At 38.3% G+C, this 115343-nt stretch carries 111 protein-coding genes, 1 tRNA gene and 1 pseudogene (2 of these 113 running past the window's edge); 74 read left to right on the forward strand and 39 right to left on the reverse strand.

All coding sequences use genetic code 11. From position 1 onward, the window contains the following. A protein-coding gene (locus tag LQ227_RS11810; RefSeq protein ID WP_230149441.1) for a TonB-dependent receptor domain-containing protein crosses the window boundary here: on the forward strand, positions 1-1869 show its 3' portion. 579 nt of this gene lie to the left of the window's left edge; only the last 1869 of its 2448 coding nucleotides appear in the window; the start codon falls outside the window, past its left edge; the stop codon is at positions 1867-1869. Positions 1870-1959: 90 nt separating this feature from the next. Then, positions 1960-2322 (forward strand): hypothetical protein, encoded by a 363-nt coding sequence (locus LQ227_RS11815; RefSeq protein ID WP_230144544.1) that lies wholly within the window; start codon positions 1960-1962, stop codon positions 2320-2322. Between the two features lie 181 nt (positions 2323-2503). Here the strand turns inward: LQ227_RS11815 and LQ227_RS11820 are convergent, their stop codons facing one another. From LQ227_RS11820 to LQ227_RS11850, 7 genes are all read right to left on the reverse strand, one after another. After that, positions 2504-3247 carry a DUF2625 domain-containing protein gene (locus tag LQ227_RS11820; RefSeq protein WP_230144545.1) on the reverse strand — a complete coding sequence of 248 codons (744 nt, stop codon included), beginning with the start codon at positions 3245-3247 and terminating at the stop codon, positions 2504-2506. A gap of 20 nt (positions 3248-3267) precedes the next feature. Further along, a complete protein-coding gene (locus tag LQ227_RS11825; protein WP_230144546.1) occupies positions 3268-3822 on the reverse strand; it encodes a hypothetical protein in 555 nt (184 codons plus the stop codon). A gap of 21 nt (positions 3823-3843) precedes the next feature. After that, positions 3844-4329: a hypothetical protein gene (locus LQ227_RS11830; protein WP_230146653.1), complete on the reverse strand. Its 486-nt coding sequence runs from the start codon at positions 4327-4329 to the stop codon at positions 3844-3846. A gap of 247 nt (positions 4330-4576) precedes the next feature. Beyond that, entirely contained in the window at positions 4577-4927 is a 351-nt protein-coding gene (locus LQ227_RS11835; RefSeq protein WP_230144548.1) for a VOC family protein, read from the reverse strand. A gap of 11 nt (positions 4928-4938) precedes the next feature. Continuing rightward, a complete protein-coding gene (locus LQ227_RS11840; RefSeq protein ID WP_230144549.1) occupies positions 4939-5913 on the reverse strand; it encodes a hypothetical protein in 975 nt (324 codons plus the stop codon). Positions 5914-6113: 200 nt separating this feature from the next. Next, positions 6114-6491 (reverse strand): hypothetical protein, encoded by a 378-nt coding sequence (locus LQ227_RS11845; RefSeq protein ID WP_230149443.1) that lies wholly within the window; start codon positions 6489-6491, stop codon positions 6114-6116. Positions 6492-6876: 385 nt separating this feature from the next. Continuing rightward, complete coding sequence (locus LQ227_RS11850) at positions 6877-7551, reverse strand: hypothetical protein (protein ID WP_230149444.1); 675 nt, start codon at positions 7549-7551, stop codon at positions 6877-6879. A gap of 410 nt (positions 7552-7961) precedes the next feature. Between LQ227_RS11850 and LQ227_RS11855 the strand changes: the two genes are divergently transcribed. Next, on the forward strand, positions 7962-8540 hold the full coding sequence (locus tag LQ227_RS11855) for a dihydrofolate reductase family protein (RefSeq protein ID WP_230144552.1): 579 nt from the start codon (positions 7962-7964) through the stop codon (positions 8538-8540). Between the two features lie 412 nt (positions 8541-8952). Here LQ227_RS11855 and LQ227_RS11860 read toward each other — a convergent pair whose 3' ends face one another. From LQ227_RS11860 to LQ227_RS11905, 10 genes are all read right to left on the reverse strand, one after another. Further along, on the reverse strand, positions 8953-9144 hold the full coding sequence (locus LQ227_RS11860) for a hypothetical protein (RefSeq protein WP_230144553.1): 192 nt from the start codon (positions 9142-9144) through the stop codon (positions 8953-8955). 390 nt (positions 9145-9534) lie between these two features. Beyond that, positions 9535-10611 (reverse strand): FISUMP domain-containing protein, encoded by a 1077-nt coding sequence (locus LQ227_RS11865; protein ID WP_230144554.1) that lies wholly within the window; start codon positions 10609-10611, stop codon positions 9535-9537. Positions 10612-11058: 447 nt separating this feature from the next. Further along, positions 11059-11802 (reverse strand): hypothetical protein, encoded by a 744-nt coding sequence (locus tag LQ227_RS11870; protein WP_230149446.1) that lies wholly within the window; start codon positions 11800-11802, stop codon positions 11059-11061. 104 nt (positions 11803-11906) lie between these two features. Beyond that, complete coding sequence (locus tag LQ227_RS11875; RefSeq protein WP_230144556.1) at positions 11907-12380, reverse strand: SMI1/KNR4 family protein; 474 nt, start codon at positions 12378-12380, stop codon at positions 11907-11909. A gap of 116 nt (positions 12381-12496) precedes the next feature. Further along, complete coding sequence (locus LQ227_RS11880; protein WP_230144557.1) at positions 12497-12928, reverse strand: hypothetical protein; 432 nt, start codon at positions 12926-12928, stop codon at positions 12497-12499. A gap of 223 nt (positions 12929-13151) precedes the next feature. Next, positions 13152-13790 (reverse strand): hypothetical protein, encoded by a 639-nt coding sequence (locus tag LQ227_RS11885; protein ID WP_230144558.1) that lies wholly within the window; start codon positions 13788-13790, stop codon positions 13152-13154. 259 nt (positions 13791-14049) lie between these two features. After that, the gene (locus LQ227_RS11890; RefSeq protein ID WP_230144559.1) at positions 14050-14817 is read right to left on the reverse strand and encodes a Zn-ribbon-containing protein; all 768 of its coding nucleotides are present in this window, start codon (positions 14815-14817) and stop codon (positions 14050-14052) included. 64 nt (positions 14818-14881) lie between these two features. After that, positions 14882-15331, reverse strand: a complete 450-nt coding sequence (locus LQ227_RS11895) for a DUF3805 domain-containing protein (protein ID WP_230144560.1) — start codon at positions 15329-15331, stop codon at positions 14882-14884. A gap of 76 nt (positions 15332-15407) precedes the next feature. Continuing rightward, positions 15408-16148: a DUF6261 family protein gene (locus LQ227_RS11900; protein WP_230144561.1), complete on the reverse strand. Its 741-nt coding sequence runs from the start codon at positions 16146-16148 to the stop codon at positions 15408-15410. A 5-nt stretch (positions 16149-16153) separates the two neighbouring features. Beyond that, positions 16154-16420: a hypothetical protein gene (locus tag LQ227_RS11905; protein ID WP_230144562.1), complete on the reverse strand. Its 267-nt coding sequence runs from the start codon at positions 16418-16420 to the stop codon at positions 16154-16156. 480 nt (positions 16421-16900) lie between these two features. On the opposite strand from LQ227_RS11905, the gene LQ227_RS11910 reads away from it, so the two are divergent. The 15 genes from LQ227_RS11910 to LQ227_RS11980 all read left to right on the forward strand — a co-directional run bounded on the left by LQ227_RS11910 (position 16901) and on the right by LQ227_RS11980 (position 41718). Then, positions 16901-18274, forward strand: coding sequence for an AAA family ATPase (locus LQ227_RS11910; protein ID WP_230144563.1), 1374 nt, complete (start codon positions 16901-16903; stop codon positions 18272-18274). Positions 18275-18277: 3 nt separating this feature from the next. Further along, a complete protein-coding gene (locus LQ227_RS11915; RefSeq protein ID WP_230144564.1) occupies positions 18278-19144 on the forward strand; it encodes a DUF4435 domain-containing protein in 867 nt (288 codons plus the stop codon). A gap of 676 nt (positions 19145-19820) precedes the next feature. After that, a tRNA-Lys gene (locus LQ227_RS11920) sits at positions 19821-19893 on the forward strand. A gap of 45 nt (positions 19894-19938) precedes the next feature. Then, the gene (locus LQ227_RS11925; protein ID WP_230144565.1) at positions 19939-20760 is read left to right on the forward strand and encodes a class I SAM-dependent methyltransferase; all 822 of its coding nucleotides are present in this window, start codon (positions 19939-19941) and stop codon (positions 20758-20760) included. 232 nt (positions 20761-20992) lie between these two features. Continuing rightward, entirely contained in the window at positions 20993-23074 is a 2082-nt protein-coding gene (locus LQ227_RS11930; RefSeq protein WP_230149448.1) for an FUSC family membrane protein, read from the forward strand. Between the two features lie 868 nt (positions 23075-23942). Continuing rightward, a complete protein-coding gene (locus LQ227_RS11935) occupies positions 23943-24602 on the forward strand; it encodes a GDSL-type esterase/lipase family protein (RefSeq protein WP_230149450.1) in 660 nt (219 codons plus the stop codon). Positions 24603-25104: 502 nt separating this feature from the next. Beyond that, complete coding sequence (locus LQ227_RS11940) at positions 25105-28023, forward strand: triple tyrosine motif-containing protein (protein ID WP_230149451.1); 2919 nt, start codon at positions 25105-25107, stop codon at positions 28021-28023. Between the two features lie 261 nt (positions 28024-28284). Further along, on the forward strand, positions 28285-31428 hold the full coding sequence (locus LQ227_RS11945; protein WP_230144569.1) for a TonB-dependent receptor: 3144 nt from the start codon (positions 28285-28287) through the stop codon (positions 31426-31428). Positions 31429-31439: 11 nt separating this feature from the next. Then, positions 31440-32966 (forward strand): RagB/SusD family nutrient uptake outer membrane protein, encoded by a 1527-nt coding sequence (locus LQ227_RS11950; protein ID WP_230144570.1) that lies wholly within the window; start codon positions 31440-31442, stop codon positions 32964-32966. 93 nt (positions 32967-33059) lie between these two features. Then, positions 33060-34466, forward strand: coding sequence for a glycoside hydrolase family 30 beta sandwich domain-containing protein (locus LQ227_RS11955; protein ID WP_230144571.1), 1407 nt, complete (start codon positions 33060-33062; stop codon positions 34464-34466). 23 nt (positions 34467-34489) lie between these two features. Beyond that, positions 34490-36241 (forward strand): cellulase family glycosylhydrolase, encoded by a 1752-nt coding sequence (locus tag LQ227_RS11960; RefSeq protein ID WP_230144572.1) that lies wholly within the window; start codon positions 34490-34492, stop codon positions 36239-36241. A 21-nt stretch (positions 36242-36262) separates the two neighbouring features. Continuing rightward, complete coding sequence (locus tag LQ227_RS11965) at positions 36263-37462, forward strand: multiheme c-type cytochrome (RefSeq protein WP_230149453.1); 1200 nt, start codon at positions 36263-36265, stop codon at positions 37460-37462. Positions 37463-37558: 96 nt separating this feature from the next. Further along, on the forward strand, positions 37559-39883 hold the full coding sequence (locus tag LQ227_RS11970) for a TonB-dependent receptor (protein WP_230144574.1): 2325 nt from the start codon (positions 37559-37561) through the stop codon (positions 39881-39883). Between the two features lie 4 nt (positions 39884-39887). Then, positions 39888-40697, forward strand: a complete 810-nt coding sequence (locus tag LQ227_RS11975) for a DUF4249 domain-containing protein (RefSeq protein ID WP_230144575.1) — start codon at positions 39888-39890, stop codon at positions 40695-40697. A 64-nt stretch (positions 40698-40761) separates the two neighbouring features. Continuing rightward, positions 40762-41718 carry a D-glycerate dehydrogenase gene (locus LQ227_RS11980; RefSeq protein ID WP_230149455.1) on the forward strand — a complete coding sequence of 319 codons (957 nt, stop codon included), beginning with the start codon at positions 40762-40764 and terminating at the stop codon, positions 41716-41718. 139 nt (positions 41719-41857) lie between these two features. On the opposite strand, the gene LQ227_RS11985 is transcribed toward LQ227_RS11980, so the two are convergent. The 6 genes from LQ227_RS11985 to mutL form a co-directional block, all read right to left on the reverse strand. After that, entirely contained in the window at positions 41858-44584 is a 2727-nt protein-coding gene (locus LQ227_RS11985) for a carboxypeptidase regulatory-like domain-containing protein (protein WP_230144577.1), read from the reverse strand. A 322-nt stretch (positions 44585-44906) separates the two neighbouring features. Further along, a complete protein-coding gene (locus tag LQ227_RS11990) occupies positions 44907-45539 on the reverse strand; it encodes a nitroreductase family protein (protein ID WP_230144578.1) in 633 nt (210 codons plus the stop codon). A gap of 587 nt (positions 45540-46126) precedes the next feature. Continuing rightward, positions 46127-47239: an endonuclease/exonuclease/phosphatase family protein gene (locus LQ227_RS11995; RefSeq protein ID WP_230144579.1), complete on the reverse strand. Its 1113-nt coding sequence runs from the start codon at positions 47237-47239 to the stop codon at positions 46127-46129. Continuing rightward, entirely contained in the window at positions 47239-48093 is an 855-nt protein-coding gene (locus LQ227_RS12000; RefSeq protein ID WP_230149458.1) for a rhomboid family intramembrane serine protease, read from the reverse strand. Before LQ227_RS12000 ends, LQ227_RS11995 begins: the two co-directional genes overlap by 1 nt. Continuing rightward, positions 48086-48787 carry a rhomboid family intramembrane serine protease gene (locus tag LQ227_RS12005; protein WP_230144581.1) on the reverse strand — a complete coding sequence of 234 codons (702 nt, stop codon included), beginning with the start codon at positions 48785-48787 and terminating at the stop codon, positions 48086-48088. Before LQ227_RS12005 ends, LQ227_RS12000 begins: the two co-directional genes overlap by 8 nt. Positions 48788-48934: 147 nt before the next feature. Next, the gene (mutL, locus tag LQ227_RS12010; RefSeq protein ID WP_230149460.1) at positions 48935-50770 is read right to left on the reverse strand and encodes a DNA mismatch repair endonuclease MutL; all 1836 of its coding nucleotides are present in this window, start codon (positions 50768-50770) and stop codon (positions 48935-48937) included. A gap of 821 nt (positions 50771-51591) precedes the next feature. On the opposite strand from mutL, the gene LQ227_RS12015 reads away from it, so the two are divergent. Both LQ227_RS12015 and LQ227_RS12020 read left to right on the forward strand, forming a co-directional pair. After that, positions 51592-53226: an amidohydrolase gene (locus LQ227_RS12015; RefSeq protein WP_230149463.1), complete on the forward strand. Its 1635-nt coding sequence runs from the start codon at positions 51592-51594 to the stop codon at positions 53224-53226. A gap of 46 nt (positions 53227-53272) precedes the next feature. After that, the gene (locus LQ227_RS12020; RefSeq protein ID WP_230149465.1) at positions 53273-55030 is read left to right on the forward strand and encodes a serine hydrolase; all 1758 of its coding nucleotides are present in this window, start codon (positions 53273-53275) and stop codon (positions 55028-55030) included. Positions 55031-55103: 73 nt separating this feature from the next. Here the strand turns inward: LQ227_RS12020 and LQ227_RS12025 are convergent, their stop codons facing one another. The 3 genes from LQ227_RS12025 to LQ227_RS12035 all read right to left on the reverse strand — a co-directional run bounded on the left by LQ227_RS12025 (position 55104) and on the right by LQ227_RS12035 (position 58511). Next, complete coding sequence (locus tag LQ227_RS12025) at positions 55104-56522, reverse strand: FAD-binding protein (RefSeq protein ID WP_230149467.1); 1419 nt, start codon at positions 56520-56522, stop codon at positions 55104-55106. Positions 56523-56609: 87 nt separating this feature from the next. After that, positions 56610-57452: a hypothetical protein gene (locus LQ227_RS12030; protein WP_230149469.1), complete on the reverse strand. Its 843-nt coding sequence runs from the start codon at positions 57450-57452 to the stop codon at positions 56610-56612. 96 nt (positions 57453-57548) lie between these two features. Further along, positions 57549-58511 carry an isopenicillin N synthase family oxygenase gene (locus LQ227_RS12035; protein ID WP_230149471.1) on the reverse strand — a complete coding sequence of 321 codons (963 nt, stop codon included), beginning with the start codon at positions 58509-58511 and terminating at the stop codon, positions 57549-57551. 268 nt (positions 58512-58779) lie between these two features. Here LQ227_RS12035 and msrA point away from each other — a divergent pair, with 268 nt between their 5' ends. Continuing rightward, entirely contained in the window at positions 58780-59379 is a 600-nt protein-coding gene (gene msrA / locus LQ227_RS12040; RefSeq protein ID WP_230144587.1) for a peptide-methionine (S)-S-oxide reductase MsrA, read from the forward strand. Between the two features lie 74 nt (positions 59380-59453). Then, the gene (locus LQ227_RS12045; RefSeq protein WP_230144588.1) at positions 59454-59804 is read left to right on the forward strand and encodes a VOC family protein; all 351 of its coding nucleotides are present in this window, start codon (positions 59454-59456) and stop codon (positions 59802-59804) included. Between the two features lie 165 nt (positions 59805-59969). Here LQ227_RS12045 and LQ227_RS12050 read toward each other — a convergent pair whose 3' ends face one another. Further along, positions 59970-61271 carry a hypothetical protein gene (locus LQ227_RS12050; protein WP_230144589.1) on the reverse strand — a complete coding sequence of 434 codons (1302 nt, stop codon included), beginning with the start codon at positions 61269-61271 and terminating at the stop codon, positions 59970-59972. A gap of 385 nt (positions 61272-61656) precedes the next feature. On the opposite strand from LQ227_RS12050, the gene LQ227_RS12055 reads away from it, so the two are divergent. Further along, positions 61657-63174, forward strand: coding sequence for a malate:quinone oxidoreductase (locus LQ227_RS12055; protein WP_230144590.1), 1518 nt, complete (start codon positions 61657-61659; stop codon positions 63172-63174). Between the two features lie 603 nt (positions 63175-63777). Here the strand turns inward: LQ227_RS12055 and ytxJ are convergent. From ytxJ to ribH, 3 genes are all read right to left on the reverse strand, one after another. Next, positions 63778-64110, reverse strand: a complete 333-nt coding sequence (gene ytxJ / locus LQ227_RS12060) for a bacillithiol system redox-active protein YtxJ (RefSeq protein ID WP_230149473.1) — start codon at positions 64108-64110, stop codon at positions 63778-63780. An 89-nt stretch (positions 64111-64199) separates the two neighbouring features. Next, the gene (locus tag LQ227_RS25575) at positions 64200-64322 is read right to left on the reverse strand and encodes a hypothetical protein (protein ID WP_255420130.1); all 123 of its coding nucleotides are present in this window, start codon (positions 64320-64322) and stop codon (positions 64200-64202) included. Positions 64323-64436: 114 nt separating this feature from the next. Further along, complete coding sequence (ribH, locus tag LQ227_RS12065; protein ID WP_025145257.1) at positions 64437-64928, reverse strand: 6,7-dimethyl-8-ribityllumazine synthase; 492 nt, start codon at positions 64926-64928, stop codon at positions 64437-64439. 164 nt (positions 64929-65092) lie between these two features. Here ribH and LQ227_RS12070 point away from each other — a divergent pair, with 164 nt between their 5' ends. Continuing rightward, positions 65093-71473 (forward strand): alpha-2-macroglobulin, encoded by a 6381-nt coding sequence (locus tag LQ227_RS12070; protein ID WP_230149475.1) that lies wholly within the window; start codon positions 65093-65095, stop codon positions 71471-71473. Between the two features lie 166 nt (positions 71474-71639). On the opposite strand, the gene LQ227_RS12075 is transcribed toward LQ227_RS12070, so the two are convergent. Together LQ227_RS12075 and LQ227_RS12080 are read right to left on the reverse strand one after the other, a co-directional pair. Then, positions 71640-72314, reverse strand: coding sequence for a LytTR family DNA-binding domain-containing protein (locus tag LQ227_RS12075; protein ID WP_230144593.1), 675 nt, complete (start codon positions 72312-72314; stop codon positions 71640-71642). Positions 72315-72535: 221 nt separating this feature from the next. After that, the gene (locus LQ227_RS12080; RefSeq protein ID WP_230144594.1) at positions 72536-74074 is read right to left on the reverse strand and encodes a sensor histidine kinase; all 1539 of its coding nucleotides are present in this window, start codon (positions 74072-74074) and stop codon (positions 72536-72538) included. Positions 74075-74415: 341 nt separating this feature from the next. On the opposite strand from LQ227_RS12080, the gene LQ227_RS12085 reads away from it, so the two are divergent. The 8 genes from LQ227_RS12085 (at position 74416) to LQ227_RS12120 (ending at position 83123) form a co-directional block, all read left to right on the forward strand. Next, entirely contained in the window at positions 74416-74763 is a 348-nt protein-coding gene (locus LQ227_RS12085) for a Spx/MgsR family RNA polymerase-binding regulatory protein (protein WP_230144595.1), read from the forward strand. Between the two features lie 68 nt (positions 74764-74831). Beyond that, a complete protein-coding gene (locus LQ227_RS12090) occupies positions 74832-75572 on the forward strand; it encodes a carboxypeptidase-like regulatory domain-containing protein (protein WP_230144596.1) in 741 nt (246 codons plus the stop codon). 117 nt (positions 75573-75689) lie between these two features. After that, a complete protein-coding gene (locus tag LQ227_RS12095) occupies positions 75690-77675 on the forward strand; it encodes a M1 family metallopeptidase (protein WP_230144597.1) in 1986 nt (661 codons plus the stop codon). 122 nt (positions 77676-77797) lie between these two features. Continuing rightward, positions 77798-78205 (forward strand): RidA family protein, encoded by a 408-nt coding sequence (locus tag LQ227_RS12100; protein ID WP_230144598.1) that lies wholly within the window; start codon positions 77798-77800, stop codon positions 78203-78205. 342 nt (positions 78206-78547) lie between these two features. Next, positions 78548-79156: a trans-aconitate 2-methyltransferase gene (locus LQ227_RS12105; RefSeq protein ID WP_230144599.1), complete on the forward strand. Its 609-nt coding sequence runs from the start codon at positions 78548-78550 to the stop codon at positions 79154-79156. 23 nt (positions 79157-79179) lie between these two features. Then, on the forward strand, positions 79180-79401 hold the full coding sequence (locus LQ227_RS12110; protein WP_230144600.1) for a VF530 family DNA-binding protein: 222 nt from the start codon (positions 79180-79182) through the stop codon (positions 79399-79401). A 372-nt stretch (positions 79402-79773) separates the two neighbouring features. Beyond that, positions 79774-82590: a TonB-dependent receptor gene (locus LQ227_RS12115; RefSeq protein WP_230144601.1), complete on the forward strand. Its 2817-nt coding sequence runs from the start codon at positions 79774-79776 to the stop codon at positions 82588-82590. A gap of 74 nt (positions 82591-82664) precedes the next feature. Continuing rightward, positions 82665-83123, forward strand: coding sequence for a hypothetical protein (locus tag LQ227_RS12120; protein ID WP_230144602.1), 459 nt, complete (start codon positions 82665-82667; stop codon positions 83121-83123). Positions 83124-83136: 13 nt separating this feature from the next. Here the strand turns inward: LQ227_RS12120 and LQ227_RS12125 are convergent, their stop codons facing one another. Then, entirely contained in the window at positions 83137-83709 is a 573-nt protein-coding gene (locus LQ227_RS12125; RefSeq protein WP_230144603.1) for a rhodanese-like domain-containing protein, read from the reverse strand. Positions 83710-83726: 17 nt separating this feature from the next. Then, positions 83727-84632, reverse strand: coding sequence for a prohibitin family protein (locus LQ227_RS12130; protein WP_230144604.1), 906 nt, complete (start codon positions 84630-84632; stop codon positions 83727-83729). 539 nt (positions 84633-85171) lie between these two features. Between LQ227_RS12130 and rpsL the strand changes: the two genes are divergently transcribed. From rpsL to LQ227_RS12160, 6 genes are all read left to right on the forward strand, one after another. After that, positions 85172-85585, forward strand: a complete 414-nt coding sequence (rpsL, locus tag LQ227_RS12135) for a 30S ribosomal protein S12 (RefSeq protein WP_029278631.1) — start codon at positions 85172-85174, stop codon at positions 85583-85585. Positions 85586-85602: 17 nt separating this feature from the next. Next, positions 85603-86070 (forward strand): 30S ribosomal protein S7, encoded by a 468-nt coding sequence (gene rpsG / locus LQ227_RS12140; RefSeq protein ID WP_029278632.1) that lies wholly within the window; start codon positions 85603-85605, stop codon positions 86068-86070. A 129-nt stretch (positions 86071-86199) separates the two neighbouring features. Continuing rightward, complete coding sequence (gene fusA, locus LQ227_RS12145) at positions 86200-88314, forward strand: elongation factor G (protein WP_230144605.1); 2115 nt, start codon at positions 86200-86202, stop codon at positions 88312-88314. 138 nt (positions 88315-88452) lie between these two features. Next, the gene (gene rpsJ / locus LQ227_RS12150) at positions 88453-88758 is read left to right on the forward strand and encodes a 30S ribosomal protein S10 (RefSeq protein WP_008244591.1); all 306 of its coding nucleotides are present in this window, start codon (positions 88453-88455) and stop codon (positions 88756-88758) included. Positions 88759-88809: 51 nt separating this feature from the next. Continuing rightward, on the forward strand, positions 88810-89103 hold the full coding sequence (locus tag LQ227_RS12155) for a hypothetical protein (RefSeq protein WP_230149477.1): 294 nt from the start codon (positions 88810-88812) through the stop codon (positions 89101-89103). Positions 89104-89231: 128 nt separating this feature from the next. Beyond that, a complete protein-coding gene (locus LQ227_RS12160; protein WP_230149478.1) occupies positions 89232-89501 on the forward strand; it encodes a hypothetical protein in 270 nt (89 codons plus the stop codon). A 274-nt stretch (positions 89502-89775) separates the two neighbouring features. Here LQ227_RS12160 and LQ227_RS12165 read toward each other — a convergent pair whose 3' ends face one another. The 3 genes from LQ227_RS12165 to LQ227_RS12175 all read right to left on the reverse strand — a co-directional run bounded on the left by LQ227_RS12165 (position 89776) and on the right by LQ227_RS12175 (position 91099). Beyond that, positions 89776-89970: a YtxH domain-containing protein gene (locus LQ227_RS12165; protein ID WP_230144608.1), complete on the reverse strand. Its 195-nt coding sequence runs from the start codon at positions 89968-89970 to the stop codon at positions 89776-89778. A 10-nt stretch (positions 89971-89980) separates the two neighbouring features. Next, the gene (locus LQ227_RS12170; RefSeq protein WP_230144609.1) at positions 89981-90343 is read right to left on the reverse strand and encodes a hypothetical protein; all 363 of its coding nucleotides are present in this window, start codon (positions 90341-90343) and stop codon (positions 89981-89983) included. 108 nt (positions 90344-90451) lie between these two features. Beyond that, positions 90452-91099: a hypothetical protein gene (locus LQ227_RS12175; protein WP_230144610.1), complete on the reverse strand. Its 648-nt coding sequence runs from the start codon at positions 91097-91099 to the stop codon at positions 90452-90454. 135 nt (positions 91100-91234) lie between these two features. Here LQ227_RS12175 and LQ227_RS12180 point away from each other — a divergent pair, with 135 nt between their 5' ends. The 4 genes from LQ227_RS12180 (at position 91235) to LQ227_RS12195 (ending at position 96477) form a co-directional block, all read left to right on the forward strand. Then, positions 91235-92578 carry a deoxyguanosinetriphosphate triphosphohydrolase gene (locus LQ227_RS12180; protein ID WP_230144611.1) on the forward strand — a complete coding sequence of 448 codons (1344 nt, stop codon included), beginning with the start codon at positions 91235-91237 and terminating at the stop codon, positions 92576-92578. Between the two features lie 278 nt (positions 92579-92856). Next, entirely contained in the window at positions 92857-95076 is a 2220-nt protein-coding gene (locus LQ227_RS12185; RefSeq protein ID WP_230149479.1) for a hypothetical protein, read from the forward strand. 5 nt (positions 95077-95081) lie between these two features. Then, positions 95082-95585: a gliding motility-associated C-terminal domain-containing protein gene (locus LQ227_RS12190; RefSeq protein WP_230149480.1), complete on the forward strand. Its 504-nt coding sequence runs from the start codon at positions 95082-95084 to the stop codon at positions 95583-95585. Between the two features lie 4 nt (positions 95586-95589). Beyond that, the gene (locus LQ227_RS12195) at positions 95590-96477 is read left to right on the forward strand and encodes a PorP/SprF family type IX secretion system membrane protein (protein WP_230149481.1); all 888 of its coding nucleotides are present in this window, start codon (positions 95590-95592) and stop codon (positions 96475-96477) included. 671 nt (positions 96478-97148) lie between these two features. Here LQ227_RS12195 and LQ227_RS12200 read toward each other — a convergent pair. Then, entirely contained in the window at positions 97149-97760 is a 612-nt protein-coding gene (locus LQ227_RS12200) for a hypothetical protein (RefSeq protein WP_230144614.1), read from the reverse strand. A 201-nt stretch (positions 97761-97961) separates the two neighbouring features. Here LQ227_RS12200 and LQ227_RS25630 point away from each other — a divergent pair. Continuing rightward, positions 97962-98246, forward strand: a pseudogene (locus LQ227_RS25630) (NAD(P)-binding domain-containing protein); the annotation flags it as partial. A gap of 763 nt (positions 98247-99009) precedes the next feature. On the opposite strand, the gene LQ227_RS25635 reads toward LQ227_RS25630, so the two are convergent. Next, the gene (locus tag LQ227_RS25635; RefSeq protein WP_371823055.1) at positions 99010-99060 is read right to left on the reverse strand and encodes a Com family DNA-binding transcriptional regulator; all 51 of its coding nucleotides are present in this window, start codon (positions 99058-99060) and stop codon (positions 99010-99012) included. 137 nt (positions 99061-99197) lie between these two features. On the opposite strand from LQ227_RS25635, the gene LQ227_RS12210 reads away from it, so the two are divergent. From LQ227_RS12210 to rpsD, 31 genes are all read left to right on the forward strand, one after another. Beyond that, on the forward strand, positions 99198-99791 hold the full coding sequence (locus tag LQ227_RS12210) for a hypothetical protein (protein WP_230144616.1): 594 nt from the start codon (positions 99198-99200) through the stop codon (positions 99789-99791). Between the two features lie 88 nt (positions 99792-99879). Further along, a complete protein-coding gene (locus tag LQ227_RS12215; RefSeq protein WP_230144617.1) occupies positions 99880-100107 on the forward strand; it encodes a hypothetical protein in 228 nt (75 codons plus the stop codon). Positions 100108-100528: 421 nt separating this feature from the next. Further along, positions 100529-101362 carry a sulfite exporter TauE/SafE family protein gene (locus LQ227_RS12220; RefSeq protein WP_230144618.1) on the forward strand — a complete coding sequence of 278 codons (834 nt, stop codon included), beginning with the start codon at positions 100529-100531 and terminating at the stop codon, positions 101360-101362. Further along, positions 101362-101757 (forward strand): DUF1634 domain-containing protein, encoded by a 396-nt coding sequence (locus tag LQ227_RS12225; RefSeq protein WP_230144619.1) that lies wholly within the window; start codon positions 101362-101364, stop codon positions 101755-101757. The genes LQ227_RS12220 and LQ227_RS12225 overlap by 1 nt, the downstream gene beginning before the upstream one ends. 172 nt (positions 101758-101929) lie before the next feature. Then, on the forward strand, positions 101930-102547 hold the full coding sequence (rplC, locus tag LQ227_RS12230; protein ID WP_029278646.1) for a 50S ribosomal protein L3: 618 nt from the start codon (positions 101930-101932) through the stop codon (positions 102545-102547). A gap of 4 nt (positions 102548-102551) precedes the next feature. After that, on the forward strand, positions 102552-103181 hold the full coding sequence (gene rplD / locus LQ227_RS12235) for a 50S ribosomal protein L4 (protein WP_029278647.1): 630 nt from the start codon (positions 102552-102554) through the stop codon (positions 103179-103181). Between the two features lies 1 nt (position 103182). After that, positions 103183-103473: a 50S ribosomal protein L23 gene (gene rplW / locus LQ227_RS12240; RefSeq protein ID WP_029278648.1), complete on the forward strand. Its 291-nt coding sequence runs from the start codon at positions 103183-103185 to the stop codon at positions 103471-103473. A gap of 20 nt (positions 103474-103493) precedes the next feature. After that, on the forward strand, positions 103494-104318 hold the full coding sequence (rplB, locus tag LQ227_RS12245; RefSeq protein WP_029278649.1) for a 50S ribosomal protein L2: 825 nt from the start codon (positions 103494-103496) through the stop codon (positions 104316-104318). After that, a complete protein-coding gene (gene rpsS, locus LQ227_RS12250) occupies positions 104318-104584 on the forward strand; it encodes a 30S ribosomal protein S19 (protein WP_010599906.1) in 267 nt (88 codons plus the stop codon). The genes rplB and rpsS overlap by 1 nt, the downstream gene beginning before the upstream one ends. 7 nt (positions 104585-104591) lie before the next feature. Continuing rightward, positions 104592-104954: a 50S ribosomal protein L22 gene (gene rplV, locus LQ227_RS12255; protein WP_029278650.1), complete on the forward strand. Its 363-nt coding sequence runs from the start codon at positions 104592-104594 to the stop codon at positions 104952-104954. A 9-nt stretch (positions 104955-104963) separates the two neighbouring features. Continuing rightward, positions 104964-105830, forward strand: coding sequence for a 30S ribosomal protein S3 (gene rpsC / locus LQ227_RS12260; RefSeq protein WP_230149482.1), 867 nt, complete (start codon positions 104964-104966; stop codon positions 105828-105830). Positions 105831-105870: 40 nt separating this feature from the next. Further along, positions 105871-106293: a 50S ribosomal protein L16 gene (rplP, locus tag LQ227_RS12265; protein ID WP_010599903.1), complete on the forward strand. Its 423-nt coding sequence runs from the start codon at positions 105871-105873 to the stop codon at positions 106291-106293. Between the two features lie 73 nt (positions 106294-106366). Beyond that, complete coding sequence (rpmC, locus tag LQ227_RS12270) at positions 106367-106579, forward strand: 50S ribosomal protein L29 (RefSeq protein WP_025145217.1); 213 nt, start codon at positions 106367-106369, stop codon at positions 106577-106579. Between the two features lie 13 nt (positions 106580-106592). Further along, positions 106593-106847: a 30S ribosomal protein S17 gene (gene rpsQ / locus LQ227_RS12275; RefSeq protein WP_010599901.1), complete on the forward strand. Its 255-nt coding sequence runs from the start codon at positions 106593-106595 to the stop codon at positions 106845-106847. A gap of 1 nt (position 106848) precedes the next feature. Beyond that, the gene (rplN, locus tag LQ227_RS12280) at positions 106849-107217 is read left to right on the forward strand and encodes a 50S ribosomal protein L14 (protein WP_010599900.1); all 369 of its coding nucleotides are present in this window, start codon (positions 106849-106851) and stop codon (positions 107215-107217) included. A gap of 1 nt (position 107218) precedes the next feature. Next, entirely contained in the window at positions 107219-107560 is a 342-nt protein-coding gene (gene rplX / locus LQ227_RS12285; protein WP_029278653.1) for a 50S ribosomal protein L24, read from the forward strand. Beyond that, positions 107557-108123: a 50S ribosomal protein L5 gene (rplE, locus tag LQ227_RS12290; RefSeq protein WP_086547740.1), complete on the forward strand. Its 567-nt coding sequence runs from the start codon at positions 107557-107559 to the stop codon at positions 108121-108123. The genes rplX and rplE overlap by 4 nt, the downstream gene beginning before the upstream one ends. Then, on the forward strand, positions 108123-108392 hold the full coding sequence (gene rpsN, locus LQ227_RS12295; RefSeq protein ID WP_025145214.1) for a 30S ribosomal protein S14: 270 nt from the start codon (positions 108123-108125) through the stop codon (positions 108390-108392). The genes rplE and rpsN overlap by 1 nt, the downstream gene beginning before the upstream one ends. A 153-nt stretch (positions 108393-108545) precedes the next feature. Beyond that, positions 108546-108944, forward strand: coding sequence for a 30S ribosomal protein S8 (gene rpsH / locus LQ227_RS12300; protein WP_010599896.1), 399 nt, complete (start codon positions 108546-108548; stop codon positions 108942-108944). 18 nt (positions 108945-108962) lie between these two features. Then, on the forward strand, positions 108963-109520 hold the full coding sequence (rplF, locus tag LQ227_RS12305; protein WP_029278654.1) for a 50S ribosomal protein L6: 558 nt from the start codon (positions 108963-108965) through the stop codon (positions 109518-109520). A 5-nt stretch (positions 109521-109525) separates the two neighbouring features. Then, positions 109526-109879, forward strand: a complete 354-nt coding sequence (rplR, locus tag LQ227_RS12310; RefSeq protein ID WP_029278655.1) for a 50S ribosomal protein L18 — start codon at positions 109526-109528, stop codon at positions 109877-109879. A 17-nt stretch (positions 109880-109896) separates the two neighbouring features. Further along, a complete protein-coding gene (gene rpsE / locus LQ227_RS12315; protein ID WP_010599893.1) occupies positions 109897-110415 on the forward strand; it encodes a 30S ribosomal protein S5 in 519 nt (172 codons plus the stop codon). Between the two features lie 4 nt (positions 110416-110419). Beyond that, a complete protein-coding gene (gene rpmD / locus LQ227_RS12320) occupies positions 110420-110599 on the forward strand; it encodes a 50S ribosomal protein L30 (RefSeq protein WP_010599892.1) in 180 nt (59 codons plus the stop codon). Between the two features lie 104 nt (positions 110600-110703). After that, a complete protein-coding gene (rplO, locus tag LQ227_RS12325) occupies positions 110704-111150 on the forward strand; it encodes a 50S ribosomal protein L15 (protein ID WP_025145210.1) in 447 nt (148 codons plus the stop codon). A gap of 7 nt (positions 111151-111157) precedes the next feature. Then, complete coding sequence (gene secY, locus LQ227_RS12330) at positions 111158-112498, forward strand: preprotein translocase subunit SecY (RefSeq protein ID WP_029278656.1); 1341 nt, start codon at positions 111158-111160, stop codon at positions 112496-112498. A gap of 8 nt (positions 112499-112506) precedes the next feature. Then, on the forward strand, positions 112507-113292 hold the full coding sequence (gene map / locus LQ227_RS12335) for a type I methionyl aminopeptidase (protein WP_230149484.1): 786 nt from the start codon (positions 112507-112509) through the stop codon (positions 113290-113292). A gap of 71 nt (positions 113293-113363) precedes the next feature. Beyond that, entirely contained in the window at positions 113364-113582 is a 219-nt protein-coding gene (gene infA, locus LQ227_RS12340) for a translation initiation factor IF-1 (RefSeq protein ID WP_010599888.1), read from the forward strand. A 1-nt stretch (position 113583) separates the two neighbouring features. Then, the gene (rpmJ, locus tag LQ227_RS12345) at positions 113584-113700 is read left to right on the forward strand and encodes a 50S ribosomal protein L36 (RefSeq protein WP_010599887.1); all 117 of its coding nucleotides are present in this window, start codon (positions 113584-113586) and stop codon (positions 113698-113700) included. A gap of 68 nt (positions 113701-113768) precedes the next feature. Continuing rightward, entirely contained in the window at positions 113769-114146 is a 378-nt protein-coding gene (gene rpsM / locus LQ227_RS12350) for a 30S ribosomal protein S13 (protein ID WP_010599886.1), read from the forward strand. A 152-nt stretch (positions 114147-114298) separates the two neighbouring features. Continuing rightward, positions 114299-114688: a 30S ribosomal protein S11 gene (rpsK, locus tag LQ227_RS12355; RefSeq protein WP_025145207.1), complete on the forward strand. Its 390-nt coding sequence runs from the start codon at positions 114299-114301 to the stop codon at positions 114686-114688. A gap of 61 nt (positions 114689-114749) precedes the next feature. Then, positions 114750-115343, forward strand: partial view of a 30S ribosomal protein S4 gene (rpsD, locus tag LQ227_RS12360; RefSeq protein WP_029282720.1) — the 5' portion only. Its footprint extends 15 nt past the window's final position; only the first 594 of its 609 coding nucleotides appear in the window; its start codon is at positions 114750-114752; its stop codon lies beyond the right edge, outside the window.

Below are 115343 nucleotides of genomic sequence, written 5' to 3' on the forward strand. Positions count from 1 at the left end.
AATATGAGCAGCGATCAGATTTCTACCATCGAACTCATTACCAATCCATCTGCCAAGTATGACGCTGCCGGAAATGCCGGGATCATCAACATCAGACTAAAACGCAACAAAGCTTATGGTACCAATGGTACGGTTTCTGTTACTACCGGGCTGGGCATTATGCCCGATTCGCCCAGCGATTTGTTCCGCGCCGGGGTAAACCTGAACTTAAATCACAGGCAAGGTAAATGGAACATTTTTGGAAATGGTGCCGTTGTACGCAAAGCCCAGTTTAACAATACCTTTTTAACCCGTACCACTTTATCTGAAGGTTTGGCCAGTTCACTTACGCAAAATTTCGACCGTAAAAATAAAGGTGTTGGTTTTCAGGGGAAGCTGGGTGCAGATTATTATGCATCAGAGAAAACAGTTTTCGGGGTGATGTTAGATGCCAATACGGTAAACACCAAACTGACTAACTTTAGCAATACCAATATTAATGCAGTGCAGAATGGAACTTCGAATCTCAGCTATATTTTACAGGATGCCAACTCGAGTTCGCCTGTGGGTAATTTAACAGCCAACTTTAACATTAAACACGATTTCGATAAAAAAGGTAAGAGCCTTACTTTTGATGTAGATTATTCGGGTTTCAGCAATAAAAAAGATGAAAATTTTTTGGCCAATTATTTAAATGCAAACGGCAACCCAACCAACCAAACCAGTTTAAGAAATAATACGGATGCGGAGATCAATGTGTATGCCGCCAGAACGGATTTCACTTTGCCCATTTCTAAAACGATGAAAATTGAAACGGGCTTAAAAAGCAGCTATGTAGTTACGAATAACGATTTTATTTCTGAGCAGTTGGTATCTGGTGTCTGGCAAAATGATCTGGGCAAATCGAACAACTTTGTATATAAAGAAAATATCAATGCCATCTATGGTAGTTTCTCTAAAGAATGGAAGGTATTTCAGGTTCAGCTGGGTTTAAGGGCGGAGCACACCCATTCTAATGGCACTTCTGTAACCGACCAGAAAGAAGTAGACCGGAACTATCTATCTGTTTTTCCAACGGTTTTTGTTAATCAGAAGATCAGTGAAAACCATAACATCCGTTATTCTTATGGCAGAAGGGTAGACCGTCCAAATTACCAACAGCTTAATCCATTTGTGTTTTACATGGACCCTTTGGCGGTTGATCAGGGAAATCCTTATCTGAAACCTCAGTTTACTGATAATTACCAGATCAGTTACAGTTATAAACAAGCTTCATTTTCGCTCAGCTATTCGAACACCCGTGATATGATTACGCAAATTAGTAAACAGGATGATGCTACCCGGGTGATCAGTGTAATCCGCCAGAATTTAGGCCGTTTCCAGAACTACTCCGCCGATTTATATGTTCCTGTTAAGGTGACGAAATGGTGGAATATTCAAAATAATGTTAGTGTTTATTACAGCAAATTTAATGACGGAAATATTGAAGGTGCTGCATACAGTGCGGGTAAGGCTGCGGTAAATATTTTCACCTCCAATTCCTTTTCCTTGCCTCAAAACTTTAGTATCGAAATTAGTGCATGGCTAAACTCCCCGCGGGTTTCGGGTGTAGAGCAAACCACCATTTATCAGGGCGCTTTAAACGCCGGAATCCAGAAAACTTTAATGAACAAAAAGCTTAAACTCCGTTTAAATATGGATGATATTTTACTTACCAACCATTGGGAGGGGAAACTGGTTTATCAGAACATCAATATGAACGTAGTGAACCGTTACACCAGCCGAAGGGCAAATTTCAGCATCAGCTACAATTTCGGGAACCAGAATGTAAAATCGGCCCGGTCTAGAAATACAGCTACCGATGATATCAAGGGAAGGGCAGGAGGGTAGTTTTTTAGTCCTTAGTCTAAAGTCTGGGTAGTAAATCCCCAATTAACCAATTTATACAGTTAACCAGTTTAAACAATTAACCAAAAAACAATGAAAAATATAATATACAGTATCGCAATTTTAATTACCGCTTTAGCTTACGGATGCCATAATAGTGGCGGTTATTTATCAATAAATGCTACCGATAATGATACTAGTTTCAAATTTGAAGCCAAGTACGCCGAAGATAAAACGGGTAAACTGGAAAAATTCCTGGATAGTGCCTTGAATAATGAACTTCCGTTAGATCAGAATATCGATCTGTTCGTAAACTTAAACGGTAGCGATAAGTTTAACCTTAAAGCCAAAAGAGGCTGGTTAGTAATCGACTTCGATAAGCGGAACAGCTCTATGGCAGGTTATATGAAAGTGAAAAAACTTACTGAAGGGATTAGACAGAAATTAACGGAGTAACGTGTTTTAACCGCAAAGATCACAGAGAGAAGACGCAGAGCACGCAAAGTTGGATGGCCTTCGACTATGCTTAGACTGCAATTTATAAAGAAATATCTGCGGATATCTGTGTGATCTGCGGGAGAACCCCTTCGTAGTTGTTTCCCGCAGATTTAAGGTGATAGGCGCAGAACTAAGAGCTTTACTTATCAAGCCCTAACTGTTTACGTGTCTCTATATTTAAATTGTACTGTTCTTCAATTGATATCACTTTCTTTGTGTTTTTGTTTATGTTTTTGCCTTCTTTTGACCAAAGGGTTGGATAAAAACTAATGACTTTATCCCCTTCTAGTTTTGAAACCTCATCTCTCCACTTATTCCACCTTTTGCCTTTATAAAATTTGTCTAAATCGTTGTTGAAACAAAACTGTAAGAAATCCGAATAAGTAAGATCAAGTGGCTCGTAAGTTAAATTATCTGGAGAAAAATAGTATATTTTTCCCAGGTCTTTACCGAGGCCACCACCATTTAAAAGGTAAAAACCGCCAATTGCATCATCTGCAACTAATAGGAAGGGCGATGCTTCTCCAAATTTCTGTATTGATTTTTCTTTGTTCCAATCAGGTAGTGTACGGTTTAGTTTTGGATTGCCCGAACCAAGAATTCTGATCCAGCCATCATCAACCAAAATTCCGCCAGTCATATAAACTACCGAACCCATTGGCGAACGTGTGGTTACCTGTGTCTTAAACAAGGCATCTTTTGCCTTTGCACTATCAGCTGTTAAAATTTCGACTTTGTTTTTTGCAGATTCAATCCAATCTTTTACCACAGGCCAGCCTGGGTTGGTGGTATTGATGAGTTCATTAACTGGTCGCATTTTGGTCTGTGCTGTAGCGGCTAAATTAGATAGGGCAACTATGGCAATTAGTAAGTGTTTGATCATAATTTATATTTAAACCTCTTTTATTCATTTCTTTCCACCAAACAGCTTGTCCAATAAATACCCATTTGTCCTCTGTTATCCATGGTTCCTTTGGGTAATAGTTTTTTTGGACAAGCTAAAAGGGCAGTGTCAACTTCTCTGACAAATTTTGTTAGTGCACAAAGGTTATTTTCTGAAAAGGGAAGTATGGCGAAAGACCAACTCGAATAATAGGATAACATCCATTTAAATTCTTCATCGATTTTATTGCTTAAAAGGTATTCGTTTAAAATTGTATACGATTCCAAAATAATTGAATTTTCCAGATCTTTAACACCAGTGAAATAACTCGGCTCAATTTCACCATACCAGTTCAGAAACACAAGGCGTTTCAGGATTTCAAGCTTGGTTTCCTTGTTTTCTGTATTGAAAAATAAATCGAAATAGCTTTTGTGGATGTGTCGATACTGACTGAAAATGCCATCCTCTTTGAGTTTCTTGTCTATATTATCCATATCTGTCATTTCTTGTAGAGACACAGTATAGTTGTATAGTTCTAATTCTTGATTTGATAGGTTCTTGATTGTTGTTTTCACATTTAACCTTTTAAATTCAGTCTATTTCTTTGCCGTATATTTTAAACCTAACTCTTTTTCAACTTTATTGGCCAATTCTGATTCAAAAACAGCTGTTAACTGTTTCAAAAGTTTTGGATCCTGATTATCGTTGTAACCTCCTCCTTGCCCAAGTTCATTATAAGCATATACAATAAATAATGAGGATGTTGGGGATGTCTTCCACGTCTCTTCGTCACCATAATACCTGAATGTGAACCTATAGTTTTTATCCTTGATTTTTATGGTCAAATAGTCTTTGCCATCATTATAATAATCAACATAGGTTGTGTCAGTATTTATACTTTCATCGTCTTTATTCCTTTCCTTTGCGATTTCTTTATAAATATCCTTCGCTTCTTGATTAGGTTCAGGTTCACGGTAAATATTTTTATTTTCAGCTATCACTTTCATTACAGCAGCTTCCAAGTTAGCCTTATTTGTTTCGAAATCGTAACTTGTCAAAGAGCCATGTCCTGCACTTATCATATTACAGCCGTTTAATGCGAAAAAAAGAAATAATAATAAATAATTTGTTTTTTTTGAATCATGTTGTTTACACATTGGGAAATAATAAGATTTATTCGTGGCTAAATTTCTATAATAAATGGTTTTGTCTATCAGGTTTTCGGCACGTAGTATAATGATTTATTTTTTAATCTGTTGCGTTAAGGAATCGATGCTTTTGTATGGTTCCATTCCGATTTAAATAAATTTTTATTTTAAACAAAGTCTATTAACTGTTTTTATACAATTCAATTTTCCGGCCATCGGGGTCAATTATAATGGTCATAAAACCAAATTCTGTTTGGGTTGGTTCTTGCGAAAAATCAACTTGTGATGTTTTTAACGTTATCATCACCTGATCAAAATTTTCTATACCAAATCCTAACCTTAAGTTTTTGTCTGCTTTATCTTGGTTTTTAGCTAATGGATAAATTTCAACAATAGTTGACTCAATTATAGCCGAATAATGGTATGGAGAGTTGTCATGTTTATGATATTCAAATTTAAGCCCAAGTAAACTATAAAAATCTGCTAGAAGTTTCGTGTTACTTGTTCGTAGTACCAATAAGCGAATTTCCATGTTTTTATCTTTTATTGCTCAATAATCTCAATACTATCGCCGTTCGTTATTGCCAATTGTTTGGTCTTTTGGTTAAAAGCCACTTTCGGAAGTTCTTCAATATTGCGAATGATTGATGAATTTTGTAATCCACTTTGCAAACTCTCGTCCTGATCTACTATTTCGCCTGTTACCAAATTTATAATTTTCGGGAAGCCATATGTATCCCAGGCATACTGGTCATTAATGGCGAAAAGATTTCCAAACTCAATGTCCATTTTAACTGGTTTAGAAATTTGATTCAAGTTGATGTCCCAAATGGCAATATGTTTTGGTGGAAGATTTTCCAATAGCTCCTCATTCATTTCCTCCTCATCCGATGACCCCAATAATATGCAGCGGTCATCAATAAAACTTGCAGTAGCGATTTCTACCACAACGTTTGGATAAATTTCAGATTCATCAAGCAGTTTGGGGTTTTGTATACATTTTTCGATGTCGTATACTTTGATGGCATCCCAGGGGTGCCAAAACCAGCCTTTACTCATCAGGTATTTGCCATTGGGACTTATTTCGAGCCGGGAATGAAAAAAGTCGGTAGGATTTCGTCCCTCACGACTGGTGATGATCTGTCCGGTTTCAACCTCTTCAAAATCAAGCCTACAGTATTCGGATGGACAATGAATTAAAAATGTGTTACTGTTTAAGGTCACGAATGCCGCAGGGTATTCATAAACATCTGCGCAATAATATGAACGGTTTATTTCTCTTAAAAGTGCTCCGTTTTTAAGTAGAAGTCCCTTTGTGCCAAGTTTTTGATAAATAAACGCATATTGTCCGTCGGCCGATATAATGGCGCTGTCGCCAAAATTAAAACTATTTTTGCCCAATTGATCTGTTTTTCCATCAAGTGTATACCGCTTGCCAGCAGAAGCCCAGTCTATAACTGCATTGTTAAACCAACAGATAGTTTTTAAATGATTGGCTGGTATAGTTTGTCGTTTCATTATGACCTTTTGGTGTTTTCGGAATTAATCGGCACAGCTTGAGATTGATTGTAAGATAATGCTGCGGTAAGATTAAAAAAAATGAGGAGCGTTAGAGATGATTTCACGATTTACTGGGGCTTATGAAAGTTAATTAATGTCTGTCGATTTAAGTGATCCTCAACAAAGATAGATTTATGAGGCTTGATTGGGTGCTACTGCTACTGAATTTTTAACCTGCCTGTTTTGAAAATTTTTAATACTGTTTTTTGTTGCACTGCCGTCAGGTTACTGGTAAACATTGATAGCGCTTCAGTACCATCTGTTTTTGCCAGGTAAATTCCAGTAATTCCATTTTTCGTATCTTTGGAGAATACTATCTTTCTATATACATTTTGGATGGTATCAATGCTAAAATTTTGGTTTTTGATATCATCCGGAATCGATATCGGGTATTCAAACTTGCTGTTTTCGTATATATATTCGGCAACAAAATCGTATTTTTTATTTTTTGAATCATCTTTCGACGTTGCGGGCCGGATATTGATAATTTCGACATTTGGCATATTTCTGTCATCATAATTTACGCCATCTTTCATAAATTGAAATGCAATGAGACTTCGCCAATCTCCATCTTTTAAATATTCATCAATGGTTTGTTCAAAGTCATTTGAGTAAAACCCAAAATCAAATTCAAAGGTTATATCATTTCCTTTAATTCTCCCAATATAAGAGTCAATCCCTTGCTCTTTAATTAATCTAAAGTTCTGAGGAAAGTCAAAAAGGTAGTCACCAACTTCAATTGTTTTCCATTTGACTTCAGACTTCTTGTCGATGTATTTACAACCAAGAAGAGGAATAATATCGAAATGCTTAGTAGTGTTTTCATTTGTGGTTGATCGTCTTGGTATATGATATCTTTATTCAGGATTATTTAGGTTAACACTTGAGTATGTTTATCTATTAATATCTTATTCCGTAGTTTTAATCGCCCCAAATTAAAAGTCCGCCAATGTTTTCAATGTTTAATTTTTCGACATCGTTTATTTTATCAAGACGTTTTTCAAAATATTGAAGTGCTATTTTAACTTTTTCAACTGCTTTTCTGAGTTCGTGTCGATCAATTGATAGTGTAATTTCTTGTGGTGTAGGTAGGAAAGGTTCATCAAATTCGTCAACCGAAAAATCAAATAGGATATTGTCGCCATCAAATTTGATCTGTGGGGAAGGGTGTCCTTCGTAATAAACATTTTGTAGCATTGAAAGGCTGTCCCAATACATGATATCACTCAGTCCTCCGCAACATTGAGGAAAATATTTGTCTTGCCCATCAATATTCAAAACATAACCGCCAAAAAATGTTGCGGCCAGTTGTCGTTCATATTTTCCATCTCTCATTTCTTGCGTATGGTCAATGATGAGTTTGGTTAAGTTGTTATCAGTAATTTCTGAGAGTTTATACAATGGAAAACCTTTTAAATAAGGCGTCAGTTTATCTTTAAAACCCGCTTTTTGAAAGCATTCTTGGTGATAGGCGTTCCAAATTTCAGGATGCTCCCAATAAGGAAATTTGTCTGGCGGAGCTAGCTCCTGATTTTTATATCCGATTTCAATTACTGGTATCAAATCTATGAGCATGCTTGTTAATTTAGTTGCCACAAGTTAGGGGTTTTAGTTTACAGTTTTAAATTGACAGTTTACGGTCGACTTATCCATACCAGTGTTCATCAATCGGGACAGGTAAGGCCATATGAATATAACAATCGCTATTCAGCTTGCCAAAAGCTACAGATCCTCCTCCCTAAACCCGACAATAGCGGAAATCCTTTTTGTTGCCCCTTCGATAGGTTCAGGATAACAGTAACAAAAAGATTGTAGCGAATGGCGGGGCTGCGCTACCCGAAAAGCACAGAACCATTCGTTTCCAAGTCCCATTTCCAGTTAAACCAATAACCATCTTACGTCCAATGCAAATGGTCATAAAAACGCCTTGTTATTGTCACGATTGCCCCTCATGCGTGTTACTCTTCCGTTGTAACTTTATCATCATCAAATCAATAGAAAATAACATGAGAAAGATCAAAATAATGGAACACATCTCGCTTGATGGCGTGATGCAGCACGAAAACAGCGAGGATTTCACGCATGGCGGATGGACAACACCTTACCGGAGTTTGGAAGGCTTAGCAGCCGTATTAGAGGCGCAGGGAACTAATATCGATCTGTTGCTGGGCCGCAAAACCTACGATAGCTGGACCCAGTACTGGCCAAAAGCAGGCGATAATCCGATGGCAAATAGTTTAAATAATGGCAAAAAATATGTGGCCACTCATAGGCCAGACAGCCTCGAATGGGGACCTGTTGAAGATTTAGGTACAGATATCGTTACGCGTATTCGCGAACTCAAATCAACAGAAGGTCCTGATCTGATCGTATATGGAAGCTCGACGGTGGTTGCTGTGCTTTTAGAGCAGGGATTGGTTGACGAGGTGGTGCTGATGGTATACCCGGTATTGCTGGGCACGGGCAAACGTTTCTTTTCTGATACTGCCGATGCACGCGAACTGGCTTTTCTAAGCACGAAAACTACGCCTACAGGGGTGCAGGTGAACACTTATCGGTATGTTGGAGAACTGGGGAAGGGTTAGTTTGGAGCTTGGAGTCAAAAGTCAGGGGGCCGAACTCGAGGTTTATATTAACTCAACCGAAGGGTAGGGGGGAGGTGGCGTGAAGCAATCTATTTGTGGATTAGTCCGAAATTTTGATTTCTAGAAAGAGAACAAGATGTGGATTAGTTTGGAGTTGAAAGGTTTTTGGAGCGCAGCAGCTGTAATCCTTGGGCTGGCTTCGGTCCTGCTGTCCGTTTCACTTCCATCAGGGCTATTTAACATTAAGCTGTACCCCGAAACGAAGAAAAGGTATGAAGCAATCTGTTGGCGTATTAATCCAGGTTCAGGAGGTTTGGGGCCTGAAACCTAGCATCAAAAGATTGGATTTGGTAAATCATTAAAAAACGCCCATATTTTTAGGTATGAGCGCTAGCTGTTTGTTTATTCTTCTTTAACGTCTAACATCGGCTGGAGCATTGGTGGTCGAATCTGCTATTGAATCGGTGCTTGTACTATCGATCAATTTGTTCGTATCGGTGTATTTGTACATACTGTCGGCATTTTCCTGATCGGCTTTTTTACCACTACACGCTGACAACGCTAAGCCAAAGGCAGCTACCAAGATTATTATTTTCGTTTTCATATCAAATGTTATTGGTGTACTTATATAATCCCTTTTAAAAGGCAATTGTTTTGGCAATTGTTAAAAGAAGGGTTTTGGTAGGTCATTGTGATTAGTCGGAGTCAGGGGTTGGAGGTCCGAAGTCTGGACTTGTAAACTAAACGATACGTCAATGCGAACCAAAGGGAGGAACTGTGAGGTGAAGCAATCCAATTATTAAACAAACGATTTAAGCCCTATAATTAGATATCAGTTTGTATCCCCTTCAATTCCTGATATGGTCAAATACCAATATAAGTGGTGTTTGGTTTGTTATGACCCTTTAAACAAAATCAACCGGAAAATCTTGATCATTCCCGGTTGAGTAAGCGATTTCGAACCTTAAGGTTTTAAATATTATAATACCGCAAATTAATCTTTCACTAACCTTACCGCGGCGCCTGTGGTTTTACTATAGTCAGTTACACGCGGTTCGCTGTATTTGTTAAAGTCAAGGTAGTAGGCAAAGCTGTCGCCGCTTGATTTGGTAGTACTCGACCACCAATAGCTTAACCACACCCCATACTTGAAAGACTGGCCGCCACCATATTCATCACCACCTGCACTGCCATTGTGAAGTAAATTGAGACCTGATGAGTTATCGCCATTGCCATGCGCAAATTTGTACGAATCTTTTACGTCCCAGCCAGTAGTGCCACGCATTTTTTTACCGGCTACTTTTTCACCACCTAAAGCCGCAATAAGGGTTAAAAATTCACTGCTGCTAGGTACATGCCAACCAGCAGGCGCTAAGCCTCGGCGATCGGTAACCGCATAAAAGTTGTACAGCTTACCGTATTTCTTTTCATTACTACTGTCGAAATTAAGATAACAATAAGCCGGAATCTTATCCCTGCTTACTTTTTCCCATTCTTTTTGGTTGGCTGCGTAATAAATCTGATCGCCGTTTCTATAGGTGCTCACGTTTAAATTGGTACTTGTCCACACCTGGTTGCCAATTTTTACCGGCCCGGTAATTTCAGGCGAGGCATTGTACATTTCTTTTAACGGCGCCGCTTGTGCTGTGTTACAGCTCCAAACAAAGTTGGTAGGTTGGATGCCGCCGCTTCTTTTTAAACATTCTTTAGTTGCTATTGCATCGGCCTCTTCTTTGGTTTTGGCTATGCCCCAGCCAAATGCGGTACCCACATTGCCGTTTATGGTGCGGTATGCCGCACAACCTGTACCCGAGTAGGTGAGTACAATGCTACAAGACCCGCCTCGTTTGTTGCATTCGTCAACTGCTCTCTTCTCGGCTTCTGCCCGGTTTGGCTGATCGAATGAAAAACCATAATAAAAACCATTGGATCGGTCTATAGCCAATGCACCATATTTGGTTTTAAGGGGACCAGCCGTTTTGGTTGCTGATTTCTTTACCTGTGCAATTAAATTGGATGTAGTAATCAATAGCACAAGCACTGCCATTAATAGTAGTTTGTTTATTTTCATGCTTTATTGTTTGTTTGTTATGGGCAAATTTCCCAATCGCGATATTTAGCGTCAATACCATTTACTGGGTATATTTTGATGAGGGTAGTGTGGAGTTGGAGGTTCGAAGCTTGGGTTTATAAAGGCGAAGAGATTCGTCATTGCGAACTGAAGGGCAGGGGTAGCGAAGTAGTGTGAAGCAATCTAAATTTAATGCTAAATTAAAGCACAAGTCAGGCCTTGTTTAGGCCAGGGCGCAAAGACTTGCGCTAGATAGGGCTGTGCCTCGAAAGCCCCCCCACTGATGCAGTTCTTATTGGCTAGGAAGTGGATTGGATGATTTGTGCATTCACAGTATTTGGCTCATCAAGTTTTTAATAATGAAATTGATTTATAATTTAACGGCAGAACAAGTCATGCCGTTGCTTAGGCCGGGTGCTAAGACTTGGGCTAGATAGCAAGGAGTTGCTAACGGTTGTATTGTTTTAAGTCAATTTTGATCGTTTTATACTTTAGGTTAACCCCCTTAATATACTTTTCTGTAAAATATTTAATAGTAAGGATTTGCCCGTGAATAGTAGGATTGTCAAAAATGTATTCTGGGAACATGTAATTGTTATTTTTCATTCCCTTTTCGATTTCTCCTTTTTTGATTTTAATCCTGAAAGATTTTTGAGTGTCGACATTATAGAGTGTTAGAGAATTAAAATCGAATTTTTGAATATGACTTCTGTTGGCAACAGAAACCACAAAAGGTATTTGACTATTGTCTGAAACGTAGATAGCTGTTCCAATTTTTTTTATTAGTTTACCTGAAGCTTTGCTGTATAAATAGTAATCGTCTGGATCGCAGCAACCAGAAATGACCCTGTTTGTATATAGGAATGTTGTTCTAAATTCTTGAAAACTTGTATGTCCAAGCCGATTAGTCAATTGTACTAATCCATCACCTAATGTAAAGATTGTTTTTTTCTCTCGATTTCTATTTTCAAAAGTTATCCATGAAGAGTCGCAATTATAATTCCAGTATAGTTTTGCCCCATTATCTAAAGAAATTGGTTCACAAGAAATAATTTGGGCTAACAATGTATCCTTTGTACAATCACAGTTTTGACTTGGATTTTTTTGAGCTATATTCAATTTAGTAGGGTGTTTATTAGTACAGGCAGCTACAATTAAAAGTAAAGCTAGAATATTTAGATAACGTTTCATAATATTGGAGTTAGCATCGAAACATTTGGGTAGAATAGCTGGAGTTGTTCTAAAGATAAAGTTTTGGGATCCGATATACTAAAGTAAACCGAATAAAATCAATTTTATTTAGTCAATCGTTTTATATTTTCTCTCCAGGTGTAAAGCCCGTCAAAAACACCGCCGGTTAAAAATGCCTCTAAAAATTCAGGGAATGAATTTGTTAAGGTGATTACATTTTCCACCTTGTTATAAATGTGGTAATCATTACTGTCGACAGGATTTATATTGATTGTCCACATATCAGAATAGATTAAATATTCTGCAAAGTGGAAATCATTTAGTTCCACTGCATAAGTATCTGGCTGGTCTATATTGTCAATAATTTCGTCTAATGGAATGATCCTAAACATATCTTCCTCTGATTCGAAACCATTTGAAAAGCGATAGAATTTAACTAAATCATCTGGTAATTTAATGCCCATGCTATTCTCAAAATCCAATATTTCCGCTGGGGAAGCTGGCGCATAAAGCATAATCCCAAGTTCTTCCTTATCAGCCATAATTCTGGCTATAATGTCTGTTATTGTTGGATGCATGAGTATTTGATTAGGATCATCGTTCTTATGAAATTTTGTAAATAACTATATAATTTAATTCTATAGCCTATTTTCTTTTGTTCTTCACACGTGGTACGCATGCGCCAGCGGAGGTATCATTCATCTATGTCTTCGAACGTTAATTTGTTGTTTTTCTTTTCAATTTCTATTTTCCTCCAGGTTGGTGCATATCCACTTCCATGTGGCTCAAAAAGTTCCCTAACATACTGTTCTTCTGTTTCGTAATTTGTAAATCTTTTAGGGCCATTGTAGTCGCGTTCCTGGTTATCAAAACGGGTTATAACTTCTTCCTCTTTAGAGAAATTAGAAGCATTTTTTATCTGATTTATGATTCTTTGTTTATCATGAGGTGTAATAATCAAAGTAAAGGTGTGGTAATAGTCACCCACTCCCCAATCAGATTTATTCTCCTCAATTTTATAATTATCTTTTAGCTGAATACCCTGCTCCATTAATAATTTTTCTGCATCTGTTTTCGAAAACAGCTCGTCTTCGAATACATATAAAGCAGTTTTTATCAAGATCAAAAGTGTCAAAATTATGGAGGTATATTTTCCAACCTTTGGGTAGCCCAATTTCTTTGGTAACCAATATGTAAGGTAAATAAGGGCTGTTATTAAGAAAAAAAATATAAATCCAATTATTATTATGATCATTTGTTGGCTTTAATATATCTGCATAAATGTTTAATTGAAGAGCGGACTTTTTTTATAAATGCTTCAGGTTCAATAGTGTAAAACACAAGTGTTTTTAAGTTGATCGGTCATTTATAATGTCGAATGGTGTAGCAAATGGACCCTTATTTGTAATATAATCTTTATCATCTTCGGTTAGTTCGTTTGTACCGAGTGCAATGTCTTCCGATACTTTTCCGTCTTTTCGTTTAAGTGCAAATTCAATTGTCTCAATTTTTGGTTTTTTGTTCAGTCCTAACATTGTCAGATCTATAAATTGGCCTTTTTTGATGTCTCCTTTCACGACTGTTCCAAGTAAGAAAAATTGTTTTCCTTTCAATTGATAAGCATTGTTAAGCTTAAACTGAGCAACGGTTATTGCATGCCAATTATCGCCACAATGTCGGCATTGCCTAGCGTATGGAGTCCTTGCAAGTTTATTACACTTTGAACAATTGTTGAGAAATACCTTTTCAGGATTTTCCGTCATAATTCGTTTTGCGATGCTCAACTCAAATTCATCGTAGCCGTCTTTTAGAAAGTTAAGTATTTCGGGTTCCGTTCTAATCCAACCTCTATTAGTCAAAATCCTTCTCATCTTAGGATCATCAGAAGTTTTATAGGTATGCATATGGTGTTTCAGTGCTAACTTTTCATTGTCAGTCATTAAGTTACTGAAGTAGTTTATAATATAACTTGCTGTTTCTTGGTCCATATTAGGTTTTGTAAGTTGCTGCCCCACGCTTAAATATACATAATTGCTATTTTTATCAAATTCTTGATTGAGTAAATGAAGCGAATTTTATTTAAGTTGAATACAATGGGGTGTATTAATTTGCATTTATGTATCCAACTCGTTAAGCTTTTAGCGAGATTAATGTGTTGATTTATTTGAAAGCCGATTCAGGCAATTGCTTAGGTTAGGGTGCTGAGATTTGCGTAGGTTGGGAAGCATGCGTGTAGGTTATTCTTTGTTAAACGTTTGGCGATATTGTTGATATTATTTTACACTCGTCACATTTAAAGTCATACTGATTGTTTAGTTGTGTTTTTAGATTCCATTTCTTATTACAACCTGGACAAGGTCTTGTTAGCTGATCTCCTTTATATTTCTTGTAATTATGTAAATAGTAAAAAGTTGGGATTGAAGTCATTCCTTCGATTTTTTTGCAAATTTCGAGTCCTTGTTTGGATAGTTGAGATTTAATTTCTTGCATCTGATTTAAAGCCCAACGTTCTCCAACTTCACAATTCATTTGTAAACTGTCGCATGAAATATAATTCGTTTCCCAGCTTAAGATTGGCATATAGCCATGATCGTAATAAATCGGTAATCTGTAAAGCGGTACTGATTTATTACAAGTGCCACAAGTTAATGGAGATTTAATTGTGATATAATTTGTAATCAGAATATAGAAGTCAGACTTTTTACATTTGCAAGGAGATTTGTAACTGTCATACGACTTGCCGATAGTTTTATAGCTCAGCCTGGAATTACAGAGATCTTCGATTTTTTTTGTTTGTCTATTTACATAGAAATTATTGAATTTTCTGTTAAGGGAGTTTTTCTCAAGAGTGAAAGGTAAACAAACGATCTTGTCGTTTTTAATGTACCGAGATTCTATTCTTCCTTGTGTTTGCCCATTTCCACGATAAAAAGACATCAGTACACCAAACTCATCAATGAGGTCGTCTTTGTTTGTGTTAGTCTTTATATCAATGGATAGTTTTTGAATGTACATGGTGTCTTTGTATTGTTGCTGATAAGTTCCTTCCTTGGGAAATAAATAAAGTCAATCAATCGTTCTAAATGATTTTGATACTGGCGATCATATTTTGAACCGCCATTAGTTCCCTTTTATTAATCGGCAATGCCTCCTGTTCCTTATCAATTGCGAATGTGCAGATAAATATATCATTCTGTGCTCCGGTAACCCAATAATAGACTACCTGCTGATCTTCCTCTTGTTGAAATTCTTTCTTATAATGCGCGCAGTCGTATTCACCTAAAATAATTTTCTGTGCGCCAGTATTCTCCAAAACCTCATTGCTAATATATTCACCAGCTTTATCTACATCAGAGTCAGTTACATTTGGCCATTGGAAGGCTGTAATCCTAAAATTACCAGTCCAAGATGCCTCCGCTTCATTCCAGAAAGCATGGGTAGAATCATCCTCATCATCGTATTCTGTCCAGCCGTCAGCTAATCTGAAGCTAAACCAGCCACCTCTGGAAACATAATTATTATCAGTCATTCCTGCGTATTTATAACGCACAAATTAATAAAAAAGAGCTATATCGCTATAGCTCTTTTTCATCTGCTGTTTACTTTCAGGCAATGGTTGGCGTAAGTGCTTCCCCGCCCGTTCCTGCTCCGCGGCGGGTTTGCAAGGCGGTATAGGTGCTGATGTTCTGGTTAAGCAGGTTCACCGTAGCGGACCATGGTTCTGCACCATCGCTAATGTCGAGGTTGGAGTTAATCCGGGTACGCAGTTTATAATACAGGTTGTTGGCCGTATTGCGCAGTTCCTTTAACTTATCGCTGGGTGCCAACGCCAGTTCCTCATTCCGTTTAATATAGGCCAGGTTAAACGCATCGTTGGCCGTTTCCATTTCGGTTAGCCAACTGCCCAGGCTTAAAGCTGTTACCGCCTCCTGCAGTTCGGGTTTGTTTTTCCAATCGTTGGCAATATTACGCAGGCTAGTGGTTTCACTCTGGTAGTTATCTTTGGCTATGCCGGTGCCAAACAGTGCCAAATGGGCCGAAAGGGTTTTGCCATGTTTGTTTAATACGGCATCGGCACTGTACGATAAACTTTGCACCTGCAAAGTAATGCCGTTTATAGCATCGTCTCTTCGTTTATCTAAAACTTCTAATTCCTGGGTTACCAAACTGCCCTGACTAATTTTAAACAGCTTTTCAATATCGGCGGTTGCTGTACGTAAGGCATCATATTGTGCGCTAACCTTAAGTGCTTCAGGATTGTTTTTCGATACAATGTTTAAGGTATCGGTTAAGAACTGGATATACTCTCCATTTCTGAGTGGTTGTAATATTATACTGTTAATCATAGATTTTAATAATTATGTTTTTTACTGTTTTTGTAGATTTTACTTTGATTTGGCGCTGCCCACGGCAGGAGGGTTTCAAAGTAACTTTGATTTGGCGCTGCCCACGGCAGGAAGGTTTCAAAGTAACTTTGGTTGGGTGCTGCCCATGGCAGGAAGGTTTCAAAGTAATTTGCCCCTTTTAACCAAAAAAGATGCTTTTTAACCTGTTTTTGTACTGCCTTTGCAGTCTTTGCAGAACGCGGAGGTTCCCTAATCATGCCTGTTATTGCCATAACTCAATTAATTTATGGGTAATAAAACCCGTTAATAAAATGTGGGATGATTAAGCCGAGCGTAATGAAATAATCGCTGCTCAGTAAAATAAGGATATGATAGAACTAAAGTAACGAAATGATTAGTTAATGTCAAGAGGGTTTTAGGCGTGTGGCGTTTAGTGACTGGCGTTTGGCGGATTAGTCAGGGGTTGAGTGTTGAGCTAGAATGGGAAAGGGTGCCGCGTATGAGAAAACATTATTAAGCCTATCATCTAATTTTTTGTAGTTCAACTGCGAATAGATTGTGTTACGATTTTTATATCCAAAAGATATGTTCTCTTTCGCAAAGATTGTTTTGCTAATAGAATTTGCAAGTAAAGGTTTTTTTGGTACTTTGCACGATCGGCTCTCAAATCAGTATAACTTCGTTTTCATTTTTGAGCTTAAATTATTGTTGATCAATGGCATTTTTGATCAATTTTGTATATTTAAATTAGAATGAAACTCAAACAAGTAAGTATCAAAAAACTACATGGTTATCTGAACAGCAAATTTGATCTTGATGACGACTTAGCACTTTTAGTTGGGATAAATGGTGGTGGCAAAACAAGCGCACTAAACGCTATAAATTGGTTAATCAAATTAGATACAGGAAAACTAGCTACTGAATGTTACGAAAAGATCGAATTAACATTTGAGTTAGATGGAAAGGATTATTTATACAGCGCCGTTCAAGATAAAAAGACTGTCATAATAAATCTACTTGATATACAAACAGGATATTCGTTTAAAAATTTAGTTATTAAGCTTGATCATGATACCAAAGGGCTAAAAAGTCTGCGGGTAAAAAATGAACAATTTGATATTTATTCTAAAGTAACTCCCGATGAAACTGAACAGGAAACATATAATCTAATAAAATCTTTTCCAAAACCAATGAATATTGGTTTGGATAGAACTTTGATCTTATCGGATGAAGGTGGTACTACTGTAGATGAAGATATTAACACTAATCAATCTCATTACGGTCCAAATAGACTTAATCCATTACAACGGGTCGGTAGAATTTTATCTCGGGAATTTACCAATCACACTAACGAAATCTTAAAATTGACTAGAACCCTAAACGAGACAATCATCATGTCTACATTTGATGAGGTCTACACAGAGGAGCAATTAATCGATTTAATGAGCCAAAAGCCTCCATCTATTGAAATTTTGGAAACTCTCGAGAAACAAATAATAAGTTTTTTGAATGAGAACCACAATTCAAATGGTCGCGAAAAGAAAGCTCAGGATTCTCCTGAAGTCAATATTACTGAATTTAACATTTCACAGTACTTTACTTCTCTAAAAAGGTTGCTTAAGGATAATCCTTCAGAGAAAAGCCTTGAATATGCGGTTAATATAAGTCATTTTAGTAAGGTGAATAAACTAATAAATGCCTTTAGCACGTTTGAGGAAAACTCTAAGCTTGAAATTGCACCTTTAGAGGAATTTATTGCGATTATAAATGATTTTCTAGTTGATTCAGCAAAAAGGCTTTATTTTGAGAAGAAGACAGGTCAGTTGAAATATGATATTATAGATAGTGAAAAACAAATAGTTGAATCTGGAATAAACATTAATACTCTTTCTTCCGGGGAGAGACAACTATTGATTTTATTCACCTACATAAAATATAGGAAAGAAAAGTTGTTCATGATTGATGAACCGGAACTTTCTTTACATATAAAATGGCAGGAAGATTTTTTAAAAGCTATTTATAAGTTTAAAAAACCAGATACACAATTGATTATTGCAACTCATTCGCCAGAGATTATTGGAGTATATAAAGACAAATGCAAGATTTTTAATCCTTATTTTAAATAGTAGATGAGTATAGAAAGCCAAGGGATTATGCCAACAAGGTCATTACAAGCGAAGTCTAATTTCGGAATTTTATTCGATCAGTTTAATGATATTAATTTTTATGTTGAGGATGTAGACAAAGAACATTTTTATTTCCACTTATTTAAAAATCTTTTTAATGGAATTAAAATAAATCGAATCATAGGCTTAAATGGAAAGGCTAACGTAATAAAGGCAGCTGAATCGATAGCAAATTCTAAAAAGGATGTTTATATTGTTGACCAAGACTTCGATGACTTTTTTAGGAGCAAGCAACAATTGCCTAACCTTTTTTATTTGCGTAAATATTCAATAGAGAACTATTTGATAAATCAAGAGGCGCTTTTTGAATTGGTAAAAGAAGAAAAAACTACACTTAAAAATGCTGATTTTGAAGCGATTTTTCAATTTGACAATTTTCTAGCTGAGTTGGATGTTTTGCTGTTGGATTTAATAAGCTGCTTCCCTATTGTTTTTCTGCATGAACTATCTTGTGGTTACTATAGTATTAACATTCCGAGAGACTTAAACATTATTACTAAACCTTATTCATTAAGAGGTAACTATATTTCAGATTATATTGCATTGGTCAAAAGTCAGTATATCTTAAAATATCCAACAGGTGATTTTGATAATGAGTTCGATATATGTAAAGATTATTTCAGTAGTGATAGCTTAAGAGTAAACGCTCCCGGTAAGTGTCTTATGAATATTTTGAAATTCAGGTTAACAGGTAAATTCGGGGTGTTAACAAACACTGACTCTGACAGTTTTACTTATCGGGTTGGCAAAAATTCTTCTATAGAGTCTCTTAAACATTTGAAGCAAGAGATAGATAGATTTATTAATTAAGAAAATAGGTGGTGTACATTCCATATTTCATAATTTTGGATCCTTACTAGCTCCTTCGCTGGCGCACGCGTGCCGCGTGTGAGAATATATGGTTCAATTGCAGAGAGACAACCTTAGTTGATTTTAGTAATCTCACTTTCTAATGCCAGCGGACTGAAATTAGATATTGCCTTTATCTTATAAGTATCCCTACTATAGCTAATTATATTAACTGTAATAAGTGCATTTTTAGGGGTATTAGGAAATCTCTTGAAGTTATTTGCATCTGGCTTTAATATGTAAGAGCAATTGCTAATCCATTTTATTTTATACGAAATAGGAACGGTTGAATTATCGTAATATTCATATTGATGAGTTGCGTCACGTTTTATTATTAATAACTTCTCGTTATATATCATCTTAAACTTTCCCTGTTTGAATTTTAGACAACCAAAGGTTTGTGCTTTTACACTATTGAAACAGAAGAATCCAATTATTGTGAGAATGAGGTATTTTAGAGTCACCATATTGATGATAAGATGTCAGGCAAATATATGATATTAATACACTTTACAAGTTACTCACTTCTGAGAACCGAGAAGATGCGAGAGAGCTGATAATTGCGGAGCAATGAGGTTGGATCTATATTTAAATCCAAGCGACTAATTATTATTTTTAACCTATATTTATTTTACCAGACTCCTTAGCTCAGTTGGTAGAGCAACAGACTCTTAATCTGTGGGTCCAGGGTTCGAACCCCTGAGGGGTCACAATATCACCTATTGTATTTGAACGAAATATAAAATCAATCGTTTATGAACGATAATTTGACAAAAGATCCTTCGGCTGATTTGCCCGAAGATACTGCCACTCGTTACGAGCAGTTTTTCGGCCCATTATTCTTTGAACCCTATGCTGTAGAAGTTGCAAAACGAATTCACTCCGTTCCGGTTTCTGTTGCGCTCGAAATTGCGGCTGGGACAGGTCGTGTTACCCGTCATATCCGCGAGCATATTCCACACGCAGCAAAGCTGATCGCTTCAGATATTAGCGAGGAGATGTTGGCCGTAGCCAAAAAGACATTGAGCCACCTTGATATTGACTGGCGAAATATTGATGCCCAGCAACTTCCTTTTAACGATAATAGTATAGATTTGGTGGTTTGTTGCTTCGGGTATATGTTTGTTCCTGATAAACCGAAAGCATTTGCAGAAGCCTATCGGGTTTTAAAACCGGGTGGCTTGTTTTTATTTACAACCTGGGATAAGCTGGAGAATAATGCGGCATCTTATTCTGCCAGATCTATTGCAACGAAATATTTAGACGAACCCTTGCCCGAATCGCATAACCTTGCAACCTCGATGAATAATGAAGCGCTTATAACACCATTACTAAAGGATGCCGGCTTTGCAAAAATATCAATTGAAAAAGTAAAACTTTTTTCCGTAAGTGCAACCGCAAAAGAAGCTGCATGCGGTTTGGTAGAGTGGGGACCTGTTTTTGAGGAGATCAAAAAACAGAATCCTGACTGTATAGACGAGATCAAAAGTAAGGTGGAAAAAGAACTTGCTGAAAAATTCGGGGCTGCTCCTATGATCGCTCCAATAAGTGCTGTATTCAGTCAGGCGTGGAAATAATAAGAATACAACACAATTTATTTTCCCCAAATCCCCTTCCTTCCTCTCCGTAGTGTTCAGCGCAGCATCACTACAGAGTAACACAGAAGATTAAGTTATGAACATGCAATTACGCTTCTAAAGCCCAAAGAACAGATCGGTATCTGGTTTTGTGTAGCTATTTGTTATGCATGCATTATAAATCTGTTATCTTTGCAGTTTTTATCAATTATTAGCATTCAGTAACCTATTCATGGGCAAAAACAGCATCGGCTCTACCATTTCGTATTTCTTTTTAGGCGAGTACTTTTCTGATGCCCTGCGCACCACCATTACCGTGGTATTACCCATTATTTTATTCTTTTACCTGGGTAATCCTGAAGCGGCCAAAGGAATAGGCGTTGGAGCTTTGTTGATCAGCCTGACCGATCTGCCCGATAACCGACTGAATAAACTGAAAACAGCACTATCAAGTATTATCGTTTTTTTCGCCACCACGCTGGTGGTTTCATCCGTTTTAGATCATGTTTACCTCAGCGCGGTAGTAGTAGTCATTGCAGCTTTCGGCTTTTCGATGTTTGCCGTATATGGGCAGAAACTCTCACTGATTGGTACCATGGCGCTGATTGTGTGTACATTCGTGATGGGGCTTCACCCTGAACGGCCGCTGTATTTTAGCAGTTATATCCTGATTGGTGGGGTTTGGTATTATATCATCAGTTTAATCCAGATTTTAATCCGCCCTTACCGTTCGCTCCATCATGCCATTTTCGAATGTTTGATGAGTAGCGCAATGTTCTTGAATGCCAAAGCCAAAAATTACGATGTGAATGTTCCGCTCGATCTGCAGCAAAAGGAAGCCATAAAACTGCACATTAAGGTTAACCAGAAACATGAACTGATCAGGAATCTGTTGCTTACCGATAAGTACGCCATGAAGCCTGATAACGCTAAAGGTCAGCTGTTGTTGGAACGGGCGAGGTTACTGATCGATTTGTATGAGCAGTTGAATGCCGTACATTATGATTATGCTGTGGTGCGCAAAACGCTGACAACGGGTCCGAGTTTAAAACTGATTGCCACCTTGATTGGATTGCTGGCCAAAGAGCTTGAACAGTTGGGCAGGCACGTTCGGTCGGCCAAGGCTTATAAGGGTGAGGTGGCCACCAATATCGAATATTACCAGAAACGCGTAATGCTGTTGCAGGAAATGGAACGTTTAGACGAAACCCAGCGTAGAATTGTATTAAAAGTGGTTTCGAATATGAACGATATTGTGCGTATTATCGAAATGATCAGGGGCAATGAGCGCACGCCCGAGAAACACTTACAAGAACTGAGCGGATCTATTTCTTATCCCTTGTTTGTTACCGGCGATCGCTTTTCGATCAGGGAGCACCTTACCTTAAAATCGGCCATCTTTAGGTTTTCGTTGCGTTTGGCCATCTGTTTTCTGTTTGGTTTCTTGCTTATTTGGCAATTGGAACCGAGTAAATACAGTTACTGGCTTTTTCTCACACTGGTCATTGTGGCAAGGCCTAAATTTTCGATTACCTGGAAACGGAACTTACAGCGGTTAAAAGGAAGTCTTGGCGGGGTTGTCATCGGGCTGATCATCATCTATTTTGTGAAGAGCCCGGCGGTACTGCTTTCTTTTTCGGTGGTTTTTCTATTGGGTTTTTATGCCTTTAACCGTTTAAATTATACAATAAGTGTATTGTTTATTACCCCTGCAGTAATTTTAACGCTGGGTAGTTACCAAGGGCATTTCGATCACATTGTACACGACAGGATTATATTTACCGTGCTGGGCTGTGTAATTGCCATTTTTGCCACCTATCTTTTCCCCATTTGGGACAGCCGCCAGTTGAAAACGAAAATAAGCAAAGCGACAAAAGATAGTTTGCACTATTTGCAGGTGGCGATAGAAAGGAAGGAAAACCTGGGCGAGAATATTCCGCGCATGGCCAGAAAAAATGCCAACCTGAGTTTATCTGCATTAAGCGAAGCGATTGAGTCGGCCAGCCAGGAACCGATGCGGAAACATATCGATTTTAATGGCTTGTATGGGGTACAGTCGACCATTTACCAGATCAATGCGATTATCACTTCTATATACATTTCGCTTAATCATAAACCCGAACAGGCTGATCCATTATTGGTTAAGCAGATTGTAGGTAACCTGAGTGATAAGGCTATATTAAAAGGGGATGCTTTAACTCAGATTGATATGATGGATGCTGATCATGATGACCATTCTACCAAACAGAAACTGGCACATATTGCGGCTTTATCGTTGGAATTTAACAGGTTTAGTGCTGGTTTTAGGGGCTAAATTTAATTGTTTGTCAGTCTGTCTAAAGGACTCCTTCGGAGAGCGGAGTCAGGGACCAGCTAGCTGTTAACTTTTGAGCTCTTTTTTGTTCCAGCAGATTAAGGTGATGAGCGCATAAACTTCAAGATCATCAATTTTCTAGAGATAGATTAACTTGTTGAGCTTATATGAAACTTATATGTCTTATATAGTTCACAGAAAGAGGGTCTTCGACAGACCACAATGACTGACTCCCATAAAGTGGTCGTCATTCCCGCGCAGGCGGGAATCTTAAAGCGCTCGCTACTAGCGATAGTTGTAAGATTGCTTCGTCGGCTGAAAAAGCCTTCTCGCAATGACGATAATCTGAGGAGATTTAATTTTTTAAATTCTCCTGTCACTCATAATGATTTTTATAAATAAATTACCCCTTTGGATGACAGATTCTAAAAATCGGCATCAGGGAACCCGTTTATACTAATCACGGCAAATTGTTCGTTAATAACCTTCAACAGCAATAGCTTAATAATGGATGCCTGCAAGACGAATCCTTTGAACGGTTTTAGTTGAAAAGCCTCATCCAGCGGTTTTTAAGTGTTCTTCTTTAAAATTAAATGAATTGATTCTTAGTATTTTATTATTCTTTTAGTTAATTAGTGTTAATTATTTAGAATAATTCTAAATAAAGATATATATTTGTTCATCATTATATTTGGTTAGTTGATGATAAAAGACCTGTTTGCCTGCATTACTCAATGCAGGCGAATCAGGCACTATTCCACGAAAACTTCGATTTATTTTTTTACATACGACAGTAATAAATTTGATTGAATTGATTGTAAAAAATAGGATATTGGTATATTGTGTGCCTTTAAACATCCTTATTCGCATGAAAATATCATTTTTAAGCTTCCTTTTAATTTCTTTTTTAACTGTAACTGCTTATGCCCAAAAGAAACCTAATTTTTGGGATGACGTGCAAACCATTAAAAAGTACGACCAAATGTATAAACCACCCGTTCATCCGGTGTTGTTTGTAGGAAGTTCATCTATCCGCAAATGGGACGATTGTACACAGATTTTTGCCAAATACAATGCTTTAAACCGCGGAATAGGTGGTGCTGTTATTAACGATATTATCTTTTATTTAAATGATGTTGTTTTCCCTTACCAGCCCAAACAGATTGTACTGTATGTGGGGGAGAACGATTTACCAAACGAAACGGTTACACCTGATACCGTTTTAAACCGTACTATCCGTTTAGTGCAGGCCATTAGGGCAAAGTTACCAACGGTGCCTATTGTTTACATCTCGATTAAACCGAGTCCGAGCAGGGATAAATTTAAAGCAAAGGCCGTAGCTTCGAATGCATTGATTGCGAAATTTTTAGCCGGAGAGGCCAACACGAAATTCGTTAATATATATCCATTGATGCTAACCAAAGACGGGCAACTTAGGCCAGAACTTTTTGTGGATGATATGTTGCACATGAATGCTGCGGGTTATGCCATCTGGCGAAAAGCGGTAAAACCGTATTTAATGAAATAGTCATTTTCTACCAACTAAGAGAGGCTGATCAAGATATTTTTCTCTAACTATTTTTGCCATATAAGACATGTAAGAACATATGAGCTTACATGTACTTAAATTCTTATATGGTTAGAAGCCCTTGACGCTTTTAATTTCATTGCACAGTCCAAGCAAACTAGCCCCGATTGAACGGAAAGCCCGCAATCCCGATTTTTCGTCGGGAGAGGACTTGAAGTAAAAGCGGGACTGAAACAACCCTAAACACTACAGGCTTTGCGCTCCAAAAAAATAAGATTAAATTTTCTCACCACCTCAGGCACATACCCCACCTTACGAGTCAATTTTACTATATAAGACATATAAGCTTTCATTTTTACCATCCAAGGCTCCTGGGCACATCTAAGAATAAGCATTAGCCTATTTCATGCTCAAAATGATTTGTTTTAGTGGATGCGGTAGTCAATGTTAACCGGAATTAAAATTATATATTTATTATTGCGTGCGAATGATCCCTAACCATATGTACAAACTTCTGCTTGCCGTTACTTTTCTTCTGATGGGCTATCATGCATCGGCCCAGGATCTTTTGGCCATTCCGCAGGTAGTAAATTACAATAACGAGCAGTATAACGCAGGGATGCAGAACTGGGATGTTAAGCAGGATAAAAACGGGATTCTTTATTTTGGGAACAATGAGGGGCTGCTTACTTTTAACGGTCGCTACTGGAGCCTGTTTCGCTTACCTAATTATACTTCGGTACGCTCCATCGGGATCGACTCTAAAAACCGGATTTATGTAGGTGGGCAGGATGAATTTGGTTTCTATTACCCCAATGAGAAAGGGATTTTAAAATATACTTCGCTTTTAGGCCTGCTACCCGAAAACCTGAGGAAATTGGCTGATATATGGGACATCTCGATTATCCACGACGAAGTTTTTTTCAGATCGAACAACTCCATTCTGCATTATAAGGATGGGGTGATTAAAAACTATAAACCCAGTAAGGCCTGGCTATTTATGGGCATGGCCAATAATAAAGTGTTTGCCCAATCGGAAGAATCGGTTTTAATGGTTTACGAGCAGGAAATGTGGAAGCCTTTTTGTGCTGATCCGGTTTTCAAGAAATCGTCTGTTACAGCTATTTTGCCTTATAGTGGCGATACTTTGATGGTTTCTACCTTAAAGGGCGGTTTTTTTCTATTGATTAACCATCAGCTTAAACCCTTCAAAACCAATCTCGATCATGTGTTTTTTAACGACCGGATTTATTTTGCCAATCAGATCAATCAAAATCTGTATGTAGTAGGTACCACCTCTGGTGGGGTATATATTATGAACAAAGGTGGAGAACTGATCCAGAAATACAATTACAGGGAAGGTTTGCAGAACAACAACGTAAGGGGAGTGCTGCAGGACCGCGATAAGAACATGTGGCTGGCTTTAGACGATGGGATTGCCTATGTGGCCATAAATAGCGCCATTAAAAGCATTTTTCCTGACCGCAATAAACAGATTACGAGTTATGCATTTAGGAAGTTTAACCAATCGGTTTATATTGGCACATCGAACGGTTTGTACATGACCAAAGTTAATCCTGCTGCCAAAGATTTAAGTTATACCACCTCGAATTTTGAGGAGGTGAAAAATACCAAAGGGCAGGTGTGGGGGCTTGATGAGATTAACAACCAGCTGTTGCTGGCACACGAGGAGGGCACACTTTTGGTGCAGAACAGTGTAGCTAAGCCGCTTTACAATTTACCAGGCACCTGGTTGTACCAGAGCTTAGATCGGGTTTACCCGAGCAGCGAGGTTATTGCAGGCACTTATTGGGGTTTACAACGCTTAACCTATAAGGATGGGCTATTTAACAATGGTGGAAGAATTGACGGCATAAATGAACCCCTGCGGTTTCTTGTAGCGGATAATAATAACCCCGATAATATTTGGGCATCGCACCCCTACCATGGGGTATATAAAATAGAATTACAGCCCGATCATAAACGTGTGTTGCATACCACCATGTACACCGACCGCGATGGATTACCTTCTAAGTTGTATAATTATGTATACCATATAAAAAACAGGGTGGTAATTGCAACTGTTGATGGTGTTTATGAATATGATAACACGAAGAAAAAATTTGTCCGCCTAAAATTGCTGGCCAATGCCATAAAGGGTATTTCGGTGCAGTATATGAAGGAGGATAACGACGGAAACATTTGGTTTGTAAGCAATAAAAAGGTAGGCGTAATCGATTTTAGCCGACCATCAGGATCGAATCCTTTTAGTATTTTTTATCTGCCCGAGTTAGATGGGAAAGTAGTAGGCGGCTTCGAATCTATTTACCCCTTGGATAGTAAAAACATATTTATTGGAGCCAATAAGGGAGCCTACCATATTAACTATGAAAAATACATCGAGAACATAACCAAACCAATTGTAGTGCTGGGGCAGATCAAACTGCTTGGTAAAAAGGATAGTCTGGTTTTTGGAGGCTATTTTACAACCAAAGGCATCATTTCTGCCAAACAAGATCAGAACGAGATACCTGAATACACCAATAATTTAAATTCAATGCATTTCGAATATTCCTCAACGTTGTTCGAGCATGATAAAAATATTAAATTCAGTTACCAGTTGGTTGGTTTCGATAAGGAATGGTCGGCATGGAACACGAAAAGCGAAAAGGACTATACCAATCTGCCTGCTGGGAAATATACTTTTAATATTAAAGCCAGAACGGATGTTGGTAACGAATCGGAAGTGGTAAGCTATACTTTTGTAGTGCTGCCAGCCTGGTACAATACCATATGGATGAGGATTTTTTACCTGATTTTGATTGTGCTGTTAATCAGGTTGATTATCAGGTGGCAAAAACGCAAACACATTAAAGAGCAGGAGCGGATGAGTTACCTGCATCAACTGGAACTGGATCGGAACGAAAAGGAAATTGTGAGGCTGCAGAACGAAAAGTTAGAAGCCGATGTAAATTATAAGAACAAAGAACTTTCTACCATGACCATGCACCTGGTACAGCGGGGTAAAGTATTGGCCAAGATTAAAGAAGTAATATCGGCTGTAATTAAAAACCACGATATAAATGAGAGCTCGCCAAGTTTCAGGCACCTCATCAGGCTGATCAAAGATGTAGAAAAGAAGGATCAGGAACTGGATCATCTGAGCGTGCACTTCAATCATGTAAACACCGAATTTTTTAATAAACTCAAAGACCTTTACCCTGATTTAAGTCAGAACGATTTAAAGTTTTGTGCTTATTTATCGATGAATCTTTCATCAAAAGAAATGGCGCAGTTGATGAATGTAACCATTAAAGCCATCGAAGTAGGCCGATATCGCTTAAGAAAGAAACTCCAGCTTAAGCCAGAGACTAATTTATATGAGTTCCTGATCAACATAGCCCGCCAAAAAACGCCTTAAAACAATGTTTTCGTTACAAATAATAACGTTTTTAGTTAAAATGTCTTAAGTGTCTGGTATTCAGTTTGATTTATTTTTCATTGTAGGGCTTATGTAGGCCTAAAAATCTTCTTTTTAGGTTAATTGAGTGCTGCTGTATGGTTTGTGTAGTAGCGCAAAATTGTTCAATTGTATTGCACGGTTATAGATTTGATTTATGAAACGGGCTACCAAAAGCCCCGGTCATTTAACTAACCAAATATTAACTTAAAACTAATTTCTATGAGAGGAAGATTTACATTCGTATTCTTCATTTACTGTATCATGGCATTTCCGCTGGCCTTATTGGCACAAGACATTCCGGTTACAGGAAAAGTAACAGAACAAAATGGTGCTCCTTTACCTGGCGTAACGGTTAAGCTTGATGGAACTACCAAAGCTGCATCTACTGATGCCAATGGTGTTTTTAGCATTCAGGCACCTGTTGGCGGTAAATTAACCATCAGTTTAATTGGTATGGCAACGCAAACGGTAACTGTTCCAGCGGGTGGCCGTATCAATGTTTCGCTTGCAGCGGATTCGAAAGATTTAACGGAAGTGGTTGTAGTGGGTTATGGTACACAGAAAAAAGCCCTGGTAACTGGGTCAATCTCCAGTGTAAAAGCAAAAGATCTGGAATCAATGCCTATTAACAGGGTAGAGCAAGCCTTACAAGGAAGAACATCTGGTTTAACTATTGCCAGTGGTAATGGACAGCCAGGGTCTGCTTCAACAGTAAGAGTGAGAGGCTTTACCTCTTTTGCGTCTTCAGGTAATAACGATCCGCTTTGGGTTGTTGATGGTGTAATTGTAGATAATGGAGGCATTGGTTATTTAAATCAATCAGACATCGAATCGATCGAGGTTTTAAAAGATGCGGCTTCGCAGGCCATTTATGGCGCCAGAGCGGCAAACGGGGTAATTATTATCTCAACCAAGAAGGGCAAAGAAGGAAGGTTATCTATTAATTACAATGGATTTTACGGCACACAGGCGCCAGCTAAAAAGCTAAAACTGCTAAATGCAAGTGAATATGCAACGATTAGGAATGAAGCATATTCAAATAGCTATAACGCAGCAACTGATGGCCCTTTAACACTTCCGTATTCAAATCCATCATCTTATGGAGAAGGTACTGATTGGCAATCAGTTGTTTTTAACGACGATGCCCGCAGACAAACCCACGAGTTTAGCGTTTCAGGCGGAACTAATAAATCTACCTTTTATACTTCTTTTGGTTATATAGACCAGGAAGGTATTGTAGCCACACCGATTTCTAATTTTAATCGTGCTAACATTCGTATTAATTCTACATTTAAGCCTGCCAAGTGGATAAGCTTCGGCGAGAATTTAGGCTATAGCCATTCGGTTAACAGTTCTTTAGGTAATACCAATAGTGAGTTCGGTGGGCCTTTGAGTTCGGCAATCCATTTAGATCCAATGACGCCGGTTATTCAAACCGATCCAACTGCTATAGGAAAATCTCCTTATACCATTGCGAATATTATAAAAGATCCGGCAACAGGATTTCCTTATGGTATTTCGGGCCCTGTAGGCCAGGAAATGAGCAATCCGCTTGCTTATATTCAAACCAGATTAGGTAACTATGGTTGGGATCACAATATTGTTGGCAATGCGTTCTTAGAAATTGAGCCCATTCAGAATTTAAAATTCAGATCATCGCTGGGAACGAAACTTGCTTTTTATGGGTCAGAGTCTTACACCCCGTTATTCTGGTTAAGTCCTTCAAACACCAATACTAAGGCAAATTTCTATCGCGAGATGAATATGACCTTAAATTATAACTGGGAAAATACCATTAGCTATTCAAAAAGCTTTGGTAAACATCATGCATACGCAATATTTGGGCAAGGTTATTATATGGATAACAATAACCGTGGCTTAAACGTAAGGTTTAACAATATAATTGCGCAGGATTTTTATCAGAGTAATTTAAATTACAAACCTGCAACTGCCGATATTCAGGGCGATGGTAGTGATGCTACGTTGCATGTTGTTAACTCATTGTTTACCCGTGTAACTTATGATTATGATGAAAAATACCTATTTACAGGTATTATTCGCCGTGATGGTTCTTCACGCTTTGGTACAAATAACCGGTTTGGTTATTTCCCTTCAGCCTCAATTGGCTGGGTGCCTACAAAAGAGGCTTTCTGGAAAGAAAACAACATCGTTAATTTCTTGAAATTACGCGGTAGCTACGGAATTACAGGAAACGATGCAATTGGAGATTTCAGTTACGTATCCTTAGTGAATAGCGGACGTAATTATACTTTTGGCACTACAGATGTAAGTACTATTGGATGGAGTCCTGCTGCCTTGTCAAATCCTGATTTGAAATGGGAAGAAACCCACCAAACAGATATTGGTTTAGATGCTACATTGTTTAAAGATTTTTCGCTTAGTGCTTCTTACTTCAAAAAGAAAACTATTGGTGTATTGCAAACACCTTCTATTCCACTTTATTTAGGTGCAGCTGGCGGTGCCGCAGAAAATGTTGGCGATATGCAGAACACCGGTATAGAATTCGAATTAGGTTATAGAAAAAAAATCGGCGAGCTTAATTTAGGTATTAATGCTAATGTCTCAACTTTAAAAAATAAGGTAACCAAGCTATTGCCAGGAAGAGAGTTTATAGAGGATAATGCACAGAGTTTTCAGGGCATGGGTAACTTCACCCGTACCGCAATTGGACGTTCATTCAATGAGTTTTATGGGTATGAAGTGGCTGGTATTTTTCAGTCGCAAGCAGAAATTAATGCTTATAAAGGGCCAGGTGGTACAGTGCTGCAACCTGCTGCAAAACCCGGAGACATTAAATTTGCCAACTTAGATGGAAATGAAACCATAAATGGTAGTGACCGTACTTATTTAGGTAGTCCGCTTCCAAAATACACCTATGGTATTACCATCAATCTGGCATATAAAAACTTTGATTTTGTTGCTTTCGGAAACGGCGTAGGTGGAAATATGATCTTCCAGGGGTTAAGGCGTTTAGATGTAACTTATGGAAACTGGCAAAAATCAATTCTTGATAGATGGACGCCTACAAACCCGTCAACTACCGTTCCCCGTGTTGCCGATAAAGACCTTAACGGAAACTATACCAAGTTCTCTAAAAATTATTTGGAAAAAGGAGATTACTTCCGTTTAAAAACCCTTCAGGTAGGTTATAACCTTCCAGGTAATGTGATTAAAAAAATTGGCGCACAAAAAGTTCGGGTGTATCTGATGAGTGAAAACCTCTGGACCATTACGAAATATACAGGTTACGATCCCGAAATCGGTGGAACTGTATTGGGTATAGATCGGGGGATTTATCCGCAAGCCCGTTCGTTTATGGTAGGTTTAAATGTTGGATTCTAAAAAAAATTAAAATGAAAAAAAATATTTTAGCTATTGCAGCCCTTTTAACTGCTTCTCAAATAATCGTTTCTTGTCAAAAGCAACTGGATGTAAATCCGCGTGAACGTATTTTGGAGACAAGTTATTATCAAAGCCAGCAGCAAGCTTTTACTGGCTTGGTAGCTGTTTATGATCAATTGGGTAATCAATCCAGTGGGTATCTCACTAAACTTAATTTATTTAGCTCTGCATCGGATGATCATTTCGCCGGAGCCGATTCTCCGTCAGATTTAGGAGATATGCAAGCGATGAATAATTATACGGTAAACTCATTATCGGGTGGCCCAAGTTATTTATGGAGTAAAGGTTTTACCGGTGTTTACCGTGCAAATATTTTATTGAAAAAAATAGAAGGAATTACAATGGATGCTTCAACCAAGGCAAGGTATATTGCCGAAGCTAAAGCATTGCGTGCTATATTTTATTTTGATTTAGTCCGTATTTTCAAAAATATACCATTAATCTTAGCACCTATAGAGCCGTCTGGCATGTTTGATGTTACACAGGTTGCCCCTGCAGATGTTTATAAACAAATAGAGACTGATTTAGCAGAAGCATTGCCTGCTCTTCCTGTAACTATTCCTACTGCTGATGCGGGGCGTCTGAGTCAGGGCGCAGTTCATGCGGTTTTAGGCAAGGTTTACTTATGGCAAGAAAAATGGGGGCCAGCAGCAGCAGAGTTTGCATTGGTAAACGGTACTGCACCAGGCGCGAGTACTTATGGATATAAGCTGTTACCAAATTTTGCCGATCTGTGGAATTGGAAAAACAAATTCAATTCAGAATCTATCTTAGAACTCAGCTACAATACAACCTCTAACATGGGCTGGGGCAACGTTGGAAGCCGTGAAGGTAATGTTATGGGCATTTTGGTAGGGCCACGGAACTATGTGCCTGTAATTGCTGCACAAGCACCTGATTATGTTTCGGGTTGGAGTGTGATGCCGATAACCAAAGAATTATTTGACTTGATTCACTACGATCCGCGTAATAAACCTACAGTTGCCAATTTGGATAGCTTGGAAAAGGCAGGTATTGTAACCTACAAGCATGCCAATGATAATACTGGGTATTTTGTTGAAAAATATGCTGGAAGAGTTTCTACCAAAGCAGCTGTTGGCCAGTTAGAACTAAACTTTGGGCAGAATATGTACGAAATACGTTTAGCTGATACGTACTTAATGGAAGCCGAAGCATTATTGAAAAGTGGTGCCGCAGTTGGTGCGGGTACCAGGGCTTACATTTTCCTTAACGCAGTAAGGGCCCGTGTAGGTTTAAACCCGGTTGCGGTAACCATGGATAATATTATGAAAGAAAGACGTTTGGAACTGGTAGCAGAAGGGCAAAGGTGGTTCGATTTGGTTAGGTGGAAGCTTGCCCCAACTAAACTGGCTTTTAAAGGATTTCAGGCAAATAAAAATGAGACCTTGCCCATCCCACAGGCTGAGTTAAACAACACCAAAATTCTTCAAAGTAAAGAATGGGGCGGAACAAAATAGCTGCTCATCTATTATATACGCTTAATGTTTAATTGTTAACAGGGAGAAAGCGAAATCTTTCTTCCTGTTTTTTAATCTGCTCATCTTTTACCTATGCTTTCTACCAAATTTCTTCGCCTTTTTATCATTTGTGTTTTTACCTGTTCTTCACTTTCTACCATTGCTCAAAACCAACCTGAAGTTTGGCTTACCAAAGCCGATCGATCTGTTTTATTTGCCAAACAGAAAGGTAAATTAAGTTTTAATGCAGTTAAAGACAATCTGCCAACCATTACCGTAAATAACAAAGAAACCTATCAAACCATTGATGGCTTTGGTTATGCCCTAACAGGTGGAAGTGCGCAGCATATTATTAAAATGTCGGCACCAGCCAGAGCCGCTTTATTGAAAGAGTTGTTTGCGACTGATGGAAACAACATCGGGGTGAGCTATATCCGCTTGAGCATTGGTGCTTCCGATTTAAATGAAAAAGTATTTTCTTACAACGACCTTCCCGAAGGACAAACCGATTTAACGCAGGCTAAATTTGATCTCGGTCCAGATAAAGTAGATGTGATTCCGGTAATGAAGGAAATTCTTGCGATCAACCCCAAACTGAAAATTATGGGCTCGCCATGGTCTCCTCCCTTATGGATGAAAACCTCTTACGATGCCCGCGGTGGGATGTTAAAACCCGAATATTACGATGCTTACGCTAAATATTTTGTGCGTTACGTACAGGAAATGCAAAAAGAGGGGATCCCTATTGATGCCATTACGGTTCAGAATGAACCTTTGCACCCGGGTAATAATCCCAGCTTGCTTATGGTTGCACCAGATCAGGCGCTTTTTGTAAAGAAATTTCTCGGTCCTGCTTTTGCCAAAGCCAATATTAAGACCAAAATTATTGTTTACGATCATAACGCCGATCGCCCGGATTACCCGATTAGCATTTTAGATGATCCGGAAGCGAAAAAATATATCGACGGATCTGCCTTTCATCTGTACGGAGGAAAGATAGAAGCCTTAACTGATGTGCACAATGCCCATCCTGATAAAAACATTTACTTTTCTGAGCAAATGGTAGTGGAGCAGCCAAATGCTACGGATATTAAAATTGTTAATCCGGTTAGGCGTTTGATTATCGGCGCCACCAGAAACTGGAGCAAAAATGTGCTGGAATGGAATTTAGCAGCCGATCCTGAAAACAAACCTTATACCGATAGGGGCGGCTGTTCGATGTGCCAGGGCGCAGTAACCATTGATAAAGATTCTTATAGCAGAAACCTGGCTTATTATTCCATTGCACATGCTTCTAAATTTGTTCGTCCAGGCGCTGTTCGCATTGCTACGAACGATTTACCCGATCTGTCCAATGTCGCCTTTAAAACACCTGGTGGAAAACATGTTTTAATTGTAGCCAATAGCGGTAAAAATGCCGCTAAGTTTAATATTAGCTTTAATGGCCAATCACTTGTTGCAGCGCTTGATAAAGGATCTGTAGCCACTTATATCTGGTAATTATCTAAAACCTAATTTTATTTATGTCTTTTACAAAATCAATCTTATATATTTTTCTGTTCAGCATCGTTTCGTTTACAGGCTTTAGTCAGGGGTTTTTAAAAGCCGAGGGTAAAAAAATAGTGAACGCAAAAGGCGAGAATGTTTTGCTCCGCGGCTTTGGTTTAGGTGGCTGGATGTTGCAGGAAGGTTATATGCTCAAAATCAACCAAGAGGCACAACAATACCGCATCCGCGAACGGATAGAAGAACTGATGGGGCCAAAACAGACCCAGGAGTTTTACGATGCCTGGCTGGCCAACCACATGCGTAAAATTGATGTCGATTCGATGAAACGCTGGGGGTTTAATTCCATCCGTTTACCCATGCACTACAATTTATACACCCTGCCGGCAGATAAAGAGCCTGTTGCAGGCAAAAATACCTGGCTTGAAAAAGGTTTTGCCTTAACCGATAGCTTATTAGCCTGGTGTAAGGCCAATAAAATGTACTTGATTTTAGATTTGCACGCTGCACCCGGCGGACAAGGGAATGATTTAAATATTGCCGACCGCGATCCATCAAAACCTTATTTATGGGACAGTGAAGCCAATCAGGAGAAAACCATTGCACTCTGGAAAAAACTGGCTGAACGTTACAAAGATGAACCTTATATTGGTGCATACGATATTTTGAATGAACCTAACTACGGTTTCTCAAACCCTGAAGAAGATAAAAACGGAACAAAAGAAAAGGTGAATGCACCATTAAGAAAATTAATGGTCGAGATTACCAAAGCCATCCGTGAGGTTGATCAAAGGCACATCATTATTATCGAAGGCAATGGCTGGGGCAATAATTATAATGGCATTTTTCCACTGTGGGATAAAAACATGGTTTTGAGTTATCATAAATACTGGAATTATAACGATCAGGCGTCAATTGCGCACATTATTAAGGCCAGGGATGAGCAGCATGTTCCGGTTTGGCTTGGTGAAACAGGAGAAAATTCGAATGTTTGGTTTACTGATGCCATCCACCTTTTAGAAAAGAATAACATCGGCTGGGCTTGGTGGCCATTGAAAAAGATAGGCGCGAATAATCCGATGGAAATTAAATCGAACCCCAATTACGATGCGCTGGTAAAGTACTTCAATAACGGTGGAGACAAACCTAAAGATAGCAACGTATACAGCGGTTTAATGGAGCTGGCTATTTATTCAAGATTAGAAAATACGATTATTCACAGAGATGTGATCGATGCAATGATCCGTCAGCCTTTTAGTAATGAAACCAAACCGTTTAAGCCCAGTTTAATTAGAGATAAAAGCATTGTGTACGCTGTAGATTACGATTTAGGTAAAAATGGCAAAGCTTATTTCGATACAGATACTGCCGATTACCATACCTCAACAGGAAAAAGAAGTGCAGGTAACCATGGCCGGATTTATCGGAATGATGGGGTGGATATTGCAAAAGATTCTACCCAGTACGAAAAGTATTATGTAAACCATATCGAAAAAGGAGAGTGGTTACAGTATACCGTAAATGTTTCGCAAAGAGGAACCTACACTTTAAAAATAAATGCTGCGGCAGATAATACTTCAGGTAGAATGACCATTATGATCGATAACAAAGTCGTAGCCAAAGATATTGCGGTTCCAAATACCGTAGATCATAAGAAGTTTGCAACCTTTGCGGTAAAGAACATTGTTTTAAAGGCGGGCAAGCAAAAAATTAAGGTGCTGGCAGATGCAGGGGGCTATAATTTTGGTTATATTCAATTTGTTAAATAAAATAAAAAACAAAACATCATCTTGAAAGGCATAAAACGTATCCTGCTTATTTTGGGCGCAATTGCCATTGCGGTTGTTGTTCTTTCAAGATGCATGAATGTGGCCGATCAATTGCCCGCAGATGCGAGGGGTGAGGCTTATACCGGAGCGGCTACCTGTGTTAAATGCCATAAAGATTTATCGCAGTCTTACGCACATAGTCCGCATGGCTTAACTTCTAAGCCTGTGGTAGATGCCGCTTTATTAAAAATTTTCGCCCCTGATTCGAACAGTTTCCAATATGATGCAACCCAAAAAGTAGTAATAGAAAAGAGAGACAGTGGTATATTTCAGGTGGCTTATCACAATGGCAAAGCTGTGCGTGCGCAAAAGTTTGATATGCAGTTTGGTTCAGGCGAAAAAGCCTATACTTATAGCTATTGGCAAGGCAAGAAAATGTACGAACTGCCTTTATCTTACTTCACTGCTATTAAGAATTGGGCCATCAGCCCTGGTTTTCCAAAAGAAAGTTTTTATTATGATCGGGCGATAACGAGCCGTTGTTTAGAGTGCCACGCATCTTATGTAGCTATTAAACTCACACAAAAAACTACTTTTTCAAAAGATGAGGAAATGGAAAAGGGCGCTGTTATTTATGGGATAGATTGTGAACGTTGCCACGGACCAGGCAAACAACATGTTGTTTTTCATATGGAGAATCCAGAAGAAAAGACAGCAAAATTTATCACATTGTATAAAACGCTTACCCGAAAACAAAAGATGGATGTTTGCGCTGTTTGTCATTCGGGCAATACTTTGGTGGCACAGCGATCGGTTTTCGGTTTCCAGCCCGGCGACGATTTAGAGGCTTATTATTCACAGGATTTTACAGGTTTTGGCGGTGGTGATATTGATGTACACGGTAACCAAAGTGCTATGCTAAAAGGTAGTAATTGTTATCGGAAAAGTGAAACCATGACTTGCCAATCGTGCCACAATACACACGAAAATATTAAAGGGAATTTAAGCCTCTATTCTCAGCGCTGTATCAATTGCCACAAAAGTACCAATCATAGCGAAGCCACTTTAGCTAAAGGATCGCTCAGTACCAATTGTATCGACTGCCATATGCCTAAAGAATCTTCAAAACTGATCACCTTTCAACAGGCAGGTAAAGATCATTTAAGTCCTTATAGGTTACGCTCACACCATATTGCCATTTATCCCGTTATTAATAAGTAAAACCCAAACTTGTATTAAGAAATTTCCCACTATCCATTAATAGGACTTGGATTTCGTACATTTGGTTTCCACCTTAAAAATTAGATAGTAGCCAATATGCTCATAAAACACTACTTAGCTTTATTCTTCCTTCTTTTTATATCAACCCCTATTTTTGCTCAAAATAAATTTACCCTTAGTGGCACCATCCGCGATGCAGGTACAGGTGAAACTTTAATCGGTGCTACGGTAAGGATTACTGGAGCATCTACAGCGGCAACTTTAACCAATAACTATGGCTATTTTGCCTTAACCCAACCTGAGGGAACTTATACCGTTTCTGTAAGTTATACGGGTTATGCACCTATTGTTAAAACCATCAATCTAACTAAAGATACGAAGCTGAATGAGGAATTAAAAAGTGCAATCGATCTGGCTGAAGTAACGGTAAACGCAAACAACCGTAAGAATGAAAACGTTAAAAGTGCGCAGATGGGTTTGGAAAGGATTGATATGAAATCGCTTAATTCTATACCTGTACTGCTCGGCGAAAAGGATATCTTAAAAACCATCCAGCTGTTACCAGGCGTAAAGTCGGGTGGTGAGGGGAATACAGGTTTCTATGTGCGCGGTGGTGCTGCCGATCAGAATTTAATTATTCTGGATGAAGCGGTGGTATACAATTCCTCTCACTTACTGGGCTTTTTCTCTACTTTTAATGCTGATGCAATTAAGGATGTAAGTTTATACAAAGGTGGCATGCCTGCACAATACGGCGGCCGTTTATCGTCGGTTTTAGATGTTAAAATGGACGATGGGAACAATAAGGAATTTAAATTTCAGGGTGGCATCGGATTGATTGCCTCGCGTGTAAAAGCAGAAGGGCCGATTGTAAAAGACAGGGGTTCATTTATGGTGAGTTTCCGCAGAACGTATATCGATCTGTTTTTAAGGTCTTCGCCCGATTCGACTGTAAATGGGAGTACCTTAAATTTTTATGATATTAATGCAAAGGCAAATTATAAGATCAACGATAAAAACACCATTTATATTTCAGGTTATTTTGGCAAGGATAATATCGGCGTTAAAGACCTGTTCGAAAACAACTGGGGCAATGTAACCACCACTATCCGTTTAAACCATATTTTTAGCGACCGTTTGTTTTCGAATACCTCGTTAATTTACAACAACTATAATTATACCGTTCGCTTATTAAATGATGCGACCAACTTTAAAGCAACCTCACTGGTTCGGGATTTTAACTTTAAAGAAGATTTTCAGTATTTCAGCAACAAGCATACACTTCGTTTTGGTATCAATGCTACACAGCACCGTATTTCACCGATTGATATTGATAGCGATGAAGCATCGCAGGTAAATTCGCTTACGCAGGAGAGGCGTTATGGCATAGAATCGGCAGCTTACATTTCTGACGAGTGGGCCGTAAACGAACATTTAAACTTTTTATATGGTGTACGTTTGGCTGCTTTTTCTTTAATGGGCCCCGGTAATTTTAGTACCTATGATGCTGATGGAAATACCCTGTCGACAGAAAATGTAGCCAAGGGAAAATTCCATAAAAACTACTTTAACCTGGAGCCACGTTTTTCGGTGAGCTATCTGTTTAACGATGAAAATTCGATCAAGGCCTCTTATAACCGGAATACCCAGAACGTCCATATTTTAACCAACGCTACTTCCAGCTCACCAACCGATCAGTATGTGTTGAGCAGTACCAATATTAAACCCGAAATTGCCGATCAGGTGGCTTTGGGCTATTTCAAAAACATTCAGGATAACAATTATGAACTCTCGGGAGAGATTTATTATAAGTGGCTCCAGAATCAGATCGACTATAAAAATGCGGCCGAATTATTGGCTAACTCAAATGTAGAATCAGAACTTTTATATGGAGTAGGCAGGGCTTATGGAATGGAGCTATTTTTTAAAAAGAAATTTGGCAAGCTGAACGGTTGGGTGGGCTATACCTTATCACGTACTGAGCGTAAATTTACCGAGCTTAATGATGGTAAATATTTTCCGGCAAGACAAGACCGTACGCATGATATTTCGTTAGTGGGCATTTACAATATGACCAAGCGGTGGACATTCTCTTCGAGCTTTATTTACAGCACCGGTAATGCCGTTACTTATCCAGCGGGGAAATATACAATTGGTGGCCAGGCTGCTTATTATTACACGCAAAGAAACGCAGGCCGAATGCCTTATAATATGCGTTGGGATGTAAGTGCAACTTTAGAGGGGAAACCCGGTAAGAAATACCAATCGAGCTGGAATTTTGGCATCTATAATTTATTGGCACGAAAAAATCCTTATGCCATTGAATTTATTACGGATCCTGATCATCCGGGCAAAACTGCTGCCCAGCAAACTTCGCTGTTCGGTCTTATCCCATCAATTACCTGGAACTTTAAATTTTAAAAACATGAAAAAACTGATTATATACTTTTTGCTGTTCACTTTCTGTTTTACAGGTTGCAAGAAAATTATTCAAATTGAAACTGAAAATGCCGATCCTCAGCTCGTAATTGAAGGTATAATTAATGATCAATTGATCGATCAGCAGATTAAGATCAGCAAAACCATTGGTTATACCGAAGCGAATGTTTTTCCGAAAATTTCGGGAGCAAACGTAACGGTAACCGATAATAAGGGAAATACTTATGTTTTTAAAGAAGGTACAACACCAGGGACTTATATCAATAAAATGAAAGGCGTGCCGGGTGTTACCTATAATTTAACCGTTACTGCCGAAGGCCAAACTTACACCGCCAGCTCAAAAATGCCCAATGCGGTTAAAATGGATTCGATAGGGGTGATTAAAAACTTTTTCTTTGGTCGCGAACGCAAAACTGCTGCTGTATTTTTAAAAGACCCGATCAACGAAACCAATTTTTACCATTTTAACCTTTATGTAAATGATATTTTATCGGAACGTTTCTATGTAAATAACGATCGTTTAACAAATGGAAACGATTTAAGGATCCAGTTATTTTTTAAACCGCCTACTACCGACCACGACAGTGATGAGTTGAATTCGAACGATAAGATTAAAATAGAAATGGAGTGTATCGATTCGAATATTTTCGATTATTGGTATGCTTTAAGTCAGCAATCGAACCGGGGGCCAAATCAGGGTACTACACCAGCTAACCCGACTTCAAATATTTCTAATCATGCACTGGGCTATTTTAGTGCCAATACTTACCAGATGTTATCAGCAACTGTGAAATAGTACCCATAAATAAGTCAATTCGTATTATCCAAAACACCTTAGAATTTTTAGTGTTAAATAAAACATGAAAGTATTTATAAGTGGCAACATTGCTTCAGTTGGCATAAAAGAACTGGAAGAAAACAATATTTCGATTACCCAATGGAAAGAAAACCGACAGATTACAGCCGAAGAACTGATTGAAGCCTGTCAAGGTCAGGATGCCTTGATCAGTGTCGGGCCAAATAAGCTTAATGCCCAATTTTTAAAGGCCTGTAGTCATTTAAAGGTTATTGCCTTACATTCTGTAGGTTACGATCAGGTAGATATAGCTGCCGCCAAAAAATTAAATATTCCAATCGGAAATACGCCTGGTGTTTTGAGCGGCGCAACTGCCGATACCGCTTTTTTATTGATGCTTGCCGTATCGCGAAAGGCCTTTTTCTCGCACAAAAAAATCATTAAAGGCGAATGGAAAAACTATGAACCATCACCCGAACTAGGAATTGAGGTAAATGGCAAAACGCTCGGTGTTTTTGGCTTGGGGAAAATTGGATTAGAGATGGCCAAAAAATGCATGGCTGCCTATCAAATGGAGGTAATTTATCACAACAGATCGCGTAACGAAGAAGCTGAAAAAGAAATCGGAGCCAAATATGTTTCGTTTGAAGAACTTTTGGCACAAAGTGATGTATTATCTGTACATACAGCGCTAACGCCCGAAACTAAGGGTAAATTTACGCTTGATGTTTTTAAACAGATGAAACCCAAATCGATTTTTATTAATACCGCCAGAGGCGCTATTCACAATGAAAAAGATTTGATCCAGGTGCTGGAAGAAAAGATCATTTGGGGAGCAGGTTTAGATGTAACCAATCCGGAGCCAATGGATAAAGATAATCCTTTGCTATCGATGGAAAGTGTCGCTGTTTTGCCACATATCGGCTCAGCTACCGAAGAAACCCGTGCAGCCATGGCACAAATTATTGTTAAAAATGTTCTGGCTGGTTTAAAAGGAGAGCAACTGCCTTTTGAGGTATAAGAGGTGAAAATTTCTGTTGGGTTAATAGTTAATGGTTTATAGTCTGATGGCCATGATCCCTTAACTACGCAGGTATAACTGGTTGATAGTCTGTTAGCTATTGGCTATGAACTATCAACCATGGACCGTCTACATGAATCTATTTTACCATGTACTTAAATACCGATCTTCCTAAATTTCCGTTAGCATCTATACCTTCGATAATTACTTTATACTGGCCTTTACCATCTGCATTGTAATATTCGAAAGAAGTATTACCCGTAGCATCGGTTACCACCTTAGGATTCCAGTAAATGGTAGTTCTTAAATCATTGCGGTTCATGCTGGCAGGAACATCATATTTTGGTGAATAGAACTGTTTTTCTTTGTTGTAACCCTGTGGTGAGAAAGTAAGTTCGTAGTATTTGGGTAGCATATCCATCAGCTGTGCTTTAGATATTTTAGTGCCTTTAGGCGCTTTCTTTTGATTGAATACAATAACCCCATTTACATTGTTTGCGCGGTTTACCAAGCCTAATTCATCTCTTAAAAATACCTCAACCGATTCGATCTGATTGGCATCAAGCGTATTGATCTGGTTTACATCCACGTTCATTCCATTGATAAAGATACCCATCGGAATTTTTTTGCCCTGGTTATAATCTCTAGTTACATAGAAATTGTTATCTGCAAAAGTAACACCAGCCAACATGCCCTGTAAACAGTTAATCAGTAAACCACAGCCTTTTAATCGATCGCCACTCACTTCATGGTCGGCCATTTGGCTAAGTCCGCTTAATGCCGGGTAATCTTTATGGCTTACTTTAGGCACCACGGCTGCTTTAATGGTTACATCTTTTAAGGTATGTAAATAAGCATATTGTCTTTTGCTGTTATCCAGGTAACTGGTTAAAGCACTATCGATGTTAAGAACCTCTTCGGCTGCGCTAAAGTTTCTCGTTAAAGAAGGAACAGGTGCACCGTTTAAGCTTAACGTCATGTTTTTATAGTTTACATTATACTTGGCGGTAATGGTCACTTTAGAAGAATCGTTGAACATCAGGTTTTGAAATTTAAAATTTCCAACAGGATCTGTGGTGCTTTCTAAATTAAAACGTTTATCAGGTATGGTTAATAACAAAGCTCCCTTTCTAACTGGTATGCCATTGTTCTGCCTTAAAATACCCGAAATTTCGATGCCTTGTTCGGGTAAGAAATCAATTTTGGGTAATTTATTGGCGATGATATCGGTGTATTTGAAACTGCGGTAGCCCTGGGTAAGTAACAACACATCTAAATCTGCGTTTTTCTTCTCATCAGGTGCATTAAAGTAGTAATTTGCTTTTTCGATATAACCCTTAACATCGCTGCTTAATAACAGGCCTGTTAAAATAGTGCTGGTTGCATCCTCGCTTGATGGAACCTTCGACTCATCTACAACTGCTACCGAGAAGCTACCTTCTACAGGGGCGCCGTCTTTTTTAGCCGCCACATTTATCTTAACCTTTTTCTTGATTCCGTAAGTAGTTGCAGCACTGGTTAAAGTTACAGCCATGGTATTTTTATGCTGAACAAAAACCAAGCGTTCGCTTAATGGTTTACCAAATTCATTAAATAAGGTAAACTGTGCGATTCCATTCGGGAATTTGGATTTAAGTACGGTGGTATTGTACGTTTTGTTCGATAATGCTGTTTGCGCACCATAGCAGATAACACCTTTACTCTGCGCAATTAAATAAAGCTTTTTGCCTTGGTTTTGCTCAAAGAAAGCATCATTCGCTGCAATTTTTATGGCCACATTATCGGCGCTGCTGTTATCGATGTTTATGGCCACACCATTTGCAGCCACTGCAGGTAAATTATAATTTTGAGTAGTGCCATCAGCATAAGTAACTGCCGCTTTGTAGGTTTTGCCAGCTTCAGCCAATAAGTTGAAACTGCCCATTCCTAAATGCTGAGCGGTAAAAGTAGTAACAGTTTTGCCATCGTTATCTATTACCGTGCCTTTAGCGTTAATGCCCAAACCATCACTTTTAATGGCTTTAAAGGCTACCTTGTTGGTTAAGCCGGCAATTAAACTGCCACCTTCAGGAAAAAATTGAAAATCTTTGCTTACGATAGCGTTTTTAAGTTGAAAGCTACTGCTTGCCACATCTTTATCAGTTGTATTAATGCTGGTAATCAGTTCGCCTTTTTGTAGTTGATATTCTGCCTTTTGTGCATTGCTCATGGCTATTGTTAAAAAACCATTGGCATCTGTTGTGCCTCTTCCTTTGGCAATAACTGTATAACTGGTAACCACTTGCCAGCTTACATTTTTATTGGCATGAGGTTTATTATTGGCATCTTTAAATTGTACGCGTGCATCAATTTTTTCTAACTTATCAGTAGAGGTATTTTTATAAGTGATATGGGTTTTTACTTCCTTGTCAATGGCTTCCCCCACATAAAAAGTCTTGTTAAAATAAGCAGGATCTTCACTGTTTAGCATCCATAAAGTATAAGCCCTGATATGGTAGTTACCTTGTTTATAATTAATCTGATCTAAGGGAAAACTGCCATAAGCAAAACCACCGGTAATGGGTAGTTTTAAGGTTTGGATAAGTGAATCTTTCTGATTGATCACATCAACATAAATGATCTTACTAATTGCAGATAAGAAATTCTGGTTTTCGGTAACATAGGCTTTAAACCAAACCGTATCGGCAACAGCGTAATAGGGTTTATCGAAATGAAGATAAATTTTTTCTGCAGGATAATCGCTCAATACCTTATTTGTTTTAGTAATGATGCTGTTTATGCTAATGGTGTCGGTTTGTGCCGACGAAGAAAAACTTAGTGCTGATAGAAGTGACAGTATTATAAACGATAATCTAAAAATCTTCATGTATTGGATATTAAATGCTAAGCCCGTAAATATATCCAATTATAAATAGAGCACATAAAATGTGATGATGTTTAACATTTTTTTACAAAAGATTTAAGTTTATTGGTCATTGGCCTTTGGTTTACTGGTCATTGGTGCATTCCCTGCGTGCCGTCTTCCTGAACTTGTTTCAGGATCTAATGTAGGGGTTAAGTTAACCGGTTAATTGTTTAAATCGGTTAATCGACTCCAAACGCCAAACTCCCAGCGCCAAACTAACGCTCCTAAAACAAAAAAAGCCGCTAAATAGCGGCCTGTTTTAAATTATGATGTTGTTTGCCTGTTATTTAAACTCGATCAAAAATTCTTCTTTAGGTGAACGTACTTTTTTAAGATTTACCAACCAATCGCCAGCTTCATCCCTGTTTCCTAATGGCAGTAGGGTAACACTTTTTAAGCCTTTTTTATCTAAACCTAAAAGTTCATCTAAAGCAGGGCCATTAAAGCCTTCCATTGGTGTGGCATCTACTTTTAACAAAGCTGCTTCTGCAATGGCAATGCCGAAACCGATATAAGCCTGACGGGCAGCATGGTTAAAGTTTTCTTCAGCAGTTCTGGATAAAACCATACCTTTTAATTGCGCTTTGTATGCATCAGTTCCACTTTCTGGTAAGCCACGTTCAGCGTTCATTCTGCTAAAAACGGCATCAATACCTTCTTCAGTATAGTTCTCGTTGGCTGCGAAAATTAACAGGTGAGAAGAATCGATAACCTGCGATTGATTAAATGCAATTGGTGCGATTTTCTCTTTTAACTCCTGGTTGGTTACCACAATCACTTTAAATGGCTGTAAACCAGATGATGTTGGTGCCAGGTGTGCTGCAGCAATAATTTTATCAACCTTTTCTTGTTCAACAGGTTGACCGTTCATTTTCTTAACGGCATAACGCCAGTTTAGGGCATCTATTAAGCTCATATTTTTGAAGATTTTTTTTAAATTTTATGAAGCAAATATGGAGATAAGGAATAAACCTATTGTTGATGTATGGTAAGAAATTTTTTTGTTTGGTCTCGGTTGGCTGAAGCCAACGGCTAAGAAAAATCCCTCTTTACCGTTGGCTTCAGCCAACGGAATAAGAAGCGAAATAAAGAAACAGGATTATCCTATAGGTTGGTGTCTCACTGACCGAAATGGAATAAGGTCAGAATGACGAATGATGAAAGCACTATATTAAAATTAGAAAATGATTGGCTTGTGGTTCTTGGCGGTTTTCAGCCCTGCCATTCGCTATAGCTCCGATGAATCCCGATGTAAAATCGGGACGGATGCTGTCGCTGCTGTCAGGTTTAGGAACAAGGGTTTGTACACCATGCAACCGCAAAAATGAAATGCTGTTTTGGCCACCTAGCCCCGGTTGGAGCGTTACCCTGCAGCAACGAGGCACGAGGAAGCGAAGCGTAAAAGCGTAAAACGGGAAGAAACTTACTGATTTGTACTGGCCTTCCGCTCCAAATGAAAAACGTATAAGTTATAGTCGAAATAAATTTTTATTAACAGAAAAACTAAGGCACAAATCTAAGGTCACTGCGCACCGGAAAGTGATCGGATAACTTGGCCTGGGTAATTTTGTAATTTAACACCTCAAGTTCCTTAGAAGTGGCAATATAATCGATCTGAAAATTGGGGAACTTACCATTATAGGTTTTGCCAAAACCGTTACCCTTTTTAATAAAACTATTGTTTAGTCCAGAGGTAATTTGGGTAACTACATAAGAAGCCGGGGTATCGTTAAAATCGCCGGCAATAAGGTAAGGCGTTTTACAGGTTGCCATTTCCTTTTTCATAATATCAACCTGACCGCTCCGTTTCAAAAAGGCACTTTTCAGCATTCTTAAAATCCGTTTCGATGGCTGCAGTTCGGTATTCATTTCTTTTACCTTATCTAAGTATTCGTAATCCTGTTTTTCGAAAGAAATAGATTGAAAGTGCACATTATAAACCCTTAAGGTTTTTCCTTTGATGTTTAAATCGGTATAAATACTCATGTTGCCAGGGAAACCTTCAACAAAAGGGATTTTACCAGAATCCTTAATCGGGAATTTAGAAAATATGGCTAAGCCAGTAGCTTCGTAATCGTTTTTATTGGTGGGTACAAAGTAGTAATATTTTGTATTTAGTAGTGCCTTCAAGCTATCAACCGTATCAAAAGCGCCTTTGTAACGGGTAAAAAATTCCTGGAAACAGATGATATCAGGATTTTGATCTTTCACTACCTGAAGCATTTTTTCTTTTACCGATTCGGTATTGTCTTCGCCGTATAGTTTAAAGCTGTGTACATTGTAGGTCATCATCCGGATGCTATTGTCTGCTTTTTCAGTGCCACCTTCATCGCCACCAATGGCAAAGGTTGCTTTTAAAGTTTTAGCACCCAATGCAATAACCAGAACGGTGGCAATTGCAAAAATCCATTTTTTGCTTAAAAACCACCACACCAAAAAGATAATATTAGCGAATAGGACAAAGGGGTAGGCGAGACCGAAAAAAGCAATAATGGCATGTTTTCTTGGATCCATATTTCCGGCAAGAACCCCCAATAGCAATGCAATTGCCAATACAACGGCAATGGGCAAAAGGAGTTTATCCACTAAACTATACTTCTTTTTTTTTGTGGCCATTAATCTTTACTTGCCTTAAATAGTTTTTCTTTTTCTACTGCTGTTAAATTATCGTATCCTGAGGTTGATATTTTATCTAAAATGGCGTCTATTTCCTGTTGGGAAACGCCGCCTTTAAATTCGGGTTTTTTAACCGGTTTTTCATTCCGGACTACCTTTAATTTCGGTTTGCGTTCGAACAGCTTGCTCCAATCCCTTCCGCTCTGCAAACTTTTAATAAAAGTGAAACCTAAAAGTGCGCCACCAATGTGCGCTAAACTTCCGCCAGCATTTACTGAGCCTATGGCAATAAAATCGAGCACAAAATATACAATGGCAATCCATTTAATTTTAACCTCGCCAAAGAAAAGTAACATGATGGTATAATTCGGTACCAGCGTTGCAGCAGCGAAAATAATGGCCATTACCGCTGCAGATGCCCCTACAATGGTTACTCCTGCTAATCCGCCAGCATAAACTGGAAATATATTTAATATGGCTATGGCAAATAAGCCACCAAATAAACCACCGGCAAGATAAACGAAATGAAATTGCCTGCTTTTTAGAAAATTCATGAATATGTTGCCGAACCAAAATAAGCCGAGCATATTGAATAGGATATGAAGAATCCCATCATGAAAAAACATGTAAGTAAATATGGTGTAAAAGCGTTCAGGCAATTTGGAAATACTGGCTGGTAAGCCAATATATTCTCTAAGCCATAAATCAAAATCGATAGGGATACGGCCTAAAAAAACAACTACACCAATGATAGCGGTAATCAAAAACAGCATTACATTAATCCCAATGTAAAAGAACAATGGGTTGCCCGATTGAAAAACCTTGTATTTTAAATCTTTGAAAGTATTATTCATAGAGTGTATAAAATGTATCGTTTTTGTCTTTCCATATTTTAACAAGTATAAAGCCGATTAAGGCACCTCCAAGGTGAGCATAATGGGCTATAGAATCACCTTCAAACTGGGCAACACCCAAAGATAACTCTACTAAAATATAAATTGGTATAATATATTTTGCCTTCACCGGAACAGGAATAAACATGATTAGCAATTCGGCATTTGGATAAAGCATACCAAAGGCAACCAATAAACCAAAAATAGCACCAGAAGCACCTACCATACCGCCCCCGTATATTCCCTTTATAGTAGTCATTTGAGCTTGGCTTGTTACGTGTTGCGGCCAGTTATCAAATAATGTTATCTGACCAATAATCTGCTGAACCTCAAAGGCCTGTACTGCCCACTGTAAAAATAATGCACCTAAGCCTGTTATAAAATAGAATGTGATAAATTTCTTTGCCCCCCATCTTGATTCAAGAATGCTTCCAAAAGAGTACAATGCAAACATGTTAAAAAAGATGTGCGCAATACCACCATGCATAAACATATAGGTAATAGGCTGCCAATATCTAAAATACGGTGAGTCGAAATAATATACTGCTAGCCGATCATCAAGGTGGAGTGTTGTTAGTAGGTAACTCGCTACAAAAAATAAGACGTTAATAATCAGTAGGTTTTTTACTACTGGCGGGATATATATGTTATTCATTTAATTTTAAAAAGGGTTAACTGGTTAATCGGTTAACTGTTTTGTATTTCTCTTTGGCTTCAAGTTTTGCTACGCACTTCAATCTTCTGACTTCCGATCCCTGATCCCCGACTTTTTCTCTTTAGTCTTTTAGCTTTGGTCTTTAGTCTATTTCTCAAACTTCTTATCCAGCTCTGCCAAAGTAATGGTTTGGATAATCGGTTTGCCACTCACGCTAAAGTTAGGTGTTTTACACGCAAAAAGCTCATCAATCAAAGTATTCATTTCCTCCTGACCAAGGCTTGTTCCCGCTTTTATAGCGCTGTTTTTTGCTAAACTTCTGGCCAAACTATCGCGTTTGCTTAATTTTAGTTCCTGTTGCGAGTTTTTAAAGCCCTCAATCAACTGTTCAAATAGCTGCGTTTCGTTAATATTGCTGCTGCCCAGGTCAACCGGAACGCCTTCTACTACCAACGTATTTTTTCCAAATTCCCGTACATCGAAGCCTAAACTTTTTATATCATCCAGTAAACTTTTGGCCAGTTCGAAATCATTGGCATTTAGTGTAATGGTTTGCGGAAATAAACTCTGCTGCGATGCACCTTTGCGGTCATCCAGATGTACGAGAAAACGCTCGTAAAGGATCCGCTCATGTGCCATTTGTTGATCGATCACCATCAATCCCGACTTAATCTGCGAAACAATATAACGGTTGTGCAATTGCATGTACTGCTTTTGCTTGGTTTCTAAAACGGTTTCATCAGCATAAATAGAAGTTTGTTCTACAATTGGCTGTTCTGTTATTTCGTAAAGCGAGCCCCAGTTTTTAGCACTCGGTTTGGCTTCATAATTTCTTGGTGATGAAGCGTAACCCGATGTAGAACTGCTATCGATGGCAAATGGATTAAAATCAGGATTGAAATTAATGCTTGGTGGAACAATATCTTCAACCGCTTTATGGGTAATCATATTGCTAAAACCTGTTTCCTGATCAAAATCTAAAGTCGGCGAAATGTTATAACGGCCAATCGAACGTTTTACAGCCGATTTCATGATTGCATAAATCGATTTTTCATCCAGATATTTAATCTCTGTTTTAGTGGGATGAACGTTTACATCAATTTTTGATGGATCGATCTCTATAAACAGTACATACAGCGGATAACTGTCGTCCGGTAATAAATCTTCGAAAGCAGAACTTACCGCGTGGTTTAAATACGGATCTTTAATGAAACGGTTATTCACAAAAAAGAACTGTTCGCCCCTGGTTTTCTTTGCAAAAGCAGGTTTACCGATATAGCCTTTTAAGTTAATAATGGTCGTTTCCTCTTCAACAGGAACCAGGCGTTCGTTATAGTTGTTGCCAAAAAGGTGAACAATACGTTGTTTTAAATTGCCTTTTGGCAGGTTAAAAATCTCGGTGCCATCATGGTGCAGACTAAAAAATACAGCAGGGTGCGCCAATGCTACACGTTGAAATTCATCCAGAATATGGCGCATTTCTACCGGATTGCTTTTAAGGAAATTCCTTCTGGCAGGTGTATTAAAAAATAAGTTTTTAATCGAAATCTGTGTCCCTGGTGAGGTAGCAACGGGTTCCTGATTGGTTACATGTGCACCTTCTATAGAGATACAGGTGCCGATTTCATCTTCATGCCTGCGGGTTTTCATTTCAACCTGCGAAATTGCTGCAATAGAGGCCATCGCTTCGCCACGGAAACCCATGGTACGGATGGCAAATAAATCTTCGGCTTTTTTTACCTTCGAAGTGGCATGGCGTTCGAAACACATTCTGGCATCGGTAACGCTCATCCCACAGCCGTTATCTATAATCTGAATCAATGCCTTACCGGCATCTTTTACTACCAGTTGAATTTTATCTGCACCCGCATCTATCGAATTTTCGAGCAATTCTTTTACCGCAGAAGCAGGTCGTTGAACAACTTCTCCGGCGGCAATCTGATTGGCAACAGCATCAGGCAATAAGTGAATAATATCAGTCATGTATTAAGGCAAAGTGAATTTGCTAAATTATGCAAAATAAGCTTAAAGAACCCGATTTGTTTAAAACTCAACATGTAAATGACTGTTGGTAAAGAGGAATAATTGCTTCTACTGGTTTTATTTACACCAGTGGTCATCCTGAGCGGAGTCGAAGGATATGGCTGGAAAGAATTAATTCTTTATGCTTAAATTTTTTGTTTTTTTGAAAAGCAGGTTCCTGTGTCAATCGGTTCCGGTAGTCCCGCTGTCCGCTGTATCTTTTTGGCTGCCCTTCGACTACGCTACCATTGACGTTATTTCATAAACAACTATTAATCAAAATTTTAGCCGTTGTCGCATTTCCGTCCAGCTAGGCCATAGCACGGTATCCCCGTTCTACTTAAATCCGGCCTAACAAATTTTTCGGGCTCCGCCGACCCAGCCTACCCACTAGCTTTGAAAGAAAAATTTTCAGCCGGTGTTTTTTGTTTCTTTTTGACAGCAAAAAGAAAGAGCCCCATCGGCGGCGGCGAGCCGAGGCAAGGATGAGCCTCTGGGCAAAAAAAGATATGCGTCATTCATATTGATTTTTATAAAATAAATTATCCCTCAGGGTGACCGCCAAAAAGTATACCGCTTCCATCTGGTTTATTTTACAACGGGCTGTCATTCTGAACACAGTGAAGAATCTTTTGCCGTTAAAATACAGCCACTGAAATAAGCAGTAAAATTCAACAAGTGTGTTGATGGTTACAGGTGCTTCGTGCCTCAGTATGACAATCGTCCTTTCTGTAAAACCGAATTTACAAAGGCAATGATTTCAATTTTCTATCTTTATCGATATGAAATCCATTCTATACAGCCTTTCTCTAGCTATACTTTTGACTTCTTGTGCCAGGAAAGAAGAAGCTGATGTAATTGTTTATAATGCTAAGGTTTATACCGTAAACAACAAGTTCGAAACAGTTGAGGCCTTCGCAGTGAAGAATGGTAAGATTCTGGAGCTTGGCAAAAGTGATGATATCAAATCAAAATACGCTGGCAAAGAAGAGATTAATGCCGATGGGAAAGCTGTTTATCCTGGCTTTATAGATGCTCATGCCCATTTTTATGGCTACGGACAAAGTTTGCAAACGGCCGATTTAAGAGAAACAAAATCGTGGGATGAAGTGCTTAAGCGCTTAACCGACTTTGCCAAAACACATCCTGATGGTTGGTTAATTGGCAATGGCTGGGACCAAAATGATTGGGACAATAAAGCTTTCCCTACTAATGAAAAGTTAACCGCACTTTTTCCTGGTCGCCCGGTATTTTTAAACCGTATCGATGGTCATGCGGCTATCGCCAATCAAAAAGCTTTAGATGATGCAGGCATTAAAGGCGGGCAGCAATTGGTTGGGGGCGATATGCTTACCCAAAACGGAAAGTTAACCGGTGTTTTAATCGATAATGCCGTCGCTTTAGTAGAGCGTAAAATCCCATCACCAGATGCTAAACTGGCTGAAAAAATATTTATCGATGCACAGAAAAACTGTTTCGCGGCAGGCTTAACCACCATTGATGATTGTGGCTTAAGTTACCTGGCTGTCGAATTTATCGAAAAACTGCAGAAAGAACATAAACTGAAAATGAGGCTTTATGTAATGCTTTCTGATGAGCCTGATAATTATAAATATCTTTTTAGTCGCGGGCCGATCAAAACCGATCGGTTAAATGTCCGGGCTTTTAAGGTTTATGCTGATGGTGCCTTGGGATCGCGTGGGGCCTGCCTGTTGCATCCATATAGCGATATGCCAAATAAAACGGGTTTTCTATTGAGCGATCAAAAACACTTTGAAGAAGTGGCCAAACAGATCGCAGCCAATCATTTCCAGATGTGTACCCACGCCATTGGCGATTCGGCCAATCGGGTAATCCTGAATATTTACAATAAAATTTTAAAAGGCAAAAACGATCAGCGCTGGCGCATTGAACATGCACAAGTGGTAAATGCCAACGATTTCGATCTGTTCGGAAAGGCCAGCATTATTCCATCGGTTCAGCCTACCCATGCCACTTCGGATATGTACTGGGCCGGACAGCGTTTAGGTGCCGAAAGGTTAAAAAGTGCCTATGCTTACAAACGATTGTTAAAACAAAACGGTTGGATTCCTTTAGGTACTGATTTCCCGGTCGAAAACATTAATCCATTATTAACGTTTTATGCTGCAACAGTGAGAGAAGATGCAAAAGGTTTTCCGAAAGGGGGCTTCCAAATGGAGAATGCCTTAACACCTGAAGAAGCTTTACGTGGAATGACCATCTGGGCAGCAAAAGCCAATTTTGAAGAACACGAAAAGGGTAGTTTGGAAAAAGGTAAATTGGCAGATTTTGTTATGCTCGATCACGATATTTTGAAATCAACACCACAAAACATATTAAAAACCAAAGTTTTAAAAACCTACCTGAACGGAGAAAAAGTATATGAAGCGAAATAGATTGTGTATCCTGGTTGTAGCATTTTGCTGCAATATTTTATGTTTAATGGCCTGCGCACAGGAGCATACAGCGAATGAGAAAAAACTGGCTATTGCCAATGCGATAGCTAATAGAACCGTATTGTTAAACAATCAGGATGGTGTTGTTCCCTTAAAATCACTGGAGAAAAAGAATATTGCTTCGGTTAGCCTGAGCTTTGCTTATAGTGCCGTTTTCGATAGTTTGGCGAATAAATATGATAAAATTACTTCATTTTCTGCCGATTCTTATAAAGACAGCGTGAATTTGAATGATTTAGAAGATGACCTTAAATATTTTAATACCATTTTAATTTCTATTGATGATCAAAATGTAAGCAAAGCCAAATACATTAACTTCATTAACAGTATCAGTAAAAATAAACAGGTAATTATTTCTTTTTTTGGTAACGGACCTGGTTTAAAATCATTCGATCTGTTAAAATCGCCGATTGTATGGACCGGTCAAAACAATATTGATGCCGCTGCTATTGTGCCCCAATATATTTTTGGTGGCATTGCCGCTTCAAAAAAGTTAACTACTGCTTATTCTGCCCGTTATACCATAGGTTCTGGTTTTACTACAACGGCCACGCGCTTAAAGTACACCGTACCCGAAGATGCAGGTTTAAATTCGAACAACTTAAAAGAAATTGATGCCATTGCTGCTGAGGCCATAGCGCAGAAAGCAACGCCAGGATTGGTGGTTTTGGTGGCTAAAGATGGTAAGGTGATTTTTAACAAAGCCTATGGAACGCATACTTATGATACCAATGTGCCCGATAAGGTAACCGATATTTTCGATCTGGCATCAGTAACCAAGGTAACCGCAACTACACCGGCAGTAATGCGCTTGTTTGAAGAAGGAAAACTAAAATTAGATACCAATATTGGTGCTTATATCCCAAAGGCACGTACTACGCCGATGAACAACATTCAGGTGCGTGAAGTGATGTTGCATCAGGCAGGTTTCATTCCCTATATCCCTTTTCACGATTATGTGAAAACTGGCGATTACAGCAGGGATTCTTCAGCAGCCTATCCGACGAAAGTGGCAGATAATTATTACATTAAAAAAGGCTTTTTTAAAGATTTTATGTGGCCTAAAATGCTCAATTCGCCAATAAAAACACGTGGCAAATATGTGTACAGCGATATCAGCATGTATGTAATGAAAGATATTGTGGAGCATATCAGCGAAGAGCCTTTAAATCAATATACTTACGAAAATTTTTACAAACCGTTGGGGATGCAAACAGCGGGGTTTTTACCGCGGAACCGCTTTAAACCAGAGCAGATTATTCCAACCGAAATGGACAGCTATTTCAGGAAAACCCTTTTAGTTGGCTACGTTCACGATCAGGGAGCAGCTTTGGCTGGTGGTGTTTCTGGTCATGCAGGTTTGTTCGCCAGCGCCAACGATCTGGCCATTATTTATCAGATGCTTTTAAATCGTGGTACTTATGGCGGGGTAGAATATTTCAAGAATTCGACAGTAGATATGTTTACTTCGAAACAATCGAATGTTAGTCGCAGAGGCCTGGGTTTCGATCGCTGGGATCCAGATAGTACTAAACATTACCCATCTGAACTGGCTTCGCCACAAACTTATGGTCATACCGGTTATACCGGAACCTGTGTTTGGGTAGATCCATCCCGAGGTTTGGTCTATGTGTTTTTGTCTAACCGCGTTAATCCTACCGTTACGGATAAACTATCCAATCTGAAGATTAGAGGAAGAATTCAGGATGTGGTAAATAAAGCCATAGACGAATCGAAGAAGTAAATCTTGGTTTGCATCATTCAGCGTTGTCAACTTTCTAGCTAGATGGCTATTAAAGTTGACAACTCGCTTAATACTAGTTTTTTGGATTATAATAGGCATCAAAAAGCTTATTTCTGAATTTATAATTAGGATCGTACTTCCTTTTTAATTTAAAAAATGTTTCAGCATTTGGATAAGCTTTTGAAAACTGTGATTGAGTAGCCTGTATTTGATAAGGCAGATAGTAAGCACCCTTTTCAGAAAGCGATGCATCAATCAAGGCCCTTGTCCATTGGGTTACTTTTGCCTTTTCTACATCAGATACTTCCTGTTTATAATAAATTACGAAAGCAAAAACTTCCTCCTTAGCCCAAGCAAGATACGATCCCGCATCTTTATTTGCATGCCGGATTGAAATGTTGATCACATTTACATCGTTGTTTTTTAATACTTTAATCATTTTTGGATAAAAGGAATCAAAATGATCTACTGGTATAAAATATTCTTGTAAAACATAGGTCGTTTTTTTTCTCGAATTGGGTTCGAGCTCTTGCGCATCGTAGGTCGCTTCAAAATTTCTCCATTCAACAATTTTACCTGTATAATGTACCGGATCTGCAATGTGTTGCCTTAGCCATTTTCCAAAATCAGAACCGGCAACTACTTTCATGGCAAATTTTTTCAATCCATAATTTACATCGTTCGGTTTTAAACGCTCAGTTACGGTTAATTTATTTTCGGTTCTGGCATAAGTAACCGCTCTAACTTTGGTGTAACTGTTTGGGTATATATCTGCGTTATGAAATACGAACTGGGGTTTATTTCGAATGCTAGAAAAGAAGAACTTTTTGTAGGCGGCAATATCCATCAGGGTATCTTTTCGCGCTATTTTATAATTGTCTGTTAGCGATAAGGTTACTTCGGTAATTACACCAATTCCGCCGTAGCCGCCAATAGCGGCATAAAAAACTTCACTGTTAACCGTTGGGCTCGCGGTGATAAAACTTCCGTCGGCTAAAACAATCTTAAAACTTTTAACTGATAAAATAATTGGCCCTTGCCCAACATAACGACCATGCACGTTAACACTAAGTGAACCGCCAACCGTAAAATTCGCATAAGTCTGCATAATTTTAACAGATAAATCATATCGGTCAATAAACTGAATCAGCTCGCGCCACCTTATACCGGCTTGAACGGTGACTTCCTTCCGTTCTTTTGAGAAACTTAAAATCCTGTTAAACTTTCTCATGTCAATTTGAAAAGCATTTTCTGTAGCCGTTTGTCCACCTTGACTAAATCGGGCTCCACCTATCGAGATTGGTCCATTGTGGGTTTTAACTGCCTTAGTAATTTCAGCAGAAGTTTGTGGCGTAATTATTTTGGCAACCTTTATGGGGTTGAGTTGCGTAACATCGTTTACGACGTTCTTTTGTATAATCGGCTTATCATGCTGGCACGCAAAAAGTAAAGTGGTGAGGACTAGAAAAATTCTGAGAGGGAAGCGTTTCATAGTTGATTAGATGTTTGGGTTTACATAATGATATAAAGGCTTAGTGTTATCAGCTAATGGTTTGTTAGAGTGTTAATAGTTCATAAGCTAATGATCTAGAATCAGCTTATAAATTACCGTTTTAAGTTCTTCGCTATCACGATCCTCACACAATAAAAAAGTTGTCCTATGCTCGTTTTGGCTAAGTAAAGTAATGCCTTCAAATTTATGTTTGTCAGAAATTTTATTGCTGAAGGTTAGCTTCAAAGTCTGCAGGTTAATACTGCCGATAAAACTGCCCAGAATTTCGCCATCGGCATAAGTCGATTTGGTATCTTCCGCAGTAGCAATGAAAAATATTTCATTTTTCACCAATACAGCATCGGTAAAAGAGGATTCAACATGATCGATATTTGGAAGCTTAAAAGGATTGAACTTAGCTTGTTTAGTTTTAGTTAAATCTACTTCCTGGATTTTGAATATGCCATTCTTTGCATCGATCCCATTGCCGCGGTTAAAAAGTAGCCACTCATTGCCTGTAAAGGTTGCGCCTTCTAGGTTAAAGTTCTGATCGTCTATTTTGGCAATAGCTTTAAGTTTGGTGTAGGTATTAGTCAGGTCTTTCTGAATAACTTTTTGAGTTTCCAGATCGAATTCGATCATCAGGTTTCTTTTGGGGGTAGAGCCCGAACCTAACATGTAGAGCTTATTGTTGTTATGACAAAGGATTTCGAAATCGGGTTTTAAGGATTTAGGTATATTTTCTAACTGATCAAGTATTTTGTCAAATAAAATCTGAATTTTACGGAGTTTTTTGGTTTTGATGTTATATTCGTTCAAGTAGCCGCTGTTGTCGCCAATGATATACAGTAAATCCTCGTGAAGGAATAGACCCGAAGCAGAACCAATACCATCAATCTTGGCAAAAACTTCTAAAGTTGTTAAATGCATGTTTGAAAATAACAAAAAAGCACCGGTTTTGGCCGATGCTTTTATTTTTGTTTACGATTCGCTAGGGACTCATGACTGAGGACTCACGACTCCGAACTACTTCTTTAATCCAATTTCTCTTAATCTTTCATCCAAATATTCACCAGCTGTCATATCGCTATAGGCTTTAGGATGTTCAGCATCAATGGTTGATGGCAAGCTTGTTAAATCCATGTCGCTGCGTGGATGTAAGAAAAAAGGAACAGAGAAACGAGAGGTTTTCATCAGTTCACGAGGTGGGTTTACCACTCTATGTGTAGTCGATTTTAATTTATTGTTGGTTAAACGCTGTAACATATCGCCAACGTTCACTACGATATCAGTGTGATGTGCTTTAATTGGCAACCATTCATTGCTGCGGGTTAACACTTCAAGGCCATCGGCACTTGCGCCAATTAATAAGGTAATCAAGTTAATGTCTTCATGCGCACCTGCACGCACCGCATCATCAGGAATGGTTTCAGGATTTTCGATCGGGAAGTAGTGGATACCCCTCAAAATAGAATTTCCGTTATGAACATGTTTGTCGAAATAGTCGATCGGCAATTCCAGGTAAGTAGCAATTGCACGTAATAAATGTGTCCCGTTTTCTTCCAGTTTTTTGTAAATATCGCCTGTTACTTTGTTAAATTCTGGTAATTCTTCTAAAACTTCATTATCAGGATATTCATTTTTAACCGGATCATCATCAGTTACTTCTTGGCCAATCTGCCAGAATTCTTTCAAATCTGGGGTTTTGGCCCCTTTAGCAGTTTCTTTGCCTGCACTGGTGTAACCACGTTGACCAGCTAATTCTGGTTTCTCGTATTTCCTTTTGGTTTCAACTGGAAGCGAAAAAGCAGCTTTAATATTTTCATAAAGCTTATCAATTAATTCCTGGCTTAAACCATGGTTGGTAATGGTAACAAAACCCGAATCGTTAAAAGCCCTGCCCAATTCATCAGAAAACTTTTTACGGTCTTCTGCAGAACCATTGATGTAAGAGCCTAAATCTAAGCAAGGAATATACGGTGTAGACATAATTTTATATTTAATGTTTTACGAATTTAAAAAGAATTGTTAATAAGTGCGTTTCGGTTGTGTATTAAGTGTTTAATAAATTAATATACAGTTTTTTAAGTTATTAACAAAATTGTAGAAGCAATGTAATAGTCGATTGTCACACTAAATCCATTATAATTAAAACGCAAACTACAGCTTATTTAATTTCGTATAATTAACTAGAAAATAACTTGATGAACTGTAAGGTAAATTGGTTATTTGCGACTAATAAAATAAAACACACACAATGAAAAAAATAATTTTAATTCTTCTATCGGTATTGGCCTTAAATCAGGCAAATGCACAAGGAAAAAAGACAGAGAAAGCCACATTCGGAATGGGCTGTTTTTGGTGTACTGAAGCCATTTTTCAACGTTTAAAGGGTGTGGTATCGGTTAAATCTGGTTATGAAGGTGGTACTTTAACGAATCCAACTTACGAAGAAGTATGTACCGGTGCTACCGGGCATGCCGAAGTTTTAGAGATTACCTATAACCCGATGGTGATTTCTTACGATGATTTATTGGAAGTTTTTTGGAAAAGCCACGATCCTACAACATTAAACCGTCAGGGCGCCGATAGTGGTACGCAATATCGCTCCGTAGTTTTTTATCATTCAGCCGAACAAAAAGCTTTGGCAGAAAAATATAAGGCAGAGCTGAATAAAACAAATGCTTATGGCAAAAAAGTGGTAACGGCAATCGAAGCAGCCAAGCCATTTTATGTTGCAGAAAATTATCACCAGAATTATTTCAACAAAAATGGAAGTGAGCCCTATTGTAGATTAGTGATCCAGCCAAAAATAGATAAACTGGAGAAAATATTTAAAGCGAAGCTTAAAAATTAATAAGCGCGCTTGACTAGCCCTGCAATAAAACATTGCAGGGCTTTTTGTTATCTTAGAAATTTAAACTTCTGTTTATGGTAAAAAGAATAGTGCTTAATATTGATACCCAAAAAATTGCTGATGCAGCCAGTTTTTATAAAGATATTTTGGGACTTGATCTACTAATGGATCATGGTTGGATTGCAACTTATGGTGCGGTAGGACAAAAAATGGATGTACAGATCAGTTTTGCCTCCGAAGGCGGATCAGGTACCCCAACACCAGATCTATCCATCGAAGTTGAAAATGTTGATGAAATATTGGAAAAGGTGAAAGCCGCCGGATTTCCGGTCGAATACGGCCCTGCTGATGAACCATGGGGCGTTAGGCGGTTTTACACCAGAGATCCTTTTGGTAAATTGGTTAATATTTTAAGCCATTATTGAGAGCTAATTTTTGACAAAACACTAGAGTTACGATGACAGGTTTAGGTGGGCGTCATTTCGAGCAGAGTGCAACGCAGTCGAGAACCCGAAGGCTCAGGGAAGCTAAATCTGTCGAGATAGATCTCTCCATTCCGCTACGCTTCAGTCGAGATGACGAATCGTCTTTTAGTTCAAAAAACCTTTAGCTTTTTCGAGTAGTTCGCTGCCTTTTTTGCCAATCTCTTTTTTTCCTTTTTCTATAGTTGAAGGCTGAGTATACTCACTCACCGAATTGGAAAGTGCTTTAAACTTACCTATGCCAGCAAATACTTCTTCGGTATAAGGAACACCCTGCTGTTTCATCAGTTTTTCCCAGTCTATTTTTGAGAGCACAGCAATCATGTATTTAGTGGCAATTTGACCGATAAATGCTTTGTCGTACACACCAGTTAGTGCCTTATCTGATTTACGGTCTTTTACATATATCATAGTTTGTAGTAGTGCTTCGTGTTCGTTCTTAGAAAATAATGGGCTTTTGCTCAGCTTTTCCAATGCTGGAAGTGACTGCTCTGGTTTTTCTTTTTTTAAATTCAGATAAACGGTTATTCCCCAAACCAGTTCGTTTTGGATGCCGAGTTTGTTCATGTCGTTTAAAAAAGCCTCAAAATCTTCAAGCGATCTTTCCTCATCAATTTTTCGCTCCATTCTCATTCGGTCAAAACCTCTAAAAAGATAGTTCATGCTATGGAAAGCCAAATGTGTCTGCTCATCGTTTAAACGGCTCCAGCCAAAAAATGATTTGGTATATGGCAGTGGGATTTTCTCGTTTTTATCCAGCCATTTAATATTTCTCGAAAGGCCATCTTCAGATAGATAAAATAGGTTGTTGCTAAAAAATAAGAAACCGCGCACAAATTCTAAAAGTGTTTTAATTTCGCAATCATCCAGCAGTTCAGGTTGAGTTTTAGCACATTCATATAACGCAAAAGGTTGTCCTAAATCTCTGGTTGCCAGTACAGCCATGCTTAAAATGGCATGTTCTATATTTTGATAGTAAGCCTTGTTTGTATCTTTAAAAAATGGCTGTGGCGTTTTTACGCCCGTTTTCATCGCGATGAAGCCTGCAGTTAGCAATGGAAAAACATCTTCATCGGTTTCTTTTACAAATTGTTTAACCGATCGATATTCTTTATACACCCTTAAGGCATCTATTACAGAAATGTTTTCATTGTTGTGTGTATTTACTTTGTTCAGCGTCCTGACAACACTTTGTGCCTGTTTGCTGAATTTCTGATACTCGGGCTGGGTCGTATCTTGAACGGCAGTTGAACGGACCGCTATTTTAGCAAATTTATAAAATATGATTTTATCGTAATTAATGTTTTCAGCCAGTTTCTTTTTATCAAGTTCGAGTAAAAGCTGATCGGTTTTTTCGCCAGAACAGGCAGCTAAAAATAGGATAACGCAAAATAAAATTAAATTCTTCATGAGGGCAGGTTTAAACAAATAGATGTGTAAAACTAACACTTTAGGAAGGAATAAAAATGAAAAACACAGATTCTTATAAAATTAGCGTTTAAGGATATTTCTTAATTATTGAAATTTAAATTTTTTAGCGCGTTTAAAGGTAAAATGATAAATTTTTAAAAGAAACAGATAGCATGTTTAGCAAATTAATAATAGGTTCCTGCTGTAAGTTTAATGTTCCGTTTGCTTTGTTATTGACCAAACTATTTTTTGGATTAAAATTTGATTAGAACTTGTCAAAAACAGAAGGGTATTTCTAATTTTTTAGCAATTTTTTAAGATTTAATGCCCTAAAATTCGTGGGATGTTTAAAATCATTCTAAATTTGTAACTCCTTTAAGCTAAGATGACAAAAAAGAAAAAGACAGTTGGTAAAACTGACGCTGATGTAATTTTAATAGGGGCTGGCATCATGAGTGCAACCCTGGGTGTTTTGTTAAAACAATTAGAACCCAATTTAAGCATAGAAATTTACGAACGTTTAGATATTGCGGCGGCAGAAAGCTCTGATGCCTGGAATAATGCTGGAACGGGACACTCTGCTTTTTGCGAACTAAACTATACACCCGAAAAGAAGGATGGTACGGTTGAAATAAAAAAGGCTGTTCAGATTGCTGAGCATTTTGAAGTTTCCAAGCAATTTTGGTCATATTTAGTGAACAAGGGATTGGTTTCTGACCCTTGTAATTTTATCCGCAATATTCCTCACATGAGTTTTGTTTGGGGGAAAAAGAATGTAGAATATCTTAAAAAACGCTACGACGCATTAACCCAATGTGATCTGTTTAGCGATATGCAATATACCGAGGATACTGAGCTTGTAAGAAACTGGGCACCCTTAATTATGGATGGCCGTAAAAAGAGCGAAAAAGTTGCAGCAACAAAAATGGATCTGGGAACCGACGTTAATTTTGGAACCTTAACCCGTGATATGTTTAACAACTTAAAGGAACAAAGTAATGTTAATCTGCATTTCAATCACGAAATCCGTGACTTGAAAAAGAATAAAGACGGCAATTGGATTGTAAAAGTTAAAGATTTAGAAACCGGTGATAAACGTAAACGAGTAGCTAAATTTGTATTTATCGGTGCCGGTGGTGGTTCTTTACCATTATTGGAAAAATCAGATATTCCTGAAGGAAAAGGTTTTGGCGGTTTCCCTGTAAGTGGGCAATGGCTAAAATGTACCAATGAAGAAATTATTAAAAAACACCATGCAAAGGTATATGGTAAGGCTGCGGTTGGTGCACCACCAATGTCGGTTCCACATTTAGATACCAGAATGATTAATGGCAAACAAGCATTGTTATTTGGTCCTTATGCTGGTTTTTCGACCAAATTTCTTAAAAATGGTTCGTTCCTGGATTTACCAAAATCAATTAAATTTAATAACATCCGCCCAATGCTTTCTGCCGGATTGCACAACCTCGATTTAACAAAATATTTAATTGAGCAGGTTAGGCAGTCGCCAGAAGACAGACTGGAAGCGTTGAAAGAATATTTGCCAACTGCCGAACTTAAAGATTGGGAACTGGAATATGCTGGACAGCGTGTTCAGGTGATTAAAAAAGACGAAAAACAAGGCGGTATTTTAGAGTTTGGTACCGAGGTGGTAAGTGCTGCTGATGGTTCTATTGCGGCTTTGTTGGGCGCTTCTCCTGGTGCATCAACAGCTGTTTCTATCATGCTCGATCTATTAAACCGTTGCTTTGCAGAAGATTTAGCTACCGACGAATGGCAGGCGAAAATCAGAGAAATGATCCCAACCTATGGAAAAGCCTTAGCTCAGGACCCAGAACTTTGCAAAGAAACCAGAATAAGAACATCGAAAGTATTGAAAATAGAAAATACTGTAGTTGCTTAGTTAAACAGCGATATAATTTTATACAAGGTCCCGATGTAAATCGGGACTTTTTTTGTTTGAGGTATTTCCATGGTCTGTGTCCGCACAGAATATAATGGGGTAGGTAATTGATCATTTGTATCACCAAACGTTCCTACGGAACGAACACAAATAACAAAATGTTATTTGCTACCCACGATGCGTCCCGCTGGGACGCCTAATACGTTATATTAGCTATCGATATCATCCATATTTACCAGAGGGATGGGGTTCATGAATAACATTGAGTAACAGTTTTCTTTCGTTCCGTTAGGAACGTTTAATAGGTAACATATAGGGAAGAGGATTTTTTTCGTTCCATAGGAACGCTTGGTGTGTTTTGCACTGCTCCTTAATTATAAACCTGATGGGAACGGCAGCTCCCGATTTGGGCACTATTCTTTTGTTTTTTACGGTGTGCTTGCTTGTTCGCAGGTTTCATCGGGACTACAGTGTACAGCAGGACTACAATAACCGATAGCAAACCGGACCTTGCTTTTCAAAAAATTATGACATATATTCTTACCACGCAAAAGAGGGTATCCAATTGCTTGAATACCCTCTTTTGTGAAAAATACTTTATGGTTAAGCCGCAATTACTTCTGCAACTTCATCTGCAGAAATATCGCTATGCGACGCTTCCAATACACAATCGCCATCTTTAATCAATAAAATCTGTGGTGATTGGTGCGCTACCTGAAAGATTTCTGCAATCTGGTTGGAAATATCGCGGTAGCTAATTAAATCTAAAAAGTAAAGTTTTGTATCTGCAGGAATGATGTCCCAATCAAATTCGAAGTTTTTTTTAGCCATTAAACTGATCGAGCAACGCGTGCTGTGTTTAAAAATAAGGCTAAAGCCGCTTGCATTCTTGATCTCGTCAAGCTGTTCTATTGAAGTTAAGTTAACCCAAGTCATGATATTATACGTATTGTTTTACAGGACAACAATTACAGTTAAATAAAGTTCTGTAAATGACCTGAATATGAGATTACAAATGATGTGGATTAATTCCTTCTGCGTTTTCCTTCAGGATAAGATCCATAAGCAGGACAAAGCTTAGAAGAACAAGATTCTAAAATGGTAATGGTGCAAAACACCGCCAATAATAAAATGGCTACTTTTTTCATCTGCATAAGTTTGTTTCAATGATAATGAAGCGATCATGAACCAGTCATGATGGTTTCATCGGGATCTGTTAATTTTTAAACTTCTAAGTTACAAATAATTATTAAAACGCAAGTCTAAATTTGAGCCGAAAAATCAGCCATTTTAATCGCTGTAATTGCAGCCTCATCTCCTTTGTTGCCATGTTTGCCACCAGCACGATCTTGTGCCTGCTCTAAGTTATTGGTCGTTAAAACACCAAAAATAACTGGTTTACTGTATTTAATGCCAACATTGGTTACACCTTGTGCTACTGCATCGCAAATAAAATCGAAATGTTTGGTATCCCCCTGAATCACGCACCCTAAACAGATTACAGCATCTATATCGCTTCTTTTGCTCAATAGAATTTCTGCGCCACCTGTTAATTCGAAACTTCCCGGTACCGGTAAAGAAATTATATTTTCTTCGGCAACACCATTGGCTAATAATGTTTTTAAAGCACCATTGTACAAAGCACCGGTAATTTCGGCATTCCATTCGGCTACAATAATTCCGAATTTATAGTTTGCTCCACTGGGAACGGTGGTGTGAGAGAAATCAGATAGATTTTTTAATTGTGTTGACATGGGGCAAAGATAATGTTATGCTGCGAATGTTAAAAACCTTAATGTTTGTTACTTGTAACATTTAGTTCAGTTATGGTTAGATTAGTATAATAATCACATAAAATTTTAACCGCTTATGGAATTTTTACGTTCTGCCCATCTATATTAAAACGCAAAGCCATCTTATGAACATATCATTACGTATCTCCGCTTTATTTCTTTTTACCTTTTTGTTTTCTTTCGATGTTTCTGCTCAGCATAAATATACGCTGGCCGATTTTTATCGGGTAGATTCTCTTGCTAACCAGGCCAAACCCAAAGATGCCCTGGCTTTGATTGAAAAAATAAATCAAGCGGCAAAGAAAGAGAACAATGCACCATTGCTGATCAAATCAGTTATCTACCGGATGATGTTTCAAAGCTATTTGGAAGAGAATGCCTTTGATAAAATTTTGGTTAGCCTGCGCACAGACATCAGCAATGCCAAACAACCCGAAAAAAGCATTTTACAGTCGCTTTTAGCCGAAACGTATTGGAATTATTTGCAACAAAACAGGTGGCAAATTGAATTGCGTACACAAGTACAGGGCGATATTGGCAATGACATTAAAACCTGGAGCATTAAAAAACTAAACGAAGAAACGATAAAGTATTACCTGTTATCGTTAAAAGAAGCCCAGATTTTGCAACAAACTAAAGTTGATGTTTTGGATGCAGTTTTGGCGGGTGATAAAAATAACCGGAATTACAGGCCAACACTGTATGACCTGCTTGCGCACCGGGCCATCGATATTGTTAGCAACACACAGATAAGCCTTACACAATATGATGATGACTCAATTGATATGAGTAATGCTGCCTGGTTTGGCAACAAGCAGGATTTTTTAGCGATGGAACTCACAAATGATAGTACATTGTTTAAGCCGCAAGCTTTGCAGTTGTTTAAAAACCTGATCAGATTTCATCAAAACAGCAATAACTTTTCGGCATTGGCCGATGTTGATTTAAAGCGCTTAAAATTTATACAACGAAATTTTAGTGGCGATAATCAGGAATTGTACAATAACGCTTTGAGTAATTTAGCTGAACAAAGCACCCAAACCGAAGTTTATGCCGATATTTTATATGAACAGGCCCTTATGCATAAAAATGCGCAATTGCCTGTTGATACCAACAAACAAAACCTTTTAACAGCCGTTGCCTTGGCCAAAAAAGCTGTTGAGGCCTATCCTAAAAGTATCGGTGCGCAAAATGCAGAAAATTTAATCAAGCAGATTAAAAGCAGCGAATTATCAACTAAAATAAAAGGATATATCCAGCCGGATAAACCTGCACAGTTATATTTATCATATAAAAATACAGATACAGTACATGTCAGGCTGTTTAAAGCACCCGAACCTCAAAATGATTACGAACAGTTTAAAAACAAAGCTGGCTTTTTAACTTTTTTTAATCAGAATAAAGTAATCAAAAAATGGTTTGTCATAGTACCAAAAACCACTGATTATCAAAGCCATACCTTAATTGATAAAATAGATGGTTTACCCTTTGGTAATTATACTTTGATTGCCCAAACCATTAACCGTGAACAAAAAGATACTGTTTATAGCAATATTAATTTTAAGGTTACTGCAATGGCTGTAATCAACAGGCGCAATATTGAAAAACATGAATATTTTGTTAGCCAGCTTAGCAACGGTGCACCATTGAAGAATGTTAAGATCCAGCAACAGCGATATGATTACAACAAGCGGAAATATATTAATGGCGATTTAATTACCACTAATGAAAATGGTTATGCAACTACAAATGAAACCGATGCGAATATGTCTTTTGCGGTGGCTACTTTTGGGAAAGACGAATTGAAAGTAAACATCAATAATTATAACACCTATCGGGATGAGGATGATAAAGAACGTGTAATTCTTTTTACTGACAGACCTATTTATCGGCCAGGGCAAACCATTTACTATAAGGGTATATGCTTGCAATCGAAAGATGGTAAAAATAAAATAGAAGTAAATAAAACACTTGAGGTTTTTTTTAATGATGCTAACGGAAAGGAAATAACTTCGACCAATGTAACGAGCAATGATTTTGGCACTTTTCAAGGTTCGTTTAGTATCCCGATGGGGAAATTAAATGGCCAGATGGAAATTGAAACCGATTATGGCCGCATTAATATACAGGTAGAAGAATATAAACGCCCAACTTTTGAAGTGCTTTTTGATAAACCTAATCAGCACTACAAACTGAACGACAGCATTAAGGTACAAGGTAAAGCCAGTTCATTTTCAGGATATTCCGTAAATAATGCAAAGGTAAATTATAAGATTTTCCGCAGGGCGATGTACGATTATCGCCTAACTTACGCACAGCATAGTGCTATTTATGGTTCAAATATATATATCGAAAGAAAACAGATTGCCATTGGCAAAACAAATACCAAACCAGGTGGCAAATTCGATATTATCTTTTTTGCAAAGGCCGCCAATACCAAACAGAATTATAGCTACGAAATTGAAACTGAGGTAACGGATTTAAACGGCGAAACCCGAACGAAAACCACAGTTATAAATGTGGGGCAAAAAGATATTAACCTTAACGTCAGTGCCGAACAGGTTATTTATATAAGCAACAAAACCGATAGTATCCCATTCTGGGTAACCAATTTAAACAACGAACCCATTAAAGCGAATATTAAGGCAGAATGGAGTTTGTTGCAGGCGCCATCCAGGTTAATGAACAAGAGTCCGTTTTATGCCGAAAACTATGCATTAAGTAAAGAGGAGTTTATTAAAAATTTTCCGGATGAGGATTATAACAACGAGCTCGAAGTAGCCAAATGGCCAATAAAATCGGTAGAATTAAAACAAAGCGCGATTGCTGAAAATGGTCGGGGGAGTTTAATCTTCAATCAAAAAAATCTAAAACCAGGTTATTATAAAATCAATTTAATGGCCATAAACGAGCAGGACGATACCATTAAAGTAGATAAGTATTTAATTATCTATAATGAAGCGCCTGCAACGATACAATCTAATATCGAATGGATTGCTCCTGAAGTAAGCATAATTAAACCGACTGAAAGTGCTGTTTTCCGCTTGGCAGGCTTAGCCGATAACAGCAGGGCATATTATGAGGTTTATTATCGTGATAGTATAGCCGAAAAGGTATGGCTTAATCTATCGCCAAAACAAAGTTTTGTTAAAATTAAACCAAAAGGTAATTATGAGGATGGTTTTGCCGTACAGTTTACCATGGTACACCAAGGTATGGTTTACAGTTCTATGCAACAGGTTAAAATTATAGATCCGAAAAAAGAGCTAGATATTAGGTTTTTAACCTTTAGAAATAAACTTCAACCCGGTGAAAAAGAAAGCTGGAAACTACAGATCAGTAATAAAAATGGCGAAAAGCAGATGGCCGAAATGGTGGCTACGCTATACGACGCAAGTTTGGACGACTTGAAAAGAATGGATTGGAATACGCAGTTACCAACAGGCTTTAACTATTATTTTTACACTTGGAATTTCACTGTAAATGACGTCGCGAACCCAGGTTATTTATGGTTTTTAAGGTCTGAAAATAATTTTGGCGTAATTACACGTGGTTACGAAAACCTTAATTTATTCGGTTACAATTATTATGGTGGCTACAACTATAGTTACCGCAATTACATAAACAATCTGAAAAAGCCCAAAAAAAGAGGTTTATCTCCAGAGGCTGTTCAGAAATTAGCAGAGTTGGCCAATGGTAAATTAAGCTACGGGGTGGTATTCAATGCGCATGGTGAAATATTGCCGGGTGTACAGGTAAAATCTGGCAAAACAGTAACAACCACAAATGTTTTTGGTATTTATACTATTGATGCTAAAGCAGGGGAAACATTGAGTTTCGCTTTTCTGGGCTTTAAGGGCTACACTATAAAAGTAGGTACTAAAAAACGGATTGATGTAACCCTGAAAGAAGATGGGCAAGCTTTAAATGAGGTGGTGGTTGTGGGCTATGGGTCGCAGAAAAAGGAGATGTCAACCGCTGCGATCCAGATCAGAGGTTCAGCTACCTTAAAAGGGAAGGTAGCAGGTGTGGCGACAGACGCTATTTATGGCAGTAGGGCTGCTGATAATAGTGCAATTGAAGATTTAATCTTAAGTGCTGGGGCACCGATTGATCAGAAAGATCCAACACTGCGTCAAGAAGTAGAGGCACTTAAAAACAAAAAGACTGACATCACTCCACGTACCAACTTTAACGAGCTCGCATTTTTTTATCCGCAATTGCTAACCGATGCCAAAGGCGAAATCAAGATCGAGTTTACCATCCCTCAAAGTTTAACGCGCTATAAAATGATGGGGTTTGCGCACACCAAAGATTTAAAAACGGCATTTATTACCAACGAATTGGTTACCCAGAAACAATTGGCCATTGCCATTAATGCGCCACGTTTTTTCCGCGAAGGGGATACCATTTTATTAAGCGCCAAACTAAATAACCTGGCAGGCAAAAAACTTATTGGCAATGCCAGTTTAGCACTTACCGATGCCTTAACTGCAAAACCGATCCAGATTTTTGGAACAAACGAAAAAACCGAAAAAACTTTCGAAGTTGATGATGCAGGAAATGCTGTTTTAAAATGGACATTAATTATTCCATCCGGTATTAATGCCATTACCTATAAAGTTTTGGCCCAAAGTGGCAAGTTTAGCGATGGTGAAGAAAATACCATTCCCGTTTTGGCAAATGCCATGTTGGTTACCGAAAGTATGCCCATAAACGTGCGTGGTAATACCAGTAAAACTTTCGACTTTGAGAAGCTGGAGAAATCAGGAGTTTCAAAAACCTTACGTAACCAAAGTTTAACTTTCGAGTTTACCTCAAATCCCATCTGGTATGCCGTGCAGGCATTACCTTATTTAATGGAATACCCCTATGAGTGTGCTGAACAAACCTTTAGCCGGTTTTATGCCAATAGTTTTGCAACAGGTATCATTAATTCCTCACCAAAAATTAAAACCGTTTTCGAACAATGGCAAAATACAAATAATGGCGAAGCCCTCTTATCTAACTTAGAGAAAAACCAGGAGCTCAAATCAATTTTGTTAGAAGAAACGCCTTGGGTACATAGTGCCGATAATGAAAATGAGCGTAAAAAGCGGTTGGCCATACTTTTCGATTTGAATAGAATGACATACGAGTTGAAAAACAATTTCGAAAAGTTAGAGAAGATGCAATTTAACAATGGTGCCTTTCCGTGGTTTAACGGCATGCAGGAAGACCGGTACATTACACAGCACATAGTTTTAGGAATGGGCCAGTTAAAAAAACTAAAACTGATTGACGAAAAAGCTTATCCTAATTTTAATGTAATGCTTAACAAAGCCATTATTTATTTAGATGCACAGCTGGTTAAAGATTATAAGGATGAAGTGAAAGGAAAACGGTTTGCCTATTTGCCATTGCACTACCTATTCGCCAGAAGTTACACCAATCAAAAAAATAACAATGCAGATTTTTTAAAGGCCAAAGATTTCTATCTGAAAAAATTAATGGCAAACTGGAAAACCTTTGATACTTACCAGTTGGCACAAACCGCCTTGGTTTTAAATAGAGCCAACAATGAGGTAGAAGCCAAAAGAATCATTGCATTATTAAATCAAACGGCTCAGCAAAATGATGAACTGGGTATGTACTGGGCTACAAATAAAGCTGGCTGGTGGTGGTACCAAAGCCCGATAGAAACACAGGCTTTATTAATAGAGGCTTTCGACGAAGTGACTAACGATGCCAAATCCGTGGAGGAAATGAAAATCTGGTTGCTCAAAAACAAACAGACCAACGATTGGAAAACAACCAAAGCCACTGCGGCGGCATGTTATGCATTGCTAATGAGAGGTACTGATCTTCTGACGGAGCGCAATGAGTCTGAAATAACTATAGGTGGTCAAAAAATAGCAGAATTGCAGCAGCCTAATGCCGTAAAAGAAGCCGGAACGGGTTACCAAAAATTAACCATTACAGCGGCTAATATAAAACCAGAAATGGGAAAAGTACAGGTTAAAAATAACAACCAAACCGTAGCCTGGGGCGCATTGTACTGGCAATATTTTGAGCAACTGGATAAAATTACGCCGGCCAACACAGGTGTTAAAATCAACAAACAATTGTTTGTTCAAAAAGCTAGCGCAAAAGGCGATGTTCTAACTCCGCTTACGGCAACCAATATTTTGGCACCTGGCGATTTGTTGAAAGTGCGTATTGAAATTTATTGCGACCGAGATATGGAATATATTCATTTGAAAGATATGCGTTCATCGGGTTTTGAACCTGTGAACGTAATCTCGAGGTATAAATATCAGGATGGTTTAGGTTATTACGAAAGTACAAAAGATGCTTCAACCAATTTCTTTATCAGTTATATGCCTAAAGGAACTTACGTATTTGAATACCCTTTGCGGGTTACGCATGCCGGAAATTTTTCAAATGGAATTACCTCTTTGCAAAGTATGTATGCACCAGAGTTTACCACACACTCAGCAGGAATAAGGGTGAATGTAAAGCCATAGTGTTTTGACCGTCACCCTGAATTTATTTCAGAGTTTAGCTAAAGAAGTAGAAGAAGCTGCATCATAAATATAGATTTGTCATCCTGAGCTTGTCAAAGGGCCTGTTAAACATTCTTTAAGGTGTTTCGACAGGCTCTCCATAGGAGTCCTTTTGACAACATGACATCTAAGTAAGGTTAATATTGGTATAAGTTGCACCTATAGGAATAATTTTTTCTCCAATCCAAATCTGGCTGCGGTCAAATTTGGATATTTTGTTTTTAGCTACAATAAAAGCCCGGTGACAGCGGATAAAATCTGCTTTTGGCAACAGTTCAGCCAAATCGTTAATGGTAATCCTCGAGCTTAAAAGTTTGTCTTTTAGCTGTATCTGGGTGTAATTGCCTGAAGCCTCCACATAAAGAATTTCGTCCAGCTCCACCTTAATTTGCTCGTAACCGTCCTTTACGAAAATATATGCTGTTTTTGTTTCCTCCTTCTGGTTGCGTAGGTTAAAGAGTTCCTGGGCTTTATTACAAGCCTTTAGGAAACGAGAAAGTGAAAAAGGCTTTAGCAGATAATCTACAGCATCGAGTTCAAAACTCTGCACAGCATGCTCTGTGTAGGCTGTTGTAAAAATAACCATTGGTGGCTTGCTCAAACTTTTTAAAAAATCAATTCCACTGATATCGGGCATTTTGATATCCAGAAAAATTAAATCAACCTTGTTCTGCTGAAGATAGCTAATGGCCGCAAAGGCATCTGTAAAAGTTTGCTGCAATGTTACAAATGGAACTTTTGAGGCGTGAGATTTTATAATCTCTAATGCAATCGGTTCATCATCTATGGCAATGGCAATCATTTTTTATTTGTTCTTTGTGTTTTTCTCTTCTGTCATGCTGACGAAGGAAGCATCTTTAGTAGCTCAAAGGAGATCGTCATGTCGACCGTAGTGGAGAAATCTTTTAAACTTTGGTCAAAGATTTCTCCATTACGCTGCGCTCCAGTCGAAATGACGGATCACCCAAATTTATCAATTTAAATTATTTACCCGTTTATTTGATTTCTGAAAGATACGTATCACTAATCCAATTGCAAAGTTAAATGAACAAAAAACTCATTGGCACTTTCACGGATAATCAATTCGTGTTTTCCATAGTAAAGTAATGATAAACGTTGTTTAACATTTTCTAGTCCGATGCCACTTTTTAATTTTTCCGGATCGTTATCTGCCTTAATGTAAATGCTATTGCTTACGTCAAAATACAAAGTTTTTTCTTTGGTTTGCAAGGTGATTTTAATGTACGAAGGCTGCTGCAAACTAATACCATGTTTAAATGCATTTTCAATAAATGGAATCAACAGCATCGGCGTAATCTGCAGGCTATTTAACTGTTCTTCAATATGCGTGTCGATCCTGATATCTGCAGAGCGGGAGGTGCGCAGCTTTTGTAAATCAATATAGTTGTTCAGGTATTCTACCTCGCGGGTTAACGAAATTTTATCCTGGGTATTTTCATGGAGCATAAAACGCATCATATCGCCCAGTTTCTGGATCCCTTCGCCCGTTCTTTCTGCATTTTCCTGCAAAGCTGTTCCGAATAAGGTATTTAAAGCATTGAATAAGAAATGCGGATTGATCTGCGATTTTAAGAAATTTAGGTTCGCATCCGATTTGCCCAATTCCGTTTTGAGCATCTGAATTTCGCTGAGCTTTTCAAATTTATGCTTGTAAATATACCAGGCCGATGGTGTGGTAATGCAGATTAAACATATCGCATTTAAAATTAAGGTAACTGGTATCACTTCGCCATTACGCATAAAGGGAATAAGGATAATTAGCAGCAAAAGTGAAATGATAATGGTTAAACCTACATTTCCCCAAAAATACCGGCCAAAACCTTTAAAATTCTTTCTAAGATTTGGAATGATGTAATAAATAGCACAAAAAGCAAAGAAAATGTTTACAGGTGGTACAATTAGCCAAACGATCAATATTTCGTAATCTATCCTTACCGAAAATATAGCTGCAAAAATCATCAGCGTAATCAGCCAGATTCTGGTAGCGGTAAAAAGTTCTGGAATGATATTGTTGTTAAAGCTTTTTAAAAATCGAATTCTATTTAACATTTCAAGGCCCCGCTCGTTAAAATATGCGTAGGCATTAAAGAGTAGATAGAGAAAGAAAATATAGGTAAATGCCTCCCCGAAAAAGATCCCGTAAGCGTTATCGATGTTATCATATTCTAACAGGCGGTAAGCTTGAGCGTAGGTGTTAAAAATCATCCATGCAACAACGGAAAACGATGTTATCAAAATGCTAAGAATGATATTGAGTGCAATATTTTTTTTATTTGCCAGTTGAGGCATGAAGAAAAAATTGAACAATAGAAAACTGATGTACAAAATACTGATCTTAAATAATTCGGGGACAAAGTAATTTGACATTACACTATAATCAATTTGGCTTTCTTCAAAACGATAAGAATTGCCCCTGCTGTAAATAGTAGATGAACAAATACTGATCAATGCCAGAATATATAGTGTTGTAGAAATCCAAAACTCAAGCTGGTTGATGTTTTTGGTCTTTGTTGTTGATGGGTTGCCTGAAAGAATTACCATTTGTTTTAGTTTATACCACAATTTTACGAAGAGAATCGGCACCAATATTTAAAATGTGATGGATGGGGCAAAAAATGTGATGAATGAATAGGATTTTTAGATTTTAAGATCGGTTTTTAGCGTTGTCAACTTTCTTCGTTGTGCTGTCAGATGTTACCATCTGACTGATAGTTGGGTTCATACCCAAATGAATAATCACGATTAGTGTCAGATAGAAATATCTGACACCACATCCAGCACCACAATAAAACAAGGATCTTCAAAATATTAAGTATAAAGCTAAACAGTTTATTAACTTTGCTTTTACATTCAGTCACTCATTCAAAATTCATTCATTCAATATGACCGTTTACGGAATTCCAAATTGCAATACAGTTAAAAAATCGCTCGATTGGTTAAAAGCACATCAGGTTGATTTTGAATTTCATGATTTCAAGAAAAAAGGCATTACAACTGAAAAATTAAATGAATGGTGTAATACCTTCGGTTGGGAAACGGTATTAAACCGCAAAGGTTTAACCTGGAAAAAACTAACTAAAGAAGAGCAGGCTAAAATTGACAACCAAGATTTGGCGATAGCTTATTTAAAAGAAAATACCAGCGCAATAAAACGTCCGATTGTTGAGCAGAACAACAAAGCCATATTAATTGGATTTGATGATGACAATTATTTAAAAACACTAGCCTGATTCAATTGTTCTAATGTTAAAGTTTGTTAAATGCAGCTTTTAAATGTCGAACTAAGTTACTTTTGAGTATGTACAAACTGATCATTTTTCTATTGCTTACCTTGCCAATTGGCGTTTTTGCACAAACGGTAACTACAGGCACGGTTTTCGATTACTCGAAAAAAACGCTCTCTCTCCCTGGTGTTAGTATCAGAAATCTGAACAGTAAAAAATCAACCAGTACAAATAAAGAAGGTAGATATACCATTAGTGCCAATATTGGCGATCTTTTAGAGTTTTCTGCCGTTGGCTATCATACCGATACGTTGTACTTAACCAACCTGTTAAATAGAACGATATATCTTCCCGTTAAATCGAACAGTTTAAAAGATGTAGATATTACAGCAGTGCGGATGAATAGTCAGGTTACAGATGCGAAAGATCCATTAGCTGAAAAATATACGTTATTAAGTACAGGTGGAAACCTAAACCGTAAGCGTATGACCGACAAGGTTGGAGGCTTAAACCTAAACCTTGGCTATGGTAAATATAGAAGACAACAACGAAAAGAGGCTGATTTGGAGGAAAAGGAAATGTATCTCCAGGAAATTGATGAGAACTTTACCGCAAAAGCCATTACGGATATGACCAAGCTAGAGGGGGAGGAACTCAAAAACTTCATGATTATTTATCGCCCCTCAGTTGAGACAGTAAAGGCAGAAAGGCCATACCGTTATGCTTATTATATTTCCCGTGCCTTTGTAGCATGGAAAAAATTAACCCAGCAAGAAAGAAAACTTCAGGATTTACCCAAATTAAAAGCGAATTAATATTCGGTAATTACTATCGGTAGCATTATAACCATCATTGGTAACATTATAACCACATATAAATCTATATGTGGTTATTTTTTATATTTACGGCCTGATTACAACCTTATTATTATCATGAAATTGACTAAACTAATAACTTTATGTTTGGTTTGTTGCGTTTTTGCCTTTTCCGCATCGGCACAACAAGCTACAACACCGGCGCCAGCAACCAATTATAATCCTGCTGAAGCCTTTGGCCCACTATTTTATACACAAAACGGGAACGAATTCCGCTCTGCAATTGGTGCACCCGGACCAAAATATTGGCAAAACCGCGTTGATTACAACATTACCGCTAATCTCGATGAAACTAAAAATACGGTTACGGGTACCGTTACCATTACTTACAAAAATAATAGTCCCGATAAATTACCCTATTTATGGCTGCAATTAGATCAGAATACCTTTAAAGAAACTTCACGTGGCTATGCCATTACACCAGCGCGTAGCCGTTATGGTGCACAAGGTGAAAAATTTGATGGTGGTTATAAAATCCAGAACATCAGTGTTTCGCAAAAAGCTGCTGCTGTAAAATTTACTTCTTTGGTAGAAGATACGCGCATGCAGATCCGTTTAGACCAACCAATGGCGGCTAATGGTGATATTGTAACTGTTAAAATGGACTATTCTTTCGTTATCCCAAAAGAGGGTTCAGACAGAACAGGACATTTAACCACAAAAAATGGCGAAATTTTTGCCATTGCACAGTGGTTTCCACGCATGTGTGTGTATGATGATGTGCTAGGATGGAATACTTTGCCTTATTGGGGCGGCGGTGAATTTTATTGCGAATATGGCGATATTAATTTTGCCATCACCGCACCGGCAAGCCATATCGTAATGGGTTCGGGCGAATTATTAAACCCTGCCGAAGTTTTTACACCAGAACAATTAAAAAGGTGGAATGCCGCTAAACTTAGCGATGCTACCGTTCACATCCGTACAGAAGAAGAGGTAACAGATCCAAAATCCCGTCCGGCGAAAGATAAATTAACCTGGAGATTTAAAATCTTAAATGCACGCGATGCGGCCTGGGCTTCATCTAAATCTTTTGTGTTAGATGCAGCAAAGATCAATTTGCCAAGCGGTAAAAAATCCCTGGCCGTTTCTGCACAACCTGTAGAAAGCAACGGTGTTGATGCATATGGCCGTGGTGTAGAATATGTAAAATCTACCATTGAGCATTACTCAGGCAAATGGTTCGAATATCCATATCCAATGGCAGTTAATGTGGCTACCAATGTAGGTGGGATGGAATATCCTGGTATTGTTTTTTGTGGTTGGAAAGCTAAAAAAGCAGGTGCATGGGGCGTAATCGATCACGAATTCGGCCATACCTGGTTCCCTATGATTGTGGGTTCCAACGAACGTAAATATGGTTGGATGGATGAAGGCTTCAATACTTTTATCAACGGTATTTCTAAAAGTAGTTTTAATAAAGGTGAGTATGCCGCTCAGCCAACCGATATGAATAAAGTTGGTAAAAGCACCATCGGAAATCCGGTTTATGAAAACATGATGTTAATGCCTGATGGTATGGCGGAACGTAATATAGGTATTAATTTATATTATAAACCAGGATGGGGCTTAGATATCCTGAGAAATCAGATTTTAGGTGAAGATCGTTTCGATTATGCTTTCCGTCAATACATTAAAAACTGGGCATTTAAACATCCAACCCCATTTGATTTCTTTCGTTCAATGGAGAATGGTGCTGGCGAAGATTTAGCCTGGTTTTGGAGAAGCTGGTGGTTAAACAACTGGAAAATGGATCAGGGTATTGCTGGTGTTGAGGCTGTTAAGCAAGATGATAAATTGGTGGGCTACGCGATTAAAGTTGTAAACCTGGAGAAAATGCCAATGCCAATTATCCTGCAGGTTAAAACCAAAAGCGGTAAAACGGACATCGTAAAAATTCCTGTTGATGTTTGGATGAAAAACGCGACTTGGTTGGTACGCTATCCAACAACTGAAGAGATCGAATCCGTTACTTTAGATCCTAATAAAGTATTGCCAGATTCGAATACAGATAATAATACCTGGACAGCTACAGGTAACTAATTTAGCCTGATTAATGAATTGTACCTCCTGATTTTTAAAGATCAGGAGGTTTTTTATTGCAAACAACCGACGGTTTACTATTTCTTATCGAATAATTTAGCACCAGTTAATTTTATTAGCAAATGGAAAAACCTAATTTAGAAATCAGTAACCCGGCAGGCATATACGATCCCCGTCCACATGGATATTCTCACGTTGCTTCTGTTTCAGTCAACTCCTCACTTGTGTTTGTTGCAGGCCAGGGTGGTAGCAGAACAGATGGCGTACTGAGTGATGATTTCAGGACGCAGGTAGGTATTGTATTCGAAAATATAGCTTTGGCCTTAAAAAGCAAAGGCTTAACCATGGCCAATATTGCAAAGCTCACAACATTAGTGGTGGATTATGATGAGGCGAAACACGAAATCCTGATCGAAGAATCGAACAAAATATGGCCTGATCAGAAATTTCCGGTAAACACGCTTATTCCGGTACAAAGATTGGCCTTAACTGGCATGCTGATCGAAATTGATGCTACGGCCATTGACTAATTTATAAACTGATGTTGTGTATTTTTGGAAATGAAGGGTTCCGTTCTCCTGGAGGTTTTCAGTCCCGCTTTCCGTTCCAAGTCCAGCGCTGCGGGCTTCCACTTCATCCGATAGCTATCGGATCGGGTTCAGAAACATCGCTTCGATGCCTTGGCGCCATGCTAGGAGCAGACCTTTCATCCTAAACCTGATAGTAGCGGGCATCCCGATTCTTCATCGGGATAAAGCGGATGGAAGGGCTGCATTTGCCAAAAACCATTGTACGTTTGTTTCCAAAAAAATATAGCTATAATTAATTTGGTGTTGCTAAAGCATTAATAATAAATTGAAAAAATTATACAGATGGAAAAAGGAGAACGCAAAAATGTTTATAAGGCTTACAATAAGATGGGTAAATGGTTTGCCGAAAACCGCTATGCGGGTTTAGAAGAGAAAACCTATTTGGACGATTTACTTAAGCGAGTGCCTCTAAATGCAAGTATTTTAGATTTGGGCTGCGGCAGTGGAAAACCTATATTAGAATATCTGATCAGGCAAAATGTAAATGTTCTCGGAATCGATGCCAGTGAGCAGATGTTAGAATTGGCCAAACTAAATTTTCCAGACACACAGTTTATGCTGAAAGATATGCGTAAACTTGATTTAGATGAAAAATTCGATGCAATAATTGCCTGGCACAGTTTTTTTCATCTCCCGGCAGCCGATCAGCCTGGTATGTTCAGTATTTTTAGGCGTCACCTTAAACCAAATGGCATTTTGTTATTTACCTCTGGAACGGATAGAGGAGAGGTTTGGGGGATGAACGGTGGTGAAAACTTATTCCATGCTTCTTTAGATACTGATGAATATCGATCATTGCTTGAATCCAATCACTTTGAAGTACTTAGCCATATCATAAATGACCCTGATTGTGGCGGCGCAAATGTTTGGATGGCACAATATAAACCCTGATAATTTTGCCTTAACTTTGCAGCATGGCCGAACAGCAAAAAAACAATCCCTTACACGGTATCACCCTAGAAAAAATTGTAACCGATCTTCAGCTACACTACGGCTGGGAAAAACTGGGGTCACTGATCAGGATCGATTGTTTTAACAACAACCAAACGATAAAATCGAGTTTAAAATTTTTAAGAAGAATGCCTTGGGCGCGTAAAAAGGTAGAAGAATTATATCTTGATACGTTTCATAAATGAGATCTAATGATTGAATGAGTGAATTTTGAATGAGTAAATGTGCTAGTGATCAAATCCAACATTTCATCAATCAGTCATCCAGTAATTTCTTCACTCAATCCTGCTCTCATTCAATAATTCCGTCATTCACTCATTCAATAATTATCTCACCTTGCAACCTTTCTTTTAAAACGCTCAACAATCAAAGCCCTCATACTTCCGAAGTTTCAAAGGCCTGCGCAGGAGCAAACTTCGGAAGTCGGTCCGACTAGGGAGGGATTTTTAAAAAAAAAAATCTTTTTTCTTGTCACATTTTAATTTTTTTGGTGTCTTATAGTTGAACCCTTAAAAAAGGGTTAATCAAACAAACCAATAAAAAAGACAATTTTAAGTATGAAAACCTATTTATGGATATTGCTGTGCGTGTTATCTACGAAAGTCTTCGCACAACAAGCGGGTAATATAAATGGAAAAATTATTGATGGGAAAACAAACCAACCTATTGAATATGTGGGTATTATTTTATCCGATAAAACTGATTCTACCAAAAAAGTAGGTGTAGTAACCAACAAAGCCGGAGAATTTTCTTTTAATGCGGTTGCCAATGGCGACTATAAAATCAGGATTTCGGCCTTAGGATATAATTCCATCACCAAAAACATCAATTTGAACGGAAAGACTGTTAACATTGGCACTTTAAAATTGGCAGAAGATGCCATTGCCTTAAAAGATGTAGCGGTAAGCGGGCGTTATGCTACAGCCACCGTAAAAAAAGATACCATAGAATTTAATGCCGATGCTTATAAAACCAGGCCAAATGCAGCGGTAGAAGATTTATTGAAGAAGCTTCCAGGTGTAACCGTTGATAAAGATGGAAGTATTTTGGTGCAGGGACAAAAAGTTACCCGCTTAACTGTCGACGGTAAGGATTTCTTTGGCACTGACCCTAAAACGGCAACGAAAAACCTCCCTGCAGATGCGATCGCCAAAGTACAGTTGATTGACAGCAAAACCCAGGAAGCAAAAGCCACTGGCATTGACGACGGTCAGCGCGAAAAAGTATTGAATCTTACCATTAAAGAAGATAAGAAAAAGGGTTGGTTCGGTAACGCCAATCTTGCAGGAGGAACAACAGATAAATATGGAAGTTATTTAAGTGCCAACCACTTTAATAAAAACCTGCAGTTTGCTGTTTTGGGCATGAGCAACAATACCAACGATGCCAGCTTTGGCTACGATGACCTGAGTAGTTTCAGCGGTGGAAATATCGGAAATATTTTTGCTCCACCAGCCGGGGGAAGTTTCTCCATCAATAACAATAACGGCAAAACAACTATTGGTGGGAGTGGGGTTTTTGATAACAATGCCATTGGACTCTACACCACACATAGTGGCGGAGTAAACTACAGTAATTCCTGGGGCAAGAATAATAAGTTAGCCATTAGCGGAAGTTATTTTACTTATTTTTCTTCTGGTCTAGGTAATAAATTATCCAATATTCAGGATTTAAGCGCTGGCGATATTTTACGCACATTGGATAATACCGACCGCAATAGTAATAACCAGGCACATCGTTTTAACTTTAAGGCAGAATACCATCCCGATTCGTTAACAGATATGGTATTCCGGCCAAATGTGATCCTAAACAGTACCACCAACATCAACAACCGTACATTCAATGCAAATTTTGATGCTACAGGAAAAGCAAATGATGGAAGCCAATATTACAATCAGCATAATTTCACCCCATCCTTATTTGGCGAGTTTACCGTGCTGAGGAGATTGGCCAATAAAAAAGGCTCGGTTTCGCTCCGGTTAAATGGCACACAAAATACCTTTAATTCTGACTGGTTAAATCAATCGCTGCTTCATCAATATGTAAATGGTGATACCGCCGTTACCAATATCAATCAGCAAGCGAATCAGGAAAATGCCTCAAAAACTTATACCATCAACGGAAATTATGCCAGGCAGTTGAATCAAAAGTGGAGTGCCAACCTTGCTTACGGTTATACAAGAAGCATTGTTGATGCGCAGCAGATTACCTTTGATTATAATCCGACTACCGATCGCTACGAAACCATTGTGCCATCCTTAACCAATACTTTCGATAACCATAACAGCCTGCAAGTTGCCGGTTTGGGCTTTATCTACACCGGAAAGGATTGGACTTATAATTTCGGTTTCAATGCACAGGAAAGTTTGTTAAATGCCAATGTATTTAATAATGTAGGTGCCAATATTGGCAATATTGAAAAATCGTATTACAACTTATTGCCGCGTTTAACAGTCAATTTTAAAAATAAAGCAAATCAAACCATTGCAATCAATTACCGGGCAAGCGTTAATCTACCTTCAGTTACCGATCTGCAGCCTGTACAGAACAATACCAATCCATTATATCAAAGAATCGGAAACCCTGATCTCGAAGCCCGAAAAAACCATCGCCTATCGGTAAACTTTAATACCTTTAGTCCTGATAATAACCGCTATTGGAATGGATATTTTCTCTATAACCTATCTTTTGATGATACCGGAAATGATATTACCTATAACAATGGGATACAAACGGTGAAGCCGATCAATGTAAATGGCAATTATTACCTGCGTGCCGGAACATTTTTTGGGATGCCATCAAAACTTAAAGGTTTAAGGATGAATTATGGTGCAAATTTCTTTACCGAACATAGAACAAACTTTATCAGCGGTGCTAAAAACATCACCAACAGGTTCGAAATCGGTCCGAACATTAACTGGAGCTATGATATTGATGATAAATTTAATGCTGGTATATATGTTTATGTAGCCTATACCAAAGTAAATAATACAGCCGAATCGGCGATCGACAATAAATATTTTACGCTAAATAACACCTTAAATCTAAGTTACGAGTTCATTAAAGATTTAAGAATAGAAGCTGATTTAAATCATATCGGTTCAGCAGGCCGTGCCGATGGGTTTAATAACAATTACTTTCTACTTAACGCGGGCATAAACAAATATTTAATGAAACGAAGGGTAACACTGAGTTTAAAAGGTTTTGATATCCTGAACCAGAATACCAGCATAGATAGAGTTGTGAATAGTAGCCGGATTGAAGATGTAAGGTACAACAACATCACCCGATATTTTTATTTATCACTAAATTACAAGTTAACCAAAGTGGGTGTAAACAACCAAAGGAGCAACCCACGCAATACCGTTAATTAGTGGCGATTTGTTAATCTGTATAGCAGGATATTTGTATCTTCGGATAGAATAAGCTTGTTTGGAAATCTTAATGTATGAAGAAAACTTTACCACTCATTTTTACAATTTTAATAACCCTGTATTTTTCGGCATGTAAAAAAGGCGACATTAAAACCCTAAACAGTATTGGTTATGGATCGTCATTTGGGATGTGTGTAGGCTATTGTTCCAGTAATTTACTCATTAGCGACCTGAAACTTACTTTTTCTAAATCGAAAAACGGGCAAACAGCTGATACCAAAACCTGTAGCAAAACAATCTCCGAAGCTGATATAAACGCAATCAAAAAAGAATTGAATTTGGAGAAGATTTCGGCCCTTCCAGAGGTAATTGGCTGCCCTGATTGTGCTGATGGAGGTGCAGAGTGGATTGCTATTAATGCCGATGGTAAACAGTATAAAATTACTTACGAGTATGGTAAAGCACCAAAAGAATTAGAAGCTGCAGTTGCACAGTTGAAAGTTCTGAAAGATAGCTTTAAGGATTGTAATTAAAGCTTAGCTTTTATCACCTTGCTTTAATAACAGCACTTCTGATTTCGGTTCCTTCAAAGGTTATCCGTTTATCCCGTGTGCTCACCAGTTCGGACAGCTCATATACATTTCTATACCCATAGCCATATAGATTAATATAAGTAGGAATATTTAAGGCCAATGAAATTGGGGCTATTTTTTTCTTTATTAAAACAGGCACAACTACTTTACTAGCAAAATTTGCCTGGTCATCTATAAAATTATTATTGCAATAGATTAATATTTTGGTATCCGCATTTGGTATAATCCTTAACAGGTTTTGTTGTGTGAAATCAGAAAAATTTAGATGAATGGCACCTTTAACATGTTTGCGTTTAAATAGACTATCAGAACGTGTATCTAAAATAATGGTACCTTTCTCTTCGGCCATTTTTAAAAATGTTGGTAAATCTACGAGCCTACCTATACGATGGGCTTTAACCTCGGGTATGAGTTTTTCGTAAGCATCAAAATCTACATTGGCCTTTCTTTTAATGGTTGACGAAGTTTGTGCATTACATAGGTATGCAATGCTACAGCATATGATGGTGACGATTTTTGTTTTCATTTTTAAACACCTGAATGTTAATTTCCACCTAAAATAATTGGTGCACTTTTGCCATTACCCATAATAATAACTTTGGTGTTGGCCGATTTTGCAATTTCTTTTTGTGCCAATATAGATTCGTATTGGAGCTGGCGATCGCTTAAGCCTGTGGAAAGGATCCGTTGGTAATCGGCAATTCCTTGTGCTTCTACTCTTTTCCGTTCGGCTTCCTGACGTTCTTTTTGGAGTACAAATGTCATTTTTTGCGCATCTTGTTCTGCGTTTATTTTCGATTCGATACTTGCTTTTACCGATGCAGGTAACGTAATATTACGCACCAAAAGTTGTTCCAGCTCTAAACCTCTTTTGGCAAAGCTTTTTTCGATGGTATTAAATATTTTCGATTGGAATTCATCCCGCTTACTCGAGTACAATGCAACGGCATCGTAAGCAACTGCATTATCGCGTATGGCGGTACGTGAAACCGGTCGGACAATTTTTTCCAGATAATCAGTTCCTATTTCCCTTAAAATATTTGGAGCGGCACTTCCCTTTACCCTGAATAGTACCGAGAGATCAATAATGACCTCCAAGCCATCAGCAGACAAAACACGTAATGCATCGTCAGTTTGTTTATTGCCTTCATCATGCACGCCAGACATGGTGTAGTTCTGTGTTTTAACATCAAATGGCGTAATTACCGCTATAGGGTTAATTACATTCAGGCCACTATATAAAACTTCGTTATCTACTTTTCCAAAAACGGTTTTAACGCCAACTTCGCCGGCATCAATAACTTTAAACATGGAGAAAGATAAGCCAATGATGACCAGCACCACACCGATAATTTTGGTAATACTACTGTAGCGGCCAATAACGTTATTTTGGTTTGATACTGCAAAACCGACAAAAATGATAATAATCCCAATGATACTTAAGAACATATAATTTAGATTTTTATTAAAGATAAAGTATTTAATACAATCTTTTATGGAATTAAAGCATGTGTGGTTTTAAGGCTTTTTAAAGCGTATAGAAATGGGCTGGGGAAAATTATAACGTTAATAGGATCGGTTAACTTTACTAACTAAACCCGATATACGTGGAAAGTGAGTTCTTTACGAACTTGTAACGTTAGCTCCGAAGGAGTTCCTTTGGAACGGGGCCGAACTCAACCTAAGAATTACTGAAACTGCTTTCCAAAAGTAATTTAAATAGCCAAACTAGATGCTAAAACGAGTTCAGTATGATGAGCGTGCTAGAGGATTTAGAGAGAGAACTGTTAACTGAAAATCTAAAACTGTAAACTGAACTACTCCTTAATCTTCAACTGAAAACTGATAATTGCCAATAGAAAACTTTTTATGCTAACCCCTTGATTTTTAAAAAGAATTGTTCTACTTTTGCAGTCCGTTTTATGGGCTATCTGCAAGGATGCCGGGGGAGCGGTAAATTTTTTAATAAAAAAACATAAAAAAGCACAATGCCAACCATTCAACAATTAGTTAGAAAAGGTAGAGTAGCACTGGAGTTCAAGAGTAAGTCTCCAGCGTTGGACAGCTGTCCACAGCGAAGAGGTGTATGTACACGTGTGTACACCACTACCCCTAAAAAACCAAACTCAGCAATGCGTAAAGTAGCCCGTGTTCGTTTAACGAACGGTAAAGAGGTGAATGCTTACATTCCTGGGGAAGGTCACAACTTACAGGAGCACTCAATCGTATTGATCCGTGGTGGTCGTGTTAAAGATTTACCAGGTGTACGTTACCACATCATCCGTGGTGCATTAGATACATCAGGTGTAGCTGGTCGTAACCAACGTCGTTCTAAATATGGTACTAAACGTCCTAAGCCAGGACAGGTAGTTGCGGCACCAACAAAAGGTAAAAAGAAATAATCGGGAGGAAATAAGAAATGAGAAAGTCAAAACCAAAAAAGAGAATTATTCTTCCTGATCCAAAATTTAATGATGTTCAGGTAACTCGTTTTGTAAACAATATGATGTACGATGGAAAAAAATCTATCGCTTATTCAATTTTTTACGATGCTGTTGAAATTGCTGAGAAAAAAGCAGGTGAAAACGGTTTAGAGATCTTTAAACGTGCTTTAACTAACATTATGCCAGCTGTCGAGGTTAAATCTCGTCGTGTTGGTGGTGCTAACTTCCAGGTTCCAACTGAGGTTAGACCAGAGCGTAAAACAGCTTTAGGTATGAAATGGTTAATTTTATATGCTCGTAAACGTGGCGAAAAAACCATGAAAGAGAAATTAGCTGGTGAAATCGTAGCTGCTGCTAAAGGTGAAGGTGCTGCTGTTAAGAAGAAAGAAGATACGCACAAAATGGCTGAGGCTAACAAAGCGTTCTCTCACTTCAGATTCTAATTTAGGATTAACAGATTAGTAAGATTACACAGATTTAATTAGAAGATTATACTGATTAGATAAATTACACCGATTTGTTTTAACATAATCGGTGTAATTATTTAAAATCAGATAAATCAAAAACATAACATGGCAAGAGATTTAAAATTTACAAGAAATATTGGAATCGCGGCTCACATTGATGCAGGTAAAACTACAACAACGGAGCGTATTCTTTATTATGCTGGTGTAAGTCATAAAATTGGTGAAGTGCACGAAGGTGCTGCAACAATGGACTGGATGGCACAAGAGCAAGAGCGTGGTATCACGATCACTTCTGCTGCAACTACGGTTGAGTGGAAATACAGAGGTCAGGCTTACCACATGAACATTATCGATACACCAGGACACGTGGATTTTACCGTAGAGGTAAACCGTTCGTTACGTGTATTAGATGGTTTAGTGTTCTTGTTTTCTGCAGTTGATGGTGTTGAGCCTCAATCAGAAACCAACTGGCGTTTGGCTAACAACTATAATGTTGCCCGTATCGGTTTCGTTAACAAAATGGACCGTTCTGGAGCTGACTTCTTAAAAGTTGTTAAACAAGTTAAAGATATGTTAGGTAGTAATGCAGTTCCATTGCAATTACCTATCGGTGCTGAAGACGGATTTAAAGGTGTGGTTGATTTGATCAACAACCGTGGTATCGTTTGGAATGAGCATGATAAAGGTATGACCTTTACTGAAGTGCCAATCCCTGAAGATATGTTAGATGAGGTTGCTGAGTGGAGAGAGAAATTACTAGAATCAGTTGCTGATTATGATGAGTCTTTAATGGAGAAATTCTTTGAAGATCCAAACTCAATCACTGAGCGCGAAATTTTAGATGCTTTACGTGCAGCTGTTTTAGATGCTAAAATCGTTCCTATGGTTTGTGGTTCATCTTTCAAAAATAAAGGTGTTCAAACCATGTTGGATTACGTGATGGAATTATTGCCTTCACCTCTTGATTCAGAAGGTGTAACAGGTACTAACCCAGATACAGGTGCTGAAGTTTTATTAAAACCAAGTATCAATGAGCCATTTGCAGCTTTAGCATTTAAAATTGCAACTGACCCATTCGTAGGCCGTTTATGTTTTATCCGTGTTTACTCGGGTAACTTAGAAGCTGGTTCTTATGTGTATAACACACGTTCAGAAAGTAAAGAGCGTATTTCCCGTATCTTCCAAATGCATGCTAACAAGCAAAACCCTGTGCCTAATGTGGCTGCTGGTGATATTGCTGCGGTAGTAGGATTTAAAGATATCAAAACTGGTGATACACTTTGTGAAGAGAAAAACCCAATCGTTCTTGAGTCTATGAACTTCCCTGAACCAGTTATCGGTTTAGCTATTGAGCCTAAAACTCAAGCTGATGTTGATAAATTAGGTATGGGCTTAGCTAAATTAGCTGAAGAAGATCCTACATTCAGAGTTCAAACTGATCAGGAAACTGGTCAAACGGTTATCTCTGGTATGGGTGAGTTACACTTAGATATTTTAATTGACCGTTTAAAACGCGAATTTAAAGTAGAGGTTAACCAAGGTGCGCCGCAAGTAGCTTACAAAGAAGCAATTTTTGGTACTACTCAACACCGTGAAACTTATAAAAAACAATCTGGTGGTCGTGGTAAATTTGCCGATATCCAAGTTATTATTTCACCAATTGATGCTGATTTCGAAAAAGGTGGTTTACAGTTCGTAAACGAAATTACAGGTGGTTCAATCCCACGTGAGTTTATCCCTTCAGTAGAAAAAGGATTTGCTGCTGCAATGGCTAATGGTGTATTAGCTGGTTATCCGCTTCCTGATATGAAAGTACGTTTGATTGATGGTTCATTCCACGCAGTCGATTCAGATGCTTTATCATTCGAGCTTGCTGCCCGTATGGCATATCGTGAAGCTTTACCTAAATGTAAACCTACTTTGATGGAGCCAATCATGAAAATCGAAATCTTAACCCCTGAAGAAAACATGGGTGATGTTATAGGTGATATGAACCGTCGTCGTGGTCAATTATTAGGTATGGATACCCGTAATGGATCTCAAGTAATTAAAGCTACTGTGCCGCTTTCTGAAATGTTTGGTTATGTAACGCAGTTACGTACAATCACTTCAGGCCGTGCAACTTCTACAATGGAATTTGACCACTATGAAGCTGCGCCTAAAAACGTACAGGATGAAGTAGTTGCTAAATCTAAAGGAAGAGTAAAATCTGAAGACTAATTAGTATTAAGATAAAGGTATCAAGTATCAAGATGGATTATTAGACTTGATACTCGATACTAAAATACTTGCTGCTAAAAAGATAAATCCGGTTTCTGTTGTTAATAGCTCTAACAGGAAACCACAATTAAAAATAAGATGAGCCAAAGAATCAGAATTAAATTAAAATCTTACGATTACAACTTAGTAGATAAATCTGCTGAGAAAATCGTAAAAACTGTTAAGCCTACGGGTGCAGTTGTAAGTGGACCAATTCCACTTCCTACAGAGAAAAAAATCTTTACTGTTTTACGTTCTCCACACGTAAACAAAAAAGCTAGAGAGCAGTTCCAATTATGCGCTTACAAACGTTTATTGGATATTTATAGCTCTAACTCTAAAACAGTTGATGCTTTAATGAAACTTGAATTACCTAGCGGTGTTGAAGTTGAAATCAAAGTTTAATTGATTTTAAAAGAATAGAAAAGGTCTCGATGCAAATCGAGACCTTTTTTTATGCATCCAAATTTTAAAACAAAAGCAACGTTAGCTGGTTGTACTGATATGGCTAAGGAAGATAAAACGCACGAAGGATTACCAGTTAAAGGACAGGATTTTCCGGATCCTAAAGAAAAATTGAAAGAAAACCCCTCTTCACATGGAGAAGTGGCCAATCAAAAAGACGGTGATTTTTCTGAACTGGAAGAAAGCAGAATGGAAAATCCGCCAAAGCATCGTGATGAAAATGGATCGACCAAAGATGATTTGGATAGTAGCACAGAGATAGATCAAAGTAAAGGTGTACAGTAGCCGCAAATGGGTGGTAGGGTTCGGTTAAAGAGACAATAGGCTGCGATTGATATATTAATGCCTGATTAAACTTTTTATCGTACCAATTGTTTAAATAAGAGGTATCTATAAAAAAAATGGCTATGGAAATGAATGAAAATAAAAATGTCGATCCTAATTCGGAGATTAACCGAAATGAGGAGGATATTGAATGGGATAATGGAGAGGCTACTTATGGACATAAACGCGCCGATTTTAAGCGTAAAGATCAGCCAGATGAGTCACATTTATTAAAAACAGAAAATGATCCTACGCATGCCGTAAATGAAAATTTAAATAATTCGAATTTAAGTCAGGGTGAAGACATTGGAAACAGAAACAAGAATAACGAGAAAGGTTTGAGGGGAAAAGATTTATGATCCAATTATAAAGAGACTATCCATACAGAATAATCCCTTTATAAAATTTATGCATTTTCCGGTAGATGGAAATTAATTAGGATTCCACAACTGAAATGCGTTAATCAAGAAGCAAATGCCCTTAAATCGTTAGTCTCTGATTTTTTTAGTTAATCTTTGTCGCGAATCCTACAGCGCTGCAAATTTCAAGAACTTATCGCCAATTTACAAGACGTCTTGCATTAATATATTGATATATGTCAATTTAATGTGTATTTCTATACTCGATTAATTGTCAGTATAAATCGCTTGTCTGACGATAATCCTGTCTTATTTTTTCAGAATAATCCTTAATCCTATCTACATATTCCGGAGCTTTTTCCTTAAGGTCATCAATCAACGATTTACCGTCAGTTATCCGCTTTTTTGTGGCATACTTAAAACCATATACGGCTGCTGCGCCTATAATGGCATATTTTAATAGTCCCATAATTATCTGTTTATATTCCTGTATTTAAAGCATGGTTTTCATCAGCCTCATTAATGTTGGTATTCGTCTTAAAATCATCAGATGAACTTCCGGTATGACTTTCGGCACTCTGTAAGGTTGGATTTTTATCCGAACTGTTGTAGGCGTCATCACTAAGAGAATCTTTACCTTGCGTACCAGAATTATCCCGACCGTCTTTGGCTAAAGGATTTCCCTCAATCAGTTCGCTTGGTTCTTTGCCATAACTGGTTACTACATCGGTGTTGTTACCTGCTTCGTAAGCTTTTTGTACATCAGATTTTTCTGATTGTTCATCACCTGATCCTACATAACCTTCAATATGCTCTTCCTTGTTATATATGTTCGTTTTCATCGTATTATAGCTTTATGAATAAACAGAACGCAGACTAAATAGTTTGAATCAGGATAAATCAAAAGATAGTCGTAACAAAAAAGGCAGATATTTCTATCTGCCTTCGTTTTAACTTTTATATGGGAAATTCCGTGATATTTTTCGCATCATCCGTTCTACCATATCATCGGTAGAGCTCATAATGGAATCGTCCATTGTTTTAAAGAAACGCCACATTAACTCTCCATCCGCTCCGTTGTTTATGGTTAAGAACATAGTACCTGTTCCAGATTTTCCACCAAAGCCACCAAATAAAACAGCAGAGGCGATTGCACCAGCTTCAGATTTCGTTTGCTCAGTTTCAAAACGCCCACCGATAACAGCATCAACACCAAGTATTTTGGCCAGTTCATCTTTAGTTGTTTCGTCTAACTTACCTAAAACACCTGCTTTTTTTAATAAGATGTTTGTTTTGTCAACATCCTGGAAAGTTACCGTATAATCAGAAGCTTTCCTTAACAAAAAGGTGTACATACTGGCCTGTATCGATTTTGCCATCGACTCTTCCTGGCTTTTGTTTGCTTCTGCACTGAAGTTTTTTGGTTGTTTCCGGTAAGAAATTTTTACCTCGAAAGGCAAAATGGCTACAGTTTTTTGTGTTTTGATTGTTTCCTTTAGTTTCGGACTTTCAAAAATTTGCTTCGAGCCTTCAAATTGCGCTTTGGTTAAAACCGTAAAGCAGCACAAGATAGCGAGCGTTAATAAGATTTTCTTCATTATTTGTTTGTTTAATTTTGTAGCGAATATAAAAATATCTTTTAATTGTATAATATAAATTTTACCTGAAGCTTTATGCTTAACCATTTTCGCGTTTTGTTTAACTTGCGCCAAATTTTAAAGCAAACGGGATAAATGGAGTGGAAATATTTACTTTCGAATAAGAGATACGGACAAGAACAATATGGTGCCAGCACAGATCGGGCACGGTCTGATTTTCAGCGTGATTATGACCGGTTGATTTTTTCGTCTCCTTTTAGAAGGTTGCAGAACAAAACCCAGGTTTTCCCATTGCCAGGAAGTGTTTTTGTACATAACCGTTTAACACATAGTTTAGAGGTTGCCAGTGTGGCCCGCTCCATGGCCAATATTTTTTTAAAAAGTGTAGAGGAGCAACAACCGCAACTGATTAAAGATGTTCCTTTAATTAACGAAGTGGGTAATATCGTGGCTGCCGCTGCACTGGCGCATGATTTGGGAAACCCAGCCTTTGGGCACTCAGGAGAAGCAGCTATTTCACGATATTTTACCGATGGCGATGGGAAAGTTTATCAGAATGAGATGAAGGAATCGCAGTGGCACGATTTAATTAATTTTGAAGGTAATGCAAATGCCATCCGGATCCTTACCCATCCGCTAAAAGGAAAAGGCAACGATGCTTACGCGTTAACCTATTCTACTTTGGCTTCGATTGCAAAATACCCTTGCGCCTCAATTGCGGGTAAACAAAAGGGAGTGCTGCACCGTAAGAAATACGGTTTCTTTCAATCAGAAGAAGAAACTTTTAAAAAGATTGCAGAAGAGCTCAATTTGGAGAAAGAAGAAGGCGAATACCTCATTTACAAACGACATCCTTTGGTTTATCTGGTTGAAGCTGCCGATGATATCTGTTACAGCATCATCGATTTGGAAGATGCGCACCGCTTAAAGATACTTTCCTACGAGGAGGTAAAGAGTTATCTGTTGCCTTTTGCCAACTCTACCACCATCGAAGATCGTTTAAAAAATGACTATGAAGACGATGATGCAAAAATCGGTCTGTTAAGGGCTAAAGCAATTAATACGTTAACCAACCAATGTGCAGGCATATTTTTTAGGGAACAAGAAAAATTATTGAAAGGTGAGCTTAATCAAAGTTTAACCGATTTATTGCCCGAGCCCTATATTTCTGCCTGGAAAGCCGTAGAAAAAATTTCTGTTGAGCGTATCTACAATTTCTCGTCGGTTATACAGAAAGAGGTTGCCGGTTATAAAATTATGGCCGGTTTATTAGAAGAGTTTGTTCCTGCACTTATTCATAACAATACACACTATTATAAAAAACTGGTTAAACTTATTCCCAAACAATATCATACCGATTTGACTGATATTTATTCCATCATACAGAGCGTATTGGATTTCGTTTCGGGTATGACCGATTTGTACGCAGTTGATCTATACCGCAATATAAAGGGAATATCTTTTCCTTCGGAAACCTAAAGATAACTTCCTGGCCTTACTTTTTATGTTCGATTAATTACTGGTTTACGCTCTGTTTCTTCTTATTTAGCGGGTTAAATTGACCTTAAATTGGGTGTTTGTGTAAAATTATAAAATTAAATTTTATTTAAGTGATTGATTTGTAGTTCTTTAAAATCGTTTTAGTATTTGTAATTAGTATTTCGTGTAAAGCGAATGGAGCAGCTTGCACTAATTGTTAGATTTGATCGTTGGGCTCCTTATTTTTAGGCCTGATGCTTTAGATCTCATCCCGATTCATGAAAAAACTTTTACTAATTGCTTTGTTAAGCATAGGGTTCACCTTAGCTATTAAAGCGCAGACCCCACAACAATTTAATTATCAAGGAGCGGCAAGAAATGCTAATGGCACCCCGCTGGCCAATAAAAATATAGCCTTGCGGATTAGTATTTTAGATGGATCTTCAACCGGGACCGTTCAATATTCGGAAGTAAGAAATGTAACAACCAATGCTTTAGGTTTATATGCATTGGCAATTGGGGCTACAGGTGCAAGTTCGGTTAACGGTACAATAGCTGGAGTAACCTGGGCGAGTGGATTAAAGTTTGTTAAGGTCGAAATCGATCCTGATAACGGTACAAATTTTAGTTTGGCCGGAACCGCACAATTGCTAAGTGTTCCATATGCCCTTTATGCTGCCAATGGGCCAGCCGGACCCAAAGGAGATCCGGGTGTAGCAGGCCCTGCTGGTCCACAAGGTATTGCAGGCGCTGCAGGTCCGCAGGGACCAGCAGGAGCATCTGGTGCTCAGGGGCCAATTGGCTTAACTGGTGCTGCCGGTGCACAAGGAGCGGTAGGCGCAACAGGTCCACAAGGAGCGAAAGGAGATACAGGTGCAACGGGAGCTACCGGATTACAAGGTTTGCAGGGCATACCTGGCGTAAAAGGGGATAAGGGGGATAAAGGTGACATAGGCCCGGTTGGTCCTTCAACAGGAGTAGCTGGCGGTGATTTAACAGGGAATTATCCAAATCCTACATTAGCTAATCTTCAGGGAAAGACATTAAATGCCACTTCACCAATCAATAATCAGGTGCTTCTATTTGATGGGACTGTATGGAAACCGGTAACATTGGATGTGAGTCAATTGTCGGGAGCTAAGGCATTAACCTCAACTGATTTGAGTATTAGTACCAATGGCGCTACGGCTTTATTGAAAGATGTGGTAATTGATATCAATGCAGGGGCGGTTAGCACGCTTAAACTGGCAGATGGGGCGGTAACAACGGCAAAATTAGCCGACGCTGCAGTAACCGCTGTAAAAATTGGAAGTAAAGAAGTTAAAAACGTTAATATCGATGACACCGCAGTAAATACACTACAGCTCGCTGATGGGTCGGTAACTACAGCAAAACTTGCTGATGCAGCTGTTACGATGGCTAAATTAACTACTGATGGGGTAAGCGATGCAAACAAAGTGTATATCACCAATGCAACAACCGGAAAACCTGAGTTAATCAGCAGGACATTATTTGCAAATGCAAATGCCTGGGCATTAAAAGGAAATACGGGCAGCATCGATCAAAACAATAATTTCCTGGGCAATACAGATGACGTAGCCATTAATTTTTTGGTTAACGGTTTAAAATCTGGCCGTTTAGGAAACTCATCCGAAAACAATATTTCTTACGGTTATAAAACACTTACTGCAAATGTATCTGGCTTTTATAACAGTGCATTTGGTCGCGAAGCATTATCTGTTAACATTTCAGGTTACGAAAACAGCGCTTTCGGTTACCTGGTGTTGCAGCGCAGTTTTAGCGCCATCAACAACAGCGGCTTTGGCTCGCAGGCATTAGCGATTAATACGGTAGGCTCCAATAACACTGCAATTGGCACGCATACACTAATGGCCAATAGAACTGGTATATCAAACACAGCTATTGGAAGTTTGGCGCTTGAAGCCAGTAATGGCGACAATAATACGGCACTAGGTTATGCCGCCGGTTCGAAAAACAATGGGGCAGGGAATGTTTTTATCGGAAGCAACGCTGCTGCCAACAGCACAAATGCAAATAATACCTTAGTAGTAGCTAACTCCAGTACCTCATATCCGCTAATCGCTGGCGATTTTGCAGCAAATGGTGGCGCATTAACCATTAATGGCACTGCCGCTGCATCTTCCGTAGCTTATGCCCCAGCAAATGCAAGTACTTTAAACATTAATGGTTCTGTTGCAGCAAGTGTTTTAACCTATACTACAGCCGGAACCCTAACACTCGATGCCAGTCATTACACAGTCAGGATAAAAAATGCAGGTTTGGCGGTAAGTGTTAATCTCCCAACGGCCTCTAACTGTAAAGGAAGGATTTATGTAATTGTGAAAGCTTTATCATCAGGCGATGTTACGTTAAACAATCCTGTTTTGTTGAATGATGATTCTAGTGTAACCACCATTACCGGTGCAAAAACTTTCACCATTCAAAGCGATGGGGCGGGATGGATCTCTTTAAACTAAACACAATGAGAAGAATATCCTATTTGCTTGTTTTCTTTACCATGGTGTTTTTCTGGGGAAAGGCAAACGCACAAAGTTTACCTTATGTGGTTAATTCGGCCAGTGGCAGCGGCAAGATTAATAATCAATTATACGATTTTAGTATTGGTGAAATGGTCCTGGTGCAAACTTTACAGGCTGCCAACACTACATTGACCCAAGGATTTTTACAGCCTTTTCTGATCATACAGACCACAGCCGACGTAGCCATTGTAAATAATATCCTTACTCCAAACGGAGACGGGAAAAACGATTTTTTTGTAGTTAAGGGCTTAGAAAAGTATCCGAACAACAAGCTATCCATTTTTGATAGGGGCGGAAGGTTGATTTATATTACTCCAGGTTATCAAAACAACTGGGATGGCTATTTTAACGGAAAGCCACTTACCGAAGATACTTATTATTATATGCTCGATTTGGGGGCAGATGGTTCTATTAAAGGTTTTATATCAATCTTATATAAAAAATAACAGCATGAAAAAAATGAAATGTTATATGGCGGGGCTGTTGTTTTTGTTTGTTACACCAGCATTTGCCCAGCTTAACCCCATGGGGAGCATCTACTATCAGAACCAGTTTTTAGCTAACCCAGCAATGGCAGGTTTAGAAACCGGACTAAATTTAAATGCAGCATTTAAAACACAATGGACGGGGGTAGATGGTGCACCAAAGATTCAGTATTTGACTGGCGACTATGGTTTGGCTAATAATAAAGTAGGTTTGGGCATTCTTTTTTACAATGAAGGTGCAGGGGCGATTAACCGTACCAGGGCAACTGTAACTTATGCTTATCATTTGCCTTTAAATGGTGGGACTAACTTTTTGGATTTTGGGTTGTCGGCTGGCCTAATGAATGAATGGATTGACTTCGGTAAAGCCAAAGGCGATTTAGACGACGATGTACTCAATAGCTTTAACGATCGTAGATTATATCTGGATGGCGATTTTGGAGTAGCTTACCGCTCCGATAAATTGACACTACAGGCTGCTTTGCCTAATCTTAAACGGTTTTTTAAAAGAGATGTACTGCGAAACGTGGTAGACCGATCGATTTATTTTATCGCAGCGGGTTATAAATTCACAACTGATAAAGTAATCAACAGTATTGAACCGAAATTGGTATATAGAGGGGTGCAGAATTACGATGGTATTTTTGATGCCGGTGTAAATCTTCAGTTTTTAGAGAATAAGTTGATGATGAACGGCATATATCATAGTACCAACAGCTTTACAGCTGGTTTTGGTGCAAACTACAAAAACCAATTTTCGGTTTTATTCCAGTACACGACCAATACTTCAAAAATGCAGAGTTATAGCAATGGCGAATTTGAGGTGGGTTTGAAGTACAGTATCAAAAATTAAGCTGTTATCGTCATTTCGACTGAAGTGCAACGGAATGGAGAAATCTACTGTTAAATGTACCTACAGATTTATCCAATAATTTAATTATTTTTTTAAACCGTTGTTTTTTGGAAAGCAGTTGTGGTAGCTTTTGGGTAAGAGCAGTTCCCGCTCCCGCTTCTGCCCATGAAATATCGGCATCTCGCTTTGATCGGGTTAGGTGGCCAATGATGGGGGCTATTGATGGGTTTACCACCAAACGGTCCTACGGAACGAAAAACGCCAATTATATAAATTGGCTACCAAGAAGACGTCCCGATGGGACGATTTGTAATGATAAAATTGCCTCCTTGTCTTCCGTCAAATGGGGGGGGGGCACCAACCTAAGAAGAAAACATCTATGTTTAGCTACCGCCCACCCTTTCTATCTCATATGATCAAAAATTGCTCGTCCCATCGGGACGGCTCCTCGGTAAAAAAATGTTTTATTTTTTTCGTTCCGTAGGAACGTTTCGTGTTTTAGGCATCGGTTGGTTCCCATAAACCACAAACCATATTCCATAAACCCGACAGTAGCGGACACTGAACGTAGTGAGGTAAAGCGAATGGCGGGGCTAGCGGAACCGAAGTACCACAAGCCCTGCTTTTCTAAAAAAAAAGTAAGTTTTTTCAGTTAACTAAAAGGTCTTCGATTACCTTCCCCGGCCATCATCCCATTTATTACGCTCGTCCTGCAGCTCACGGGCGAGTCTCATTTCCTTATCTTTTGCTTTTACTTTGTGTGCCTGAAATTCATCGGCCACCTCTTGGTAAAGCTCGGTTCTGTACTTCGCTTCGTGCCTTAATTTACCCGATTGGAAAATTACAAAGGCCAAACCTACCCCAAGTACAATAATAATGGCCCAAACAATGGTATTATAAGTGCCTTTATTGAAGGATATGCCTAAAAATTTAATTTCATTAACAGCAGCGTTGGCATTGGCTAAGGAACTTTCTTTTCCATTTACTTCGCCTTTTAAGCTCGAAATGTTATCGGCTTGTGCTTTAATTTCCTGACGGGCTTCCTGCAGCTGCTTGCGTTCTTTTCTGAGCGTATCACTAACACTTTTCCATAAAGATGATAACCGTGATGGATTGATCAGCCTTGCGCCGTTGAAGTTTTTAGATTTCTTTAACATGAACTGATACTGGCCATTTAAAGAAGGATCGGTATTTTTCGTAGTGTCAGGTAAAGTTTGCCCAAAGGCAACGTTTAAAAATAGCATAGCGCCTAAAAACAATAGGGTGTGTTTAATTTTCTGCATAGTTTAAATATAGGTGTTAGAATGTAAAACTACATTTTTATCCATTTTCCGGTTAATAAAATTTGTTTAAGGTTTTGGCAAATCGATAAAATTGTTCTGGTTTAACATTCTAAATAACAATTTTATCTAAGTTTTATTATAAATTTATTTGCGATAGGTTACATTTGTTTCATGCAAATAGGAATTATTGGTTTGGGCGATATGGGCAAATTGTATGCGCTATCGTTCTTAAACGCTGGTTATAAGGTATGTGGGGCAGATATGCCCTTGCGTTTTACAGATTTAAAAAAAGAGCTGGAACCTAAAGGAATCGAAGTTTTAATCGATGGCCATGAGGTTGCCCGTAAATCAGACTTTATTATCTATTGCGTTGAAGCCGAAAAAATTGATGAAGTGGTAGCTGCTTTTGCCCGCTCAACAAAATATGGCGCCATAGTTGCCGGACAAACCTCGGTTAAACATCCCGAAATTGCTGCTTTCGAAAAACACCTTCCAGCGGATACCCAGATTGTAACCTGTCATTCTTTGCATGGTCCAGCATTTAGTCCGGAAGGGCAAACACTTGTGGTAGTACGTCACCGTGCTACCGATGCTGTTTATGCCAAAGCATTAGAAATTTACAAATCTTTAAAATCGAACATTATTGAAATGGACGATTATAGGGAGCACGACCGTATTGTGGCCGATACACAGGCAGTAACACACATGGGATTCGAAAGCATGGGCTCGGCATGGAAAAATGCGGGTTTTTTCCCTTGGGATAATCCGGCATATGCGGGTGGAATCGATAATGTGAAAATTTTGACCACGCTGAGAATTTTTAGTTACAAATCTCATATTTATGCTGGTTTGGCCATTTTAAATCCTTATGCTCAGAAACAGGTAAAATATTATGCACAGGCCGAATCGGAACTGTTTAAGCTGATGATCTGCGAGAATGAGGCGGAGTTTAGGGAAAAGATTTATGCTGCACGCGATTTCGTTTTTCATGAAAGCCGTTCGCTTTTACTGTTGGATGATAACATCATGAAAGAATTCAGCCTATCGGATGCCAGCCATAAACAGAAACCAAATTCGCATTTAAGTTTGCTGAGCATGGTATATGCCTGGTATAAAATGGGTGTAAACCCTTATGATAACCTGATCTGCCAAACCCCACCTTTTAAATTGAGGCTGGGCATTGCCGAATATCTTTTCAAAAATGAAGCAATGTTAGAGGAATCGATTAATACTGCTTTATATGATAAATCTATCCGCGGAGATGATTTAGAATTCCACACCGCGGTGCACGAATGGGCATCGATTATTGGCTATGGCGATTTAAAAGGTTACAAAGAACATTTCGAAGCGGCCAAATCATTTTTCGCCAACCGTTTAAATGATGGAAGAGATTTAAGTGCGGAAATGATTAAGCGATTAGGCAAGTAGCTGCCAGGGATGAAGATCATTCTGAATAAACCTGAACTGGTTTCGTTGTTGCAACAACAATTAATAGAGATAGAAATACTTTGTGGGGAGTACGATAAAGGAACTGATGTTGTTATTCCATCCATTGCCGAAAAAATCGTCGTGTTTTTCCATAACTCCGATCAGGTAAAAGCATTGTTGAGTCAGCTTAAATTAAATCATCTCGATATGTATTGTAGTTCGGAGGCTTACAATTTTAAAAGCCTCACCAACTTTATCGGCTTATTGAAACTGGCACATCATGCCGGAAGAGGCTGGAGTTATTCGGCCAAATTAGACCGTTCTGCTTTAACAAGGGTATCGCAAGAAAACTGGTGGAACAATAAAAAAGTGATCGTTGATTCGGACGGGATTGCTTTTACGAGGGCTAAAATAATTAAATCGTTGGCTAGTTCCAGTTCATTGTTGCTTAATACTTCAGGCTGGACGGTTAAAGATGCCGGAGGAAACAAATCAACTATCGACCCAATACCCGAAACTGTTCGGCAAATTGCTTTCGAACTACTTGAAAGTTTTCGGGGTGTTGATTTAAATAAGGAAAGTAAGCTATATTATAAATTGTAATTAGGCTTGGCAACAATTTTACAATTAAACAGTTTTAATAGCTTAAACAATCAAACATTTCTCCCTATTATTTTTTAACTTTATTATTATGATAACTTTAACTGTAAATATTGACAATAAGAAATCAGAAAAAGCTGTTAAGGCTGTTTTAGATGCCTTGGGTTTAAATTATAATATTGATAAATCAGAGAGGTTAGTTGATGAAGCCCAGACCTTGGAGGAATATAATGCAGATCTTGAAGCTGGAAATTCAGAAATAGAACAGGGTGATTTTATTTCAGCAACCCAACTAAAAGCTGAAGCTAGTAAATGGTAGTTGTTTGGAGTAAAGGGGGCAAGGTTAGAATTAAAAAAAGTTTTTAACTATATTGCTTTAGATTCTTTAAAACACGCAATATTGGTTCGTGACGAAATTATTGATCTAACAATAGCCCTTAGTAAACATTCTGAAAAATATGCTCTTGATAAATATAAGATTGACAATGATGGTAGTTGGAGAGCCTTCGAAAAATACCATTACAGGGTGTCGTATAAAATCACTGCTACCCAAATACGAATAGTACGCTTACGCCATACAAGTAAAACCCCTTTGTATTATAAGTAAATTTAATCATTTGCTATCCTCTAACATCTTCCATTTTCCACCTCCCATCTTATATCATCCATATAACATATAGACTTTATTTTATTCCCTTAATTCTTCGTTTACCCAAAAAGAGTGCATTATATTTGCCCGCATGTCGGTATTGTTGTTTACCATTATCATTTTATTAGGTGCTTTTTTAGCCGGATTATTGGGTTCACTGACGGGCTTGGGTGGGGGAGTGATTATTATTCCATTACTCACTTTAGCACTAGGGGTTGATATCCATTATGCCATAGGCGCATCAATTGTTTCTGTTATCGCTACCTCTTCAGGTTCAGCAGCGGCTTATGTAAAAGAAGGCATTACCAATATCCGAATTGGGATGTTTTTAGAAATCGCTACCACAATTGGTGCGGTGTGCGGTGCAATTGTAGCCGTTTATCTCAATGCCAATTATATTGCTATTCTATTTGGCTGTATCCTGATTTTTTCGGCCATCATGACGCTAAAGAAAAAGGTAGATCATACTACTTTAGACCATACCGATAAATGGGCGAATTTTTTTAAACTCAATGGATCTTATCCGGATAAAGGTATAGATCATCCATATGCAGTAAAACATGTTCCCGGAGGTTTTTTAATGATGCTTTTTGCCGGAACATTATCAGGTTTGCTGGGTATAGGGAGTGGAGCATTAAAAGTAATCGCGATGGATAACATTATGCGTTTGCCTTTTAAGGTATCAACCACTACCAGTAATTTTATGATGGGTGTTACGGCAGCGGCGAGTGCGGTGGTTTATTTACATCGTGGTCAGATAGATCCGGGTATTGCCATGCCAGTCTGTATCGGCGTTTTAACAGGGGCAACAGTTGGCTCGAAAGTTTTGTTAAGAGCCAAAACGGATAAACTTAAAATTGTATTTGCCATTGTAGTTACCTTTTTGGCACTGCAAATGATATATAAAGGAATAAGCGGGTTATAATGGATACAGCCGGAAAAGAAAACCTAAACGATAAGGATATTCAGGTAATTTTGGGTACGCTTCTGCGTGCAGGTGTAATTATTTCGATGAGCATTGTATTAATAGGGGGTGCCATTTTCCTGATCCATAACAAAGGGGCAGTTACCGACTATAAAGTTTTTAAACCCGAGCTAAGCAAGTTTTCTTCTATAGTGGCCATATTTAAGGGGGTATCTACTTTTCAGGGAGATGCAATTGTGCAGTTTGGCATCCTGATGCTCATTTTTACGCCAATTGCACGTATTGTTTTTGCTATTTTCAGCTTTTTAATCGAACGCGATTACCTATATGTACTCATTGGATTTATCATTTTAGCGATCATAACCATCAGTTTAAATGGTGGTTTGGCACATTAACATCTCTTTTTTAGTTAAATCCCATCATATCAGCAATTTATTTGAAAAAATATTTGGCTAACTATTTGAAAATTAATATTTCTTGCCTATCTTTGCCGTCCCTTTCGGGGGATGTACAACCACCTTGAACGAAGCCCTACTGCTTCGATGGGTGTTAAAAAGAAAAGATAAAATGTCAGGAATTATTGGAAAAAAAGTAGGAATGACCAGTATCTTTGATGCCGAAGGAAGAAACATTCCTTGTACGGTAATCGAGGCTGGACCTTGTGTAGTTACACAGGTAAAAACCGAAGAAGTAGATGGTTATTCATCAATCCAGTTGGGTTACGATGAGAAAAAAGAGAAAAACACAACTCAACCATTGAAAGGCCATTTCGCGAAAGCAAACACAACTCCGAAACGCAAGCTGGTAGAATTTGATTCGTTTACAACTTCACTTAATTTAGGTGATGTGGTAACGGTTGATTCTTTCGCAGAAGGCGATTTTGTTGATGTTGTAGGTACCTCAAAAGGTAAAGGTTTTCAAGGTGTTGTAAAACGCCACGGATTTGCCGGTGTTGGTATGCAGACTCACGGTCAGCATAACCGTTTACGTGCCCCAGGTTCATTGGGAGCATCGTCATTCCCTTCACGTGTATTCAAAGGAATGCGCATGGCTGGAAGAACAGGTGGAGACAGGGTAAAAGTTCAGAACTTACAGGTTTTGAAAGTTTATGCTGAGCAAAACTTATTAGTAGTTAGTGGTTCCATTCCAGGAGCTAAAGGTTCTTACGTAATCTTAGACAAGTAATCAGATGGAAGTTAAAGTATTAAACATTTCAGGTAAAGAAACAGGTGCCAAGGTGCAACTTCCTGAATCGGTATTTGGTATCGAGCCTAACGACCACGCGATTTATTTAGATGTAAAACAGTATTTGGCTAACCAACGTCAAGGTACTCACAAATCTAAACAACGTAATGAGATTGCTGGTTCAACTCGTAAACTATACAAACAAAAAGGTACAGGTGGTGCCCGTGCTGGTAGCATTAAATCTCCGTTATTTAACGGTGGTGGTCGTGTTTTCGGTCCTCAGCCACGTGATTATAGCTTTAAATTGAACAAGAAATTAAAATCATTAGCACGTAAATCAGCTTTAGCTTATAAAGCAAAAGACAACAACGTGGTAGTTTTAGAAGATTTCAACTTCGATACAGCTAAAACTAAAAACTATACAAGTTTATTGGCTGCGTTAAACGTAGGTACTCAAAAAACTTTATTGGTTTTACCTGCGCAAAATAATAATATCTATTTATCAAGCAGAAACATTCAGAAAACTAAAGTAATCTCGGCAGCAGATTTAAATACTTATGATGTATTAAACGCTGGAGTACTTGTGTTAACTGCTGATTCTGTTAAAACTTTGGAGGAGGCGTTTGCCAAATAATATGGAAATTTTAAAAAAACCAATATTAACCGAAAAAGCTTCAGCTTTAACTGAGAAATCTAACCGTTTCACATTTAGCGTTAACCACAAGGCTAACAAAATCCAGATTAAACAAGCAATTGAGAAATTGTACGGTGTTACCATCGTTGCAGTTAACACAATGGTTGTTGATGGAAAAGCTAAATCTCGTTACACTAAAGCAGGTTTTGTATCTGGCCGTAGCCCGAAATACAAAAAAGCAATCGTAACGTTAAAAGACGGCGAAACAATAGATTATTACGCAACCCTTTAATTTAATAATTCATTATAACTATGGGCTTAAGAAAATTTAAACCAGTTACTCCAGGTACCCGCTTCAGAGTTGGTGCTAGTTTTACGGAGATTACAGCAACCAAGCCCGAAAAATCATTGGTTGTATCATCAAAAAAGTCTGGTGGACGTAACAACACAGGAAAAATGACTATGCGCTACATGGGCGGTGGTCACAAAAAATCATATCGTTTAATCGACTTCAAACGCGATAAATTCGATATTCCTGCAACAGTAGCTACTGTTGAATACGATCCAAACCGTACTGCCCGCATCGCATTATTACATTATGCAGATGGCGAGAAGCGTTATATCATCGCTCCTGAAGGATTGCAAGTTGGTTCGGTATTATTATCGGGCGACAAAGCAACACCAGAAGTAGGTAACACTTTAAAATTATCGAACATTCCATTAGGTTCTATCGTACACAACGTAGAGATCCATCCTGGAAAAGGAGCACAATTAGCTCGTAGTGCAGGTGCTTACGCACAATTAGCTGCCCGCGATGGTAAATATGCTACTTTAAAAATGCCTTCAGGCGAAACCCGTTTAATCTTGACTACTTGTCTTGCTACTATCGGTGCTGTATCTAACTCAGATCACGCAAACGAAGTATTAGGTAAAGCTGGTCGTAAACGTTGGTTGGGCCGTCGTCCGAGAACTAGACCGGTAGCGATGAACCCTGTCGATCACCCAATGGGTGGTGGTGAAGGTAGATCATCAGGTGGTCACCCACGTTCAAGAAATGGTGTTTTAGCTAAAGGCTTCAAAACCAGAGAACTTAAAAAATATTCTAATCGTTACATCATAGAGAGAAGGAAGAAATAATGGCTCGTTCGATAAAAAAAGGACCTTATATTGACCATAACGTAGAGAAAAAAGTAAACTCTATGAATGATTCAGGCAAAAAGTCTGTAATCAAAACTTGGTCTCGCAGATCAATGATATCACCAGATTTCGTGAATCATACATTTGCTGTACACAACGGAAATAAATTTATCCCTGTGTACGTAACAGAAAACATGGTTGGTCACAAGTTGGGAGAATTTGCTCCAACCAGAACATTCAGAGGACACGCTGAAAAGAAAAAATAATTAGACAATGGAAGCAATAGCAAAATTAAACAATTGTCCAACCTCACCGCGTAAGATGCGTTTGGTTGTAGATCTTATCAGAGGTGAACGTGTAGAAAAAGCATTAAGCATTTTAAAGTTTACCAATAAAGAAGCAGCAATAAGAGTTGAGAAATTATTATTATCTGCTATCAAAAACTGGGAATCTAAAAATGAAGGTGCTCGCCCTGAAGAAAACCAACTTTTTGTAAAAACAGTTATGGTTGATGGTGGCCGTCAGTTGAAACGCTTACGTCCAGCTCCTCAAGGCCGTGGATATAGAATTCGTAAGCGTTCTAACCACGTAACGCTGATTGTAGATAGTAAAAGTACAGAAACAACTCAAAACTAATTTTAGGAAATGGGACAAAAAGCAAATCCAATAGGTAACAGGTTAGGTATCATCAAAGGATGGGATTCTAACTGGTTCGGTGGCAACAACTACTCCGATAAATTAGTTGAAGATGAGAAAATAAGAAAATACCTTTCTGCCCGTATCGCTAAAGGCGGTGTTGCAAAAGTAGTAATCGAGCGTACGTTAAAACGTATCACGGTAACTATCCACACAGCTCGTCCAGGTATCGTAATCGGTAAAGCAGGTGCTGAGGTTGATAAAATTAAAGAAGAGTTAAAGAAATTAACTAAAAAGGAAATTCAAATTAACATCTTCGAAATTAAACGCCCAGAGCTTGATGCACAATTAGTTGCAGAAGGTGTTGCAAAACAATTAGAAGCAAGGATCTCATTCCGTAGAGCAATGAAATCTTCTATCGCATCAACCATGCGTATGGGTGCTGAAGGTATCAAAATCATGACTTCTGGTCGTTTAGGTGGTGCTGAGATGGCACGTACCGAGCAGTACAAAGAAGGAAGAGTGCCTTTGCATACATTCCGTGCTGATATCGACTACGCTTTAGCTGAAGCCTTAACTACTTATGGTAAAATAGGTGTTAAAGTTTGGATCTGTAAAGGTGAGGTTTATGGAAAACGTGATTTGTCTCCAAACATTGGTGCAACAAACAACGGTCCAAAAGGCGCATCAGATAAACCAGCTTTCGGTGGAAGAGATAACCGTGGTGGTGGAAGAGATAACCGTGGTGGTGGAAGAGATAACCGTGGCGGTGGTAACGACAGACGTGGTGGAAACCAAGGCGGTGGTCGTGGTCCGGGCCAAGGTGGTGCAAACAGAGGTGGTGGCGCAGGCGCTAACAGAGGTCCTCGTAAATAATTGATTTATTAACATCGTTTAACGATTAGAACAAAATAAAATGTTACAGCCAAAAAGAACGAAGTTCAGGAAGATGCAAAAAGGCAGAATGAAGGGTTTAGCTTCTCGTGGAGCTGAGTTAGCATTCGGATCTTTCGGTATCAAATCTCTAGAAGCTACTTGGATCACAAGTCGTCAGATAGAGGCTGCCCGTATTGCCGTAACTCGTTTCATGAAACGTGAAGGCCAAGTATGGATCAGGATCTTCCCGGACAAACCGGTAACTAAAAAACCTGCTGAGGTACGTATGGGTAAAGGTAAAGGTGCTCCTGAGTATTGGGTAGCAGTTGTAAGACCAGGACGCGTAATTTTCGAAGCTGAAGGTGTGCCTTTAGAAGTTGCTAAAGAAGCATTACGTTTAGCAGCTCAGAAATTACCGATCCAAACCAAATTCGTAGTACGTAGAGATTACGTAGAAGCATAGTAAAGTGTTGAGGTGAATGTTGTAAATACTTGTTTATTATAACCGCTACACTCAACGTAAAAGAAAAAGAAAAATGAAAAATTCAGAAATCACAGGGCTTTCAAAAGAAGAATTAGTAGCTAAGATTGCGGAAGAAAAAGAGAACTTATCAAAATTGAAGTTCGCTCACACTATTTCAGCTATCGAAAATCCTTCACGCATTGCAAAAGTAAGGAAAGACATAGCCCGTTTAAACACTGAGTTGACTAAAGTGAAAAACACTGAGTCAGCTACTGAAACTAAATAATTTGAGAGTCGACATGGAAAGACAATTAAGAAAAACAAGAACCGGGTTAGTGGTAAGCAACAAGATGGATAAATCTGTTGTAGTGAGTGTGGAACGTAAAGTAAAACACCCGATTTATGGTAAGTTCGTAAAGAAAACTACCAAATTTATGGCTCACGACGAGAAAAACGAATGCGGTATCGGTGATACAGTATTGATTATGGAAACTCGTCCTTTGAGTAAAAACAAGAACTGGAGATTGGTACAAATTTTAGAAAGAGCTAAATAAGATGGTACAACAGGAATCGAGATTAAACGTTGCTGATAACAGCGGCGCAAAAGAAGTATTAGTAATTCGCGTGCTAGGTGGAACCGGCAAACGTTATGCTTCAATTGGTGATAAAGTAGTTGTTACCGTAAAAAGCGCGTTACCTTCAGGTAACATTAAAAAAGGTACAGTTTCTAAAGCAGTTGTTGTAAGAACTAAAAAAGAAATCCGTCGTAAAGATGGTTCTTATATCCGTTTTGACGATAATGCTGCTGTATTATTGAACGCACAGGATGAGCCAAGAGGTACACGTATCTTTGGCCCGGTTGCGAGAGAACTACGTGAAAAACAATTCATGAAAATTGTATCATTAGCACCGGAGGTATTATAAAATGGGAAACAAAGTAAATACACCATCAAAACTTAAAATCCGCACAGGAGATTTAGTTAAAGTCATTGCTGGCGATTCAAAAGGTCAACAAGGAAAAGTACTTTCAGTACTTATAGATAAAAACAGAGCCATTGTGGAAGGCATTAACTTAGTATCTAAACATACTAAACCAAATGCTGCTAATCCTAACGGTGGTATTATTAAAAAAGAAGCTGCTCTTCACATTTCTAACTTGATGTTGGTTGATCCAAAATCTGGTAAAGCCACCCGCGTAGGTCGTAAACTTAACGCAGATGGTAAATTAGTTAGAGTTGCTAAAATTTCAGGAGAGGAGATTAAATAATGGCTACACCTAGATTAAAAAGCAAATACAAAGAAGAAGTTGTAAATGCACTAAAAGAAAAATTTCAGTACAAAACTGTAATGCAGGTTCCTAAATTGGAAAAAATCTGTATCAATCAGGGTGTTGGTCGTTTTTCTGTTACTGATAAGAAAATAATGGATACCACTATCGTTGAGTTGACTACCATTACTGGTCAGCAAGCGGTTCCGGCTAATTCAAAGAAAGATATCTCTAACTTTAAATTACGTAAAGGTATGCCAGTAGGTGTACGTGTTACGTTACGCGATAACAACATGTACGAGTTCTTAGATCGTTTGATCTCTGTAGCTTTGCCTCGTATCCGCGATTTCAAAGGTATTAATGATAAAGGATTTGATGGAAAAGGTAACTATACATTAGGTGTTACTGAGCAAATCATCTTCCCTGAGATTAATATCGATAAAATCAATAAAATTTTAGGTATGGATATAACTTTCGTAACTTCGGCAAAATCTGACGTTGAGGCGCTTGAGTTATTGAAACAATTCGGATTACCATTTAAAAATCAAAAAACAGCAGAATAATGGCAAAAGAAGGTGTAAAAGCACGCGAAGTTAAGCGCCAAAAATTGGTAGCTAGATACGCTGAAAAACGTGCAGTATTAAAAGCTGCAGGAGATTTCGAGGGTTTAGATAAATTACCTAAAAACTCATCTCCGGTACGTTTACACAACCGTTGTAAATTAACTGGTCGTCCTCGTGGATATATGCGTACCTTTGGTATTTCAAGGGTAACGTTCCGCCAGATGGCACTAGACGGTAAAATACCAGGTGTTAAAAAAGCATCTTGGTAATATAAAGTAGCTAGTACTGGGTATCAAGTATCGAGACCAATTGGTTTCTTGATACTTGATACTTATGTCTATAAACTCTAAAAAAGAATTTTAACCGGTAGCAGGTCCCACAGCTGGGTAGCAGAAGGAAACCACTATCAAAAACAATAAAAAATGAATACAGATCCAATAGCAGATTATTTAACAAGAGTAAGGAATGCCATTAAGGCCAACCACCGTGTTGTAGAAATTCCTGCATCAAACCTTAAAAAAGAAATTACTAAAGTTCTTTTTGACAAAGGTTACATCGCGAACTACAAGTTTGAAGATACTACAGTTCAAGGCACCATTAAAATTGCTTTGAAATACAATCCAATTACTAAAGTTCCTGCTATTCGTACATTAGTGCGAGTAAGTAAACCAGGTTTGAGAAACTATGCTGGTGTTGAAAATATGCCAAGAGTATTAAACGGTTTAGGTATCGCAATCTTATCTACTTCTAAAGGTGTAATGACCGATAAAGAAGCAGCCAAATTAAACATTGGTGGTGAGGTATTGTGTCACGTTTATTAATATTAGGAGAACAGCACAATGTCAAGAATAGGAAAAGCCCCAATTACAATCCCTGCAGGTGTTACAATTACCGTATCAAAAGATAACGTAGTAACTGTAAAAGGTCCTAAAGGTGAATTAACACAAGCAGTTGATACAGATATCACTGTAAGTCAAGAAGACGGAATTTTAACAGTTCAACGTCCTTCAGAACAAAAGAAACACAAAGCATTACACGGTTTATATCGCTCATTGCTTAACAACATGGTTGTTGGTGTTACAGAAGGTTATAAATTAACTCAAGAATTAGTAGGTGTTGGTTACCGTGCTACAAACCAAGGTAATACACTAGATCTAGTTTTAGGTTATTCTCACCACTATGTATTCCAGTTACCAGAAGAGATTAAAGTAACTACATCTTCAGAAAAAGGTCAAACGCCTAAAATCATTTTAGAAAGTATTGACAAACAATTGATCGGTCAGGTAGCAGCGAAAATCCGTTCGTTACGTGCACCAGAGCCATATAAAGGTAAAGGTATCAAGTTTGTAGGTGAAGTGTTAAGAAGAAAAGCAGGTAAATCAGCATCTAAAAAATAGTAATCATGGCAGGTAAAAAATTATCAAGAAGAGATCGTATTAAAAAAGGGATCAGAAAAAGACTTACCGGTTCGGAAGAACGTCCAAGGTTATCTGTATATAGAAGCAATAAAGGGATTTATGCGCAGGTAATTAACGATGTAACCGGTAAAACAATAGCATCAGCATCATCATTATCGAAAGATTTTACTGGTACTGGAAACAAAAGCGATCAGTCGGTAGCAGTAGGCAAATTAGTTGCCGAAAAAGCAATCGCTGCAGGTGTTAAAGAAGTTGTTTTCGATAGAAATGGCTATTTATACCACGGTCGTGTAAAATCGTTGGCAGAGGGTGCCCGCGAAGCTGGTTTAGTATTTTAATCTGAAGAAAAAGTAAGATGTCAACTATTAATATAAAAAGAGTAAAAACCACCGATATCGAATTAAAGGATCGTTTGGTTAGTATACAACGCGTTGCCAAAGTAACCAAAGGCGGCCGTACTTTCAGCTTCTCAGCAATTGTTGTTGTAGGTGATGAAAACGGTGTTGTTGGTTTCGGTTTAGGTAAAGCGAAAGAAGTAACTGAAGCAATCGCTAAAGGTGTGGATGATGCTAAAAAGAACTTGGTAAAAGTTCCAATTTTAAACGGTACTGTTCCTCACGAGCAAATCGGTAAATTCTCAGGTGGTTTTGTTTTAATCAAACCAGCTGCAGTAGGTACCGGAGTAATTGCTGGTGGTGCGATGCGTGCTGTATTAGAGAGTGCTGGCGTGCATAACGTATTGGCAAAATCTAAAGGATCATCTAACCCACACAACGTGGTAAAAGCAACTGTTGATGCATTAACTAAAATGCGTGATGCTTATACAGTAGCTCAAACTCGTGGTATAGATTTAAACAAAGTATTTAACGGATAATATCATGGCTAAGATCAAAATAACACAAGTAAAAAGCGTTATCGACAGAAGCGAGCGCCAAAAAAGAACCGTTCAGGCTTTGGGTTTATCTAAAATGAACCAAAGTGTTGAGGTTGAAGCTACTCCACAAATTATCGGTATGGTTCGCAAAGTGAACCATTTGGTAGCAATCGAAGCAATCTAGTAAAAGTTTTAAAGGTAGTATGGGTAAAAGCCTGTACTACCTTTATATATGTTTAATCGTTGTACCTGTTTAGTGAAAGCGAAGGGCAACACAAATTCAAAAAAATGAATTTAAGTAATTTAAAACCTGCAGTAGGTTCTACAAAAAACAGCAAAAGAATTGGTCGTGGTACAGGTTCTGGTCGTGGCGGTACTTCAACTCGTGGTCACAAAGGTGCGGGTTCTCGTTCAGGTCACAAAACCAAAATCGGTTTCGAAGGTGGTCAAATGCCTTTACAACGTCGTGTGCCTAAAGTTGGTTTCAAACCAATCAACCGTACAGAATATGTTGGTGTAAACTTAGATGTTTTACAAGCTTTAGCTGAAAAACACAGCTTAACAACTATCGATTTCGCTGCTTTACAAGCACATGGTTTAGCTTCTAAAAACGACTTGGTTAAAATTTTAGGTCGTGGTGAAGTTAAAGCAAAGCTAGAAATTACAGCACATGCGTTCTCTGCAACCGCACAAAAAGCTATTGAAGCTGCAGGTGGTTCTATTGTAAAATTGTAATTATTAAATGAAGAAGCTATTTACTACTTTAAGTAATATCTGGAAAATTCAGGAATTAAAAGAGCGTATATTGTTTACGCTCTTAATTCTTTTGGTATACCGTTTCGTATCTCACGTGGTTTTACCAGGTGTAGATCCAACTGCTTTAGGCAATAACGAAAAATCAGGAATTTTAGGCTTACTAGATATGTTTGCCGGAGGTTCTTTCTCTCGTGTGTCTATTTTAGCGTTGGGGGTAATGCCTTATATCTCTGCATCGATTGTGGTGCAACTATTGGGTATTGCTGTTCCTTCTTTCCAAAAAATGCAGAAAGAGGGCGAAAGTGGTAGAAAGAAAATGAACCAGATTACCCGTTACCTAACGGTAGCGATCACAATCGTTCAATCTGTTGGTTACGTTAAAACGCAAGTTCCCGCAGAAGCTATTTTATTGCCAAATACTTTATTCTTAGTGTTATCTACGTTTGTATTAACAGCAGGTACATTATTTGTAATGTGGTTAGGTGAAAAAATTACTGATAAAGGTATTGGGAACGGTACATCACTGATCATCATGGTTGGTATTATTGCCCGTTTACCAGTTGCAATTTCTCAAGAATTTAGTGCACGTGTAGGCTCATCTAGTGAAGGTGGAGGCCCGGTTGCATTGGTTTTAGAGATCGTTGCATTATTTGCTGTGGTAATGTTTACCATTTTAATTGTTCAAGGTGTACGTAAAGTACCTGTACAATACGCAAAGAAAATAGTTGGTAACCGCCAGTTTGGTGGTGTTCGTCAGTACATTCCTTTAAAGGTAAATGCTGCTGGTGTTATGCCGATCATTTTCGCTCAAGCGTTAATGTTTATTCCAGGTGCTTTAATGCAGTTTGTTCCTTCATTACAAGGTTCTTGGTTAATCCAGTTCAGCAACACAACTTCGTTGGCTTATAGCTTAACGTTCGCATTTTTAATTATCGCATTTACTTTCTTCTATACTGCAATTACAGTTAATCCAACTCAAATGAGCGACGATATGAAGAAAAACGGTGGTTTTATCCCAGGTGTTAAACCGGGTTTTGCAACATCAACTTTTATTGATGATGTAATTTCTAAAATCACTTTCCCAGGTGCAGTATTTTTAGCGATCATTGCTATTTTACCTTCGTTAGCGGTTAAGTTCGGCATTAAACAAGAGTTTGCGCACTTCTTCGGTGGTACTTCTTTATTGATTTTAGTTGGTGTTGTATTGGATACTTTACAGCAGATCGAAAGTTATTTATTGATGCGCCATTACGATGGTTTGATGAAAACGGGTAGAGTTACTGGCAGAACAGGTGTTCCTGCTGCAAGTAGCAACGCAGCGTTGTAGTGTAACGGATGTCTAAAATTTATTACAAATCTCTTGAGGAGATCGAGTTAATAAGAGAAAGTTCCATGCTTGTTTCTAAAACGTTGGCCGAAGTGGCCAAGGTGATAAAAGCAGGCATGACTACTATCCAGTTAGATAAACTAGCCTACGAATTTATAAGTGACCATGGAGCGATTCCGGCATTTTTAAATTATAATGGTTTCCCTAATTCTTTATGTATTTCGCCAAATGAACAGGTTGTTCATGGTTTTCCAAGCGAATACGTAATCCAGGAAGGCGATTTAATTTCAGTTGATTGTGGGGTGATTAAAAACAATTACTTTGGCGATTCGGCCTATACTTTCTCTATCGGAGAAATTGATGCTGAAAAACAGAAGTTGGTTGAGGTTACTAAACGTTGCCTGGAATTGGGTATAGAAAAAGCTGTTGTTGGTATGCGGATCGGTGATATCGGTTTCGCTGTTCAGCAGTATGCAGAAGCTAATGGATTTGGTGTAGTAAGAGAACTTGTTGGACACGGTGTTGGTGTAAAACTTCATGAAAAACCGGAAGTTCCGAATTATGGGAAACGTGGTGCAGGGCCAAAACTTGAAGAAGGAATGGTAATTGCGATAGAACCCATGATCAATGCAGGCGTAGCCGGTGTTAAATTCCATAACGATGGATGGACGGTAACCAGTAAAGACAATAAACCATCGGCACATTTTGAACACACAGTAGCCGTAAAAAAGGGCAAAGCAGATGTTTTATCAACGTTTTCTATAATAGAAGAAGTTTTACAACAAAAAAAATAAATAATTAAAATTTTTTATTTAATTTTGCAACCCTGTTTAGAAGCAGCTAATTAAGTAACAATCAATAAAATATGGCTAAACAAGCCTCAATTGAACAAGACGGAGTAATAAGAGAAGCATTATCCAATGCGATGTTCCGGGTAGAACTCGAGAACGGGCATGAGATTATTGCGCATATTTCAGGAAAGATGAGGATGCACTACATCAAAATTCTTCCTGGAGATAAAGTTAAATTGGAAATGTCTCCTTATGATTTAACAAAGGGACGCATTACTTATAGATACAAATAAAATGAAAGTTAGATCATCAATTAAAAAACGTAGCGCTGATTGTAAGATTATTCGCCGTAAAGGTAAACTTTACGTAATCAACAAGAAAAATCCTAAATACAAGCAACGTCAAGGGTAATTAAAAATATTGTAATGAACCGCACAACGGTGGCCCGCCGTTCGGAGTTACTCAAAAAATAAATAAATATGGCAAGGATTTCAGGTATTGATTTACCAAGAAACAAAAGAGGAGAGATCGGTTTAACGTATATCTACGGAATTGGCAGAACAACTGCACAACGTATATTAACTACAGCAGGTATCGACTTGAACAAAAAAGTACAAGACTGGTCTGATGATGAGTTATCAGCTATCCGTACAATGATTAACGATGAGATTAAAGTAGAAGGTGCTTTACGCTCAGAGGTTCAGTTAAACATCAAACGTTTAATGGATATTGGTTGTTACCGTGGTTTACGTCACAGAAAAGGTTTACCTTCTCGTGGTCAGCGTACTAAAAACAACTCACGTACTCGTAAGGGTAAGAGAAAAACAGTTGCTAACAAGAAAAAAGCTACTAAGTAATAGATAGATATGAAGTATGAGATTTTAGATGTGAGCACCATATCTTTAAAATCTGCTCAAATCTGGAATAAAAGATAAAAAGTAGGATACTGAGTGTCGGGGTAGAGAAAGTCTCATATCTCAAGTCTCATATCTAAAATCTAAAAGATAAAATGGCTAAGAGTAAAAAAGTAACAAAAAAACGTATCGTTGTAATTGAGTCTGTTGGTCAGGCGCATATCAATGCTACTTTCAACAACATTATCGTTACCTTAACAAACAACAACGGACAGACTATTTCGTGGTCTTCTGCTGGTAAAATGGGCTTTAAAGGTTCTAAAAAGAACACACCATATGCAGCTGGTCAAGCAGCTTCAGATTGTGGTAAAGTTGCGTTTGATTTAGGTTTACGTAAAGTTGAAGTATTTGTAAAAGGTCCAGGTTCAGGTCGTGAATCTGCAATCAGAACTTTGCAAGTAGCAGGTATCGAAGTAACATCTATTAAAGATATTACTCCACTTCCTCACAACGGATGTCGTCCTCCTAAAAAGAGAAGAGTTTAATTAATTTTAAAGCTAAGAATCTCAGGTTACAGGCCTGACGGTACTTTAAAACAGAAAAAAAATGGCAAGATATACAGGCCCAAAATCAAAAATCGCCCGTAAATTCAGAGAACCAATCTTCGGTCCTGATAAGGTGTTAGACAGAAAAAATTATCCTCCTGGGCAACATGGCTCATCCAAAAGAAGAGGAAAACAATCTGAATATGCTATCCAGTTAATGGAGAAACAAAAAGTAAAATATACTTATGGTGTATTAGAAAAACAATTCAGTAACTTGTTTAAAAAAGCATCTTCTCGTGCAGGTATTACCGGTGATAACTTACTTCAGTTATTAGAAGCACGTTTAGATAATACAGTTTACCGTTTAGGTATTTCAACAACCCGTTCTGGTGCACGCCAGTTAGTTAGCCATAAACACGTTACCGTGAATGGTGAAGTTGTAAATATCCCTTCATATCAGTTAAAAGCTGGTGATGTGGTTGCTGTTCGTGAAAAATCTAAATCTTTAGAATCAATTAGTAACTCAGTTGCAGGTAGAACTATTAATAAGTTTGCTTGGTTAGAGTGGAACGCTAGTGAATTAACTGGTAAATTCTTAACCTACCCTCAACGTGATGAGATTCCTGAAAACATCAAGGAAAACTTAATCATCGAG

Origin of the sequence: Pedobacter sp. Bi27, assembly GCF_918698255.1 — a bacterium.
Lineage (GTDB): Bacteria > Bacteroidota > Bacteroidia > Sphingobacteriales > Sphingobacteriaceae > Pedobacter.

Bases quoted from the DNA above. Each gene is read 5' to 3' on its own strand.
- LQ227_RS11815 (WP_230144544.1), top strand. From the start codon at position 1,960: ATGAAAAATATAATATACAGTATCGCAATTTTAATTACCGCTTTAGCT.
- LQ227_RS11820 (WP_230144545.1), bottom strand. From the start codon at position 3,247: ATGATCAAACACTTACTAATTGCCATAGTTGCCCTATCTAATTTAGCC.
- LQ227_RS11830 (WP_230146653.1), bottom strand. From the start codon at position 4,329: ATGATAAGTGCAGGACATGGCTCTTTGACAAGTTACGATTTCGAAACA.
- LQ227_RS11835 (WP_230144548.1), bottom strand. From the start codon at position 4,927: ATGGAAATTCGCTTATTGGTACTACGAACAAGTAACACGAAACTTCTA.
- LQ227_RS11840 (WP_230144549.1), bottom strand. From the start codon at position 5,913: ATGAAACGACAAACTATACCAGCCAATCATTTAAAAACTATCTGTTGG.
- LQ227_RS11845 (WP_230149443.1), bottom strand. From the start codon at position 6,491: ATGAAAGATGGCGTAAATTATGATGACAGAAATATGCCAAATGTCGAA.
- LQ227_RS11855 (WP_230144552.1), top strand. From the start codon at position 7,962: ATGAGAAAGATCAAAATAATGGAACACATCTCGCTTGATGGCGTGATG.
- LQ227_RS11860 (WP_230144553.1), bottom strand. From the start codon at position 9,144: ATGAAAACGAAAATAATAATCTTGGTAGCTGCCTTTGGCTTAGCGTTG.
- LQ227_RS11865 (WP_230144554.1), bottom strand. From the start codon at position 10,611: ATGAAAATAAACAAACTACTATTAATGGCAGTGCTTGTGCTATTGATT.
- LQ227_RS11870 (WP_230149446.1), bottom strand. From the start codon at position 11,802: ATGAAACGTTATCTAAATATTCTAGCTTTACTTTTAATTGTAGCTGCC.
- LQ227_RS11875 (WP_230144556.1), bottom strand. From the start codon at position 12,380: ATGCATCCAACAATAACAGACATTATAGCCAGAATTATGGCTGATAAG.
- LQ227_RS11885 (WP_230144558.1), bottom strand. From the start codon at position 13,790: ATGGACCAAGAAACAGCAAGTTATATTATAAACTACTTCAGTAACTTA.
- LQ227_RS11890 (WP_230144559.1), bottom strand. From the start codon at position 14,817: ATGTACATTCAAAAACTATCCATTGATATAAAGACTAACACAAACAAA.
- LQ227_RS11895 (WP_230144560.1), bottom strand. From the start codon at position 15,331: ATGACTGATAATAATTATGTTTCCAGAGGTGGCTGGTTTAGCTTCAGA.
- LQ227_RS11900 (WP_230144561.1), bottom strand. From the start codon at position 16,148: ATGATTAACAGTATAATATTACAACCACTCAGAAATGGAGAGTATATC.
- LQ227_RS11905 (WP_230144562.1), bottom strand. From the start codon at position 16,420: ATGGCAATAACAGGCATGATTAGGGAACCTCCGCGTTCTGCAAAGACT.
- LQ227_RS11910 (WP_230144563.1), top strand. From the start codon at position 16,901: ATGAAACTCAAACAAGTAAGTATCAAAAAACTACATGGTTATCTGAAC.
- LQ227_RS11915 (WP_230144564.1), top strand. From the start codon at position 18,278: ATGAGTATAGAAAGCCAAGGGATTATGCCAACAAGGTCATTACAAGCG.
- LQ227_RS11925 (WP_230144565.1), top strand. From the start codon at position 19,939: ATGAACGATAATTTGACAAAAGATCCTTCGGCTGATTTGCCCGAAGAT.
- LQ227_RS11930 (WP_230149448.1), top strand. From the start codon at position 20,993: ATGGGCAAAAACAGCATCGGCTCTACCATTTCGTATTTCTTTTTAGGC.
- LQ227_RS11935 (WP_230149450.1), top strand. From the start codon at position 23,943: ATGAAAATATCATTTTTAAGCTTCCTTTTAATTTCTTTTTTAACTGTA.
- LQ227_RS11940 (WP_230149451.1), top strand. From the start codon at position 25,105: ATGTACAAACTTCTGCTTGCCGTTACTTTTCTTCTGATGGGCTATCAT.
- LQ227_RS11945 (WP_230144569.1), top strand. From the start codon at position 28,285: ATGAGAGGAAGATTTACATTCGTATTCTTCATTTACTGTATCATGGCA.
- LQ227_RS11950 (WP_230144570.1), top strand. From the start codon at position 31,440: ATGAAAAAAAATATTTTAGCTATTGCAGCCCTTTTAACTGCTTCTCAA.
- LQ227_RS11955 (WP_230144571.1), top strand. From the start codon at position 33,060: ATGCTTTCTACCAAATTTCTTCGCCTTTTTATCATTTGTGTTTTTACC.
- LQ227_RS11960 (WP_230144572.1), top strand. From the start codon at position 34,490: ATGTCTTTTACAAAATCAATCTTATATATTTTTCTGTTCAGCATCGTT.
- LQ227_RS11970 (WP_230144574.1), top strand. From the start codon at position 37,559: ATGCTCATAAAACACTACTTAGCTTTATTCTTCCTTCTTTTTATATCA.
- LQ227_RS11975 (WP_230144575.1), top strand. From the start codon at position 39,888: ATGAAAAAACTGATTATATACTTTTTGCTGTTCACTTTCTGTTTTACA.
- LQ227_RS11980 (WP_230149455.1), top strand. From the start codon at position 40,762: ATGAAAGTATTTATAAGTGGCAACATTGCTTCAGTTGGCATAAAAGAA.
- LQ227_RS11985 (WP_230144577.1), bottom strand. From the start codon at position 44,584: ATGAAGATTTTTAGATTATCGTTTATAATACTGTCACTTCTATCAGCA.
- LQ227_RS11990 (WP_230144578.1), bottom strand. From the start codon at position 45,539: ATGAGCTTAATAGATGCCCTAAACTGGCGTTATGCCGTTAAGAAAATG.
- LQ227_RS11995 (WP_230144579.1), bottom strand. From the start codon at position 47,239: ATGGCCACAAAAAAAAAGAAGTATAGTTTAGTGGATAAACTCCTTTTG.
- LQ227_RS12000 (WP_230149458.1), bottom strand. From the start codon at position 48,093: ATGAATAATACTTTCAAAGATTTAAAATACAAGGTTTTTCAATCGGGC.
- LQ227_RS12005 (WP_230144581.1), bottom strand. From the start codon at position 48,787: ATGAATAACATATATATCCCGCCAGTAGTAAAAAACCTACTGATTATT.
- mutL (WP_230149460.1), bottom strand. From the start codon at position 50,770: ATGACTGATATTATTCACTTATTGCCTGATGCTGTTGCCAATCAGATT.
- LQ227_RS12015 (WP_230149463.1), top strand. From the start codon at position 51,592: ATGAAATCCATTCTATACAGCCTTTCTCTAGCTATACTTTTGACTTCT.
- LQ227_RS12020 (WP_230149465.1), top strand. From the start codon at position 53,273: ATGGCCTGCGCACAGGAGCATACAGCGAATGAGAAAAAACTGGCTATT.
- LQ227_RS12025 (WP_230149467.1), bottom strand. From the start codon at position 56,522: ATGAAACGCTTCCCTCTCAGAATTTTTCTAGTCCTCACCACTTTACTT.
- LQ227_RS12030 (WP_230149469.1), bottom strand. From the start codon at position 57,452: ATGCATTTAACAACTTTAGAAGTTTTTGCCAAGATTGATGGTATTGGT.
- LQ227_RS12035 (WP_230149471.1), bottom strand. From the start codon at position 58,511: ATGTCTACACCGTATATTCCTTGCTTAGATTTAGGCTCTTACATCAAT.
- msrA (WP_230144587.1), top strand. From the start codon at position 58,780: ATGAAAAAAATAATTTTAATTCTTCTATCGGTATTGGCCTTAAATCAG.
- LQ227_RS12045 (WP_230144588.1), top strand. From the start codon at position 59,454: ATGGTAAAAAGAATAGTGCTTAATATTGATACCCAAAAAATTGCTGAT.
- LQ227_RS12050 (WP_230144589.1), bottom strand. From the start codon at position 61,271: ATGAAGAATTTAATTTTATTTTGCGTTATCCTATTTTTAGCTGCCTGT.
- LQ227_RS12055 (WP_230144590.1), top strand. From the start codon at position 61,657: ATGACAAAAAAGAAAAAGACAGTTGGTAAAACTGACGCTGATGTAATT.
- ytxJ (WP_230149473.1), bottom strand. From the start codon at position 64,110: ATGACTTGGGTTAACTTAACTTCAATAGAACAGCTTGACGAGATCAAG.
- LQ227_RS25575 (WP_255420130.1), bottom strand. From the start codon at position 64,322: ATGAAAAAAGTAGCCATTTTATTATTGGCGGTGTTTTGCACCATTACC.
- ribH (WP_025145257.1), bottom strand. From the start codon at position 64,928: ATGTCAACACAATTAAAAAATCTATCTGATTTCTCTCACACCACCGTT.
- LQ227_RS12070 (WP_230149475.1), top strand. From the start codon at position 65,093: ATGAACATATCATTACGTATCTCCGCTTTATTTCTTTTTACCTTTTTG.
- LQ227_RS12075 (WP_230144593.1), bottom strand. From the start codon at position 72,314: ATGATTGCCATTGCCATAGATGATGAACCGATTGCATTAGAGATTATA.
- LQ227_RS12080 (WP_230144594.1), bottom strand. From the start codon at position 74,074: ATGGTAATTCTTTCAGGCAACCCATCAACAACAAAGACCAAAAACATC.
- LQ227_RS12085 (WP_230144595.1), top strand. From the start codon at position 74,416: ATGACCGTTTACGGAATTCCAAATTGCAATACAGTTAAAAAATCGCTC.
- LQ227_RS12090 (WP_230144596.1), top strand. From the start codon at position 74,832: ATGTACAAACTGATCATTTTTCTATTGCTTACCTTGCCAATTGGCGTT.
- LQ227_RS12095 (WP_230144597.1), top strand. From the start codon at position 75,690: ATGAAATTGACTAAACTAATAACTTTATGTTTGGTTTGTTGCGTTTTT.
- LQ227_RS12100 (WP_230144598.1), top strand. From the start codon at position 77,798: ATGGAAAAACCTAATTTAGAAATCAGTAACCCGGCAGGCATATACGAT.
- LQ227_RS12105 (WP_230144599.1), top strand. From the start codon at position 78,548: ATGGAAAAAGGAGAACGCAAAAATGTTTATAAGGCTTACAATAAGATG.
- LQ227_RS12110 (WP_230144600.1), top strand. From the start codon at position 79,180: ATGGCCGAACAGCAAAAAAACAATCCCTTACACGGTATCACCCTAGAA.
- LQ227_RS12115 (WP_230144601.1), top strand. From the start codon at position 79,774: ATGAAAACCTATTTATGGATATTGCTGTGCGTGTTATCTACGAAAGTC.
- LQ227_RS12120 (WP_230144602.1), top strand. From the start codon at position 82,665: ATGAAGAAAACTTTACCACTCATTTTTACAATTTTAATAACCCTGTAT.
- LQ227_RS12125 (WP_230144603.1), bottom strand. From the start codon at position 83,709: ATGAAAACAAAAATCGTCACCATCATATGCTGTAGCATTGCATACCTA.
- LQ227_RS12130 (WP_230144604.1), bottom strand. From the start codon at position 84,632: ATGTTCTTAAGTATCATTGGGATTATTATCATTTTTGTCGGTTTTGCA.
- rpsL (WP_029278631.1), top strand. From the start codon at position 85,172: ATGCCAACCATTCAACAATTAGTTAGAAAAGGTAGAGTAGCACTGGAG.
- rpsG (WP_029278632.1), top strand. From the start codon at position 85,603: ATGAGAAAGTCAAAACCAAAAAAGAGAATTATTCTTCCTGATCCAAAA.
- fusA (WP_230144605.1), top strand. From the start codon at position 86,200: ATGGCAAGAGATTTAAAATTTACAAGAAATATTGGAATCGCGGCTCAC.
- rpsJ (WP_008244591.1), top strand. From the start codon at position 88,453: ATGAGCCAAAGAATCAGAATTAAATTAAAATCTTACGATTACAACTTA.
- LQ227_RS12155 (WP_230149477.1), top strand. From the start codon at position 88,810: ATGCATCCAAATTTTAAAACAAAAGCAACGTTAGCTGGTTGTACTGAT.
- LQ227_RS12160 (WP_230149478.1), top strand. From the start codon at position 89,232: ATGAATGAAAATAAAAATGTCGATCCTAATTCGGAGATTAACCGAAAT.
- LQ227_RS12165 (WP_230144608.1), bottom strand. From the start codon at position 89,970: ATGGGACTATTAAAATATGCCATTATAGGCGCAGCAGCCGTATATGGT.
- LQ227_RS12170 (WP_230144609.1), bottom strand. From the start codon at position 90,343: ATGAAAACGAACATATATAACAAGGAAGAGCATATTGAAGGTTATGTA.
- LQ227_RS12175 (WP_230144610.1), bottom strand. From the start codon at position 91,099: ATGAAGAAAATCTTATTAACGCTCGCTATCTTGTGCTGCTTTACGGTT.
- LQ227_RS12180 (WP_230144611.1), top strand. From the start codon at position 91,235: ATGGAGTGGAAATATTTACTTTCGAATAAGAGATACGGACAAGAACAA.
- LQ227_RS12185 (WP_230149479.1), top strand. From the start codon at position 92,857: ATGAAAAAACTTTTACTAATTGCTTTGTTAAGCATAGGGTTCACCTTA.
- LQ227_RS12190 (WP_230149480.1), top strand. From the start codon at position 95,082: ATGAGAAGAATATCCTATTTGCTTGTTTTCTTTACCATGGTGTTTTTC.
- LQ227_RS12195 (WP_230149481.1), top strand. From the start codon at position 95,590: ATGAAAAAAATGAAATGTTATATGGCGGGGCTGTTGTTTTTGTTTGTT.
- LQ227_RS12200 (WP_230144614.1), bottom strand. From the start codon at position 97,760: ATGCAGAAAATTAAACACACCCTATTGTTTTTAGGCGCTATGCTATTT.
- LQ227_RS12210 (WP_230144616.1), top strand. From the start codon at position 99,198: ATGAAGATCATTCTGAATAAACCTGAACTGGTTTCGTTGTTGCAACAA.
- LQ227_RS12215 (WP_230144617.1), top strand. From the start codon at position 99,880: ATGATAACTTTAACTGTAAATATTGACAATAAGAAATCAGAAAAAGCT.
- LQ227_RS12220 (WP_230144618.1), top strand. From the start codon at position 100,529: ATGTCGGTATTGTTGTTTACCATTATCATTTTATTAGGTGCTTTTTTA.
- LQ227_RS12225 (WP_230144619.1), top strand. From the start codon at position 101,362: ATGGATACAGCCGGAAAAGAAAACCTAAACGATAAGGATATTCAGGTA.
- rplC (WP_029278646.1), top strand. From the start codon at position 101,930: ATGTCAGGAATTATTGGAAAAAAAGTAGGAATGACCAGTATCTTTGAT.
- rplD (WP_029278647.1), top strand. From the start codon at position 102,552: ATGGAAGTTAAAGTATTAAACATTTCAGGTAAAGAAACAGGTGCCAAG.
- rplW (WP_029278648.1), top strand. From the start codon at position 103,183: ATGGAAATTTTAAAAAAACCAATATTAACCGAAAAAGCTTCAGCTTTA.
- rplB (WP_029278649.1), top strand. From the start codon at position 103,494: ATGGGCTTAAGAAAATTTAAACCAGTTACTCCAGGTACCCGCTTCAGA.
- rpsS (WP_010599906.1), top strand. From the start codon at position 104,318: ATGGCTCGTTCGATAAAAAAAGGACCTTATATTGACCATAACGTAGAG.
- rplV (WP_029278650.1), top strand. From the start codon at position 104,592: ATGGAAGCAATAGCAAAATTAAACAATTGTCCAACCTCACCGCGTAAG.
- rpsC (WP_230149482.1), top strand. From the start codon at position 104,964: ATGGGACAAAAAGCAAATCCAATAGGTAACAGGTTAGGTATCATCAAA.
- rplP (WP_010599903.1), top strand. From the start codon at position 105,871: ATGTTACAGCCAAAAAGAACGAAGTTCAGGAAGATGCAAAAAGGCAGA.
- rpmC (WP_025145217.1), top strand. From the start codon at position 106,367: ATGAAAAATTCAGAAATCACAGGGCTTTCAAAAGAAGAATTAGTAGCT.
- rpsQ (WP_010599901.1), top strand. From the start codon at position 106,593: ATGGAAAGACAATTAAGAAAAACAAGAACCGGGTTAGTGGTAAGCAAC.
- rplN (WP_010599900.1), top strand. From the start codon at position 106,849: ATGGTACAACAGGAATCGAGATTAAACGTTGCTGATAACAGCGGCGCA.
- rplX (WP_029278653.1), top strand. From the start codon at position 107,219: ATGGGAAACAAAGTAAATACACCATCAAAACTTAAAATCCGCACAGGA.
- rpsN (WP_025145214.1), top strand. From the start codon at position 108,123: ATGGCAAAAGAAGGTGTAAAAGCACGCGAAGTTAAGCGCCAAAAATTG.
- rpsH (WP_010599896.1), top strand. From the start codon at position 108,546: ATGAATACAGATCCAATAGCAGATTATTTAACAAGAGTAAGGAATGCC.
- rplF (WP_029278654.1), top strand. From the start codon at position 108,963: ATGTCAAGAATAGGAAAAGCCCCAATTACAATCCCTGCAGGTGTTACA.
- rplR (WP_029278655.1), top strand. From the start codon at position 109,526: ATGGCAGGTAAAAAATTATCAAGAAGAGATCGTATTAAAAAAGGGATC.
- rpsE (WP_010599893.1), top strand. From the start codon at position 109,897: ATGTCAACTATTAATATAAAAAGAGTAAAAACCACCGATATCGAATTA.
- rpmD (WP_010599892.1), top strand. From the start codon at position 110,420: ATGGCTAAGATCAAAATAACACAAGTAAAAAGCGTTATCGACAGAAGC.
- rplO (WP_025145210.1), top strand. From the start codon at position 110,704: ATGAATTTAAGTAATTTAAAACCTGCAGTAGGTTCTACAAAAAACAGC.
- secY (WP_029278656.1), top strand. From the start codon at position 111,158: ATGAAGAAGCTATTTACTACTTTAAGTAATATCTGGAAAATTCAGGAA.
- map (WP_230149484.1), top strand. From the start codon at position 112,507: ATGTCTAAAATTTATTACAAATCTCTTGAGGAGATCGAGTTAATAAGA.
- infA (WP_010599888.1), top strand. From the start codon at position 113,364: ATGGCTAAACAAGCCTCAATTGAACAAGACGGAGTAATAAGAGAAGCA.
- rpmJ (WP_010599887.1), top strand. From the start codon at position 113,584: ATGAAAGTTAGATCATCAATTAAAAAACGTAGCGCTGATTGTAAGATT.
- rpsM (WP_010599886.1), top strand. From the start codon at position 113,769: ATGGCAAGGATTTCAGGTATTGATTTACCAAGAAACAAAAGAGGAGAG.
- rpsK (WP_025145207.1), top strand. From the start codon at position 114,299: ATGGCTAAGAGTAAAAAAGTAACAAAAAAACGTATCGTTGTAATTGAG.